At 70.6% G+C, this 96,317-nt stretch carries 101 protein-coding genes, 4 tRNA genes and 5 pseudogenes; 49 read left to right on the top strand and 61 right to left on the bottom strand.

What is annotated here, in order from left to right; all coding sequences use genetic code 11:
* Nucleotides 1–122: 122 nt before the first annotated feature.
* From ACLJOU_RS44000 to ACLJOU_RS43980, 5 genes are all read right to left on the bottom strand, one after another.
* Entirely contained in the window at nt 123–674 is a 552-nt protein-coding gene (locus ACLJOU_RS44000; RefSeq protein ID WP_410575230.1) for a DUF4262 domain-containing protein, read from the bottom strand.
* An 87-nt stretch (nt 675–761) separates the two neighbouring features.
* Nucleotides 762–1,517: a YebC/PmpR family DNA-binding transcriptional regulator gene (locus tag ACLJOU_RS43995; RefSeq protein WP_410575229.1), complete on the bottom strand. Its 756-nt coding sequence runs from the start codon at nt 1,515–1,517 to the stop codon at nt 762–764.
* Nucleotides 1,518–1,558: 41 nt separating this feature from the next.
* Nucleotides 1,559–2,176: a pyridoxal 5'-phosphate synthase glutaminase subunit PdxT gene (gene pdxT, locus ACLJOU_RS43990; protein ID WP_410575228.1), complete on the bottom strand. Its 618-nt coding sequence runs from the start codon at nt 2,174–2,176 to the stop codon at nt 1,559–1,561.
* A gap of 187 nt (nt 2,177–2,363) precedes the next feature.
* Nucleotides 2,364–2,684 carry an AzlD domain-containing protein gene (locus tag ACLJOU_RS43985; RefSeq protein ID WP_410575227.1) on the bottom strand — a complete coding sequence of 107 codons (321 nt, stop codon included), beginning with the start codon at nt 2,682–2,684 and terminating at the stop codon, nt 2,364–2,366.
* Entirely contained in the window at nt 2,684–3,376 is a 693-nt protein-coding gene (locus ACLJOU_RS43980; protein ID WP_410575226.1) for an AzlC family ABC transporter permease, read from the bottom strand. Before ACLJOU_RS43980 ends, ACLJOU_RS43985 begins: the two co-directional genes overlap by 1 nt.
* 69 nt (nt 3,377–3,445) lie before the next feature.
* On the opposite strand from ACLJOU_RS43980, the gene ACLJOU_RS43975 reads away from it, so the two are divergent.
* Nucleotides 3,446–4,009 carry a helix-turn-helix domain-containing protein gene (locus ACLJOU_RS43975; RefSeq protein ID WP_410575225.1) on the top strand — a complete coding sequence of 188 codons (564 nt, stop codon included), beginning with the start codon at nt 3,446–3,448 and terminating at the stop codon, nt 4,007–4,009.
* Here ACLJOU_RS43975 and ACLJOU_RS43970 read toward each other — a convergent pair.
* Nucleotides 4,006–4,923 (bottom strand): GlxA family transcriptional regulator, encoded by a 918-nt coding sequence (locus ACLJOU_RS43970; protein WP_410575224.1) that lies wholly within the window; start codon nt 4,921–4,923, stop codon nt 4,006–4,008. The genes ACLJOU_RS43975 and ACLJOU_RS43970 overlap by 4 nt on opposite strands.
* Before the next feature lie 71 nt (nt 4,924–4,994).
* Between ACLJOU_RS43970 and ACLJOU_RS43965 the strand changes: the two genes are divergently transcribed.
* Complete coding sequence (locus ACLJOU_RS43965) at nt 4,995–5,330, top strand: cupin domain-containing protein (RefSeq protein WP_410575223.1); 336 nt, start codon at nt 4,995–4,997, stop codon at nt 5,328–5,330.
* Between the two features lie 4 nt (nt 5,331–5,334).
* Here ACLJOU_RS43965 and pdxS read toward each other — a convergent pair whose 3' ends face one another.
* The 3 genes from pdxS to ACLJOU_RS43950 form a co-directional block, all read right to left on the bottom strand.
* On the bottom strand, nt 5,335–6,258 hold the full coding sequence (pdxS, locus tag ACLJOU_RS43960; protein WP_410575234.1) for a pyridoxal 5'-phosphate synthase lyase subunit PdxS: 924 nt from the start codon (nt 6,256–6,258) through the stop codon (nt 5,335–5,337).
* Between the two features lie 87 nt (nt 6,259–6,345).
* Nucleotides 6,346–7,329 carry a DUF5937 family protein gene (locus ACLJOU_RS43955; RefSeq protein ID WP_410575222.1) on the bottom strand — a complete coding sequence of 328 codons (984 nt, stop codon included), beginning with the start codon at nt 7,327–7,329 and terminating at the stop codon, nt 6,346–6,348.
* A gap of 29 nt (nt 7,330–7,358) precedes the next feature.
* The gene (locus tag ACLJOU_RS43950; protein WP_410575221.1) at nt 7,359–8,801 is read right to left on the bottom strand and encodes an FAD-binding oxidoreductase; all 1,443 of its coding nucleotides are present in this window, start codon (nt 8,799–8,801) and stop codon (nt 7,359–7,361) included.
* Between the two features lie 125 nt (nt 8,802–8,926).
* Here ACLJOU_RS43950 and ACLJOU_RS43945 point away from each other — a divergent pair, with 125 nt between their 5' ends.
* Nucleotides 8,927–11,035 carry an elongation factor G-like protein EF-G2 gene (locus ACLJOU_RS43945; protein WP_410575220.1) on the top strand — a complete coding sequence of 703 codons (2,109 nt, stop codon included), beginning with the start codon at nt 8,927–8,929 and terminating at the stop codon, nt 11,033–11,035.
* A 101-nt stretch (nt 11,036–11,136) separates the two neighbouring features.
* On the opposite strand, the gene ACLJOU_RS43940 is transcribed toward ACLJOU_RS43945, so the two are convergent.
* From ACLJOU_RS43940 to ACLJOU_RS43875, 14 genes are all read right to left on the bottom strand, one after another.
* On the bottom strand, nt 11,137–11,643 hold the full coding sequence (locus tag ACLJOU_RS43940; protein WP_410575219.1) for an XdhC family protein: 507 nt from the start codon (nt 11,641–11,643) through the stop codon (nt 11,137–11,139).
* A gap of 12 nt (nt 11,644–11,655) precedes the next feature.
* A complete protein-coding gene (locus ACLJOU_RS43935; RefSeq protein WP_410575218.1) occupies nt 11,656–11,925 on the bottom strand; it encodes a hypothetical protein in 270 nt (89 codons plus the stop codon).
* Nucleotides 11,926–11,957: 32 nt separating this feature from the next.
* Nucleotides 11,958–12,215 carry a hypothetical protein gene (locus ACLJOU_RS43930; RefSeq protein WP_410575217.1) on the bottom strand — a complete coding sequence of 86 codons (258 nt, stop codon included), beginning with the start codon at nt 12,213–12,215 and terminating at the stop codon, nt 11,958–11,960.
* Entirely contained in the window at nt 12,212–12,481 is a 270-nt protein-coding gene (locus ACLJOU_RS43925) for a hypothetical protein (RefSeq protein WP_410575216.1), read from the bottom strand. The genes ACLJOU_RS43930 and ACLJOU_RS43925 overlap by 4 nt, the downstream gene beginning before the upstream one ends.
* A gap of 1 nt (nt 12,482) precedes the next feature.
* Nucleotides 12,483–12,965, bottom strand: coding sequence for an NUDIX hydrolase (locus ACLJOU_RS43920; protein ID WP_410575215.1), 483 nt, complete (start codon nt 12,963–12,965; stop codon nt 12,483–12,485).
* Nucleotides 12,962–14,107, bottom strand: coding sequence for a glycosyltransferase family 4 protein (locus tag ACLJOU_RS43915; protein WP_410575233.1), 1,146 nt, complete (start codon nt 14,105–14,107; stop codon nt 12,962–12,964). The genes ACLJOU_RS43920 and ACLJOU_RS43915 overlap by 4 nt, the downstream gene beginning before the upstream one ends.
* A gap of 18 nt (nt 14,108–14,125) precedes the next feature.
* Nucleotides 14,126–15,043 carry a phosphatidylinositol mannoside acyltransferase gene (locus ACLJOU_RS43910; RefSeq protein ID WP_410575214.1) on the bottom strand — a complete coding sequence of 306 codons (918 nt, stop codon included), beginning with the start codon at nt 15,041–15,043 and terminating at the stop codon, nt 14,126–14,128.
* 73 nt (nt 15,044–15,116) lie between these two features.
* Nucleotides 15,117–15,740 (bottom strand): phosphatidylinositol phosphate synthase, encoded by a 624-nt coding sequence (pgsA, locus tag ACLJOU_RS43905; RefSeq protein WP_410575213.1) that lies wholly within the window; start codon nt 15,738–15,740, stop codon nt 15,117–15,119.
* Between the two features lie 89 nt (nt 15,741–15,829).
* A complete protein-coding gene (locus ACLJOU_RS43900) occupies nt 15,830–16,351 on the bottom strand; it encodes a MarR family winged helix-turn-helix transcriptional regulator (protein WP_410575212.1) in 522 nt (173 codons plus the stop codon).
* A 62-nt stretch (nt 16,352–16,413) separates the two neighbouring features.
* Complete coding sequence (locus ACLJOU_RS43895; RefSeq protein WP_410575211.1) at nt 16,414–16,956, bottom strand: HIT family protein; 543 nt, start codon at nt 16,954–16,956, stop codon at nt 16,414–16,416.
* Nucleotides 16,953–18,989, bottom strand: coding sequence for a threonine--tRNA ligase (thrS, locus tag ACLJOU_RS43890; protein WP_410575210.1), 2,037 nt, complete (start codon nt 18,987–18,989; stop codon nt 16,953–16,955). Before thrS ends, ACLJOU_RS43895 begins: the two co-directional genes overlap by 4 nt.
* A 134-nt stretch (nt 18,990–19,123) precedes the next feature.
* Nucleotides 19,124–19,738 carry a malonic semialdehyde reductase gene (locus ACLJOU_RS43885; protein ID WP_410575209.1) on the bottom strand — a complete coding sequence of 205 codons (615 nt, stop codon included), beginning with the start codon at nt 19,736–19,738 and terminating at the stop codon, nt 19,124–19,126.
* Nucleotides 19,739–20,114: 376 nt separating this feature from the next.
* Nucleotides 20,115–21,638 (bottom strand): sugar transferase, encoded by a 1,524-nt coding sequence (locus ACLJOU_RS43880; protein WP_410575208.1) that lies wholly within the window; start codon nt 21,636–21,638, stop codon nt 20,115–20,117.
* Nucleotides 21,639–22,388: 750 nt separating this feature from the next.
* Nucleotides 22,389–22,460: transfer RNA gene (locus ACLJOU_RS43875), tRNA-Val, on the bottom strand.
* A gap of 390 nt (nt 22,461–22,850) precedes the next feature.
* On the opposite strand from ACLJOU_RS43875, the gene ACLJOU_RS43870 reads away from it, so the two are divergent.
* The 4 genes from ACLJOU_RS43870 (at nt 22,851) to ACLJOU_RS43855 (ending at nt 23,624) form a co-directional block, all read left to right on the top strand.
* Complete coding sequence (locus tag ACLJOU_RS43870; protein WP_013227152.1) at nt 22,851–23,276, top strand: SsgA family sporulation/cell division regulator; 426 nt, start codon at nt 22,851–22,853, stop codon at nt 23,274–23,276.
* A 104-nt stretch (nt 23,277–23,380) separates the two neighbouring features.
* A tRNA-Gly gene (locus tag ACLJOU_RS43865) sits at nt 23,381–23,453 on the top strand.
* A gap of 24 nt (nt 23,454–23,477) precedes the next feature.
* Nucleotides 23,478–23,548, top strand: a tRNA-Cys gene (locus ACLJOU_RS43860).
* 1 nt (nt 23,549) lies between these two features.
* Nucleotides 23,550–23,624, top strand: a tRNA-Val gene (locus tag ACLJOU_RS43855).
* A gap of 49 nt (nt 23,625–23,673) precedes the next feature.
* Here the strand turns inward: ACLJOU_RS43855 and ACLJOU_RS43850 are convergent.
* A pseudogene (locus ACLJOU_RS43850) lies at nt 23,674–24,313 on the bottom strand (integrase); the annotation flags it as partial.
* 540 nt (nt 24,314–24,853) lie between these two features.
* Between ACLJOU_RS43850 and ACLJOU_RS43845 the strand changes: the two are divergent.
* From ACLJOU_RS43845 to ACLJOU_RS43825, 5 genes are all read left to right on the top strand, one after another.
* Nucleotides 24,854–25,825, top strand: coding sequence for a hypothetical protein (locus tag ACLJOU_RS43845; RefSeq protein WP_410575207.1), 972 nt, complete (start codon nt 24,854–24,856; stop codon nt 25,823–25,825).
* A 211-nt stretch (nt 25,826–26,036) separates the two neighbouring features.
* Nucleotides 26,037–26,273 carry a hypothetical protein gene (locus ACLJOU_RS43840; protein WP_410575206.1) on the top strand — a complete coding sequence of 79 codons (237 nt, stop codon included), beginning with the start codon at nt 26,037–26,039 and terminating at the stop codon, nt 26,271–26,273.
* Between the two features lie 149 nt (nt 26,274–26,422).
* On the top strand, nt 26,423–27,016 hold the full coding sequence (locus ACLJOU_RS43835; RefSeq protein WP_410575205.1) for an ATP-binding cassette domain-containing protein: 594 nt from the start codon (nt 26,423–26,425) through the stop codon (nt 27,014–27,016).
* Nucleotides 26,898–27,257: an ATP-binding cassette domain-containing protein gene (locus tag ACLJOU_RS43830; RefSeq protein ID WP_410575204.1), complete on the top strand. Its 360-nt coding sequence runs from the start codon at nt 26,898–26,900 to the stop codon at nt 27,255–27,257. Before ACLJOU_RS43835 ends, ACLJOU_RS43830 begins: the two co-directional genes overlap by 119 nt.
* A gap of 97 nt (nt 27,258–27,354) precedes the next feature.
* On the top strand, nt 27,355–29,646 hold the full coding sequence (locus ACLJOU_RS43825) for a hypothetical protein (RefSeq protein WP_410575203.1): 2,292 nt from the start codon (nt 27,355–27,357) through the stop codon (nt 29,644–29,646).
* A 345-nt stretch (nt 29,647–29,991) separates the two neighbouring features.
* Here the strand turns inward: ACLJOU_RS43825 and ACLJOU_RS43820 are convergent, their stop codons facing one another.
* The 3 genes from ACLJOU_RS43820 to ACLJOU_RS43810 form a co-directional block, all read right to left on the bottom strand.
* A complete protein-coding gene (locus ACLJOU_RS43820; RefSeq protein ID WP_410575202.1) occupies nt 29,992–31,635 on the bottom strand; it encodes a hypothetical protein in 1,644 nt (547 codons plus the stop codon).
* Nucleotides 31,632–33,587 (bottom strand): hypothetical protein, encoded by a 1,956-nt coding sequence (locus ACLJOU_RS43815; RefSeq protein ID WP_410575201.1) that lies wholly within the window; start codon nt 33,585–33,587, stop codon nt 31,632–31,634. The genes ACLJOU_RS43820 and ACLJOU_RS43815 overlap by 4 nt, the downstream gene beginning before the upstream one ends.
* A gap of 155 nt (nt 33,588–33,742) precedes the next feature.
* On the bottom strand, nt 33,743–34,216 hold the full coding sequence (locus ACLJOU_RS43810; protein WP_410575200.1) for a hypothetical protein: 474 nt from the start codon (nt 34,214–34,216) through the stop codon (nt 33,743–33,745).
* Nucleotides 34,217–34,386: 170 nt separating this feature from the next.
* Here ACLJOU_RS43810 and ACLJOU_RS43805 point away from each other — a divergent pair, with 170 nt between their 5' ends.
* The 5 genes from ACLJOU_RS43805 (at nt 34,387) to ACLJOU_RS43785 (ending at nt 40,250) form a co-directional block, all read left to right on the top strand.
* Nucleotides 34,387–36,168, top strand: a complete 1,782-nt coding sequence (locus ACLJOU_RS43805) for a serine/threonine-protein kinase (protein ID WP_410575199.1) — start codon at nt 34,387–34,389, stop codon at nt 36,166–36,168.
* An 83-nt stretch (nt 36,169–36,251) separates the two neighbouring features.
* Nucleotides 36,252–37,445, top strand: a complete 1,194-nt coding sequence (locus tag ACLJOU_RS43800) for a right-handed parallel beta-helix repeat-containing protein (protein WP_410575198.1) — start codon at nt 36,252–36,254, stop codon at nt 37,443–37,445.
* Entirely contained in the window at nt 37,442–38,233 is a 792-nt protein-coding gene (locus ACLJOU_RS43795; RefSeq protein ID WP_410575197.1) for an FHA domain-containing protein, read from the top strand. The genes ACLJOU_RS43800 and ACLJOU_RS43795 overlap by 4 nt, the downstream gene beginning before the upstream one ends.
* Nucleotides 38,230–39,054 (top strand): hypothetical protein, encoded by an 825-nt coding sequence (locus tag ACLJOU_RS43790; protein WP_410575196.1) that lies wholly within the window; start codon nt 38,230–38,232, stop codon nt 39,052–39,054. Before ACLJOU_RS43795 ends, ACLJOU_RS43790 begins: the two co-directional genes overlap by 4 nt.
* A gap of 392 nt (nt 39,055–39,446) precedes the next feature.
* Nucleotides 39,447–40,250 carry a response regulator transcription factor gene (locus ACLJOU_RS43785; protein WP_410575195.1) on the top strand — a complete coding sequence of 268 codons (804 nt, stop codon included), beginning with the start codon at nt 39,447–39,449 and terminating at the stop codon, nt 40,248–40,250.
* 96 nt (nt 40,251–40,346) lie between these two features.
* On the opposite strand, the gene ACLJOU_RS43780 is transcribed toward ACLJOU_RS43785, so the two are convergent.
* Nucleotides 40,347–41,006, bottom strand: coding sequence for a class F sortase (locus tag ACLJOU_RS43780; protein ID WP_410575232.1), 660 nt, complete (start codon nt 41,004–41,006; stop codon nt 40,347–40,349).
* 53 nt (nt 41,007–41,059) lie between these two features.
* On the bottom strand, nt 41,060–41,542 hold the full coding sequence (locus ACLJOU_RS43775; RefSeq protein WP_410575194.1) for a hypothetical protein: 483 nt from the start codon (nt 41,540–41,542) through the stop codon (nt 41,060–41,062).
* A 695-nt stretch (nt 41,543–42,237) separates the two neighbouring features.
* Here ACLJOU_RS43775 and ACLJOU_RS43770 point away from each other — a divergent pair.
* Both ACLJOU_RS43770 and ACLJOU_RS43765 read left to right on the top strand, forming a co-directional pair.
* A complete protein-coding gene (locus ACLJOU_RS43770) occupies nt 42,238–42,681 on the top strand; it encodes an MmpS family transport accessory protein (protein ID WP_410575193.1) in 444 nt (147 codons plus the stop codon).
* A 123-nt stretch (nt 42,682–42,804) separates the two neighbouring features.
* A complete protein-coding gene (locus ACLJOU_RS43765; protein ID WP_410575231.1) occupies nt 42,805–43,899 on the top strand; it encodes a VanZ family protein in 1,095 nt (364 codons plus the stop codon).
* A 48-nt stretch (nt 43,900–43,947) separates the two neighbouring features.
* Here the strand turns inward: ACLJOU_RS43765 and ACLJOU_RS43760 are convergent, their stop codons facing one another.
* Nucleotides 43,948–44,586 (bottom strand): NAD(P)-dependent oxidoreductase, encoded by a 639-nt coding sequence (locus ACLJOU_RS43760; protein WP_410575192.1) that lies wholly within the window; start codon nt 44,584–44,586, stop codon nt 43,948–43,950.
* 23 nt (nt 44,587–44,609) lie between these two features.
* A complete protein-coding gene (locus ACLJOU_RS43755; protein WP_410575191.1) occupies nt 44,610–45,974 on the bottom strand; it encodes an MFS transporter in 1,365 nt (454 codons plus the stop codon).
* 147 nt (nt 45,975–46,121) lie between these two features.
* Here ACLJOU_RS43755 and ACLJOU_RS43750 point away from each other — a divergent pair, with 147 nt between their 5' ends.
* Nucleotides 46,122–46,811: a TetR/AcrR family transcriptional regulator gene (locus ACLJOU_RS43750; protein ID WP_410575190.1), complete on the top strand. Its 690-nt coding sequence runs from the start codon at nt 46,122–46,124 to the stop codon at nt 46,809–46,811.
* A gap of 286 nt (nt 46,812–47,097) precedes the next feature.
* Here ACLJOU_RS43750 and ACLJOU_RS43745 read toward each other — a convergent pair whose 3' ends face one another.
* Complete coding sequence (locus ACLJOU_RS43745) at nt 47,098–48,144, bottom strand: ferritin-like domain-containing protein (protein WP_410575189.1); 1,047 nt, start codon at nt 48,142–48,144, stop codon at nt 47,098–47,100.
* A gap of 153 nt (nt 48,145–48,297) precedes the next feature.
* Between ACLJOU_RS43745 and ACLJOU_RS43740 the strand changes: the two genes are divergently transcribed.
* The 4 genes from ACLJOU_RS43740 (at nt 48,298) to ACLJOU_RS43725 (ending at nt 52,138) form a co-directional block, all read left to right on the top strand.
* Complete coding sequence (locus ACLJOU_RS43740; protein WP_410575188.1) at nt 48,298–49,056, top strand: SDR family oxidoreductase; 759 nt, start codon at nt 48,298–48,300, stop codon at nt 49,054–49,056.
* Nucleotides 49,053–50,783 carry an L-aspartate oxidase gene (locus ACLJOU_RS43735; RefSeq protein WP_410575187.1) on the top strand — a complete coding sequence of 577 codons (1,731 nt, stop codon included), beginning with the start codon at nt 49,053–49,055 and terminating at the stop codon, nt 50,781–50,783. Before ACLJOU_RS43740 ends, ACLJOU_RS43735 begins: the two co-directional genes overlap by 4 nt.
* A 75-nt stretch (nt 50,784–50,858) precedes the next feature.
* Nucleotides 50,859–51,752: an RNA polymerase sigma-70 factor gene (locus ACLJOU_RS43730; RefSeq protein ID WP_410575186.1), complete on the top strand. Its 894-nt coding sequence runs from the start codon at nt 50,859–50,861 to the stop codon at nt 51,750–51,752.
* 20 nt (nt 51,753–51,772) lie between these two features.
* Complete coding sequence (locus tag ACLJOU_RS43725) at nt 51,773–52,138, top strand: nuclear transport factor 2 family protein (protein ID WP_410575185.1); 366 nt, start codon at nt 51,773–51,775, stop codon at nt 52,136–52,138.
* 33 nt (nt 52,139–52,171) lie between these two features.
* Here ACLJOU_RS43725 and ACLJOU_RS43720 read toward each other — a convergent pair whose 3' ends face one another.
* The 3 genes from ACLJOU_RS43720 to ACLJOU_RS43710 all read right to left on the bottom strand — a co-directional run bounded on the left by ACLJOU_RS43720 (nt 52,172) and on the right by ACLJOU_RS43710 (nt 53,583).
* Nucleotides 52,172–52,906, bottom strand: a complete 735-nt coding sequence (locus ACLJOU_RS43720) for an SDR family oxidoreductase (RefSeq protein WP_410575184.1) — start codon at nt 52,904–52,906, stop codon at nt 52,172–52,174.
* On the bottom strand, nt 52,903–53,271 hold the full coding sequence (locus ACLJOU_RS43715; protein WP_410575183.1) for a cupin domain-containing protein: 369 nt from the start codon (nt 53,269–53,271) through the stop codon (nt 52,903–52,905). The genes ACLJOU_RS43720 and ACLJOU_RS43715 overlap by 4 nt, the downstream gene beginning before the upstream one ends.
* Before the next feature lie 99 nt (nt 53,272–53,370).
* Complete coding sequence (locus ACLJOU_RS43710) at nt 53,371–53,583, bottom strand: hypothetical protein (RefSeq protein ID WP_410575182.1); 213 nt, start codon at nt 53,581–53,583, stop codon at nt 53,371–53,373.
* Between the two features lie 233 nt (nt 53,584–53,816).
* Here ACLJOU_RS43710 and ACLJOU_RS43705 point away from each other — a divergent pair, with 233 nt between their 5' ends.
* The 6 genes from ACLJOU_RS43705 to ACLJOU_RS43680 all read left to right on the top strand — a co-directional run bounded on the left by ACLJOU_RS43705 (nt 53,817) and on the right by ACLJOU_RS43680 (nt 57,322).
* Nucleotides 53,817–54,026: a hypothetical protein gene (locus ACLJOU_RS43705; protein ID WP_410575181.1), complete on the top strand. Its 210-nt coding sequence runs from the start codon at nt 53,817–53,819 to the stop codon at nt 54,024–54,026.
* 158 nt (nt 54,027–54,184) lie between these two features.
* Nucleotides 54,185–54,559, top strand: a complete 375-nt coding sequence (locus tag ACLJOU_RS43700; RefSeq protein ID WP_410575180.1) for a YciI family protein — start codon at nt 54,185–54,187, stop codon at nt 54,557–54,559.
* Nucleotides 54,556–55,791, top strand: a complete 1,236-nt coding sequence (locus tag ACLJOU_RS43695) for an RNA polymerase sigma factor (protein WP_410575179.1) — start codon at nt 54,556–54,558, stop codon at nt 55,789–55,791. The genes ACLJOU_RS43700 and ACLJOU_RS43695 overlap by 4 nt, the downstream gene beginning before the upstream one ends.
* A gap of 78 nt (nt 55,792–55,869) precedes the next feature.
* Nucleotides 55,870–56,364, top strand: a complete 495-nt coding sequence (locus ACLJOU_RS43690; protein WP_410575178.1) for an SRPBCC family protein — start codon at nt 55,870–55,872, stop codon at nt 56,362–56,364.
* A gap of 51 nt (nt 56,365–56,415) precedes the next feature.
* Entirely contained in the window at nt 56,416–56,754 is a 339-nt protein-coding gene (locus tag ACLJOU_RS43685; RefSeq protein WP_410575177.1) for a hypothetical protein, read from the top strand.
* Nucleotides 56,741–57,322 (top strand): carboxymuconolactone decarboxylase family protein, encoded by a 582-nt coding sequence (locus tag ACLJOU_RS43680; protein WP_410575176.1) that lies wholly within the window; start codon nt 56,741–56,743, stop codon nt 57,320–57,322. The genes ACLJOU_RS43685 and ACLJOU_RS43680 overlap by 14 nt, the downstream gene beginning before the upstream one ends.
* 121 nt (nt 57,323–57,443) lie before the next feature.
* On the opposite strand, the gene ACLJOU_RS43675 is transcribed toward ACLJOU_RS43680, so the two are convergent.
* Nucleotides 57,444–57,992 carry a hypothetical protein gene (locus tag ACLJOU_RS43675; RefSeq protein WP_410575175.1) on the bottom strand — a complete coding sequence of 183 codons (549 nt, stop codon included), beginning with the start codon at nt 57,990–57,992 and terminating at the stop codon, nt 57,444–57,446.
* A gap of 396 nt (nt 57,993–58,388) precedes the next feature.
* Entirely contained in the window at nt 58,389–59,132 is a 744-nt protein-coding gene (locus ACLJOU_RS43670) for a DUF6597 domain-containing transcriptional factor (protein WP_410575174.1), read from the bottom strand.
* Nucleotides 59,133–59,195: 63 nt separating this feature from the next.
* Here ACLJOU_RS43670 and ACLJOU_RS43665 point away from each other — a divergent pair, with 63 nt between their 5' ends.
* Entirely contained in the window at nt 59,196–59,765 is a 570-nt protein-coding gene (locus ACLJOU_RS43665; protein WP_410575173.1) for a TIGR03086 family metal-binding protein, read from the top strand.
* A 360-nt stretch (nt 59,766–60,125) separates the two neighbouring features.
* Here ACLJOU_RS43665 and ACLJOU_RS43660 read toward each other — a convergent pair.
* From ACLJOU_RS43660 to ACLJOU_RS43645, 4 genes and pseudogenes are all read right to left on the bottom strand, one after another.
* Nucleotides 60,126–60,281: pseudogene (locus ACLJOU_RS43660) on the bottom strand (ATP-dependent DNA ligase); the annotation flags it as partial.
* A gap of 45 nt (nt 60,282–60,326) precedes the next feature.
* Nucleotides 60,327–60,683, bottom strand: a complete 357-nt coding sequence (locus ACLJOU_RS43655) for a hypothetical protein (protein ID WP_410575172.1) — start codon at nt 60,681–60,683, stop codon at nt 60,327–60,329.
* An 11-nt stretch (nt 60,684–60,694) separates the two neighbouring features.
* Complete coding sequence (locus tag ACLJOU_RS43650) at nt 60,695–62,191, bottom strand: hypothetical protein (protein WP_410575171.1); 1,497 nt, start codon at nt 62,189–62,191, stop codon at nt 60,695–60,697.
* Nucleotides 62,192–62,298: 107 nt separating this feature from the next.
* Nucleotides 62,299–63,054: a hypothetical protein gene (locus ACLJOU_RS43645; RefSeq protein ID WP_410575170.1), complete on the bottom strand. Its 756-nt coding sequence runs from the start codon at nt 63,052–63,054 to the stop codon at nt 62,299–62,301.
* A gap of 123 nt (nt 63,055–63,177) precedes the next feature.
* On the opposite strand from ACLJOU_RS43645, the gene ACLJOU_RS43640 reads away from it, so the two are divergent.
* Nucleotides 63,178–64,002: a response regulator transcription factor gene (locus ACLJOU_RS43640; RefSeq protein WP_410575169.1), complete on the top strand. Its 825-nt coding sequence runs from the start codon at nt 63,178–63,180 to the stop codon at nt 64,000–64,002.
* Nucleotides 64,003–64,365: 363 nt separating this feature from the next.
* On the opposite strand, the gene ACLJOU_RS43635 is transcribed toward ACLJOU_RS43640, so the two are convergent.
* The 4 genes from ACLJOU_RS43635 to ACLJOU_RS43620 form a co-directional block, all read right to left on the bottom strand.
* The gene (locus tag ACLJOU_RS43635; protein WP_410575168.1) at nt 64,366–65,520 is read right to left on the bottom strand and encodes a 4-hydroxybenzoate 3-monooxygenase; all 1,155 of its coding nucleotides are present in this window, start codon (nt 65,518–65,520) and stop codon (nt 64,366–64,368) included.
* 76 nt (nt 65,521–65,596) lie between these two features.
* Nucleotides 65,597–66,373, bottom strand: coding sequence for a helix-turn-helix domain-containing protein (locus ACLJOU_RS43630; RefSeq protein ID WP_410575167.1), 777 nt, complete (start codon nt 66,371–66,373; stop codon nt 65,597–65,599).
* Nucleotides 66,374–66,389: 16 nt separating this feature from the next.
* Nucleotides 66,390–66,974, bottom strand: coding sequence for a hypothetical protein (locus ACLJOU_RS43625; protein ID WP_410575166.1), 585 nt, complete (start codon nt 66,972–66,974; stop codon nt 66,390–66,392).
* Between the two features lie 173 nt (nt 66,975–67,147).
* Complete coding sequence (locus tag ACLJOU_RS43620) at nt 67,148–67,543, bottom strand: hypothetical protein (protein WP_410575165.1); 396 nt, start codon at nt 67,541–67,543, stop codon at nt 67,148–67,150.
* A gap of 351 nt (nt 67,544–67,894) precedes the next feature.
* Between ACLJOU_RS43620 and ACLJOU_RS43615 the strand changes: the two genes are divergently transcribed.
* The 5 genes from ACLJOU_RS43615 (at nt 67,895) to ACLJOU_RS43595 (ending at nt 73,189) form a co-directional block, all read left to right on the top strand.
* Nucleotides 67,895–68,401, top strand: coding sequence for a hypothetical protein (locus ACLJOU_RS43615; RefSeq protein ID WP_410575164.1), 507 nt, complete (start codon nt 67,895–67,897; stop codon nt 68,399–68,401).
* A complete protein-coding gene (locus tag ACLJOU_RS43610; protein ID WP_410575163.1) occupies nt 68,398–70,161 on the top strand; it encodes a hypothetical protein in 1,764 nt (587 codons plus the stop codon). Before ACLJOU_RS43615 ends, ACLJOU_RS43610 begins: the two co-directional genes overlap by 4 nt.
* Nucleotides 70,162–70,170: 9 nt before the next feature.
* Entirely contained in the window at nt 70,171–70,845 is a 675-nt protein-coding gene (locus tag ACLJOU_RS43605; RefSeq protein ID WP_410575162.1) for an SEFIR domain-containing protein, read from the top strand.
* 123 nt (nt 70,846–70,968) lie between these two features.
* The gene (locus tag ACLJOU_RS43600; RefSeq protein ID WP_410575161.1) at nt 70,969–72,354 is read left to right on the top strand and encodes an AlkA N-terminal domain-containing protein; all 1,386 of its coding nucleotides are present in this window, start codon (nt 70,969–70,971) and stop codon (nt 72,352–72,354) included.
* Between the two features lie 19 nt (nt 72,355–72,373).
* Nucleotides 72,374–73,189, top strand: a complete 816-nt coding sequence (locus ACLJOU_RS43595; RefSeq protein ID WP_410575160.1) for an isocitrate lyase/phosphoenolpyruvate mutase family protein — start codon at nt 72,374–72,376, stop codon at nt 73,187–73,189.
* 137 nt (nt 73,190–73,326) lie between these two features.
* Here the strand turns inward: ACLJOU_RS43595 and ACLJOU_RS43590 are convergent, their stop codons facing one another.
* Nucleotides 73,327–74,328: an amidohydrolase family protein gene (locus tag ACLJOU_RS43590; RefSeq protein ID WP_410575159.1), complete on the bottom strand. Its 1,002-nt coding sequence runs from the start codon at nt 74,326–74,328 to the stop codon at nt 73,327–73,329.
* 85 nt (nt 74,329–74,413) lie between these two features.
* On the opposite strand from ACLJOU_RS43590, the gene ACLJOU_RS43585 reads away from it, so the two are divergent.
* Nucleotides 74,414–74,953, top strand: a complete 540-nt coding sequence (locus ACLJOU_RS43585) for a TetR/AcrR family transcriptional regulator (protein ID WP_410575158.1) — start codon at nt 74,414–74,416, stop codon at nt 74,951–74,953.
* A gap of 72 nt (nt 74,954–75,025) precedes the next feature.
* Here the strand turns inward: ACLJOU_RS43585 and ACLJOU_RS43580 are convergent, their stop codons facing one another.
* Together ACLJOU_RS43580 and ACLJOU_RS43575 are read right to left on the bottom strand one after the other, a co-directional pair.
* Nucleotides 75,026–75,847 (bottom strand): helix-turn-helix transcriptional regulator, encoded by an 822-nt coding sequence (locus ACLJOU_RS43580; RefSeq protein WP_410575157.1) that lies wholly within the window; start codon nt 75,845–75,847, stop codon nt 75,026–75,028.
* The gene (locus ACLJOU_RS43575; protein ID WP_410575156.1) at nt 75,844–76,620 is read right to left on the bottom strand and encodes an SDR family oxidoreductase; all 777 of its coding nucleotides are present in this window, start codon (nt 76,618–76,620) and stop codon (nt 75,844–75,846) included. Before ACLJOU_RS43575 ends, ACLJOU_RS43580 begins: the two co-directional genes overlap by 4 nt.
* 215 nt (nt 76,621–76,835) lie before the next feature.
* Between ACLJOU_RS43575 and ACLJOU_RS43570 the strand changes: the two genes are divergently transcribed.
* Both ACLJOU_RS43570 and ACLJOU_RS43565 read left to right on the top strand, forming a co-directional pair.
* A complete protein-coding gene (locus ACLJOU_RS43570; protein WP_410575155.1) occupies nt 76,836–77,720 on the top strand; it encodes a formate/nitrite transporter family protein in 885 nt (294 codons plus the stop codon).
* A 112-nt stretch (nt 77,721–77,832) separates the two neighbouring features.
* Complete coding sequence (locus ACLJOU_RS43565; protein ID WP_410575154.1) at nt 77,833–78,537, top strand: GAF and ANTAR domain-containing protein; 705 nt, start codon at nt 77,833–77,835, stop codon at nt 78,535–78,537.
* A 76-nt stretch (nt 78,538–78,613) separates the two neighbouring features.
* On the opposite strand, the gene ACLJOU_RS43560 is transcribed toward ACLJOU_RS43565, so the two are convergent.
* Together ACLJOU_RS43560 and ACLJOU_RS43555 are read right to left on the bottom strand one after the other, a co-directional pair.
* On the bottom strand, nt 78,614–79,510 hold the full coding sequence (locus tag ACLJOU_RS43560) for an SDR family oxidoreductase (protein WP_410575153.1): 897 nt from the start codon (nt 79,508–79,510) through the stop codon (nt 78,614–78,616).
* Between the two features lie 120 nt (nt 79,511–79,630).
* Complete coding sequence (locus ACLJOU_RS43555) at nt 79,631–80,218, bottom strand: TetR family transcriptional regulator (RefSeq protein ID WP_410575152.1); 588 nt, start codon at nt 80,216–80,218, stop codon at nt 79,631–79,633.
* A gap of 103 nt (nt 80,219–80,321) precedes the next feature.
* On the opposite strand from ACLJOU_RS43555, the gene ACLJOU_RS43550 reads away from it, so the two are divergent.
* The gene (locus ACLJOU_RS43550; RefSeq protein WP_410575151.1) at nt 80,322–81,362 is read left to right on the top strand and encodes an NAD(P)-dependent alcohol dehydrogenase; all 1,041 of its coding nucleotides are present in this window, start codon (nt 80,322–80,324) and stop codon (nt 81,360–81,362) included.
* A gap of 12 nt (nt 81,363–81,374) precedes the next feature.
* Here ACLJOU_RS43550 and ACLJOU_RS43545 read toward each other — a convergent pair whose 3' ends face one another.
* Both ACLJOU_RS43545 and ACLJOU_RS43540 read right to left on the bottom strand, forming a co-directional pair.
* Nucleotides 81,375–82,361 (bottom strand): hypothetical protein, encoded by a 987-nt coding sequence (locus ACLJOU_RS43545; RefSeq protein WP_410575150.1) that lies wholly within the window; start codon nt 82,359–82,361, stop codon nt 81,375–81,377.
* Between the two features lie 184 nt (nt 82,362–82,545).
* Nucleotides 82,546–83,022 (bottom strand): annotated as a pseudogene (locus ACLJOU_RS43540) (SDR family NAD(P)-dependent oxidoreductase); the annotation flags it as partial.
* A 71-nt stretch (nt 83,023–83,093) separates the two neighbouring features.
* On the opposite strand from ACLJOU_RS43540, the gene ACLJOU_RS43535 reads away from it, so the two are divergent.
* Entirely contained in the window at nt 83,094–83,309 is a 216-nt protein-coding gene (locus ACLJOU_RS43535) for a hypothetical protein (RefSeq protein ID WP_410575149.1), read from the top strand.
* Between the two features lie 513 nt (nt 83,310–83,822).
* Here ACLJOU_RS43535 and ACLJOU_RS43530 read toward each other — a convergent pair.
* Nucleotides 83,823–84,314, bottom strand: a pseudogene (locus tag ACLJOU_RS43530) (helix-turn-helix domain-containing protein); the annotation flags it as partial.
* 99 nt (nt 84,315–84,413) lie between these two features.
* Here ACLJOU_RS43530 and ACLJOU_RS43525 point away from each other — a divergent pair.
* On the top strand, nt 84,414–84,908 hold the full coding sequence (locus ACLJOU_RS43525) for an SRPBCC family protein (protein WP_410575148.1): 495 nt from the start codon (nt 84,414–84,416) through the stop codon (nt 84,906–84,908).
* Nucleotides 84,909–85,021: 113 nt separating this feature from the next.
* Here ACLJOU_RS43525 and ACLJOU_RS43520 read toward each other — a convergent pair whose 3' ends face one another.
* The 4 genes from ACLJOU_RS43520 to ACLJOU_RS43505 form a co-directional block, all read right to left on the bottom strand.
* Entirely contained in the window at nt 85,022–85,747 is a 726-nt protein-coding gene (locus ACLJOU_RS43520; RefSeq protein WP_410575147.1) for a DJ-1/PfpI family protein, read from the bottom strand.
* A 5-nt stretch (nt 85,748–85,752) separates the two neighbouring features.
* Nucleotides 85,753–86,298 carry a carbonic anhydrase gene (locus ACLJOU_RS43515; protein WP_410575146.1) on the bottom strand — a complete coding sequence of 182 codons (546 nt, stop codon included), beginning with the start codon at nt 86,296–86,298 and terminating at the stop codon, nt 85,753–85,755.
* Nucleotides 86,299–86,369: 71 nt separating this feature from the next.
* Nucleotides 86,370–87,335: a GlxA family transcriptional regulator gene (locus ACLJOU_RS43510; RefSeq protein ID WP_410575145.1), complete on the bottom strand. Its 966-nt coding sequence runs from the start codon at nt 87,333–87,335 to the stop codon at nt 86,370–86,372.
* Between the two features lie 39 nt (nt 87,336–87,374).
* Nucleotides 87,375–88,091 (bottom strand): hypothetical protein, encoded by a 717-nt coding sequence (locus ACLJOU_RS43505; RefSeq protein WP_410575144.1) that lies wholly within the window; start codon nt 88,089–88,091, stop codon nt 87,375–87,377.
* Nucleotides 88,092–88,299: 208 nt separating this feature from the next.
* On the opposite strand from ACLJOU_RS43505, the gene ACLJOU_RS43500 reads away from it, so the two are divergent.
* The gene (locus ACLJOU_RS43500; protein WP_410575143.1) at nt 88,300–89,961 is read left to right on the top strand and encodes a DUF2079 domain-containing protein; all 1,662 of its coding nucleotides are present in this window, start codon (nt 88,300–88,302) and stop codon (nt 89,959–89,961) included.
* Between the two features lie 69 nt (nt 89,962–90,030).
* Here the strand turns inward: ACLJOU_RS43500 and ACLJOU_RS43495 are convergent, their stop codons facing one another.
* The gene (locus ACLJOU_RS43495) at nt 90,031–90,423 is read right to left on the bottom strand and encodes a hypothetical protein (RefSeq protein WP_410575142.1); all 393 of its coding nucleotides are present in this window, start codon (nt 90,421–90,423) and stop codon (nt 90,031–90,033) included.
* Nucleotides 90,424–90,672: 249 nt separating this feature from the next.
* Between ACLJOU_RS43495 and ACLJOU_RS43490 the strand changes: the two genes are divergently transcribed.
* Nucleotides 90,673–90,900: a hypothetical protein gene (locus tag ACLJOU_RS43490; RefSeq protein ID WP_410575141.1), complete on the top strand. Its 228-nt coding sequence runs from the start codon at nt 90,673–90,675 to the stop codon at nt 90,898–90,900.
* Between the two features lie 79 nt (nt 90,901–90,979).
* Nucleotides 90,980–91,603: pseudogene (locus ACLJOU_RS43485) on the top strand (helix-turn-helix domain-containing protein).
* A gap of 84 nt (nt 91,604–91,687) precedes the next feature.
* Here the strand turns inward: ACLJOU_RS43485 and ACLJOU_RS43480 are convergent.
* On the bottom strand, nt 91,688–92,119 hold the full coding sequence (locus ACLJOU_RS43480; protein WP_410575140.1) for a MarR family transcriptional regulator: 432 nt from the start codon (nt 92,117–92,119) through the stop codon (nt 91,688–91,690).
* 46 nt (nt 92,120–92,165) lie between these two features.
* Between ACLJOU_RS43480 and ACLJOU_RS43475 the strand changes: the two genes are divergently transcribed.
* Nucleotides 92,166–92,852 (top strand): class I SAM-dependent methyltransferase, encoded by a 687-nt coding sequence (locus tag ACLJOU_RS43475; RefSeq protein ID WP_410575139.1) that lies wholly within the window; start codon nt 92,166–92,168, stop codon nt 92,850–92,852.
* Nucleotides 92,853–92,908: 56 nt separating this feature from the next.
* On the opposite strand, the gene ACLJOU_RS43470 is transcribed toward ACLJOU_RS43475, so the two are convergent.
* Nucleotides 92,909–93,505, bottom strand: coding sequence for a TetR/AcrR family transcriptional regulator (locus tag ACLJOU_RS43470; RefSeq protein ID WP_410575138.1), 597 nt, complete (start codon nt 93,503–93,505; stop codon nt 92,909–92,911).
* A 97-nt stretch (nt 93,506–93,602) separates the two neighbouring features.
* Between ACLJOU_RS43470 and ACLJOU_RS43465 the strand changes: the two genes are divergently transcribed.
* On the top strand, nt 93,603–94,538 hold the full coding sequence (locus ACLJOU_RS43465) for an alcohol dehydrogenase catalytic domain-containing protein (RefSeq protein WP_410575137.1): 936 nt from the start codon (nt 93,603–93,605) through the stop codon (nt 94,536–94,538).
* Nucleotides 94,539–94,589: 51 nt separating this feature from the next.
* On the opposite strand, the gene ACLJOU_RS43460 is transcribed toward ACLJOU_RS43465, so the two are convergent.
* Nucleotides 94,590–95,315, bottom strand: coding sequence for a hypothetical protein (locus tag ACLJOU_RS43460; protein WP_410575136.1), 726 nt, complete (start codon nt 95,313–95,315; stop codon nt 94,590–94,592).
* Between the two features lie 444 nt (nt 95,316–95,759).
* Here ACLJOU_RS43460 and ACLJOU_RS43455 point away from each other — a divergent pair.
* Nucleotides 95,760–96,317: GAF domain-containing protein (locus tag ACLJOU_RS43455; RefSeq protein ID WP_410575135.1), on the top strand; the 558-nt coding region annotated here is incomplete at its 3' end.

Here is a 96,317-nt window from a genome sequence, read left to right as displayed (position 1 = left end):
CAACGACCGCGCGAACACCTCCGGCTGGCGCGCCATGGCTCACCTCCACCGGCCAGCCTCGCGATCACCAGCTCGGATGTCCACGCGACACGGTTACCACGTCAACGTTCCTTGCCGAGGCACTAGGGACCGTCGACGCCGGGGGTCCAGCTCTCGGGGTCGCCGCTCTCGGTCAGCACCGGCTGCCACCGCGCGAAGCCCTCGGGCGCGTCCGGGTGCCACGGGAACTTGCCCTCCGGCGTCGCGACGATCAGCTGCAGGGCCGGGAAGTCGCCGTCCGGGTAGATGAGGAACGCCGAGCCGAAGTACTCGGGGTAGTGCCCCTTGGCGACGCGCTCGAGGACGACCGGGACGCCGTCGAAGAAGTCGTCGTAGCGCCGGCCGACCTCGAAGATCTCGCCGTTGGCCGCGCGGTCGACGTAGGCGTCGAGCAGCACCTGGCCCATCTGGCCGGGCAGCCCGACCACGACCGCCTCCGGCACGTTGTGCAGGGCCCACGCGCAGGCGGTGAAGCAGTAGCCGGCGCCTTCGTCGTCGGGGGCGACGGTGATGACCGCGTTGCCGCGTTCCTTGGCCTGCCCCTCGATCCATTCGATGAGGCGCACTTCGTCCGCGGACAGTTCGGCGGTGATGTCGGCGGCTGCGGCGGGGGTCGTCGAGGTCACGGCGCACATTGTGCCTGACGGGGGTGCCCGAAGCCCAGTGCCCGGGCCGGAAAGTTTCCGGCCCGGGCACGAAAGCGCTGCGGTATAAGGGAAAACTCAGCCGACTTCGGCGAGCACCTCGTCCGATACATCGAAGTTGGCGTACACGTTCTGGACGTCATCGCAGTCTTCGAGGGCGTCGATCAGCTTGAAGACCTTCTTCGCGCCGTCCGCGTCGAGCGGGACGCTCACCGACGGCAGGAACGTCAGGTCGGCCGACTCGTATTCGAAGCCGGCGTCCTGCAGCGCCTTGCGGACCGGCACCAGATCGGTCGCCTCGGAGACGATTTCGAAGCTCTCGCCGAGGTCGTTGACCTCTTCGGCGCCCGCGTCGAGGACCGCCATGAGGACGTCGTCCTCCGCCGCGCCGCCCTTGGGCATCAGCACGACGCCCTTGCGGTTGAAGAGGTAGGCCACCGAACCGGGGTCGGCGAGCGAGCCGCCGTTGCGGGTCAAGGCGGTGCGGACCTCCGACGCGGCGCGGTTGCGGTTGTCGGTGAGGCACTCGATCAGGACGGCGACGCCGTTCGGGCCGTAGCCTTCGTAGGTGATGGTCTGCCAGTCGGCGCCACCGGCCTCTTCACCGGCGCCGCGCTTGCGGGCGCGCTCGATGTTGTCCTGCGGGACCGAGTTCTTCTTGGCCTTCTGGATGGCGTCGTAGAGCGTGGGGTTGCCGTCCGGGTCGCCACCACCGGTGCCCGTGCGGGCGGCCACCTCGATGTTCTTGATCAACCGCGCGAAGAGCTTGCCGCGCTTCGCGTCGAGGTTGGCCTTCTTGTGCTTCGTGGTGGCCCACTTGGAGTGGCCGCTCATCTCTCCTCCATCTGTTCCGTACCCCGGCCGGGCACCGCGTCTCAGGCAGCCTGTCGCACGAGGTCGACGAACAGCCGGTGCACCCGCACGTCGGGCGTGAGTTCCGGGTGGAACGCGGTCGCCAGCACCGCCCCTTGCCGGACCGCGACGATCCTAGCGGTGTCCGCTTCGACACCGGGCACGCCGCTGACCGTGGCCAGCACCTCGACGCCGTCACCGGCCTTCTCGACCCACGGGGCCCGGATGAACACGGCGCGGACGTCCCCTTCGACACCGGCGAAGTCCAGGTCCGCCTCGAAGGAGTCGACCTGCCTGCCGAAGGCGTTGCGCCGGACGACTACGTCGAGCCCGCCGAGCTGCTGCTGGTCGGACCGCCCGTCGAGGGTCTGCCGCGCGAGCAGGATCATCCCGGCGCACGAGCCGAACGCGGGCAGCCCCTCGGCGATCCGCGCCCGCAGCGGCTCCAGCAGCTCGAAGGTCTCCAGCAGCCGCGACATGGTGGTGGACTCCCCGCCGGGCAGCACCAGACCGTCTACTTCGGACAGCTCGGCGGCGCGGCGGACCGGCGTGGCCCGCGCACCCGCTTCGGCCAGCATCGCGACGTGCTCGCGCACGGCACCCTGCATGGCGAGCACACCGATGACCGGTTCCGACGACACCCGACCTCCCGAAAGACCTTCCCACCAGCCTAGACGCACCGGCCCGGCGCCTTCCCGGCAGGTCAGACCCGCCCCCACCCCCGGCCCGTCGCCCCGAGCGCCCCAATGTGGCCTTCGTTGCGTCTCACGCACCGAAGGCCGCCTTGGGGCGCTGACAATGGGCCAACAGCGGAGTGTGAGTGTCTGGTCAGGGGACGCCGGCGAGGCGCAGGAGGGCGGCCGTGGCCGCGGCGGCCACCACCACCAGGGCGAACGGGGCCTTCCGCCACGCCAGGACCCCCGCCACCAGCACACCGGCGGGGCGGGCGAAGCCCGCGAAGCCGTGGCCCTCCGTCAGTGCGCTGACCGCGACCAGGGCGGCCAGCAGGACCACCGCCGCCAGGGCCATCAGCCGTTCCGCCTTCGGGGTGAGTTTCACCCGGCTGCGCAGCAGCGGTCCCGCGAAGCGGAAGGCGAACGTGCCCGCCGCCAGCACCGCCGTGGCGATCAACAGTTCCGTTCCGTCCATCAGTGCGCCTCCTGCGGTTCGGGGTCCTTCGCGGCGACGCCCGCCACCACCCCGGCCAGCGCGAGCAGCACCGGCAGCCCGGCCGGCAGGAACGGCGTCGCGGCCAGCGCGACCAGCACCCCGATCAGCACCGGCAGCCGGGCCGCCTTGTCGCGCAGGGACGGCAGCACCAGCGCCAGCAGCACCGCCGGGAAGGCCGCGTCCAGGCCGAACGCGTCCGTGTCGCGGATCGCCGTCCCGGCGAACGCCCCCGCGACCACGCCGATGTTCCAGCAGGCGAACAGGCCGATCCCGCACGCCCAGTACGCCGCGCGGCGGCGGTGCGCCTCGCGCTGGGCCAGCGCGAACGCTACCGATTCGTCGATCATCAGGTGGCTGCCCGCCAGCCGGGCGGCCCACCGCTTGCCGAGCACGTCGCCGATCGCGAAGCCGAACGGCAGGTGCCGCGCGTTGGCCAGCAGCCCGGCGAGCACCGCGGCGAACGGGTTGCCGCCCGCGGCCACGATCCCGACGAACATGAACTGCGACGCCCCGGCGAAGACCAGCAGCGACATCAGCATCGGCAGCCACAGCGGGAAGCCGGAGCTCACCGCGATGGCACCGTAGGACACCCCCACGAGACAATCGGCGAGACAGACCAGGCCGATGTCGCGGGCCAGGCCCCGATCGAGTGTTCGCCATATCGAACGCATGTGTTCTATGGTGAACACAGGCCCCCGTGTTCGTCAAGGCGAACAGAACGACCGATGGAGCGAACAGCCATGTCGCAGGAAACGCCGGGCGCGCCGCTGGAGATCATCGCGGCCTCCCTGCGCCGCGAACGGACCCGCGCGGGACTGTCCCTGACCGAGGTCGCCCGCCGCGCCGGCCTCGCCAAGTCGACGCTGTCGCAGCTCGAGTCCGGCACCGGCAACCCGAGCGTCGAGACGCTCTGGGCCCTCGGCGTCGCTCTCGACGTGCCGTTCTCCCGGCTGGTCGAACCGGACCGCCCGAAGGTCCGGGTGGTCCGCGCGGGCAAGGGCCCGACGGTGTTCGCCGAACACGCCGACTACGCGTGCACCCTGCTGTCGGCCTGCCCCACCGGCGCCCGCCGCGACATCTACGTCGTCCGCGGCGAGCCCGGCACGCCCCGGCGTTCGGACCCGCACATGACCGGGGTGGTCGAGCACATCGTGCTGTGCGCGGGCCGGGCGCGCATCGGCGTCATGGACGACCCGCAGGAGCTCCTGCCCGGGGACTACATCTGCTACCCCGGCGACGTCCCGCACATCTTCGAAGCCCTCGAGCCGGGCACGTACGGCGTCGAAATCTCCGAATACGTCTAAGGGGCCCGGAACGCCCGCCGGTACGCCCCCGGCGTGGTGCCGACGCGCTCGCGGAAGCGACGGCGCAGGTTGACCGCCGAGACGAGGCCGACGCGGGCCGCGACGGCCTCCACCGGCAGGTCCGTCTCCGCCAGCAGCGTGCGCGCCGCCGCCACGCGGCGGGACAGCAGCCACGCGCCCGGGCTCGTCCCCAGCCGGTCGGCGAAGCGCCGGGCCAGCGTCCGCGGGGAGACGTTCAGCCGCGCGGCCAGCTCGGCCACCGACAACGGCGTCCCGAGCCGCTCCTCGGCCCACGCGAGGAGGGCGGCGAGTTCGTCGCCCGCCGGTTCGCGGCCGCCGTCGCGGTGCGGTGGCAGCACCATGTGCCGGGCGAGCCGGGCGGCGTACTCGGCACCGTGGTCGCGCCGGACGAGGTGCAGGCACAGATCGACCCCGGCACCCGCGCCGGCGCTCGTGGCGACGTCGCCGTGGTCGACGTACAGCGCGCCGGGTTCGACGCGCACCCGCGGGAACTCGCGCGCCAGCTGCTCGGTGCGCGACCGGTGCGCGGTCGCCGACCGGCCGTCCAGCAGGCCCGTGCGGGCCAGCGCGAAGACGCCGGAGCAGATCGAGACGAGCCGCGCGCCGCGGGCGTGGGCCTGCCGCAGCGCCCGCCGCACGCGGGCGGGCAGCGGCGCCTCCACCGGCGCCCAGCCCGGGATGAGCACGGTGTCGGCCGACTTCAGCGCCTCGAGGCCGTGCGCCACGGCCATCGCGTACCCGGCCGTCGTCGGCACCGCACCCGGCGTCTCCGCGCACACTTCGAACTCGTAGTGCCGCGGGAGCCCGGCCCGCGGGGTGCCGAACACCTCGGCGGCGACGCCGAGTTCGAACGTCGACTGCACCGGCCGCACGAGGGCCACCACGCGATGCATGGCAGGAAAGTACCCCACGGTGTCGCTCCGGACGCTGGTCCCGCACCGGCGGCGCCGGGCACGGTGAAGCCATGCACCCGGAAATCCTCGCCCAGGCGGGCTACGCATCCGCATCCGTCGCCGACGCCCCCGTCCGGAACCTGTTCCCGGGCGTCCGGCTGCGTCCACTGTGGACGGGCGCGAACGGCGCCCACGCCGGCGTCCTGGAGATGGACGCGGGCAGTTCGTGGCCGCGGCGGGACGTCCACGAGCCCGGGCCGGAAGAGGTCTACGTCGTCGCGGGCACCTTCGAGGACGGCGCCCGCAGCTATCCGGCCGGGACGTTCCTGCACGCCCCGGCCGGGAGCTGGCACGTGCCCGCCAGTGCCACCGGCTGCACGCTGTTCCTCTTCTACCCCGAGGGTTAGGGCCTCACCAGCCGCGCTCGGCGAGGCGGTGCGGCTCCGGCAGCTCCTCGACGTTGATGCCGACCATCGCCTCGCCCAGACCGCGCGAGACCTTGGCCAGCACGTCCGGGTCGTCGTAGAACGTCGTCGCCTTGACGATCGCCTCGGCGCGCTGGGCCGGGTTGCCGGACTTGAAGATGCCGGAGCCGACGAACACGCCCTCGGCGCCGAGCTGCATCATCATCGCCGCGTCGGCCGGGGTCGCGATGCCGCCCGCGGTGAACAGCACCACCGGCAGCTTCCCGGCCGCCGCCACCTCGCGGACGAGCTCGTAGGGCGCCTGCAGCTCCTTGGCCGCGACGAACAGCTCGTCCTCGGGCAGGTTCTGCAGCCGCCGGATCTCCTGGCGGATCTTGCGCATGTGCGTGGTCGCGTTGGAGACGTCGCCGGTGCCGGCCTCGCCCTTGGAGCGGATCATCGCCGCGCCCTCGGTGATCCGGCGCAGCGCCTCGCCGAGGTTGGTCGCGCCGCAGACGAAGGGCACGGTGAACGCCCACTTGTCGATGTGGTTGGCGTAGTCGGCCGGGGTGAGGACCTCGGACTCGTCGACGTAGTCCACGCCGAGGGACTGCAGGACCTGCGCCTCGACGAAGTGGCCGATGCGGGCCTTCGCCATCACGGGGATCGAGACGGCCTCGATGATGCCGTCGATGAGGTCGGGGTCGCTCATCCGGGCGACGCCGCCCTGCGCGCGGATGTCGGCGGGCACGCGCTCGAGGGCCATCACCGCGACCGCGCCGGCGTCTTCGGCGATCTTGGCCTGCTCGGCGGTGACCACGTCCATGATCACGCCGCCCTTGAGCATCTCGGCCATGCCGCGCTTCACCTTGGCGGTGCCGGTGACGGACTGGACGGTGCCACTGGAGGGGGTGGTCTGCTGCTCGGACACGACGAGGCCTTTCGACACGAAACCGGGGGTTACCCTCCGAGGGTAGGTCCGCGGTGGACCCTCCAGGCAGGCCAGTACGCGGGTATCTCAGGAGTCCACTTCCGGCGTGCCGGCGACCAGGACCTCTCCTGCCTTCGTCCGTGCGTACAGCACGTGACGTCCGGCACGGTGCCCGCTGACCAGGCCCGCGGCCTTCAGGACGCCGAGGTGCTGCGACACGGCCCCGGCGCTGAGCCCGGTCCGGCGGGCCAGCTCCGCGGTGGACGCCGGCGCGGCCAGTTCGGCCAGCAGCATCGCCCGGCCGCGGCCCACCACGGCGGCCAGCGCGCCGGGCGCGGTGGCGGTGCCGGTCTCCCAGAGCGTGGCGATCCCGCGTGGCGGGTAGCGCAGCACCGGCTGCCAGCGCGCGTCGGTCTTCGAGAACACCCGCGGCCAGACGAACGCCGAGGGCACGAGGACGAGGCCGCGCCCGTCGAGCGGGACGGCCGCGTGCAGGTGCCGGTGCGCAACCGTGAGCGTGCCGCCCTGCCAGCGGACCAGCGGGGTCAGGTCGTTGAACAGCTCGGCCGCCCCGCCGCGGGCCAGCAGCCGGGACCGGTGGAGCACGTCGGCCTCCAGCAGGGCCCGGATCCGCGGCCAGTCCGGGGCCAGCACGAGCTCCCAGTACCGCTCCATCAGCGTCGCGAGCCGCTCCAGCCCCGCTTCGGGCTCCCGGTGGAGGCGGTTCAGCGCGGGCGAGCGGGGCCCGCCCATCGCGTCCAGTTCGCGCCGGACCAGGCGGGCGGCCACGTCCCGCAGGTCGGCGAGCTCGTCGGCCAGTTCGGGCAGCGGCGTCGACGGCGTCCCGGCCAGGAACCCGGGCAGGTGCCGCCGCGGGACGAGGTCGCGCAGCAGGCCGATGTCCAGGCCGGCCTCGGCGAGCGCCGCGGTGGCGCGCTTGATCCACGGCAGGTGCAGCGCGTGCTCGCCCGGCGAGTTGAGGACGCGGACGCTCGCGACGATCTCCCACGCCGGGGAGAACGCGAACCGGGTGTGCGCCAGGTCCTCTGTGGAGAACGCCAGATCGAGCACGGCTGCCTCTCTGCGGAAGTCCGCGCAGTCTAGGTCGCTCCGATGTGGACAGTCGAGCGGGGGGCCGCGAGTCCCTGCGGGAACGCGAAAACGCCGTGCGGGTCGTACCGCCGGGCGACCCCGCGCAGCCGGGGCAGGTTCACCCCGTAGTACGCCCGCGCCCAGTCCGGCATGTCCGGGTCGAGGTAGTTGACGTACCCGGTCGTGCCGAACTCCGGCCCCAGCCCGTCGCGCACGTCGGCCAGCGCGCGCCGGGCCTCGGCTTCGCCGCCGTCCTCGGGTGCCGCGCCGTGCAGGAACTGGAAGCTGGCCAGAGCGGACCGGTGGGGGAAGGCCGTCTCGCGCGCACCGACGCGGGCGATGGCGCCGCCGGCGGAGTCGATGAGCGTGCCGACACCCGGCGCGCGGGTCAGGACCTCGACGACCGCGGCCGGGTCGCGGACGGGCCGCAGCAGCATCCGCGAGGTGCCGACGTACGCCGCCCGCGCCGCCACCGCGCCGGCCCGGGACTCGTGGTCGTCGAACGACCGCAGCGCGCTCAGGTGGTCCTGCAGCCGCGCCTCCCGCCCGGCGGGCGCGGTGCCGACGCGGCGGACGAGGTCGTCCAGCAGCGGCTTCAGCCGGGCTTCGGTGCCGAGGAACGTCCCGCTCGTCTCGGCGGTCGCCGCGCCGAGGTTCACCACCGACCACAGCTCGTCCGGCATCCCCGGCAGCCATTCCTGCCAGCCCGCCAGCAACGCCGCCTGCGTCCCGGCGGGGAAAGTGAGCTTGTAGGTGACGACGTCGGCGATCGGCACGGTCGAGAAGGTGAAGCCGGTGACGATCCCGAAGTTGCCGCCGCCCCCGCCGCGCAGGGCCCAGAACAGGTCGGGTTCCGCCGTGCGCGACACCGTGCGCACCCGGCCGTCGGCGGTGACGATCCGCGCCGCCTCCAGGTGGTCGCACGTCAGCCCGTACTTGCGGTCGAGGAGGCCGACGCCGCCGCCGAGGGCGAGCCCGGCGATGCCGACGGATTCGCACGAGCCGGCGGGCAGCACCCGGCCGTGCCCGGCCAGCGTGGCCGCGATCGGCCCCAGCCGGGCGCCGGCGCCGAGGTGCGCGCGGCCGTCCGGGCGCACCTCGATGCTCGAGAAGCGGCTCAGGTCCACCACGATCCCGCCGTCCACAGTGGAATAGCCGGGATAGCTGTGCCCGCCGCTGCGCGCCGCGACCGGCAACCGGTGCCGCGCGGCGAACTCGACCGCCGCCTGGACGTCCTCGACCCGCGCCGCGCCGACGACCGCGGCCGGCATCCGGTCGTCGTACATCGTGAAGAAACCCTGCTTGGCCGCCGGGTAACCCGGGTCGCCCGGCCGGAACAGCGGCCCCGCCAGCCGCCTCCGCAGCCGCGCCCAGTCGTCCGGCGGCGGCCACGCCCCCAGGCCCGCCACCGGTACCGCCCCGGATATCCGCAGGAAAGTCCGCCTGTCCATGCCGCTCCCCTCCCCGCCCCCGGGGCATTCGGCTGGTCCCGGGGGTCCTGCCTTGCCGTGACCAGGGTAGCGGGTGTGTGATCGAGGACACATCCCGTACACCAGCCGTTCGCCGAGGAGTCGTCATGGCAGACAAACAAGCCAAGAACGCCGACACCGGGGCCGCCGTCGCTGTGGACGACCCCGCCAAGGTCCGCAACGTCGTGCTCGTCGGCCCGGCCGGTTCGGGGAAGACCACCCTCGCCGAAGCCCTGCTCGCCGCCTCCGGCACGGTGCCGCGGGCCGGCTCGGTCGTCGACGGCACGACGGTGTGCGACCACGACCCGGCGGCGGTCCGCCAGCAGCGCTCGGTCGGCCTCTCGGTCGCGCCCGTGCTGCACCGGGGCCACAAGATCAACCTGATCGACACGCCCGGGTACGCGGACTTCGTCGGGGAGCTGCGGGCCGGGCTGCGGGCGGCCGACGCGGCCCTGTTCGTCGTCAGCGCGTCCGAAGGCGTCGACGCGGCGACGGTCGCGGTGTGGGACGAGTGCGCCGCGGTCGGGATGCCGCGGGCGGTCGTCGTCTCCCGGCTCGACCACCACCGGGCCGACGCGATGGCCGAGATCGCCGCCTGCCAGGCCGCGTTCGGCGCCGGCGTGCTGCCGCTCTACCTGCCCGCGGGCGACGGCCTGGTCGGGCTGATCACCCAGCGGTACTTCGACTACTCCGGCGGGCACCCGCCGAAGATCGGCGAGCCCGACCCGGCCGACCTCGAGCGGATGGCGCAGGCCCGCAACGAGCTGATCGAAGGCGTCATCGCCGAGAGCGAGGACGAGTCCCTGATGGACCGGTACCTCGCCGGCGAGGAAATCGCCGAGGAAACCCTCATCGCCGACCTGGAGACCGCGGTCGCGCGCGGGTCGTTCCACCCCGTCATCCCGGTGTGCTCGACCAGCGGGGTCGGCCTGGCCGAGGTGCTCGACGGCATCGTCCGCGCGTTCCCCTCCCCGCTGGAGCACCGGCCGCCCGACGTCACCACGCCCGAGGGCGGCGAGCACGCCGCGCTCACCGCCGACCCCGCGGGCCCCCTCGCCGCCGAGGTCGTCCGGACGGCGGTGGACTCCTACGTCGGCCGGGTGTCCCTCGTCCGGGTGTTCTCCGGGACGCTGCGCCCGGAACGGCCGGTGCACGTGTCCGGGCACGGCCTCGCCGAGCGCGGTCACGAGGACCACGACGCCGACGAGCGCGTCGCGCACCTCTACTCCCCGCTCGGCTCGGCCCTGCGGGAGGTGCCCTACTGCGTCGCGGGCGACCTCTGCGCGCTGACGAAGGTCGGCTCGGCCGAGACCGGCGACACCGTCTCCTCCCCCGACGACCCGCTGCTGATGGAGCCGTGGGCGATGCCGGAGCCGCTGCTGCCGGTGGCGGTGGTCGCGAAGACCCGCAGCGACGAGGACACGTTGGCGCGCAACCTTTCCCGCCTCGTCGCCGGCGACCCGACGCTGCGGCTGGACCGCAACGCCGAGACCGGCCAGCTCGTGCTCTGGTGCATGGGCGAGGCCCACGCCGACGTCGTGCTCTCGCGGCTGCGCGCGGGCGGCGCCGACGTCGACACCGAACCGGTGAAGATCAGCCTGCGCTCGACGTTCGCCAAACCGGCCAAGGGACACGGGCGGCACGTGAAGCAGTCCGGCGGGCACGGCCAGTTCGCCGTCTGCGACATCGAAGTCGAGCCGCTGCCGCGCGGCAGCGGGTTCGAGTTCGTGGACAAGGTCGTCGGCGGCGCGGTGCCGCACCAGTTCATCCCGAGCGTGGAGAAGGGCGTGCGAGCCCAGCTGCAGCGCGGGCTGGCCGACGGCCACCCCGTGGTCGACGTCAAGGTGACGCTGGTGGACGGCAAGGCGCACAGCGTGGATTCGTCGGACGCGGCGTTCCAGACGGCGGGCGCGCTGGCCCTGCGGGAGGCCGCGGCCAACGGGCACATCACGATGCTGGAGCCCCTGGAGGAGGTGGCGATCCGGCTGCCGGACGAGCACCTCGGCACGGTGCTGGGCGACCTGTCGTCCCGCCGCGGCCGGGTGCTGGGCACCGAAGCCGGCGACGGCGGCCGGACGGTGATCCGGGCGGAGGTCCCGGCGACGGAACTGGTCCGGTACCTGATCGACCTGCGCTCGATGACGTCCGGCACGGCGACGTTCACCCGCCGCCACGCCCGCTTCGAGCCGATGCCGGAAGGAATGGCGGTCCACTAGCCGGGACTCGCGTGACCGGGCTCGTGACTCGCGTGCTCAGAACCGGAACTCGCGTGATCCGAGGCGGTACGGCTTCGAATCACGCGAGTTGCGGGAACCGGCTAGGCGAAGTCGAAGCCGCCGGGGCGGTCGTTGCGGTCGGCCAGGAGGCCCGCCAGGGTGGCCAGGGCGATCTCCGGCGGGGTGCGGGAGCCGATGTTCAGCCCGACCGGGCGGTGCACGCGGGCGATGTCCGCCTCGGCCACGCCGAGGCCCCGCAGGGCCGCCACGTGCGGGCCGGGGTGACGCGGGTTGCCGAGCACGCCCACCCACCGCGGCTTCCCCTCGAGCGCCGCCTTGAGCACCGGCCCCAGCTCGGGCCGGTGGTGGTCGGTGACGACGACGTCGGCGGACGCGTCGAGCGGCGGCAGCGTCGTCTCCGCCCCGATGCCCTCCGGGACGTCGGTCGCGCGCGCGGCGTCGGGCTCGAAAAGGGCCACGTGGTAGCCGAGGTCCTTGGCGAACTTCAGCAGGTACCTCGACACCGGCGACGCGAACACCGCCACCAGGGTCCGCAGCCCCGGGTCGGCCGGGGCCGTGCCGTGGGCGACGTCGCAGGTCTCACTCATGCGCCCAGTGTGTCAGCCGCCGACCTGCTCGCCCACCGTCACGCGGAACTGCCACACGTCCGTCCTGCCCTTGACCAGCACCAGGTAGCCGTCGCCGACCCGCAGCACGACCCGCTTCTGCGGCGACGACGGCCGCGGCGGCCGGTGCTGCTTGGCCAGCAGGTACGCCTCGTCGAACGCGGTGTCGCGATCCGCGTACCCCGCCGCGTCGGCGACTCCCCAGCCCCGGCCGTCGCCCGCGCCGCCCTGCTCTTCGATGACCACCCACCACGTCGAACCCATGCCGGTCCGACGCGGCCGGGCCGCGGCCGGTTTCAGATTTCTTCGACGACGCTCAGCCGGAAGTGGAACGTCGACGTCCGGCCCTCGACGATGACCAGGTAGCCGCCCGGGCCGCGCAGCACCTTCCGCGCCTTCGGCGACCACGGGTAGGCCGGCTGGTACTCGCGGGCCAGGCGCAGGGCCTCGGCCTCGGCGGTCTCCCGATCGGGATGCGGAAACGTCTCCGACAGCGACCAGCTCCGGCTGTCGCCCATGCCGCGCTGCTCCTCGACGACCACCCACCAGCTCATTCCGGTTCCGCCACGGTCTCGCCGAGCGTCACGCGGAAGTGGAACGTCGCGGTCCGGCCGGTCGCGATGACGAGGTAGCCGTCGCCGACCCGCAGCACCTTCCGCTCCTTCACGGCCGACGGGTGCACCGGCTCGTGCGAGAACGCCAGCCGCCGCGCCACCTCGTCGGCGTGCTCGCGGTCGGGTCCCGCCGGTTTCGTCCTGGTGACGTTCCAGGCGCGCGCATCACCACCGCCGCGCTGCTCCTCGACGACCACCCACCACACGTCAGACCTCCGGCTCGGCGAATTCGAAGTACTCCGGCAACGGCGCGGTGCCCGCGAGGCGGAAGTACCGCACCTTCCGCCGCCGCCGCAGGCGCAGCGTGTCGCGGACGGCGTCGTTGTGGACGCGGCGGGCGATCACCACCCGGTGCTCGGCGTCGGTGAGCTCCTCGGCCAGCTCGGCGGGCAGGCACGTCCGGTCGACGCGGCTGAGCTGCAGCGTCAGGTCGCCCTCTTCGGCCTCGCGGTCCGCCCGCGGCGCCGCTTCGGCGCGTTCGGCCGAAGTGCGCAGCTCGGTGTCGCCCAGGACCACCGCGACCGCGCGGGCGACGACCGCCCGGCGCGCCAAGGCCGCCTCCAGCGCGGCCCAGCCGGCGTCGGTGCGGATGTGCAGCCGGTCGAGCCGGTTCGCCGTCGCCACCAGGAAGAGCCCGCCCAGCACGACGATCGCCGCCAGCACCGGGAGCAGCCAGCCGAGCACGCTCACCGGGCGAGCTCCCGCTCCGGCGCCGCCACCCGCCGCGGGTCGGCCGCGACGGCCGTCTCGTAGACGCGCAGCACCTGGGTGGCCACCACCGACCAGTCGTACATCGTGACGCGCTCCCCCGCCGCCGCGGCGAGTGACGCCCGGCGCGCCGGGTCGCCGAGCAGCTCGCGCAGCCCGTTCGCGAGCGCGGCCGGGTCGCCGGTCTCGACGAGCAGCCCGGCGCGGCCGTCGTCGAGCACCCGCCGGAACGAGTCGAGCCCGCTGGCCAGCACCGGCGTCCCGGCCGCCATCGCCTCGGTGAGGATCATCCCGAAGCTCTCGCCGCCGGTGTTGGGCGCGCAGTAGACGTCGACGCTGCGCAGCGCCTGGGCCTTCACGTGGTCGTCGACCTGGCCCAGCAGCTCCAGGTGCGGGGCCAGCTCCGGCCCGGCGTCGCGCCGCAGCTGCTCTTCGTCGCCGCGGCCGACCACGACCAGCCGCAGGTCCTCGAAGTCCGGCAGGATCCGCCGCAGCGCCTCCAGCAGCACGCCCATCCCCTTGCGCGGCTCGCCGAACCGGCCGACGAACCCGACCGTGCCACCGGCCCGCGGGTAGCCCGGCAGCGGCACCGCCGAGGAGAAGAACCCGACGTCGACGCCGTTGGGGATCTCCACGGCGTCACCGCCGGCGTGCTCGACCTGCACCCGGCGGGCCAGCGCGGACACCGCGATCCGCGCGGTGATCTTCTCCAGCAACGGCCGCAGCACCGGCTGGAACGCCGAGAGCGTGCGCGAACGCGTGGTCGCGGTGTGGAACGTCGCCACGATCGGGCCGTCCGCGATCAGCAGCGCCAGCAGCGACAGGCTGGGCGCGGCGGGCTCGTGCAGGTGCAGGACGTCGAAGTCGCCGTCGCGGATCCAGCGCCGCACCCGCGCGTAGGAAACCGGGCCGAACTGCAGCCGCGCGACCGAGCCGTTGTACGGGATGCCGAGCGCCTTGCCCGCCGGGTGCACGAACTCCGGCAGCTCGGCGTCCTCGTCCGCGGGCGCCAGCACGGACACCTGGTGGCCGCGCGCGAGCAGCGCCTTCGTCAGGTCGATGACGTGCCCCTGCACCCCGCCGGGCACGTCGAAGGAGTAGGGGCAGACGATCCCGACCCGCATCGGCCGCGTGGCCACCGCTCAGCTCGCTTCTTCGAGGCTGACCCGCTCGCCGGCCTCGAGGTCGGCGGGCCAGAACTTCTGCACCATGTGCCAGTCGGCCGGGTGCGCGGCGATGTCGCCGGCGAAGATGTCGGCCAGTGCCTGGGTCGCGGCCGGGACCTCGGCCCGCGCGGTGACCCGGATGCGCGGGTGCAGCCGGATCTGCCAGCCGTCCTCGGTGAACCAGCAGCCCGCCGGGATCAGGGCCGCGCCGGTCGTCGCGGCCAGCCGCGCCGGGCCGCCGGGCAGCCGGGCCGGTTCGCCGAAGAACTTCACCGGGATGCCGCTTGTGGTCAGGTCGCGGTCGCCGACCAGGCAGACCGCCTTGTTCTCCCGCAGGCGCTTGAGCAGCACGCGCATCGCGGAGCTGTCGCCGGTGAGCGGCACGATCTCGAAGCCGAGGGACTCCCGGTACTCGACGAACCGGCGGTAGAGCGACTCGGGCTTGAGCCGTTCGGCCACGGTCGTGAAGCCGCCGAGGTAGTCGGCCAGCCACACGCCGGCGACGTCCCAGTTGCCGCTGTGCGGCAGCGCCATCACCGCGCCGTTGCCCTCGGCCAGCGCCGCGTCGAGGTTCTCCACGCCGGTGATCGACGCCGCGACCTTGGCGCTGACCTCCTTGTGGTCCATCGACGGGAGCCGGAACGTCTCGTGCCAGTACCGGGCGTACGAGCGCATCGCACGCCGCGTCAGTTCGTCGAGCTCGACCGGGTCGGCCTGCGGCACCACGCGGGCGAGGTTCGCGCGCAGCTGCCGCACGCCCCCGCCGTCGTGGCGGACGGCGAGGTCCGCGCCGAGCGAGAAGACCGCGCCGCCGAACCCGGCGGGCAGCCAGCCGGCGAGCTTCCACCCGGCCGCGTAGCCGAAGGCGCTCAGCCGCTCGCCCAGCTTGCTCATGCGCCCGCCTCGCTGACGCTCGGCCCGCCCGGAGCCGAAGGCGCAGTGTCGAACGATTCGTTCGCAGGCTCACTCATGCCGGCTGCTCCCCGGCGGCTTCCCGGGCCGCCTTGGCGACGGCGGCGAAGCGCTGCAGCAGCGTGATCACGGACCCGGCGGCGAGCAGCCAGAGCGTCACGTCCACGGTGTACGGGATGCCGAAGCCGTGCAGCCCGGTGCCGACGAGGGCGATGATCAGCCGCTCGGCGCGTTCGACGAGGCCGCCGTCGACCGGCAGGCCGGAGGCGTCGGCGCGGGCCTTGACGTAGGAGATGACCTGGGCGAGGACCAGGCAGAGCAGGGCCGCGGCGGCGGCCGGGTGGTTGTCGTCGACGACGAAGCACCACCAGGCGATGGCCGCGAACAGGGCGCCGTCCACCAGCCGGTCGCAGGTCGCGTCGAGCACCGCGCCGAACGGGGTGCCGTAGCCGCGGGCGCGGGCCATCGCCCCGTCGAGCAGGTCGAGCATGGCGAAGCCCCACACCGTGAAGGTGCCCCAGAGGAGGTAGCCGTTCGGGAAGAAGGCCAGGGCGCAGACGACCGCGCCGGCGGTGCCGAGCACGGTCATCACGTTCGGGGTCAGCCCGGCGCGGACCAGCGCCTGGCCGATCGGGTCGGTGACGCGGGAAACGGAGGCACGCGCGAAGATATTGAGCATCGGTTCGTCTGAGGCACCTGGCTACGAGGGTCGGGTGGGCGAATGCAGCCTATCCACCCGCCTCGGCGAACCCGACGCGCCGCCCCCGGTCAGCGCGATTTCGTGAGTTCGCCCTCGTGCTCGCGCGCCTCTTCGGCGGCCGCGGCGGCGGCGCACTTCGGCGAGAGCTGACGGCGGATCGCCGCGCTGATCTCGCCGAGCGCCGTCACCTGCTCCGGCGTCAGCGGGTCGAACAGGCTTTCGCGGACGGCCTCGACGTGCCCCGGCGCGGCCGCTTCGAGCGCGGCGAAGCCGTCGTCGGTCAGCACCGCCCAAGCTCCGCGCTTGTCGGTGGGGCACGCCTCGCGCCGCACCCACCCGTTCGCCTCCAGCCGCGCGACGGCGTGCGAAAGGCGGCTCCGGGACGCTTGGCGCGCGTCGGCGAGCTCGCTCATCCGCAGCCGGCGGCCGGGCGCCTCGGAGAGGGCGACGAGGACTTCGTAGTAGGTGTGCGGCATGCCCGAGTCGTGCTGCAGCTGCCCCTCGAGGTGCGCGCTGAGCATGCGGGTGGCCGCGTTGAACTCGCGCCAGACGCGCTGTTCGTGGTCGCTGAGCCAGCGGGTTCCGGACATGACCCCATCATACTCTCGGTTGAACACTCAATCAGGAGTTCTTGCCGGTCAGCGCTCCGGGGTCACCAGGCGTCGGCCAGCATGTCCCGCGTTTCGCCCAGCAGCTGCGGCAGCACCTTCGTCCGGCCGATCACCGGCATGAAGTTGGCGTCCCCGCCCCACCGCGGCACCAGGTGCTGGTGCAGGTGCGCGGCGATCCCCGCGCCCGCGATGTGCCCCTGGTTCAGGCCGATGTTGAACCCGTGGGCGCCGGACACCGCCCGGATCACCGTCATCGCGTGCTGCGTGAACTCGGCGACCTCGCGCGTCTCCTCGACCGTCAGCTCGGTGTAGTCCGCGACGTGCCGGTACGGCACCACCATCAGGTGCCCCGGGTTGTAGGGGTACAGGTTGAGCACCGCGAAGACGACCTCGCCGCGGGCGACGATCAGGCCGGTCTTGTCGTCCAGCGAGGGGATCCGGCAGAACGGGCAGCCGGGTTCGTCGTCGCCGTCCGGCTTGTCCTGGCCCTTGATGTAGGCCATCCGGTGCGGGGTCCAGAGCCGCTGGAAGGCGTCCTGGACCCCGATGCCCTGCTGCTCGACGAACTCGGGACCGTCGCTCACCGAACGACCGTCTCCAGCGCCTCGGCCGACGGCGACGCGTTCTCGCGGCGCGCGGCCCACTCGGCGATCGCCTCGACCGCCTTTTCCACCGGCACGCCGTTGATCTGACCGCCGTCGCGGAAGCGGAACGACACCGCGCCCGCCTCTACGTCCTTCGCTCCGGCCAGCAGCATGAACGGCACCTTCTGCGTGGTGTGCGTCCGGATCTTCTTCTGCATCCGGTCGTCGCTCGCGTCGACCTCGGCGCGGATTCCCTTGGCGCGCAACGCCTTCTCGACGTCCTGCAGGTACTCGACCTGGTCGGCGGTGATCGGGATGCCGACCACCTGCACCGGGGAGAGCCACGCCGGGAACGCGCCCGCGTAGTGCTCGGTCAGCACGCCGAAGAAGCGCTCGATCGAGCCGAAGAGCGCGCGGTGGATCATGATCGGCCGCTGGCGCGAGCCGTCCGGCGCGGTGTACTCGAGCTCGAACCGCTTGTTCTGGTTGAAGTCCAGCTGGATGGTCGACATCTGCCAGGTGCGGCCGATGGCGTCCTTCGCCTGCACGGAGATCTTCGGGCCGTAGAAGGCCGCGCCGCCCGGGTCCGGGACCAGCTCGAGGCCGGAGTCGATCGCGGCCTGCCGCAGCGTCTCGGTGGCCTCCTCCCACTCCCAGTCCTCGCCGATGAACTTGTCGGAGTCACCGCGGGTGGACAGCTCGAGGTAGAAGTCGGAAAGGCCGTAGTCGGCGAGCAGGTCGAGGACGAACTTCAGCAGGGACTTGAGCTCGCCCGGCATCTGCTCCTTGGTGCAGTAGATGTGCGAGTCGTCCATCGTCAGCCCGCGCACGCGGGTGAGGCCGTGCACGACGCCCGACTTCTCGTAGCGGTAGACGGTGCCGAACTCGAACAGCCGCAGCGGCAGCTCGCGGTAGGACCGTCCGCGCGAGCGGAAGATCAGGTTGTGCATCGGGCAGTTCATCGCCTTGAGGTAGTAGTTCTCCTCGTCGAACTGCACCGGCGGGAACATCGTGTCCGCGTAGTACGGCAGGTGGCCGGAGGTGTGGAACAGCTCGCCCTTGCTGATGTGCGGGGTGTTCACGAACTCGTAGCCGGCCTCCTCGTGGCGGCGGCGCGAGTAGTTCTCCAGCTCACGGCGGATGATGCCGCCCTTGGGGTGGAACACCGGCAGGCCGGAACCGATCTCCTCGGGGAAGGAGAACAGGTCCAGCTCGGCACCGAGCTTGCGGTGGTCGCGGCGCTCGGCCTCGGCGATGCGCTCCAGGTACGCGTCCTGGGCCTCGGCCGACTCCCACGCCGTGCCGTAGATCCGCTGCAGCTGCGGGTTCTTCTCGCTCCCCCGCCAGTACGCGGCGGCGACGCGGGTCAGCTTGAACGCCGGGATGAACTTCGTCGTCGGCACGTGCGGGCCGCGGCAGAGGTCACTCCAGACCCGTTCCTTGGTGCGCGGGTCGAGGTTGTCGTAGATGGTGAGTTCGCCCTCGCCGACCTCCATCACCTCGGAGGTGTCCACGGTGTCCTTTTCGGACTTCAGATCGACCAGCTCGAGCTTGAACGGCTCGTCCGCCAGTTCCTTCTTGGCTTCGTCGACGGAGTCGAAAACGCGCCGCGAGAACTGCTGCGCGCCCTTCACGATCTGCTTCATGCGCTTTTCGAGCGCCTGCAGGTCCTCCGGGGTGAACGGCTTGTCGACGGCGAAGTCGTAGTAGAAACCGTCCTTCACCGGCGGGCCGATGCCCAGCTTGGCGTCCGGGAACTGCTGCTGCACGGCCTGGGCGAGCACGTGCGCCGCCGAGTGGCGGATCACGCTGCGCCCGTCTTCGGTGTTCGCGGCGACCGGCTCGACCTCGGCGTCGGCTTCGGGAGCCCAGGCGAGGTCGCGCAGTTTCCCGTCGGCGTCGCGCACGACGACGATCGTGTCCTCGCCCTTGGTCGGCAGGCCGGCCTCGCGGACCGCCGCGCCCGCCGTAGTGCCCGCCGGTACCACCACGCGGGAGGCGGCCACGGGGGAAACGGGGGGCGACTGGGACACGATCGGCTCCTCAAGCTGGAGTGACAGAGATGACGTCGTCGATGCTAGTCGTCGGCCCCCGCGCGCCTCACGCGCGTCGCGCGAACGCCGGGCAGGCCGCTCCCGGAATCCGGGAGCGGCCTGCCCGGCCGTGCTCAGAGGGTTTCGACGACCTGCTCGAAGTCAAGCCGCGGCAGGCGGTCGAACCACGGGTTCTCGCCGGGCTTGCCGACGTTGACGACGACAAGCGAGCGCCACTTCTTGTCCGCGAAGAACTCGTCGTCGACGCCCTGGGCGTCGAAGCCGGTCATCGGGCCGGCGGCCAGGCCGGCGGCGCGGACGCCGATGATGAAGTAGCCGACCTGCAGCAGCGAGTTCAGCTTCGAGAACTCGACGCGGCCCTGTTCGTCGGCGAAGTTGTCCTTGACCCCGGGGTTGTGCGGGAACACCTGGGGGATGTTTTCGTGGAAGTCGACGTCCGCGGCGAGCACGACGGTCAGCGGAGCGGCTTCGGTCTTGCCGCGGTTGCCCGGCGACATGTGCGGCAGCAGGCGGGCCTTCGCCTCGGCGGTCCGGAGCACCAGCGCGCGCAGCGGCTGGGTGTTCATCGACGTCGGGGCCCACTTGACGAGGTCGTAGATCGCGCGGACCTGCTCCTCGGTCACCGGCTCGGAGCTGAAACTGTTGGCCGTGCGGGCCTCGCGGAACAGCAGGTTCTGGACGTCCGCGGGGAGTGCGAGGGCTTCGGTCTGCTCGGCAAAGGTGGTCATGGGGCTGGGCTTCCTTCCGTTGGGTCGGTAGCCGGTCCAACCAAGTTGAGCGTTGAACTATTTCCCGGTCGCCACCGCCCGTGTGGTGACGTGGACCACAGGCGGGCTCACCGGCTGTCGGAGGCCGTCACCCGAGCGGGTGACCGACGGCCGGGCGCCGGTAACCCGCGCGAACGGGCCATTCCGCGGTGCCCCGTGGGCCAGGGCGCCGGGGGCGAACAGGCGCACCGGGGCGGCTCGGTGGTCCAGGAGCACGGCGAGGCCGCCGAGCGCGGTTGCGCGGCGCAGTCGGGCCCGGGAGGCCGGGAACGGGCACGGCCGCCGGCTCCCCGCGTCGGGAGTCGGCGGCCGTGGTGCGCGGCGCGGCGGAAGCGGGTCAGTAGGCGCCGTGCCCGCCCATCACCGCGCGGAACGTCTTCCAGAGGATCACCAGGTCCAGGGCGAGCGACCAGTCCTCGACGTACCGCAGGTCGAGCCGGATGCTCTCCGCCCACGTCAGGTCGCTGCGCCCGCTGACCTGCCAGAGGCCGGTGAGGCCCGGCTTGACGAGCAGCCGGCGGCGGGCGTCGGGCGCGTACTGCTCGGTCTCCTCCGGCAGCGGCGGCCGCGGGCCCACGAGCGACATCTTCCCGGACACGACGTTGAACAGCTGCGGCACTTCGTCGAGCGAATACCGGCGCAGGAAACCACCCACGCGGGTGATACGCGGGTCGCGCTTCATCTTGAAGAGCGGGCCCGCGCCTTCGTTGTCCGCGGCGAGGGCCTGCTTGATTTCGTCGGCGTTGGTGACCATCGTCCGGAACTTCAGCATGGTGAACGTCGCGCCGTCGCGGCCGACGCGGCGCTGCCGGTAGATCACCGGGCCGCCGTCGCTCAGCTTGATGGCGACGGCGATCGCCAGCAGCAGCGGGGACAGCAGGGTCAGCAGCAGGGCCGAGCCGCAGCGGTCGACGATCTCCTTCACCACGCGGCGGCCGCCGGTGAACATCGGCGCGGTGACCCGCAGCAGGGGCATGCCGAGCACGCCGGTGACGTTGAGCCGGGGCCCGGCGACCTCCATCAGGACGGGCGCGACGACCATCTCCGCGCCGGTGCCTTCCATGTCCCAGGCCAGCCGCTGCAGCCGCTTCGGCGTCCAGTACTGGTCGGCGGTGATGGCCACGACCCGGTAGCCGCCGCGGCGGACGTGCCGGGACAGCTCCTCCAGCCGGCCGACGACCGGGACGCCGTCGATCTCGCCGCTGTCGCGGTCTTCGCCGTGGCCGCTGAACGTGCAAGCGGCCTCGACGCGCCAGCCGACGTGCACCTCGGAGCGGGTGCGGGCGATCAGGTCGGCGACGGTTTCCGGGCTGCCCGCGGCCATCACCGGCAGCAGGCAGAGTCCCTTGGCGCGCTTGCGGTGCAGCACCTGGCGCAGCAGGTAGCGCTGCGGGAAGGCCACCAGCGCGATGGCCGGGACGACGACGAACACCCAGACCTGGACCTCGAGCGCGCCGAACAGCAGGCCGCCCAGCGCAACCAGGACGGCGGCGGTGATGAAGCCGCGGCCGAGGGTGCGGTACTCCTCCGCGCCTTCGCCGAGCACGCGCGGGCTCCAGGCCCGGCTGGCGGGCAGCGAGACGAACACCGCGAGCATCGTGCCGAAGGCGTGCATGTCGTGCGGGGCAACGCGATCGATGACGAACGCGCTGATCGCGATCACCAGCAGCGTGATGAAGACGTCGCTGCCGATGACCCAGGCTCTGTACCGCGCTTCCCAGGCCGCGGGCCACGCCTTGGCCGACGGACCGCCGGCTTCGCCGGGGTGGTCGTCCCGCTTGGCGGGACGCGGGATGGCCTGGAGGTCGATGTGCGGCGGTGGCTGGCTCACCGTGTACGAAGGCCGCACCGACTCTTCCATCTGACCTCCCGGGAACTGGATCGAGTTGAGCCGCAGGCACGCAGCGTCACCGGAGATGATTTCGGAGAGTCAACTGCATCTCAGTGGTCGCGCAGAGCCCGCGGAGGCTTCACACGGCAAGTTATCGGCGACTCTCTCAGCAGTGTTACAAGGGATTTCCAGCCACATGCTGCGTGCCATCCCCGCCAGAAAATGGCCGGAAGATAACAAGATGACGACGATGGGCGCGTCGCTGTATCCCCACGAAAACTACGTTGAGTAACGAATATGACGATGCCCGCACCCGGGTGGACCAAGCTCGGCCGAACGGCCCAGCGACGGGTTCGGGAATCTACTGTGGACACTGTGGGGCCCGGGTGGTCCACAGTGGACCACGTGGGCCGGCGAGCGGCGGGCGGCGGACACCGACAGTGACATTCGCCGCTGCGGCGTCACGCATGCCGGTTCCGGCCATGTCGCCGCACCGCGTCAGAACAACGCGACGTGCCGAGGATCACATCGGACCTCCCGCGGGGCGACGTTCGACAGAAAACCGCCGTGGCGGCAGGGTTCGAAGGCACGTTCGGCGGGCCCCGGCGGCGGGGGCGCGAACCGCTCTCGTGAGCTCATACGCACGATTCGAACGGACCGTTCACTCCGGTTCGGGTGCGCGCCCGGTCTCGGTGCGGAAATGCGGTCCGTCCAGGGAACGCGGCGACGGCGGCAACGAAAAAAGCCCCGTCCGCGGTTCGGCGAACAGGGGCTCTCGGGTGGGCGATACTGGGATCGAACCAGTGACCTCTTCGGTGTGAACGAAGCGCTCTCCCGCTGAGCTAATCGCCCGCTCGCGGTGTTGCCGGCAACTCTAGCGTACGACTTTCAGGCGCCTGCAAACGGGTGGTCCTGTCCGACCACACTCCGCTTACCGGCGAGTACGGAACGCACAACCCCGAGCTAGCCGGGGTTGCGCGTGCCGGGGGCCGCCTGACGCCACGTTCGACATCCGTGCGACGGTGCTATCGCCCGGCGACTAAACCGCGCAGTATGGAGGCGTGGGCCCCGCGGGGCGCGCCGGTCAGTTGCGCGCCGTGGGTGGTCACGGGTGGAGAAGGGGGCCGAAGAGCCCGGACGGGTGATCTGCGGCGCACCCGCGACGGAATCGGCCTCCTGATGCGTCCAAGCAGTGACGCCCTCGGCCGGGCCGGGCCGGGAAGGGAGACGAAGGGTAGGACGATGCGCAACGATCACGTGACGCTCCGCTCGACGGCGGTCTTCGACCTGCTGGCGCCGCGGACTCCCGCGGTTCCGGTCAAGGTGGAGCTGCGCTACGACACACGCGACCCGTACGCGGTCGTCGCCGCCTTCCGCACCGGCCGCGCCGGCTGGGTCGAGTGGGTGTACGCCCGCGACCTCCTCGCGGACGGCCTCCTGGCCGACGCGGGTGACGGGGACGTCCGCATCCGCCCGTCGGTCGAGGACCCCGAAGCGGTCCTGATCGAGCTGAACTCGCCCTCCGGGCACGCCATGTTCGAGGCGTCCGCCCAGGAGCTGGCCGACTTCCTCGACCGGACGTACGACGTGGTGCTCCCGGGCAACGAGCACCTGTGGGTCGACGTCGACGACGCCCTGACCCACCTCATCCCGCACGATCTGGCCTGATGACGGGCCCGCAACGGCGGAGTGACACCCCGGTGTCGGACGGGTTTTCGGGGTCCGATATGGTTTTCCCACACCACGGCGACGGGTTCCCGGAGCTGCGGAGTGCGGATGTAGCGCAGCTGGTAGCGCATCACCTTGCCAAGGTGAGGGTCGCGGGTTCGAATCCCGTCATCCGCTCGGTAGGCTCTCGGGCCTAGTCACGGTGGAGTGGCCGAGAGGCGAGGCAACGGCCTGCAAAGCCGTGTACACGGGTTCGAATCCCGTCTCCACCTCGCGCGATTAGCTCAGCGGGAGAGCGCTTCCCTGACACGGAAGAGGTCACTGGTTCAATCCCAGTATCGCGCACCACATGTTTTCGCAGGTCAGAAGCCCTGTCCCTCCCCGGAGGGGCGGGGCTTCAGTCGTCAGATGGCGACGATCCGGCGACGGCCTGCGGACCTGGCCCGATCGCCCGCTGGGATCGCAGGTGCGGGAACCAGGACACCAGTTTCGCCGCTCACCCGGATACAGCGACGCCTGGGACCGCAGCCAGCGTTCCTCCAGGGCATCCAGGATCTGGTTCACCATCGCCGGGGTCACGTGGTCGTAGACGCGGGCGATCCCCTTCATCTTCTGGCCCAGCCGTGCCCGGCGGGCGACCTCCGGGATCCCGTCTTCGGTCAGCCAGGTGCTGTGGGTGTGACGGCCTTCGTGGAACGTAAAGGTTGGAAGGATCGGCGGACGCCGCTCCCCCGCCCCAGCGTCGTCGAGTTCGACCCCAGCCCATGTCGGCCGCCAGAAGCGGATCCGGAAGTTGGACCGCCGCCAGGGGTGTCCTTCCGGCGTGCACAGCACGAAGGCTCGCGGTGGCTGTCCATCAGCTCCTCGTAGAGCACCGCGATGCCGGACGGCAACGCCACGAACCTTGTACCCGCGGGCGTTTTGGTCCGCCCCTTCTTGGGCCGGGAGTTCCCGCGCCGTGTCGGCGGGCGCTGGCGGCCGTCCGAGTGGTGATGATCATCATTCCTTCGGCCTCCTTTGTAGACGTCCGAGGTGACAGCTGCAGCAACTCCCCCACCTTCTCCGCCGTCAGCAATGCATCCGGATCAGCCGACGCCTCCGGCACAGTCACGCGGACGCCTCCGCGAGCTCGCGGAGAGCGGCAGCAACAGCGTCGATCTGCCGCTGGTCATGTTCTATTTCCATCACAACCTCCAACGTTCACCATTTGAAACTCGACTCGAATCAGGAAAGTGTTCGCCGCAGCACATGTCTATCCATGCCGACAAGTGCGCCGACGGTCAATAGTTTCTCGCGGCCCAGGCAATGCGAGTCGTTCACAAGGGCCCGTGCCGAGCGGACCGTCCAACTCATGCTTGTAGGATCACATCCATGCTCCCAAATACTCGACCGGGTTGCTCGAAGGATGGGGTCGGTCGCCGTTGACCAGGCGCAACAACAAGTTCTGGCGGGTATTACCCTCGCTGCTAGTCCTCGCACTCGTCGGCGCATCGGCGATCTCCGCCTACGTTCTGTACCGCGGGGGCGTTCCGGGCTCACCCGTCGGTCCGCCAAGCCTCGCCCAAGTTCCTTCCGAAGTGAAGGTCTTCCTGCCCGCTGGAATGCACTCCCGGGTAACAACCCACGCCACGCCCTTCGTCGGGACGAGTAGCGCCGAAATCGACCTCCTCCTGGAGGTGTGGGGAGCCGATCAATCGGAAGAAGCACTGGTTGTGGTCGAAGCGTCCGGAAGTGCTAGGACCTCGCATCTGGTCCCGCGACAGTTTCGGAGTTTCCAGTACGGCTTGCAGGAAGCTCCTGTCGTGCACGGCTCCGCGACCAACGACGAAGCCACTGTCTCGGTGGTTCAACTGCCGTCCATCGACGCCTCGAAGAAGTACTTTCGAGGCGAGATCGCGCTGGAGCGGCTGGAATATCCGCTCTGGGTTCGAGATAATGCCCGTATCATCGTGCAAACCCCTTTGCTCAGTCCGATGAGGCCGTGCCCATTCCTGAAAGGAGCTGCTGCCGCAGAGGTGGCCGCCAACGATCTGACTGGGTGGGAGGCACGGAAGACCGAGTGTTCCGAGGTCCCCGACAAGCAGGTCATCCGGTTCCAACTGCTTCACAACGATGCGGCGGATCTGAAGCTCGACTTCGTCAGCTCTCCGCCGGCGACAGCCAATCCGGTGTCCTGGAGCGCCGACAAAGCACTGAACGTGCGGGCGAACCTCACGTCCATCACGGGAGAAGCCAACGCCCAACGGGCACTCTTCCTGGCCGGCGCGCTGGCCGGTCTCTCCGGCGGCTTGGTCCCGTTCCTGTTCGAGATGCTGTCTCGGGCGTTTGTCAGGAGCCGGGAGCCGGAAAGCTCGCCCGGCGACCATCGCAGGCCGCAAGAACGACTAGTTCGCGCCGCTCCTGGCGAGCCGGAATCCGTCAGTGCGCCCGGACGTTCGATCGAGCGGGATGCTCGCTCAGCTGGCGTCGTGCTCCTGCTGGTCATGCTTTCCATGGCAATAGCCTTCGTTCGCAGAAGACGTTCATCAGGGCGCAACGGCCCGACGTAGATCGAGGCGGGGGGGTGATAGTGAGGCAACTTGACAGCCAGGCGTATGGCGTTCGAACGTTCGGCGTGCGCCGAAGTGTGTCACGTTGAGGTCCAGCGCTAGGTCAAGATCATGGCGGTCAACGTCAGGTCGCGCACATCCGCTTCGAGAAGCCGCAGGGTCCTCGGCACGTCCCGGCTGCGACACGGTCCATGAGTTCGAGGACCTGCTGTTGCTGCGCCCCCAGCACCACAAGGTGGTCGACGACAACCCCGCGGCCTTTCCAATCGAGCTGCTGGAATGGTGGAAATGGGTCCAGATCGGGCAGGCCGATGACCTCGTGGCCGTCCTGCGCCAGCAGGTATCAGCCCTGACCGAGCCAGTGGCTGCGCTGAGCCACCCGGGCCAACGCTGGTCGCTACGGTCCAGCTGCTCGTCTGGCGTGGGAGCCTACGCGCGGCGGCGATGATGCCGCTGGGGCGTACCCTCGGGTCACCTTCGAGGACGTCCCTCGATCGTTTACGTTCGCCACCGAACAGATCAACCCGAACCTGCGGAGGCACCACAAACACCTCGATCGGCGTCGTCTCGGCGGCGGTTCCCGGCCCGGCGCTGGCGGTGCTGGCGCTGACGCCACTGGCGACGGCTGAGCTGGTGGCCGGCCTGCCGGAGGCGGCCCAGCGGCTGCTCGGCGCGTCGGGTTCCGCCCGCCGGCTCGCCGAGCTGGACGTCCTTCCCGCGCCTTCCGCTCCGGCCACCGCCCTCGCCCCAGCGGCCACGCAACTGGCGGCCGAGCGACTGGCGGTCCGCTGGCCGGGCGCGCCGGCCGACGCGGTCCAGGACATCGATCTGCGCCTCGGCCACGGCCGCCGACTGGCGCTGACCGGCCGTTCGGGCGCGGGCAAGAGCACGGTCATCGCGGCGTTGATGCGCTACCTCGACCCCTCGGCGGGCCGCATCTTGCTGAACGGGACGAACACCCTCACTTGCGACGGCGACTCGGTGCGGTCGCAGATCGCTTGGTGCGAGCCCGAGACGCACTTGTTCGACAGCACGCTGCGGGAGAACCTCCGCCTGGCCCGGCCGTCGGCCAGTGACGCCGAGCTGTGGACGGCGCTCGGGCGGGCTCAGCTTTCGGGGTGGCTCTCGCACCTGCCGGACGGTCTCGGACACGGCGTTGGGCACACACGGAGCGCCGGTGTCCGGAGGTGAGCGTCAGCGTCTGGGCGTGGCTCGCGCGTTGTTGTCGGACCGCCCGATCATGCTGCTGGACGAACCGACGGCCCACTTGGACGCCGCGACGGCATCGGCGTTGGCGGCCGACGTCCTGAAGTCGACGGAGGGACGCACGGCGCTGATGGTCACGCACCGGCCGCGGGAGTTCGCCGCCCTGGCCGCGATGGACCTCACAGGCTTGCCAGCGCCGGAGTCGTGCTCACCAGCGATATCGTAATAACGACGTACCCGGAGTGGTCGCACCCGCTGTCCACCAGGCAAGTCCGGCTTCCCCGAGCGCACAGCCCGGACACGGCAACGTATATCCTTGATTCATGAGCGACGAAGCAAACCGGAGGAATTTGGCCGCGTTGGTCGTCGAAGCCCTGGAAGTGGGGACCGGAAAGAACGAGCGGGACGTCATCGACGACCTGTTCGCGGCATTCGGCTTGAACTTCGCCGCTTTGGACCGCAGCATAAGCCGCCAAACTCGCGACCGCACCGAGGCTGTCCGGGAAGCTGCCGCGCGGCAGCTCGCAGGCGCCGCGCCGACAGCGGGCGCGCTACTCAACGAGGTCGTGCGATGCGGCGGCCGATTCGTGGCCATGATCGACGATGTCTACCGTCACCTGGCTCGGCACGCCACGACGACCACCGGAACCAATGACACCTTCCGCTTTCAGCGGGCGGACGTGGACGAAGACCAGCTGGTCATCAGTCCGGAATTCATCGAACGGATACGAAAACTCGAACGACAGCTCACAGCCGTCGAGTTCGGCCGGATCGACCACGCCGCACTCCAGTCGTTCGTCGGCAACGACAACGGCGAATTTTACGGAACGTGGCCGTTGCGCCCGGAAGGCGGGATACGTCTCCTGGACGGCTTGCTGGCTCTCGCCTGGGTTGGTCCCGAGATCTCGGCCCGCGCGGCCGGTTCGGCTGCTTGGGAAGCGGCTGCTGGTGCTTCAGCAGCCGCGGCGGCGGCCGGCGAACGACTGGTCACGGTTGCCCAGTGGCTGGTAAGAGCCCATATGACTCACCTCGATGTGCTGCCGAGCGACACCCTAGACGTCATTCACGAGCTGTTCGCAGGCGATGTCCCCGGCTGGGTCGCGGACGAGGCCATCCGCGAGGTCCGGCGATTTCGCACCTCGCGGATCCTCATCACCGAAATCGAGGATCACTCCGGACTCGGACTCGACGATGGGCTCCAGCCGGTCTTCGTGCCGCAATCGGACAGCTATGGGACGACAGTCGGCGCCCTGGCGGGATTCGTCGCAGGGTGGCGTCTGGGCCGCTGGAGTTCTCGATCTCGCCGTCAGCTCGAGCGCGAACTCCTTTCCGAGCCTGCCGCACTCACGCGATGGTTGACCACCTTGACCGAAGCGAGCCAGGAGGCAGCGGACTGGCTCGCCTCTGGGGTCTTCCAGCCCATCGGAAGCGTCGAGCTCACCGAGCTACTCGAATCGGTCCAAGAGTTCCTGAACCTTCCGCTTTGGCGGCGTAGACAACTGCTCTACGAAGTGTGGGTGCTCTTCGCCACGATCGACGCCTGTGAACAAAATGGCTGGGTACCGCATCTGATCGGCGCGCCCGGCGCCGACGGGATATGGACGCTGTCCAAGGGGTCCACTAACGAGCCGGCCTGCCACTTGGTGCACGGCAAGATACCGGCCCTCAAGTTGGATGTGTGGCGTGAACCCAGGCGAGAGACTGTCAATGGCGTGCTGACACCGGATGTAACAGTGTCCACTCCACCCCCGCACAGCCGGGACTTGGTCGTCGTCGAGGCCAAGGATCGCGTCAAGATGGTGCGCGGACGCCGCGACGGGAAAGTGCAGTCGCAGGCAGCTTTGTCAGTGGCTGATCGCTACGCGGTCGGCCTCCGAGCGGACGTGACTTGGGTGGTCAACCACTGCGACTACCGCCAACGCAGTAATCCCGAAGACGAGTACGGCACCGTCTGGGCGAAGATCCGACTTGCCGATCAATTTCGACCGGGCAATATCCCGTCCGCCTTCACTGAAAGCCTTCGCGTGGCGACCACCCCGCCGGGCGCAACGGCGCGAGGTCCGGTGAACGGGCTGGTACTGGTCGTGGACCGAACTAAGAGCATGACCGGCCGGCTGGCGGGGGCACGCGAGTTGCTGCTCAACGGCGTTCTCGACGCTGCATACGATGAGTTCCGCGTCATCGCCTACACCGACCATAACCGTAATGAGCCCTTCCTCGTCCGTTCCCTCGGGCCATTCCCGCACCTCGCGGATGCCCTCGTCGCTGCGGAGGAGCTTCCGGAGGCAAACGGTGGAGACGTCGAAGAGGCTCTTGAGGACGCGATGCAGCGCTGCCGAGAGCTGGTAATCGATGTCGGCCCCAGAACGGTGCTGGTCATGACCGACGCACCCGCACACGCGACCAATCAATGCCCCTATGGCATCGACATAGGGCGGGAGACGCAACACCTGCTCGATCAAGGTTGCCGCCTCTTCGTAGCAGATGACTGGAGAGACGTAGCGGATCCGTCCTGGTCCGCGGTTGCTGCCGAACCAGGCTTCGCGTCTCTGCCGCTCGCCGCGATAGTGACCCCTCATCACCACCCGACTGGCGCAGACGGGCATCACCTGTGAAGTTGCCTCAGCCCTCCCAGGTCCAGTGCCGGATCTTGTCGGCGGCCGCTTCTCGCCTTCCGCGTGCTGATCAGCACTCTTCCGGCCTCCTTTGTAGACCTTCCCGGCCATCTCCTTCAGTGGGGTCCCATGCCCCGCTTCTCCGACCGGCCGCTTCTGGCCCTCCGAGTGCTGATCATCATTCTTCCGGCCTCCTTTGTAGACCCCCGCAGCTCGGATCGACGAGGCACTCGAGCACGTCCGCAAGGGCAGTGCTCGCTACCGCGCCGTACTCGACTTCCCAGAACGGGGAATAGCTGCCCGGCCCGGTGGACGGGCCTTCTTCGCCTCCCCCGGTCGGGCGAGTCAGCCGGCGCAGTGGTCGAGACGGTAGTGATCGAGCTGTTGCGGATCGCCGAGTGTCTGGCACTGCGTCCTGTAGGGAGCGCTTTGGTGTGTCGCTGTGGGGAAGGTGAGGACGGGAACGGGCCTTCCGACGGGCCAAAGGTCGTTGGCTGGTTGCTGTTCCGTCCAGTAGAAGTCGCCGGCGGCTCCTCGGATGGGTGTGTCGCGGTAGGCGGTGAGCTGGTCGCGGATGTCCGCCGGCCCGGGGAGAGCCTGTTTCTGGCTGTACACCGAGTGGATCGCGGTGACGGCGGCGGCGACCGCGTCGTGGTGCATGATCGCGTAACCGTCGGCCAGGTCCGCTTTCGGAAAACCGGCTGAGCCGGTGGTGAAGGCGGACACGAAGGCGTTGTACTGCGCCGGAGCGGCGATGCCCTCGGCCCAGCCCTCGGGATCGGTCGACGATGCCGCGACGATGGTCACCTTGGCGTCGAGGAGATCCTGGGTGTTCAGGGGTTCCGCGTCGGCCCCCGGCTGGTCTCCCGGCGTGATGACCAGGCCGGTGATCCCGGTGGCGAGCACGAGCTGCCGGCCGGCGGAAGGACCGCGGCGGAACTTGAGGCTGCGGACCAGGCGCGGGAGGTCGGCGTCGCGGCCGGCGTAGAAGACGACCGACGGGTCCTCGATGCTGATCGAGTTCACCGCGTCCTGGAACAGCCCGGTCGAGCCCGTGCTGGGTGGAGTACTGCCGTTGAACCAGGCTTGGTGGTTGTTGAGCGAAAGGCTGCTGAAGACGTCGACGAACGCCGCGCCGAGGGTCTGCACGTAGTTGTCGTGGTTGCGGTCCCGGACGAGGAATCCCGTCGTCACCGTGCCGAGGCTGCCGGCCAGCGCTTCGACGTAGGCGTGGTTGGAGGGTGAGACCTTGAACAGCCCCGGCTTGTCGTTCGCGATGCCGGTTTCGCGAGTGGTCATGTCGTCCGAGGTGAGGACGCTGCCGATGCTGGGCAGGTGCCAGCGGGCGTTGAGCTGCTTCGCGGCGTCGCGGGTCTGCGGCACGCTGACACCCATGCCGGTGACCGCGACCAGCGGGTGATCACCGGTCGTGAGGTCACCCAGCTCGGTGACCACGTCCGGCCAGGATGCCTGGTCGGCGCCGACGTTGGCCAGAACCAGCTGAACCAGCGGCTTGGGGTCACCGTAGGCGGTGATGCCGCCGTTGGTGCGGGCTTGGGCGGTGTAGGCGCCTTCGAGGGCATGCACGATCGGGCCGGCGGCGAGCTTGCTGTCCGGCTTCGCGGTCATCGGCATCATCACGGCCACCCGCACGTAGGGCTCGCCGGAGCGGGCCACCCGCTGGTTCTCTTCGACGATCTTTTTCACCACGGCCGACATGGCGGTGTCGTCGGAACCGAACGCGTAGGGCAGGTCGACGAGCCAGCCGATGCATTGGCCGTCGCCGGCCCGCCGGGACAAGGTGTGCCCGTCGCCGGCCTGTCCGGGGGTGCCGGGACATTCCGCGGCCTCGTCGGCCAGGTGATCGACGAGCCACCAGGTGCCGCCACCCAGCAGCAGGACGACGATTGCGGCCAGGACCAGCAGGCGGCGTCGGCCTCGCGTACGGGTCTCCGGGCGCTGCGGGTAGCTGTAATCGGTCTCGGTCACGAAGCTCCTTCGCCGGTGGCGGCCCGCAGGCCCGGGTTCGCGGCGGGCCGTGTGCGGGCGGGGCGCCAGCGGCGCGCGGTCGTCTGGTGGAAGTCGATCAGATCGGTCAGCTCGTCACAGGTGTCGTCGAGATGCTTCGCCACCTCCTCGAGGCCACCGGCGATGCGCAGGTGCAGAGCACGGCGGTTCGCGCAGGACAGCGGATCGGCCGCCGTCCACAGCCGGTGCAGCAGCGGCGGCAGGAACGCCGGCCAGCTGCCGGTGGGTGCCGCGCCGCGGACGCCGCACGACGGGGCGGCGGCCACGTTCACCAGCAGGGCCAGCCATTCCGGCAACGGCAGGGCGGCAAGGCGCTGAGCGAGCTCGTCCAGCACCGGCCGCACCTTTCCCAGAGCCAGGGTGTGGTGCAACCTCCGCGCCGACCCGGCGTCGTCGCCGGGCCAGGGCACGTTCGCGAGCAGTTCGTGGGTGCGGCGCCAGTTCCACGGGTGATCGTCGTCGCGGGCCGCCAACCTGCGCAGCAGCACGGCACGCAACACGGTGGTCGTCGTGGTGGCGGCGGTGCGATCCCACATGTCCAGCGGCAGGACGACGTCACCGGCGCGGTCGGTGACGCGGGTGAGCAGCCGCCGTCCGTCCTGGAGGTCCCGTGCCGCCGAGCAGGTGATGAGGGTGTCGATCTCCTCCTCGCCGAGTCCGGCGAACAGGTACTCGGCCAGCGCCTGCTGGACCGTCGCCCGCGAGTGGGGCAGATCCAGCAGGTCTTCGGGATCGACATCGCGGCCCGCGGGTGAGGCGACGACGTCGATGAGGAACGTCGCAGCACCCGGGTGCCCGCCCGTGATGAGGTGGACGGTGCTGGCGAGGCGAGGATGCCGGCGGGGTTCCGGCAGGGTGGCGACCAGTTTCCGGGTCTCGTCCACCGACAAGGGCGGCAGCGTGCGCCGGGCCCAGAGCCGGTGGTCGCCGTCCGCGTGCGGCACGTCCCTCAGGCCGGTCAGTTCGAGGATCGTGGCGCGCTCCGCGGGTGGCAGCGCGGCCAGCAGAGTTCCGCGGCTGGTCCCGGCGATCACCAGCGGAGCGGGCAGATCGACCCCGGCGTCGGCGTCCAGCGTGCGCACGGACGCCATGGCGCGCAGGAACGCCGTTCCGAGCGCGCAATCGAGATTGTCCAGCAGCACCAGGCAGTTGACCGCCCACTCGCCCGCGCGCCGGGCCGTGCGGAAGTTGTCGCGCAAGTCGGCGAGCAAGGCATCGCACAGCAGCTCGTCGGACTGGCCCCCGGCATCGGCCAGCGCCGGGTGCCTCAGCGCGGTGTTGAGGTCGATCAGCTGGCCGACCGGATCGAGCGGTTCGTGCCGATCGCGGTGGCCGTACCAGCTGCGTGCCCGGCCGAGCGCATTCCGCGTCAGCAGCCGTTCGGCGATCCCGTCGACGGCGGCGTCCACCGCCAGTTCCACCAGGTTGCCCGGCGCCTCGACCGGTGTGGGCACCTGCTTCAAGGCCTGCTGGGCCACCCCGCTGAGCACTCGCTTGAGGGTGGCGAGCCCGAGCCGTTGATTCAGCATGCCTTCGACCTGCCGGCGCGCACCGCCGGGATCATCACCGTCCAGGTTCAGCGCAGCGGCCTGCAAGCCGATGACCAGCCGGTCGAACCGCAGCGACCCGTAAATCGGGCAGCGCCGGGAAAGCTGTACGGCGATCGCGGCGAGCAACTCGGGAATGGCCTCGTCGCCGAGGTGGTCTTCGACCGCCGCGACGTCGAGGTAGGAATAGGGGATTTTTCCCGCCCATCCGCGTGCCAGCTCATTCAGCAGGGCGGTCTTGCCCATTCTCGCGCCGCCCTCGAACACCACCGCCGGCAGATACCCGGCAGGGCCGTTCTCCGGCCGGAGCAGCAGCTGCCGCACCAGTTTCGGCTCCATCGTCCGGCCGTAGAGCTGGGCTGCCACAACACCTCCCCCGTCGCGCCGTACGTCAGCGCCACTGCACCAGTCGCGGAAACCCGCCAAGCGTTACACGAAGCACCCGAAGTGAAGTCCGTTCAATTGACCTAACGCGCCCGCCGGCCAAGCGGGACGCGGGGATGCCGATTCCACCGTCTCCGTCACCACCGCCGGAGACGGTGGCCGGCGTCCCCCCAAAGCGAAGCGAGCCGGACTCCGTCTTCGGTGAAGAAGAACATGGCTCCTGCGACCGCCGCGCCGAGACCGGATACGGTGGCCAGCAGCGGCAGCACGTAGCGGAGCGGGGGTGCTCCGCCGAGCGCGTCCAGGGCCATCAGGCGGATGGCCGACGGCGTGGCGATCACCGCCCCCAGCAGGAACAACCCGAACCAAGCCAGCTTCCGCCGCCGGCGCCTGGCGGGGCTGAACACCCGCACCGGCAGTCGGCTCTCGCACCAGCCGCAGCTCACCGTGGCTTCGAGGAAGCCGGTGGCGGGCCGCGGAACCGGGATGTCGCTCAGCGAGTACCGGACGATGGTCGTGTACCTGACGAGGTACTCACGGCGCTGTTCGCCGCGGATGCAGGCCAGACGCACCTGCGGATACTCGCCTGGCTTGGCCACGGTTCCCCTCACGACTCCCCTGTGCTGCGTGACGCGTCCGCAGTATCGGGCGGGATCCTCGGGACCGGTCCCGAGGACGGGCCTCGCGGCCGTTGCTCTCGAGTCCGGGACTGGTCCCCGGCCACACGCCCCCAGGTGACGCGCCGTTAGCGGTCCGACACGCGATTTCGTACACTCCCGGGGTGGCTAAGGGGAGGGTCGTGGCCAACCGTTACCGGTTGGAGGAGGAGCTCGGCCGGGGTGGCATGGGCGTTGTCTGGCGGGCGGTCGATCTCGAGCTCGGCCGTCAGGTGACGCTCAAGCGGGCCCTGGGCGAGGACGCCGGGCAGATTCGCCGTGAGGCGCGGATCGGCGCCGGGCTGCTGCACTCGAACGTCGTCACCGTGTTCGACACCGTCGTCGACGGGGACGCGCAGTGGCTGGTCACGGAGTACTTGGCCGCCCGGAGCCTCGAAGACCTCGTGGACGACGGGGGCCCGCTGCCCGAGGACCGGGTCCGGCGGATCGGCGCGCAGCTCGCCGCGGCGCTCGCGGACATGCACGCCCGCGGCATCGTCCACCGCGACGTCAAGCCGGGCAACGTCCTGGTGACCGCGGACGACGTCGCCAAACTGACCGACCTGGGCATCGCCCGCTGGACCGAGGTCACCCGCACCGGCGGCGCCCAGCTCACCGGCACGCTCGGGTACGTCGCGCCGGAGGTGGCCGACGGCGCCGAAGCCGGGCCCGCCTCGGACGTTTTCTCCCTGGGGGCCACCCTCTACGCCGCGATCGAAGGCCGGTCGCCGTGGGGCTCGGGCGAGGACGGCCCGTTCGCGCAGATGCGCCGCGCCGCCGCCGGGCGGTTCGCCCCCGCCGAGCGCGCCGGGCGGCTGGCGCCGGTGCTCACCGCGCTCATGGCCCGGCACCCGGCCGATCGGCCCGCCGCCGCCGAAGCGGTCACGCTGCTCACGGCGGACGCGCCCGCGCCCCGGCGGTCGCGACGCCGGCTCCGCCGGCAGCTGCTCGCCGGCGCCGCGGTGGCGGCGGTGGCCGCGCTGGTGGCCGGGTTCGTCCTCGCCCGGCCGCTGTGGACCACCACCGGCAGCGCCCCGGCCGGGGCGAACACCCTCGGCGCCGACCCGGCCGCGACGGACCCGTGCGCGGCGATCGCGCTCAACTCGCTCACCGGGTTCGGGGAGCCGTTCGTGGACCCGGAGGTGCTGAACTTCGGCACCTGCGTCGTCACGACCACGCTGCGCGCGAAGGCCGGGCAGGTGCAGACCCGGCTCGATCTGACCGGCCCGCTGCGGTACCCGCCCCGGCCGCCGGTCCCCGGCAAGATGGGCGAAATCGAGTACCCCGAGGCCCACGACGGCTCCTGTGAACGCGCCATCTCGCTGGCCGACGCCAACCGGATCGTCGTCACCTCGCGTGCGGTAACGGACGCGAAGGACGCGCCGGTGTGCTCCTACTCGGAGTCGGTGCTGTCCGGCGTGCTGGCCACGCTCGCGAACGGTCCCCTGCCGCGGCGCACTCAGCCGTTCCCGGACCGGTCACTGGCGCGCGTCGACGCCTGCGGACTGCTCGACGACGCCACGACGTCGGGCGTGCTGGGCCAGGTCAAGAAACCGGACCGCGGGTTCGGTGGCTGGGACTGCACCTGGGAGCACGATCCACGCACGATCACCGTCGAGTACAGCCGGGAATGGCCGATCGAGGCGGACGAGGACGTGCCGGGCGACCGGATCCGCATCGGGAACCGCAGTGCCGTCGTGGCGCCGGTGCCCGGTGGGCACCCGGAGTGCGCCGTCAAGGTCGTGCACCGCACCTACACCCCGGACCTGCCGGTGCTGAAGGGCACTCCGCAGACCCGGGAGGAAGTCGTCGTGGTCACCGTCGAGGACACCTCGGCCGCCGGCGGGGACGCGCTGTGCGCGACCGCGCGATCGCTGGCGGACGTCCTCGTCCGCCGGCTGCCGTGAACCGGGGACCGGTCCCCGGCGGTCCCGGCTAGAAAGGGAGGGCCGAGGCCGGGTTCGCGGGCCGGAGGAGACGGGACGGGAAAGTGGCGATACGGGTGCTGGCCGGTGTGGCCGTCCTGGCGGTGGCCGTGGCCGGTCCGGCAGTCGAGGGGGCTGCCGGAACGGTGCCGCGGACCTGGCGGGTCGGCCCGCACGGGAAGTACGCCACGGTGCAGGCCGCGGCCGACCTCGCCCGGCCGGGGGACACGGTCGCGATCGAGGCCGGCACGTACCCGGGCGGGCTGACCATCCGCCGTGACGGCGCCCCCGGCCGCCCGATCCGGTTCGCCGCCATCGGCGGCTCCGCCGTGCTGGCGGGCGCCGGCGGCCTGGCCGTCGGCAGTCACGGCTGGCTGGAGTTCACCGACGTGACCGTGTCCGGCTCGACCCGCTTCGGCGTGTACGCCGACGGCGCGCACGACCTCGTGTTCGACCGGTTCGGCGTCGACGGCTCCCGCGACGGCGGCCTCGTGCTGGTCGGCACCCGGCGGGTCCGGATCACCGGCTGCGACATCCGCGGCACCAACGCGCGCGGCACCGCGGCCGACCACGAAGCGCTCAGCATCGCCTCCGGCTCGTCGGACGTCGAGGTGTCCGGCTGCCGCGTGCACGACAACGGCGAGGAAGGCATCGATGTCAAGTACGACGACGAGGCCCGGGTGAAGGTCCACCACAACATCGTCACCGGCAACCGCGGGCCGGACATCTACGTCGACTCCTCGTCCACTGTGGACGTCTACGCCAACGTCGTCGGCGCCACCCGCGAGGCGACCAAGGCCGGGATCGGGCTCGCCGTCGAGGACTACTCGGAAAGCCGGCTGCTGTCGAAGGTCCGGGTCTTCGACAACCTGTCCACCGGTAACGCGCAGGCCGGGCTGAGCCTCTGGGCCGAGTCGAGCGGAACCATGCGGGACCTGACGATCGTCAACAACACCTTCGCCGGCAATGCCCGCGGCTCGCTGCTCATCGACGCCGACCGGTTCACCGGGACGAACATCCTGCGGAACAACGTGTTCGGGGACGGACCCGTCGCCCCCGGCCCGTTCGCCGCCGACCACAACTTCGCCGGAAACCCGGAATTCGCCGATTCCGCCCGCGGTGACTACCACCTCGCCAAAGGTTCGGCCGCGATCGACGCCGGCAGCCCCGAATGCGCCCCGCCCTTCGATCTCGACGGCGTCGCCCGGCCCGCCGGCGCGGGCTTCGACATCGGCGCCTACGAACGGAGGTGGCCGTGACCACCGAACGCCTCGACCCGCACCGGCGGCGCAGCCTGCGTCACGGCGTCGACGGAAGCGTGCCGGGTACGTTGAGCGCCCTCGCCGTCACCGGCGGCGTCGCGGTGCCGCCGTCGCCCGGCAACCGGCTGACCTTCGGGCGCAACCGGCTGGAGGTCGACGTCTGCGTCGGCGAGGAAGACGTGCGGATCAGCCGGGTCCACGGGCTGCTCGTGCGCGAGGGGGACCGCTGGTGGCTCAGCAACACCGGCCGCTCACCGATCCGGCTGTCCGACAACGTCCTGCTGCACCGCGACAGCGAACCGCTGCCACTGGCCGACGGCTACACCGCGCTGTTCCTGCGCGGCGCTCGCGAGCACGTGCTGGAGCTGCTCGTCTCCGACGGCGAGCCCGATGGCGCCACGCGTCGCCCCACGCACCCGACGGCACCGCCGAAACGCTGGCGGCTGTCCCCGGAGGAGCACCTCGTGCTGGCGGTGCTCGGGCAGCGTTACCTCGGCTACGACCCCCACCCGCTGCCGCTGTCCCGGCAGCAGGCGGCCGCCGAGCTCGCCGAACGACGGCCTCGCGAGAACTGGACGGTCAAACGCGTCGAGCACCTCGTCTCCCGGGTCCGGCAACGGCTTTCCGACGCCGGGGTGCACGGGCTGCGACGGGAGGAGGTGGGCGAACCGGTGGGACTGACCTTGACCGTGAACCTGCTGCGGGAGCTGGTGCTTTCGACGACGCTGGTGCCGATGGACCTCGAATGGCTCGAGCTCCCCGACACCCCCCTGCTGCCCGGATGAGGGACATCGACGTGACGTGGCTGAATCGGCTCACCGAAGCGCTGTCAGAAGATTCGTATATCCAAGCTTCGCAGCAATCCCATTACCGGATGCTGGCCGAAGCGATTCTCGACAACCAGCCTGAGTGGGTGGAAGCCCAGCGTCTGGTCGCCGTGTACGAGCAAGCGCTGTCGGTGGCTGATCAGCTTCGGAGGTTCACCGGCCAGGTCGCCCTGCATTCCGTCGACGTGCAGATCATGAACCTGCCCCGGCTGGGCAGTAGCGAATTCGGCCAAGGGTACGCCGCGGGACTGCTTGCGGGACGTCGGCATCACCTGTCCGAGCGACTCGGATCTTCTCCGCTACCCCCCGCGCGCGTCCCGGACTATCTGCTGCAGCCCTACGACCACGATATCGAACTGCCCGATCCCGAAACAGCCGCAGCAGGCGTCACCGAATTGCTGTCAAGCTGGCTGCGCGGTGGTCGGCCGACGGAAAGCGCCGAAGCGGCCGTACGATTGGCATCGGTGACCACCTCGGTGGCCCAGAAGTCCCTCGGCGTCGCCCAAGCGCACATCGGCGAGGTCCAGACCGAGATCGCGGACTTGACCGGCGCACTCCGGGCGCCCGGTGATCTTGTGGTGACGAACCGGTCGGTCCGGTCGGTCCTCCGGAGCGAACTGACGACCTTGAGCGCGGCCGTGCGTCGGTCGGCGAGTCCCGGCAGCGGATTCGGCGGAGGCTTCTACACCGCCTGTGAGCACGTGAGCCGGCTGCTTGACTCCCGTGCGATCAGCCTGCGCTTTCCCCGCGCCGGGAACCGAGCGAGCATCGAGTGGTGAGCGCAGGGCCGCGCACACAGTCGGACTAGCTGATCAGATAGGCGTCGGCATGTGCACACCTTTGTGCGGTGCAACAACGCAGAGTCATCACGGCGTACTCCCCTATCCACGGCCCGGTCATTGAAGCTTGCGCATAAGTGGTCACTCTTTTTACAGAACGTGACAACCGGCGGTGAGCCTCCCCGAAAGATACCGACCGGCCCCATGCCCTGCAGTGGCAGCCTTGCCAGCGGTCAAATACGGTGGCCACAAGCCTGGAGCTTACCGTCGAACGGATGTCCACGAATGACCAAAGGTGTCACCGGTGAGAACTCAGGGTGGCCTTCGCCCCCAGCGCACTTCCCCTTGTTGCCAAGTGATCGCCGAGAGTCGTTGTGAGTGAATCTGTAGTCGTGGTGGAGCCGAACCCGGTCGTGCGCTTCGGCCTTTGCGGCATGCTGAAAACCTGTATCGGAAGTGAAGTCAGCGCGCACGTCCCGGCAGTGGACGAACTTACCGAGGGAGAAAAGGCGTCCTGCACGATCGCTGTTTTGGGTCCGGGAGTACAGCTTGCTGAAGTTCAGCAGTTTGCAGAAACGTGCCTTGTCTCACATTTGCGCTTGATAGTCCTGATCAATGCTCCGCAGCCGGAAGCCGTCCTTCGAGCAACAAGTATCGGCGTTGCTGCCGTGCTGAGTCACAACTCCGGGGTCGTCGACATGCAGGCAGCGGTAGAGGCGGCGCGCGGCTCGGGGTTCTATGCCAACTCCGACTGTTCGGCTGCTATATCTTCGATGGCCTCCAGAATAACGACCGCAATAGACTGTTACGATCAGGGCGTACTGCGCAACCTCCCGGCTCAGGAGGTTGCCGTACTCTCTTTGCTGGGTCGCGGTCGCAGCAATGCACAGATCGCCAAGGAGATGCATATATCAGAATCGAGCGCAAAAGCGCATGTTTCGCACCTGCTGAGCAAATTGGGTGCCGCGAATCGCGCGGAGGCGGCCGTACTCGCCAGCATCTGCGCCGTAGCCGAAGTCGATATGGGCGAAGGGTCCGGCGTTCCCGAGCCAGCTCTCTCGGGGATCGTGCCCGCGCGCAATCTCGCCCAAGATGACGGCTCGCGCAGGACGGCTCAACATTCCCGATCAGCCGCGCTTCCGCCTGAAAATTCAGCCAGGCGAGATGTTCCGCGATCGCGAGTTTCCACGGAGTGAATAGTGCGCCACTTCTCGGGCCGGCGCAGGGCACGGACGTCACGGATGCGTCACTCACAGCCCCGGCCGGGGCCCGACGTCTCGCCATCGCCGGGGTCAATGATCCAGCGCAGCATAGACGACAATGTTGTCGACGTAACTATGCGCTTTCCGGTCGAACTTGCCGCCGCACGTGATGACCCGCAACTCCGGACCAGCAGTATCCCCATACACTTCATCGGTGGGGAAATGATTCTTGGCCACCGCGGTCGTGCGGGTCACCCGGAAGTGCAATTCGCGTCCATCACGCCGTGCGACAACGACGTCGTCACCAGGACGAAGTTCCTTCAACCGGAAGAAAACCCCCGGCTTCCGCATGCCGTCCACATGGCCCAAGATCACCGCCGGCCCTACCTCCCCCGGGGTGGGCCCGCCACTCCACCACGCCGCCTGACCCGGATTCTCGACCGGCGGCACCTCCAGCGACCCATCGGCCTGCAGCCCCACTGCCACTAGCGACGACTGAGCGCCGATCTTGGGAATCTGCACCCGCGTCGGCTCCGAACGCGCCAGACCCGATGGCGAGGCCGGCGCGGAACCGGCATTCGACGGTGACACCGGCAGAGAGCCGGGGCCCGATGGCGAGACCAGCGAGGTGCCGGAAACCGACGCCGGGGGCCGGCCCCCCACCGGACCACCGCAAGCGGCGAGCGCGCCGACGACGACGATCGCCGCAAGCCGTGTCCACCAGCCGGTCCGCCGCGTACGTGCGAACAAGAGTGTCCGACGCGACGCACAGACCGTCGCGTCGGACACCCCGATTCGTGCACTCACCGCACCGCTGCCTCGACGGCCGTACCGCCGCCGCCCGTTTCGACGCCACCCTGCGGCTTCTTCGCGACCTCCGGCTTCGTCGACGGGTGGCTGGGCTTCGCGGAGGTGCCGCGGTTCACCGTGAAGACAGCGTTCACCCGACGGGACTCATTGCCGCTGGAGTTGTCACCCTCGCAGGTCGCGTAGTACGTGTACTTGCCGTCGGCGGCATTCGATTGGACTTTCCCGGAGAACTCGCTCTTCGCCAAGCCGGAAATGCCGAGTGGGTCTTGGCCGGTCGCACCGATCGCACGAGCCGTCCAGCCGTCGGCACAGGAAACTTTCACAGTCACCTTGTCGCCCGGCTTGCCCGCTGCCGGGGAAAAGGTCAGGGAGTCGCCGCCGGCTGCCGTCGCTGCACCGTTCAGCGTAGTCAGGCCGACGACTCCGACGGCCACGAATGCCAGAACTCGTGCACCCGTCTTCCGGAAACTGGTCATGCTGCGCACCTTTCCTGTCGATCAATGAGCTATCCTCGCGAGCGCTTCTTGCGTACTCACGGGATTACGGGAATCGAATCCGTTCGGCAAGTTCAACCGTTCGCGCTCGACCGTAGCATGGAGTTTTTGTCCAACGCGTGGACGCGTAAGGAGTTCGCACCAAAGAGTGGCGCGAAAATACTTTATGACATTTTAGAATATCGATCGTCGCCGAATCGCTGGCAGAACGGTCACCGAGCGATGGCGATCCGGCCGGGAGCCGGTCGCCCCGGAGCTGCCACAAGCAGGTGCGGCCGTCGATCGAACGGCTTCGATGCGCCGTCAGGGACACCTGTCCCACGGTGCGCGACCAGCGCTCGATCGGGTGAACTCACCCGCTGCGACGCATCAGCGGGCCGCCGCAGGGAACCTGGTGCGAGCCAGTTCGGTACCGGGCTCGGGAGCGTCCTCCGCGGAGGGCGGCGCGAGCCGATCGCGTGAACCGCAACAGCACCGCTCGTCAGAGCTCGCGGTGCGGCTGCGGGCACTCGCCCTCCGCCGGTTCGCAGACAAGGAGGTGCTGCCTTCGATTCGTTCGGAGCCAGCTATTCACCTACATGAGTGCCCATTGACGTGGTCGACTCGCGATGCAATGTCGTCGTGCCTACCGTGGCAACGAAGAATCTTGCCGACGCGAGAGAGAGGAGGATGTTCCGATGTCCGCCGGAAAAGTCATCTTGGCAATAGCCGTTGTCGCGGCACTGTTCTTCGCGGGAGCGGTCGGCTGCCGCGCTTTTCGGACTCGCCTGATCGACTCCTACGCCATCACCTACCAGGTGACCGCCAATTCCGGCAGCGTGCAGAAAATCGACTACGCACACTCGCCGGACGGCGATCGAGATGCCGAACCGGTGACCGAGACGGTCGACAAAGTCAGCACGCCGTGGAGCCAGACGACGATCGTCGGAGCGGGCCGCTCAGCTCGAGTGGTCGTGACCCCGGCTGTGGACGCGGTGGCCGGTTGCCGGATCGTGCTGGACCAAGAGCTGGGCCCGGCGAAAGAAAAAGTACTCAGTCACCAACTGGCGTCCACGGCCGGCCATCCGGTCACGTGTCAAGTGACGTTGCCGGCGGACGAGCGTTTCGGAGACGGGCGATGAGGTTGCGGCGCGTCGCCGACGAGGACCGGACTCAACTGTCCCCCACCCCTGACCGAAGCGGCCGCGGTGCCTGACCGATTGACACCGGCAGCCGCCGCAGTCGTCGCGGCATGTGCGTTGAGCGTGCTTCTGTTCCTTCCCTACATCGCGCGACAGTACCGACGACGGGGTCAGCTCGGCCTCGGCCACACTGCTCTGTCCTTCGCGGCGCTCGTCTCCGCCGTGGCGGTCATCACGTACACGTTGCTGCCCCTGCCTGAGCTGACTCCCGACTTTTGCAGCAGATACGGTTACGGGGCACAATGGCGGCCGTTCCAGTTCGTCGCCGACATGGTGCGGGAGCAGCGTCGCCTTGATCTGCACGGTGCCACGGGAGTGTTTCGGAATCCCGCCCTGCAGGTGCGGATGTTCAACGTCGCGCTGTTCGTCCCGCTGGGGATGTTCTTCCGACACCTGTTCCACCTGAGCATCCGGAACTGCGTCGCTGCCGGGTTCCTCGTGTCCGCGTTCGTGGAGCTGACCCAGCTGACCGGCGTGTGGTTTCTCTACCCGTGCGCTTACCGGCACTTCGATGTGGACGATTTGATCGCGAACAGCGCCGGCGCCGCCCTCGGAGCCATGCTTGCGCCGGTGCTCAGGCTGGTGCCGGGCCAGTACAGTCAACAGCCACCGGACCAACCGCGAGAGGTCACCACGTCTCGTCGATGGCTGGGCATGCTGTGCGACGTTTGGTCTTTCTGGTTGCTGGGCACCGTCTTCGCCGTCCTGTCGGCCACGTCGCTTTCTGCATCGCCGACGCAGCGGGTGACCACTTGGGACAACGTCGTGAACGCAACCGTGTCGAGTTGGCTGCCCGGCTTGCTGCTGTTCGTGCTCGTTCCGGTGACCTGTCGGGGGGCGACTCTCGGGCAACAGGCCGTGATGCTTCGGCCGTCCACAGTGGAGGGTGGTACGCCGTCGACATTCCGCACCGTTCTCCGGACCGGCTGTGGCTTGACCCTGTACGCCACGCTGACCGGCCTGAGCGCGCTGGGGCTCCCCACCGCGGGCCTCGCGAACTTCGTCCTGCTGATCCACGGTGTCGCCGTCCTGTTCACGCGCAACCATCGTGGCCTGTCCTGCGCCTTGGCCGGACTGCAGATGAACGACGCTCGGACAAGCCTGCGAGCGCTTCGGTCGCCACCCGCCGAGGGCGTCTTAGGGGTCAGTTCAGAATGAGTCGGCGTGCCGCCTCGCTGAGAGTGACGCCCGTGCCCGCTTTCGCCGTCAGTGCGCGAGGGTGGGACGTCGTCGTGACCACGTGTCCTCGGTGGCGGCCTGCAGGACGAACCGGGCGAGGTCGCTACGGTTGATCGTGGTGCCGCCCTCGGGGTTCTCGTTGTCGCCGATCCGGTAACCGCCGCTCACCGGTTCGTCGATGATCCGAGAGGGGCGGACGGCCGTCCAGCTCAGCTCGCTGCGTTCGAGGATGTTTTCCATGGTTTCCATGTCGCCGTAGAGCTCGCGCATGACGGTGCGCGCTAGGGCGCGGTACCACAGGGGGTGGTGCGGGTCGCCGCGTCGCACGCCGCTGGAGGAGAGCACGACGATCCGGGCGACGTTTTCCGCGGCCATGGCGGTGACGAAGTGGCGGGCGCTGCGGGAGTACAGACCGCCCGAGTGGGTGCCGGACGGTCCGATCGCGGAGATGACGGCGTCTTGACCGCGTATCGCGGCGTGTACGTCATCGTGATCGAGGACATCGCCCTTGACGATCTCCAGTGCAGGCTGCAGTTCTTCCGGTACCCGGCGGAACGTGTCCGGGTTGCGGACGACGGCGCGGACGTGGTGGCCGGCGTGGAGGGCCTGCTCGACGATGGCGTGGCCGGTGGCGCCGTTGGCGCCGAAGATGACGAGCTTGCTCATGACTTTCTCCTTTTGCGGGTGGGTTAGTGCTCGACGTCGGCGGCGACGCGAGGCAGGAGCGGCACGGCCGCCAGGCACGCGGCGATGACACCGGCGACAACCAGGAGCGTCGTCGTCATGGCGGGGATGCTGCCGCCGCTGGTGATCGCCGCGAGGAAGACGCTGGTGACGGTGGCGGAGCCGACGCCGTTGGCGACCTGCTGGACGGCGCTGAGCGAGCCGCTGGCGGCCCCGGCCTCGTGTGGTTCCACGTCTCCGAGCGCGAAGGTGAAGATGGTGCTGAAGCAGATGCCGGCGCCCAGCCCGATGACGAACGTCGCGATGGCGTTGTGCCACCATGTCGCGTCCACGCCGATCACGTTCACCACGAACAGCAGGAGTCCGGCGCCGGTCAGGGTGGTGAGCAGTCCGCCGAGGACGAGGTTGCGGCCGAGCTTGGGCGCGAGTGCGGTGCTGATCCCGGAGCCGCCCATGATGCCTGCCGTGAGGGGGATCAGGTTGAGCGACGTCCCGGTCGGTGAGTAGCCGAGGCCCAGCTGGAAGAACAACGAGATCACGTACATCAGGCCGCTGAAGGCGGCGAACACGAGCAACCCCATCACCAGCCCTGAGGTGAACCCGCGGTTGCGCAGCAGTGAGCGGGCCAGCAGCGGCTGATCGCTGCGGGCTTGACGGCGGCAGAAGACGGCGAAGAGAACCACCCCCGCCACCGCGGCGCCGATCGCGGGTGCTCCCCAACCGTGATCGGAGCCGGTGATCAGTCCGAAGAGGAAGCTGAAGAGCGAGACGGCGAGCAGGCCGCTCGCGACCAGGTCGATGCGAACGGTTCGGTCGGCTTCGACTGCGGGCAGGAAGCGGAGAGCCAGCACCAGTGCCATACCGCCGAGGACGACGTTGATCAGGAAGACGGGCCGCCACTGCAGGCCGAAGAGGTCGATGTCGATGAGGATGCCGCCGAGAAGGGGGCCGGCGACCGCGAAGATGCCCAGCATCGGGGCGAAGAGCCCGAACGCCTTGCGGACCGCGTCCTTGGGGAACGTCGCGGTGATGATCGCCATGCCCTGCGGGATGAGCAGCGCCCCGAAGGCTCCCTGGGCGACTCGCGCGCCGATGAGCATGCCCGGGCCGACGGCGAGGCCTGCCACGGCCGAGGCGAGGACGAACCCGGTGAGGCCGACCAGGAAGGTCCGGCGTTGCCCGAAGCGGTCGCCGATGCGGCCGCCGAGCACCAGCAGCGAGCCCAGGGCGAGGGCGTAAGACGCGCCCAGCCACTTGATCAGGCTCGGCCCGGCGCCGAGGTCCGCGACCAGGGAGGGCGCCGCGACGTTGGCGATGGTCGCGTCGATCAGGTCCATGGCGTCCGCGAGCAGGACGACGACGAGCGTCATCGCCATGGCTCGTCTGGATGCCAGCGGCCGGAACGGATCAGTTGAAGTAGTCATTGAGGGCGTCCTCGGTAGGGGGCGACTTGAACAAACGCGATCGTAACGAACACGTTCGTCACGGTCCAGTTCGTCGGCTGCTACGCTGATCACATGCCTCGACGGATGCCGGTCAGTCGCCGTGAGCGACCCGCGAAGCCGGCGTTGACCCGTGACCGAATCGTGGACGCCGCAATGGCGATCCTCGCGTCCGACGGCGCCCACGGGGTGACGATGCGGAAGGTCGCTGCGGCGCTGGACACAGGTCCGGCGTCGCTCTACGTGTATGTGCAGAACGCCACTGAGCTGAACTCCTTGCTGATCGATCGGCTGATCGCGTCGCTGGACCTGTCCTGGGACGGTGTCGAGCCGTGGCGCGGACGTCTGCACCGGGTGCTCGCGGACTATTCGACGATGTTGGCGAGCCATTCGGGCATCGCGCGGTCCGCCTTGTTCGTGTGGCCGGACGGACCGCACTACCTCGACCTGATCGAGCTGCTGATGCGCCTGTTGATGTCGGCCGGAGCCGAGCCCGAGACGGCGGCTCGAGCGACCGATCTGCTGCTCCAGCACTCCACTGCAGCGGCCGCGGAGTGGGATGGCCGCAGAGAAAGCGGCGAGCAGGAACTCAGCGACCTCGTCGGCACACTCGAATCAGCCGACCCCCAGCGGCACCCGACGCTGAAAGCCCTCGGGTCGGCGATCTTCGTCCGCGGCAGCCACGAAGAGCGCAGTGCATGGATCATCGACGTGATGCTGGACGGGATCCTGACACCGCGAACCGCCGGCCAGCTCGACGGATGAGCACCAGCGGCGGATTGTTGGTGCTCAGGCCGCCGCGGGAGCGCCCGAGGTATGTCGCTGGGCGCCCTCGCCTCTTCGGGCGAGGCGACATCTCGCCGCAGCCCGCGCAGACCGGTTCCTCCATGCTGCTCCCCCGCAGAGCGCCTACTAACGCTGCTCGCGGCCCATTGCGCCTGGGACTACTCCGCCCGGAGGGGAACCAGAGCCGGCCGACGGGACGGGGCTGGTACGGAACAGCCGACCCGGCCCTCGGAGCGGCCCCGCGCCACGGTCGACGGCCCGCGCTTCAGTTCCGCCGCTCGGGTGGCACGTACTCGAACGTCGGGCCCGCGGTCGTCTTCCCGTCGCCGGTGGGCATCTTCATCAGCGCCAGCCCCTGCTTGCGCAGCCCGAACATCGTGCCGACGGCATCCGCCATCCCGCCCGGGTTGCCGTTGAAGGCCTCCTCCAGCTGGTAGAGCAGCAGGCTGTAGGTCTGGTTGAACTCTTCCTGGGCGACGCGGACCGGGTTGCCTTCCGGGTAGTCGGCGGTCCGTGGGTTGTGCCGCATCGGCAGCACGCCGTCGAGGTCGACCGCGATCTCCTCGCCGGTCGGGCCGGACTGTGGGGTGTCGCCCGTGCGGTAGCGGCGGCCCAGTTTCAGCTCCTGGAACCGGAAGTAGTGCGCGACCTCTTCGCGGTCGGGGTGGAAGACGTCGCGGTCGCCGTCCCACACGTCCGTACGCGCGGCTCCTTCACCCTGCTCGACGATTTCCGCCAGGGCGGCCGACGCGGACTTCAGGTCGTGGACCGGCAGCACCTCGCCACCTCCGCCGCGGAGGTGGAACTCGCCGATCTGCCGAGCCGGGTCGCCGGTGAACACCTGCTCTTCGCCCAGCTCGTCGCACAGCGTGCGCAACCCCTGCTCGATCGCGGCGTAGAACTGGCCGATCGTCCGGTACTCGTCGCTCTGCGGCGGCGCGTCCGCCGACGCGGGCTGCTCGATGCGCAGGAACAGCTCCAGGGCCTCGGGGCCGAACGGGGCCAGGTCGACGTGCACGGACCGGTCGCCGTGGGGCAGGGGATGCGGGTACGGCGGCAACAGGTCCGGCGTGTCGAGCTCGGGCGAGCCACCGACGGCGTTGAGCAGGTTCGCGGCCAGGGCCAGGTGGATCATCTCCTCGGCGAGGACCGTGCCCACCACCTGGGTGGCTTCGGGGTTGCGCGCCGGGTCCAGCGAGTACAGCGCGCACAGGTAAGGCGGAATCGTCGCGTGCTCGAGTTCGATCGCCCACTGCAGGTGGCGGCGGAGATCGTCGATCGTGTCGATGGCGTGGGCGCCACGGGTGTCCATGCGGTACTCCGGTTCGTCGGGTCGGTGTCGGCAGCCAAGACAGGACGCCGTCGCGGTTTGTGACAACCGGGCTGTCACAAACCGGGAGCCTGTCCGGTCCTTGCTGCCGAACGACGTCCCGGAGCGGCCGGGACGCGGGAGGAAAGGCACACCATGAAGATCGTCGTGATCGGCGGCAGCGGGCTGATCGGCTCGAAGCTCGTCCGGAAGCTGGCCGCGCACGGCCACGAAGCGGTCCCCGCGTCACCCGATTCGGGCGTGAACACGCTGACCGGCGAAGGGCTGGCCGAAGTGCTGGAGGGCGCCCAGGTCCTGGTCGACGTCTCGAACTCACCGTCGTTCGCCGACGACGCCGTGCTGGACTTCTTCCGCACCTCGACCGGGAACCTCCTCGCCGCCGAGGAGAAGGCCGGGGTGGGGCACCACGTGGCGTTGTCGGTCGTCGGCACCGAGCGGCTCGCCGAAAGCGGTTACTTCCGCGCGAAGATCGCGCAGGAGAAGCTCATCAAGGAGTCCGGGCGGCCGTACTCGATCGTGCACGCCACGCAGTTCTTCGAGTTCGTGGGGAGCATCGCCCAGGCGGCGACCGAAGGGAACACCGTGCGCCTGTCGGACGCGCGCATCCAGCCCATGGCCGCCGAAGACGTGGCCACCGCGGTCGGCCGGGTCGCCGCCGGCGCGCCGCTGAACGGCACCGTCGAGGTCGCCGGTCCGGAGCGGTTCGGGCTCGACGAGCTGATCCGCACCGGGCTGGCCTTCCGCGGTGACCCCCGCGAGGTCGTCACCGACCCGGACGCGCGCTACTTCGGTGCCCTGCTGGACAAGGACATGCTCCTGCCCGGCCCCGGCGCGCAGCTGTCCGCGACCCGGTTCGCCGACTGGCTCCCGCTCAACCCGCCGCCGGCGAAGTGACCATCACCGAGCAGCAGATCGCCACGTCGGTCCTCGTCATCGGGACCGGCGGAGGCGGCCTGCGCGCCGCGATCGAGCTGGCCGAGCGCGGCGTCGACGTCCTGGCGGCCGGCAAGCGGGCGAAGTCGGACGCGCACACCACCCTCGCCGCGGGCGGCATCAACGCGGCGCTGGCGACGATGGACCCGGAAGACTCGTGGCAGCAGCACGCGGCGGACACGCTGAAGGAGAGCTACCTGCTGGCCGATCCCGAGACCGTGCGGATCGTCACCGAGAACGCCGCCCGGGGCATCGAGGACCTCGAACGCTACGGAATGCCCTTCGCGCGGGAGGCCGACGGGAAGATCTCCCAGCGCTTCTTCGGCGCGCACACCTACCGCCGGACCGCGTTCGCCGGTGACTACACCGGACTGGAGATCCAGCGGACCCTGGTCAACCGGGCGGCGCAGCTCGGTATCCCGGTCCTGGACACCGTCTACATCACGCGGATCCTGGTGCGGGACAACGTCGTCTTCGGCGCCTACGGATTCGACGTCGCGGACGGGACGAGGTACGTGATCCACGCCGACGCGGTGATCCTCGCCGCGGGCGGGCACACGCGCATCTGGCGCCGCACGTCGTCCCGCCGGGACGAGAACACCGGCGACTCCTTCCGGCTCGCCCTGCTCGCCGGCGGCCGGATCCGGGATGCCGAGCTGGTGCAGTTCCATCCCTCTGGGCTCATCGCGCCGGAGAACGCGGCGGGCACGCTCGTCTCGGAGGCAGCCCGCGGCGAAGGCGGGGTGCTGCGCAACGCGCTCGGCGAGCGGTTCATGGCCGGCTACGACCCGGACCGCATGGAACTGTCCACTCGCGACAGAGTGGCGCTGGCGGCCTACACCGAGATCAAGGAGGGACGCGGGACACCGGGTGGCGGGGTGTGGCTCGACGTCTCGCACCTGCCGAGGGAGACGATCATGCGCCGGCTCCCCCGCGTCTACCAGACCCTGCTCGAACTGCAGATGCTCGACATCACCCGGGAACCGATCGAGATCGCGCCCACCGCGCACTACTCGATGGGCGGGGTCTGGGTCCGGCCGGAGGACCACGGCACCGGCGTCGAGGGCCTGTACGCCCTCGGCGAGGCGGCGAGCGGCCTGCACGGCGCGAACCGGCTCGGCGGCAACTCCCTGATCGAGCTGTTGGTCTACGGCCGCATCGTCGGTGAAGCCGCCGCGCGCTACTCACGCGACCTGGGAGCGCAGCAGCGGTCGCCGGCGGCGACGGAGGAAGCCCGGGGCGAGGTCGACGAGCTGCTGGCCGCCGACGGCCCGGAGAACGTGCGCGCCCTGCAGCGCACGGTGCGCAACACCATGACCGAACACGCCGGAGTGGTCCGCGACGAGACCGGCCTGCGCACCGGCCTGGCCGAGCTGCACGAACTGGAAAGCCGGATGCGGGACGTCGGCGTCCACCCCGACATCGCAGGGTTCCAGGACCTGGCGCACGCGTTCGACCTCAAGGCGGCGGTGCTCGCCGCGCGGGCCACGCTCGAATCGGCGCTCGAACGCCGCGAGACGCGTGGCTGCCACAACCGCGCGGACCACCCGGACCTCGACGAGTCGCTGCGGGTGAACCTCGTCTGGTCCGGACGCGGGCGGGTCGCGCGCGAAGAGCTTCCCCCGATTCCCGGGGGCATCGCTTCGCTCATGCGCGAGGTCTCCACCGCGGGCAAGCTCGTCGAATGAGCTGCCGGGGCCTCGGCCGCGCGGCCGGGGCCCCGGGAGCCGACGTCGTAGAGTCGGGGGGTGACGGATTCCGGGATGAGTGCCGAACTCGGCGACCTGGCCGATCTCGAGGCGGCCACGGCCGCCTTCACGAGCGCGCGGCCGCGCCTGTTCGGGATCGCCTACCGCATGCTCAGCAGCGTCACCGAGGCGGAGGACCTGGTGCAGGAGGTCTGGCTGCGCTGGCAGACCTACGACCGGTCCACGGTGGCCAACCCGGAAGCGTTCTTGGCGACGATCACCACCCGGCTGGCCATCAACGTCCTCCAGTCGGCCCGGAAACGCCGGGAGACCTACATCGGGCCGTGGCTGCCCGAACCGGTCGACACCGCCGCCGACCCGTACCTGGGCGCCGAACGCGGGGAAGCGCTGGAGTTCGCGACCCTGCTGCTGCTGGAGAAGCTCACCCCCGGCGAACGCGCGGCCTACGTGCTGCGGGAAGCCTTCGACTACTCCTACGCCCAGATCGCCGACATCCTGTCGTCGACCGAAGCCGCCGTGCGCCAGCTGGTCAGCCGGGCCCGCAAGCACCTCACGAGCGAGCGGCACGCGTCGGTGCCCGCGGCCGAGCAGCGGGAACTGCTCACCACGTTCCTCGCCGCCGCCCGGTCGGGCGACCTGGCCGAACTGGAGCGGCTCTTCACCCCGGACGTGACCAGCCTGTCCGACGGCAACGGCCGCAAGGGCGTCGCCCGCCGTCCGCTCGTGGGCCGCGTCCGGGTGGCGAAGTTCCTGCAGGCGATCTCCAGCTGGTTCTGGGACGACATCGACATCGAGTGGACCCAGGCCAACGGGCAGACCGCCGCCGTGCTCCGCCAGGGCGGCACCGTGTACGGCCTGCTCACGGTCAGCGCCACCGCCGAGGGCATCGATCAGCTGCTGTGGCTGGTCAACCCCGAGAAGAACAAGGCGGTGCCGGTCCCGGCCTGACCCGCCGGCGGGAGGGATCCGTGTTCGACCCGCACGACGAGACCGTGCGCCGGTTCGCCGCGGCTTGGCGCCGGCGGGACAGCGCCGCGCTCCAAGCCGTCCTCGGCGACGACGCGGTCGCGACGTGCGACGGCGGCGGCCTGGTGCCCGCGCCGGCCGGGACCGTGCGCGGCGCGGCGGAGGTCGCCCGGCTGGTCATCGAGGTCATGGGCGGGCGCGCGGACACCGAGCTGACCGTCGAGTCCGTCAACGGCCGCGCCGGGCTCGCCCTGCGCCACGCCTCGCGCGCCGTCGCGGTCGTCGGCGCCGAAACCGCCGGGTCGCGGATCACCACGCTCTGGATCGTGCTCAACCCGGCCAAGCTGACCGCCTGGCACCGCGGTTGACCGGGCCCGCACGCCGGCGGGCCCGGTCTCCCCTCACCGTGCCAGCCACTCCCGGTAGGTGGTCTTCGCGATGACGGCGCCGTCCTTGGCGATGAGGGCGTCGCCGGACGCGGCCGCGAACAGGCCGGCCTGGTCGTCGGTCACGACGGGACGCCGGTCACCTTGGGCGGCGAGGGTGATCCGGCCCAGCTCGTCGAGGGCGAACACCTCCGGCCCGGCGACGTTCCGGGTCCCCCGCAGCGGCGCACCCGTGCTGACGTCGGCGACCGCCTGGGCGACGTCGTCCGCGGCGATGGGCTGGATCCGCGTCGCGGGCAGGCGGACGGTGTGCTCGTCGGAGGTCCAGGACATCGTCGCGCCCATGAACTCGAAGAACTGCGTGGCCCGCACGATCGAGTACGGCACCGGCCCGGCCTTGAGGATGTCCTCCTGCAGCACCTTGGCGCGGTAGTAGACCAGGTCCGGCACCAGCTCGGCGCCCACGATCGAGAGGATGACCGCGTGCCCGACGCCGGCCGCGGCCGCCGCCTCCAGCAGGTTGTCCATGGTCGTCCGGAAGAACGCGGGCGAGGCGTCGTCGAACGTCGGCGAGTTCGTCAGGTTGACGACGACGTCGGCGCCGGCCAGCGCTTCGGCCAGGCCCTTCCCGCTGAGCAGGTCCAGCCCGGTGGACGGCGAGTGCGGGACGGCTTCGTGCCCGTTCGCGGTCAGGATCTTGACGACGCGGGAGCCGATGAGCCCGGTCCCGCCGATGACGGCGATCTTCATTTCCGCGACCATCCCTTCGCGCTGAGTTCGTCCTCGGTCACGAGGTCGACCATCGGTTTGCCCGGTTCGCACAGCATGGTGACGGTGAACCGCACCGGGACGTCGTCGCGGTTGTTGCCGTCCTGGTAGTGGATGACGTCGCCGCCCGGTTCCCAGAACGCCTCGCCGGCACGGACGACCCGCGGCGGCTCGCCTTCGAGCTCGAAGACCATTTCGCCCTCCAGCACGTAGCCGAAGGCCGGTCCGGGGTGGCGGTGCGGCGGGGTGCCGGGATCGCCCGGCGGGTACTCGATGACGATGGTCATCGCATGCGCCCCCTCCGGCACGAACGGCGGTTTCGCCTCCTGTAGCACGGTCAATGACATCGCAAGGCCTCCTCTGCGAACGGGTACACCCGCAAGGACCGGACAGCCCCGCGATTTGTGACCGGTTCGTCGACACCGCTCTTCGATGCCAGGGATCTGCTACCCGGTTTCCCCTTCCTCGACCGCTTCGACAGCGCCGAGAAGACCGCGGAGACTCACCTCGTAGCGCTCGGCGTCGGTGGGGTCGAACAGCCATTCGGTGACCGGTGTGCGGGCGGCGTCTTCGGGGTGGCTCGCTTCGGCGATGACCAGCTCTGCCTCCACCTCGATTTCGAGCCCGTGCAGGAACTGTCCGTGGTCCGGCGTGCTCATGTCTCCTCCAGAGAACTGCGGTGTCGCCCGGTCACCGGCTGAGACAGGGCAACCCGCCGTGGTGTGACAGGCGCGACCGAAGTTCCGTTCCGGTCAGGAACGCCGGCGCTCCGGATCCGGATCCTGGTCCTCATCGGCGGCAAGGGCTCGCTCCATCCACTCGGTCGGTCGCGAGCCAGGACAGCGCAGCCTCACCGCTTCTGATCAGCTACGCCGTCGCGGCCTCCGTGGGCGTGTTTCTCGTGCTCCTGTGGCTGGTCCACGTGCCGATCGTGGCGCGGACCGTCCTGCGTCCCGGCGCGGTGCTGGCCTGCGCCACCGTGGTGTTCCTGCTCCCGCTCGCCGCGCCGTGGACCGGCGTGGCCGTCGTGGTCGCGGGCATCGCGGCGGCATGCGCCCTGCTGGTCGCTTTCACCATCACCTTGGAGAGAAATCCCTCCTGACCGCGTACATCCTCGAACCGGCCGCGCAGGACTTCGCGGACGCGACCTGCTCGCCACGAGTACCGAGGCGGCCGAGAATCTTCCAAAGTGGTGTCGAGTTCCGGGCGATCCGTTCGTCATCCTCTTCACCGCACCCGGTTCACTGACCTGGAGGACACGTGCAGTACATGCTGCTGATCTACAACTGCGACCGTCCCGAACCCGGCGACCCGGCCTTCCCCGATGCGCTGGCCAGGGTCAACGCCTTCGCCGAGGAATGCCGCCGCCGCGGCGCGTTCGTTTCCGGCCACCCGCTCCAGGGCGAGCACACCGCCACCACCGTCAGTGTCCGCGACGGCAGGACGCTGATCACCGACGGCCCGTTCCCCGAGACCCACGAGCACCTCGGCGGCACCTACGTCCTGGACTGCCGCGACCTCGACGAAGCCCTCGAGCTGGCCGCGCTTTGCCCGATGGCCGCCGACGGCACGATCGAGGTCCGGCCGATCGCCGGGGTCCCGGACCTGGACCACCGCCCGTCGACGGGCGCATGACGGCCGCGCCCCTCTTGTCGGCGGCCTACCGCGAGCACCGCACGAAGATGCTCGCCGCACTGGTCCGCGTGCTGGGCGACTTCGAACTCGCCGAAGACGCGCTGCAGGACGCGTGCGCGCTCGCCCTGCGCAGCTGGGACGACCGGCCACCTGACGACCCGGTGGCCTGGCTGCTGACCGCGGCCCGCAACAGCGCCATCGACCGGCTCCGGCGCGCCCGCACCGGCCGGGACAAGCTCGCCCGGCTCGGACCACAGCCGGAGGCGGCGACCATGAACTTCGACGAAGAGCGCCTGCTCAGCGTCGGCGACGAGCGGCTCAGCCTCATCTTCACCTGCTGCCATCCGGCCTTGGCCGAGCAAGCGCGGATCGCCCTCACCTTGCAGGCCGTGGCCGGCCTGACCGCCGGGCAGATCGCCCGGATCTTCCTGATCGCCGAGCCGGCCCTGGCTCAGCGGCTCGTGCGCGCCAAGCGCAAGATCCGCGACGCCGGGATCAGTCTGGACGTCCCCGCCGACCACCTGCTGCCCGAGCGGCTCTCCGGCGTCCTCGCGGTGATCTACCTGATCTTCACCCGCGGCTACACCGCCGGCGGCGACCAGCCGGAGTACCGCGAGCTGCAGTTGGAGGCGATCCGCCTCGCCAAGCTCGTGGCCACCCTGATGCCGGACGAACCGGAAGCCCTCGCCCTGGTCGCGCTGCTGCTGGTCCACCACGCGCGCTCGGCCGCCCGCTACACCCCGGCCGGGGCCGTGGTCCTGCTCGAAGACCAGGACCGGTCCCGCTGGGACCGCGCCGAGATCGCCGAAGCCGTCCGGCTGCTGGACCGGGCCCTGCGGTTCGAGACGCCCGGGCCGTATCAACTCCAGGCGACCATCGCGGTCCTGCACGCCCAGGCACCGACGGCCGAGGAAACGAACTGGTCCGGGATCGCCGCAGTGTACGAGCAGCTGCTCGCTCTGACGCCGTCGCCGGTGGTCGCGCTCAACCACGCCGTGGCGGTCGCCATGGCCACCACCCCTGAGGAGGGGCTGGCCTTGATCGACCGGATCGAGGGGCCCGAGGGCTATCACCTGCCGCACGCCGCCCGCGCCGACCTCCTGCGCCGCCTCGGCCGTACCGACGAGGCGATCGCGGCGTACCGGCGCGCTCACGAGCTCGCCACCAACCCCGCCGACCGGCGCTACCTCGCCGGCCGCATCCACGAACTGGAAACACCGGAAACTCGATGAGATGAGCTGTCGAGAAGCCGGGCGGCCGCTCGTCCTCGGGTGCGTCGACCGACGGCTCACCCGAAAGGACCCACCCCCATGAGCAGCAGTTCACACGCCGCGACCTCGGTTCAGGCCGATGTCGTCGTCGATGTCCCCCGGGAGAACGCCTTCCGCGTGTTCACCGAGCGGTTCGACGAGATCAAGCCGCGCGAGCACAACCTGCTCGCGGTGCCGATCGAGCGGACCGTGCTGGAGCCCCGGGCCGGCGGCACCGTGTACGACGTCGGCTCCGACGGCAGCCGGTGCACCTGGGCGCGGGTCCTCGGCTACGAGCCGTCGGAGCGGCTGGTCCTCAGCTGGGACATCAGCCCGCGCTGGCAACCGGAGCCCGACCCCGGCCACACCAGCGAGGTGGAAATCCGGTTCATCCCCGAAGGGACCGAGCGCACCCGCGTCGCGCTCGAACACCGGCACCTCGACCGCCACGGCGAAGGCTGGGAGAGCTTCACGAGCCTCGGCGCCGGCTCGGGCTGGCCGCGCTACCTCGACCGGTTCCGCGCCGCGACACAACGGGAGGCCACCGGGGCCTGAAGCGGATACCGTCCACACCGGACCCGATCCCGACCGCAGCGGAGAGGCCACATGAGCACGAGCATCGACGACTCGCACCGCCATCGCGCAGACACGTTGCGCACGGCGATGGCCGGCAACACCGGAATCACCGAGCCGGCGCTACGGACCGCGGTCGCGGCCCGCGCGGCGGGCGGACCGCCCATCGCCGAACCGTACGACGACCTGGCCGGGCAGATCGGTGACGCCTCCTACCGGGTCACCGACGCCGAGGTCGACGCCGTCCGGCAGGCGACCGGCAGCGACAAGGCCGCATTCGAGATCGTCATGTCCGCCTGCGTCGGCGCGGGCCTGGCCCGGTGGGACGCCGCCGACCAAGTGATCGCGGACACGACCGATGCGCCTGCCTGAAGTCGAACGCGGCGACGGTCTCCGCACCAGGATCCTGATCCGGGTCATCTCCCTCGCGCTGGGGGCGCGTCTCCCGGACGCGGCCCGGGTTGCCTTCTACCACAAGGGCTTCGTCGGCACAGCGCTCGGCGCGTGGACGCAGGCTGCGATGCGCGGACCGAGCGAATGGTCCGTCGCGGAGCGGGAACTGATGGCCGCGGCGGTCGCCAAGTGGAACTCGTGCCCCTTCTGCGTCGGAGCTCACCGCGCCATCGCCATACGAGGGATGGACAAGGCGATCGCCGACGCGGCTCTCACCGATTACCGCGCCGCGCCGATCTCGGAGCCTCTGCGCGCAACACTCGCCGTTCTGGAGACCATGACGCTGCGCCCCGACGAACTGGAAAGCGCGCAAGTCCGAGCGGCGTTGGCTGCGGGAGTGACGCGGCGGCAGCTCGACGACGCGGCCGCGGTCGCAGCCGTGTTCAACATCGTCACCCGCTACGCCAACGCGCTGGGCTTCGCCATCCCGACCGACGCCGAGTTCGACAAGGCCGCGGGCATGATGCTCAAGCGCGGGTACGCCTGACCTCCGTTCATTTTGCGTCGGGACATTCCGTCCGTGCCGTCAAGGCGCGGCTGGGTTGCGGATCGGTCGGCATCTTGATGCGGCCCCACGGGGGTCGAGCCTGCCGTGGGTGCCTCGACGGCTACGACGCGGAGGTGATGGCGAGGGTGACGACCGCGTAGATGCTGGGCACCGTCCCCAGACCCAGCGTGCACAGCGTGACGTCGGTGGACGGTCCGGTGACGGTCTGGACGACCGAGTCGCCGGCGAACAGTCCGGCGGTGACGTTGCCGGTGATGGTGACGACCAGTGCGGCGCCGGCGGTGGTGACGGCGGTGCTGCCGGAGATGGTGGAGGTCTGACCGGTGTTCCACGTGATGGTGAAGGTCAGCGGGGCCGACTTGAGCAGGTCCAGGCACGACAAGGCGGGGTAGGGGATGGTGGCGCTGCGGGAGCCGGAGGTCAGTCCCGGCACGCTGGTGGAGGTGCACGGTCCGTACTGGGTGGACGCGGTCACCGTCGTCGGCCCGGGGGTGAGGGTCAGCGGCGGGCTGAAGGACGCGGTCTGACTGCTGGTCGGCAGGCAGGTCACGTCCAGCGCGCCCGCCGTGGCCGGGGTGGTGGAGGCCATCAAGCCCAGGACGGTGGCCGCGGTGGTGAGGAGACCGGTCAGGGCCGTGCGTGAACGCATTTGTCGCTCCGAGGGTGAGGTGAGCGGAAATCCGAAGGCGACATGGGGTCACCCTCCTGTGAATCGGCCACCTCGATCGGTCCGTTACTTGTTCATGGCTTTTCGATGCACATCGGCCAGGATGGCGCAATCGACGTGGCGCCTACCCGTCGGATGATACTTTGCGTGCCACCGGAATGCATCAAGAGGTCAACCGTATGGAGCCTTGACTGTGCACAAGCGGCTCAAGGACGCACATTTCGGCAATGGCCGAGCGCCGACGATTTCCGATTTTCCTGCAACTGGGAGAACTGCAGCCAACCGCTGTCCTGCCCATTTTTCGGCTATGGGCCGGAAGAAGACCACCGCGCGGTGCGCTCGCAGAACGGCGATCGGGTAAGCATCCGGGGAGGCGGCCTAATACCGCCGCGCGTACCAGGTCGGTGGCTCGCCGAACATGGTCTTGAAGTCGCGGATGAAGTGGCCCTGGTCGACGTAGCCGAGGTCCGCCGCCAGCGCGGCCCAGTCGATCGTCCCGCCGGCGGCCATGCGTGCGGTCACCTCGTGCAAGCGGTAGCGGCGGATCACCCACTTGGGTCCGATGCCGACGTACTCCGCGAACAGCCGTTGCAGCCCGCGCACGCTCAGCCCCAGCTCGCCGGCGAGACGTTCGACCCTGGTCACGGCCTTGTCCCCGGCGATCAGCTCGACCGCGGCCACCGCCTGCCGCACCCGGGGGTCGTCGTCCGGCAGGTGTTCCAGCAGGAACGCCTCCACGGTCGGCACGTCGAGCGTCGTGGGCAGGTCCGGGCCGAACACCTCGGCCGCCGGGACGACGCGGTCGGTGATCGTCGAGACGGAGGCACCGAGGAACGGGCGGAAGCAGCCCGGCCGGAACGCGACGCCGAACACGCGATCGCGTCCTTCGAGAACTCTGAGCTGGTAGCCGCCGCGGACGCCGTTGACGTCCGCGCGGCCGCCGCCGAACACCAGGTGCACGTTCGGGTACGGCACGATCTTCTGCCGGTAGGGCTCGGCGTAGTCCCAGCGAGCCTCCCAATACCGCGCCACCCACGGCGCGAGCGCCGGCGACGGCTCGTGGAACGCGTGGCGCTGGTACTTGGTCCACGCACTCCGCAGCTCACGAACGTCCCGCCCCACAGCGCAGAGTGTACGTCGTCTTTGTCCAATACCCGCCGGCCCGCACCACCTAGCGTTGCCGTCATGTCACACCTTTCCACCACGGCCGAGGCCGTGGCCGCAGTCGCCCGCACCATCACCGACGACCAGCTCGCCAACAAGACTCCCTGCACGGAGTACGACGTGCGCGCACTGGTCAACCACCTCCTGTTCTGGGGACCGTCGCTCGCCGGCGCCGGCCGCAAGGAGCCCGTCCCCCAGCCGGCGGCCACCGAGTCCGATGTGGACCTGACGGCCGGCGACTGGCGCGGCCGCCTGCTCGCCCTGCTCGAGGACATCACGTCGTCCTGGGCACCGCCGAGCGCCTGGGAGGGCGAGACGAGCATGGGCACGCCCCACCTGCTGCCCGCGCCGGTCATGGGCGACATGATCATCGGCGAGCTGGCCGTGCACGGCTGGGACCTGGCGGTCGCCACCGGCCAGCGGCTGGACCTGCCCGCCGACCTGCTGGCGCACCTGCACGACACGGTGTTCGCCGGCGTCGAGCAGGGTCGGGCGATGGGCATGTACGGACCGGAGGTCACGGTGCCGTCCGACGCACCCACCTTGGACCGCGTCATCGGGCTGACCGGCCGCGATCCCGCCTGGTCGTAGTCTCCGACCGGTGCTTGCCGGCCATCTCCCCCGCGATGGCCGGCAAGACCCCCGGACGGTTGGCTGCGCCGCTCGGCAGATTCGGGGCCACGCCCTGCCGGGATCCCAGCACCCCGCGCTTCACCCGTCTCGGTGATCTCATGTCTGGAGCGTCATTTCGGCCTGGACCGGCCCTCTTCTCCGACGCCGTGGTGATCGGTCCGGCACGCCCCCCGACCGTCCCGATCACGGGCAGTTCGGCTCGGCGGTAGAACGCCCCCCCGTCTGCCGCCGAGCCCTCCCTTCGCCGCAGATCCGCCGTGCGGACCGAACCAGGGAGCAGGGGGCGATGGTGGTCTTGGCCGGGTTGTTCCGGGATCAGTCGATGAACACCCGGCCGGTGCGCTGGTTCTTCGCCATGACCGCGGTGACCGACTCGGGGGTCTCGCGGGCCAGCTGCTGTGCCAGCCTCTTGGCGTAGGCCGACGGCGCCGGGTCGTCGGTGTCGATACCGCAGTACAGCTGCATTTCCTTGGCATCCGACGGAGCACCGGCTGGGAAGCAACAGAAGGGCGCTGCGGATCAAAAGATGTGGCTGACGGAGTCGTGAAGATGTTGCAAATTCGTCGTGAATCCCGAGAACGCGGCCAAGATTTCGGTGAGGCGTTTGACTCCGCCGACGATACGTGCGGGCTGCGGTTGCCGGCCGGCCAGCTCGTCATCGAGGGCTTCGAGTTCCCGGCCGGCCTCGCTTCGTATGCTCATCGGCAGACTGTCCGCAGTGTCGACTTGGTGGCGCAACTGACTGAGCGCCTCACTCAACGACGCCTGACGTGCTGCACTGATGGCGATGCTTCCAGTACCGGCCGCGACCGTTCCGCTGATGTTCATTTGACCGTTTCCACTCTGCGAAATCGCCGCCTGGTGTTCGTTCGCCATGATTTCCTCTCTCAAGTAGTTGGCTTTTCCGATGTGGTACTCGCAGCATTGGCCACGCCGGCTGCAAGGGTCCCGGTGTTGTGGATCTGACCGGAGCCGGTCTGCATGATGCCGAAGTTCAGAATGGTGGCCTGGCGGGCCCGGTACTCGCTCACGTCGACGTGATACTCGTCATCCAACAGCGAGATGATCGTGTCCATCACCCGCCGCTCGATCAGCTTGGTGTATTTGTCCTGATCAGCGTCCTGGAAGAAGTGATGAGTCCGTTCGCTCGCGGCGAAATCCCGGATACTGGCCCGCGCTCCCCAGTCGGTGATCTTACCGTTTTCACCGCCGATGGTGGTTGCCTGGTGGGGCGGGTCCAGTTGTTCCCTTTCCCGCGCCGCCTTCGCCCATTTGGCCGCGATCCCGGCGAGCCCCACGGTGACGACGGACAGCGCAGCGGATGCAGGAAGCGAAAGCGGTACGTTCGCCAGCTGCAGTACCGCGGCCAGCAGACCGGTGAGTCCGCCGCCCGCCGCCAGATTGGTTCGCGCGGAGGAGTCGTCACGGTGCAAGAGCGGCTTCAGCGCCGCGGTGCCCCTGCGGCCGAGAGCGAGCACTGCGTCGAACGGGCTGCGCAGGGCGATGTCCAGGAGGTGGCTGGCGCTGAACTCGACCGGAAGCCGGTCCACCTCGTGAAACGACCCCTTGATCGGCAGTAGCTGGTAGCTGTGCAACTCCGTGTGCAGCGTGAAGCCCTTGACGTCGAAGCCGACGAAGATCGACGTGACCAGCTCGTAGTCCCACGAACCGATGGTGAGGAACAGGTACTTGCGCGGTGCGTCGTACTCACTGTTCGGGCCAGGAGCCGGACCACCGGACGCGGCGGCGGGCCTGCTGGCGCGTAACGCCGTGCTGTACCACTGCTCGGAGATCTCCAGGGTGCGGATTCGCTCTGCCAGTGGCGCCTGATCGCGTAGCGTGTTCTGCAGCCGGGTCGCTATTGCGGCAATCAGATCGTCGGCCTTGATCCGAGGAGTCGGGCCGCCATCAGTGGATCGAAGGATCGTGGAAAACGACCAGTTGCGCATCAGCGTCCCCGCTCCGACGAACGGGACGAACCCACTGTAGTAGCGCACCGGCTCGGCCTGGTCCTGGGCGATGCGCTGCGCCCGGCGCAGCACCAGCGGGTGCTCCGGGACCTGGCCGGTGAAGGGGTCTCGCTTGAGCCGGGAGATCAAGGTGTGTCGACGTACGAGTTCGTCGACGAACACGACTACCCACGCCCACCAGAGCGACAGCAGCAGCAATGCTCCCGCCAGCAGCCCGCTGGTGATCGCGGCACAGGCGAGCGGGATGACACCGGCCGACAGCGCCAGCGAGCGCAGGCGGTGTCTTCGCCTGGCAAGCACAGCGTGCCCCAGTACGGGCACTACGTCATAGCCGTAGCTGGGAGCGACGAACCGACGGGCCTCATCGACGAGTTCGGCGATGACTGCACGGCGGAAACCGGGATCGAGGTGCACACCGGCACACAGCAACCGGGTGACGTTCGACCGCCGATATCGCGCCGAGTCGAGCCGAGGCGACGAGTTCGGCGATGGTCCGACGGTGGGCGTGGATGATACAGGATTCACAGGTCGGCGGGTTTCCATGTCGGCAGGCCTTCTCGGGTGGCCAGCGGGTTCCATTCCACAAGGAGCGACTGTTTGTCTTCCTCGGCTTTTCTGCTGAGTGACGCGCTGGTGCGGTAGTGCTTGTTGTTGACGGCCTGGTTGGGACGGCACGCACCGTCGCGCAGATCCTGTGCCCAACCGGCCAGTTCGCGGTCGGCCTGCGCCGAATCGCGCAGTGCGGAGGCAAGCAGGTCGAGCAAGCGCGAGCCTGCGGGCAGCGCATCGACCGGTAGTGCGCTCGCGGTGTTGGCCAGCTGCTCGCGGTTGTCGGCCGCGTCGGCGAGAGTTCGCGCGTCGGCGTCCAGTCCACGGTTGGCGCCGCAGGTGAGTACATCGGCCACAGCGTCCTGGACCTGCTGCCGGCTGGTGTGCGTGCGCTGGAGCATGTCGCTGATCGCGGACGCTTGTTCTGTACGGTTCCGCGCACCGCCGGCGGCCGGTCCGGACGACGCGGATTCGGGCTTGCTCCCGACCACCGGCGACTCGTCGGCCGTGGTAGCCGAGGTTCCCGGTGCCAGCACGCCGGAGGTTTCTCCGGCCGAAGGCCGACTGGCCACCGGAAAACCTGACACGATGCCGACCGCGGCGAGCACGAGCACGGCCGACAGCGGAATGCCGATGATCAGAAACAACCTTCCCCGTCCTGCACTGTCGAGCACATCGGCAACCTTCGGCCGATAGGTCTCGACGTGGCCCGGACCGGACGATCCCATCCAACCCCCTTGGTTACTTGGTCGTGGCCACTGAGCCTTCCAGGGGACAGCTGTTGCCTGCCATACGGCTTTTGGCCACCCTTGGCGGCGTAACAAATCTCGGCCCAACTTCGACAGTGGAGCATGGCTTTGTCCTCCGACAGGCTGGTGAGGTGTCTCGACGTCCTCACGGAAGCGGCAACCGCGCACGAGATCGCGGACTTCGCCCAGCAGGTCGTCCCGAACCTGTTGACCGTGGTACCCGGCGACAGCGCAGCGTATTGCGAATTCCTGCCCGCCGACGGGCGTCCCGGACATGTACTGGTATCAGTTGGTGAATCAGTCACCGACGGCATGTACGAGTGCCTGATCACACACCAAGGGGACGACCCTTGGATGCGCCACGCCCGCCACACCGGGGACCTGACCGTACGCAGGTGGTCAGACCACACCACTCGACGCGCCTTGGACGACAATCCCCTCTACCACGGCCTGTATCGACCGGTACACACCCGGTACGGACTCGCCATTCCTTTGGAATGGACGACGACACACGTGCGGGCGCTGTTCATCGGCCGCACGACCAGTGACTTTTCCGACGACGACCGCGGCGCTGCGGAACTCCTCCGACCCCGGCTCGCAAAGCTCGCCGCCCGGCTTATCCACAGTCAAAGAGAGAAAACATCCGGGACAACGCCGTCGGAAGCCACTTTGACCGCACTGTGCCGCCCAAACTCGAACATCCGAGGAGAAATTCCCGAGAATGCCGACGACCAGAAACTTCTCACATCCCGGCAACACGAAGTAGCCGAATTGCTCAGCCGGGGCCTCGCCAACAAACAAATCGCCACCGAACTACGGATCAGCCCGCGGACAGTCAAAAAACACGTCGAGGCGATCTTCCGCTCTCTTGATGTATACAACCGGGTCACCGCCGCTCAGCGCTACCGGCAACTCCGATCAGATTGACTCCACCACTCCGTACGCGACCAGACGGCGCGGACGCCAGCGACTTGGGCGCTGCTACCCGGTAGGTCCCGCCTTCGCGTAGCGAGCTCGGCCACTTTTACCTCCTCCCTAAGTACGCGGCAGAGGCCGAGCTGGAGGAGCAACTCGCCGCAGTTTCCAACTGCGTTAGGTTGACACCCTCGCCGCCGACCCACCGGTTCTTCGCCAACGACCTGTAGTCTTTCCGACGGTAGTACTACGCGATGAACGCGGTCCTCGTCCTGGTTCTTCACGACGGATTCGACCCGGACGGGAAGCATCCGAATAAGCGACGCAGCAGCTGTGGGTCCTGGTCGACGGCCCCGATCTTGACCATGCGAGTGGTCAGTTTTCCGCCATGCGTGGCGCGAGGAGGTTTTCCAGGTTCGCTCGCGCGACGTGCTTGAGGAACTCCCCGCGGTGGGTTGCGTCACCGGAGTCGTGCATCGTGTCGGTCATCGAGACCGCCGCTGCCTGTCGTTCCCAGGTGTGGGTCAGGCAGGTGTCCGAGTAGCTCTGCAGCAGGTTGCCATCGTCCTTCTCGACCTGCCGGATGATCGCTTGGGCGAGTTTCTCGGCGTCGTGCAGTGCGAGGCTCATTCCCTCCGCGCTCATCGGGGAAATCAAGTGCGCTGCGTCCCCGAGGAGGTGGAGCCGGCCGTAGCTCATCGGGCTGAACACCACACCGCGCAGCGGCACGACCTGCTTGCTCACGATCGGCCCCCTCGGCACAGGTCCGCCGAACCGCGTTCCGAGCTCGCTCCAGACGCGTTCGTCCGGCCAGTCCTCGACCGCGTCGGTGAGCGGGCACTGCAGGTAGACACGGCTCGCGCTCGGGCCGCGGGTGATCTGTGCGGCGAAGCCGCGGGAATGCACCGCCATCACGGCCAGTGGATCGGCGGGCACCTCCGTCATGACGGTCAGCCAGGCGTAGCCGAACTCGTGGGTGTGGCAGGTGAGGAAGCCGTCGGGGATGGCTGTCCTGCTGACGCCCTGGTGGCCGTCGCCACCGGCGACGAAGTCGCAGCCGATCACCGTGGTCGAGCCGGCGGCGTTCCGGTAACGCACCCGGGGACGCTCGGTGTCGAGACCGTCCAGGGAGATGTCCTCGGCCTCGAAACGCAGGTCGCCACCGTCCCGCAGGAAGATCCTGATCAGGTTCCGGACAAGGATCTGCTGGGGGACGAAGGCACCCTCGGCGTCCTCGTAGCCGTCCATCTTCCATTCGCGCTCTTCGCCGTCGATGATCAGCGGCATCCGCTCGCCGGAGGAATCGTGACCGGGTCCTTCGACGGCCTCTCCCACTCCCCATTCGTGCAGCATGCGCACCCCGTGGGCGTCAAGCGCGCCGGCCCGCTGCCGGTTCTCGACGTACTCGCGGCTGTGCTTTTCCAGGACGACGCTCCGGATTCCGCCACGCAGCAGGAACGTGCCGAGCGCGAGCCCGGCGACCCCGCCGCCCACGATGACCGCGGTGGTGTTCTCTTCTGTTCGAGTCATGATCACCACTGTGGCCGGGCCGGGGATTGCCGCCCACCGATAACCCGACGTCGGATAACGGAAACCCGCCAACAACCTATGCGTCGCTATTGTGCAGGCCGGCCTGGTAGCGCCCGGGGGTTTGCCCGACGACGGCGGTGAACGCTTCGATGAAGGTCGATGGGTTCGACCACCCACAGGTGATCGCGGTGTCGGTGACGGAGTCGCCCTCGGTGAGCCGGACGAGGGCGTGGTGGATGCGCAGGATGGTGCGCCAGCGGTGGAAGCTCATGCCGAGGTCGGTGTGGAACAGGCGGCTGAGGGTGCGTTCGCTCGCCCCCGCAGCCATTCCCAGTTCGGCCAGGGTCGCGTTCCGGCCGGGATCGGCGTGCAGGAGATCGGTCACGGCACGCAGCCGATCGTCGCGCGGCTCGGGCAGGTGGAAGGACTGCTCGGCAATCTCGCCGAGTTCGTCGAGCACCACCGCGCGCAGCCGCCGGTCGGCGTCGGCGGATTTCCTCCGGTCGCCGGTCAGCGCCAGAACGCCCTCGCGCAGCAAGGCCGACACCGCGAACACGCAGGGGTGCCCGGCCAGGTCGCCGCACTCGTCGGCGGGGACGGCAAGGACGCGGGCGTCGGTCCGGCCGTAGAAGCGGTGCGAGTGCTCGAAACCCGGCGGCGTCCAGGTGATCCGGTCGGCGGGCGCGATCCAGGTCCCGTACTCGGTCGTGGTGGCGAAGGCCCCGGCTGCCGCATACACCAGCTGCCCGTCGCGGTGGGAGTGACTTCCGAGGTGGTAACCGTGCGGGAGCCAGCCTGCGCCGTGCGGCGTCCGCTCGTCCGGCGGCGCGGCTGGTCGGCGGGTTTTCTGCATCAGACGCCACCTTAAGTCAGGAGCGGCGGGCGGGGGCAGCCGAACCGGCGTGATGCAGCAGCGACATCCCGACAGCCACGCCGACCATGGTCAACACCCCACGAGGCCAGAAGATATGGCTGTCGAGAAACGACACACTCGCGACCAGGAGGAACACCGCACCGGGCCACGCTCGCCGGCCCGCTCGCGCGATCGCCGCGAGGACGATCAGCACGGACGCGGCGAGGAAGCACCCGGCGCCGAGGTGGCCGAGCAGGTCGCCGACCTCGAACAGGGAGCCGACCACCGGCGTCACGCCGTGCTGGACGTCCGTCACGGTGCCCGCGGCGATCCCGGCGACCGCGTCGAGCCCGCCGTAGAAGGCCGCGAAGCCGAACGCCGCCACCCGCCCCGGCCAGCGCAGCCACGGCGGCGACGACGCCAGCAGGAGCCACTGCGCGGCGGCCGGCAACGGAAACACCGGCAGCAGAACGACGTGCAGCACGGTCCACCACCGCGCCGTTGCCGCGTCCAGCACGCCCGGATGAGCCGCACCGGCCGCGGCCAGCAGCAGGCCGGGCATCGCGAACAGCGCGGCGTGGAACCATCGTGAACCCGGCACGCGCCGAGCGTAATGAGGCGTGGCCGGTTCCCCGCCGGATCGGGGATTAGGAATCCCTTACGTCAGTGTGGTCCAGCCAAACCCGGTCGCGCGGCTCGATGCCGCCGGCGGCACCAGTGCGACCTGGGGAGGTGCCCCGGTGTGCCCGGGCGTTCCGGATCACCGGCGGATCACTACAAGCCGTTGCGGCAGACGAGCGCCGCGACCCGGTCGGCTTCGAGCTGCCAGCGCCGCGTCCGGTGTCGCAGCGTCACGACGACGAGCGCGACGCTGCTGAGGACGCTGGCCGCCGCCACGGCGCCGATGTCGCCGTCGAGGCCGCCGTTGACCGCCCAGGCGATGCCGAGTGCCATGGCCGCGATGGTGAGCGCGAGTGCGGTCACCGGCGTGCGCCACGTCCACGCCTCGCCCGCTTCGATCTCCTCCTTGAGCGATCGGGCCGTCGCCTGGACGGCGTCGCCGCCCGCGCCGAGTTCGAGGATCCGGTCGGCCGCGGCCGCGCAGAACGCGCGCTGTCCCGGGGTGGCCATGACCGGGCGGCGATCGCGCGTCAGGCTGCGCACCCGCACCGTCGATTCCGCGAGCGCGCACGCGAGCCGATCGCGGATTCGCGCATCTCCGGGGGCTGCGGCAAGTGCGTCTTCCAGACGTTTCAAGTCAGCGAAAAGATCTTTCAAAGAACCGTTCACGGGTGGATTCTCCAATGCGGGCACCTCGGGCCGGGGGCACCATGCTACGGTCTCCGCTCTCGGCGACGCGGCCAGATCACGGTTTTGGGGAGGATCTCGGGAATGTCCGCGAGCAACACCCGGTTCGCAGCGGTTGCCGGTGCGGCCAACTTCCTTCTTTGCGCGGCGGTCGGAACGGCACTGCTGATGGTGAACGGAAGCAAAGCACAAACCGTCCAGTCGGTTTCGGCAATGGATCCGGCTCCGCCCGATTACCGATCTTCGGCTCCGGCGACCGGGATTCCCCCGAGCACGCCGGCGCCGGTCGACCAGGACTACGAAACCGTCACCGCGCCGGACGGGTTCAGCACCGTCGTCCCGCGGGGCTGGCCGAGCGAACCGAAGAACACCGGTTCCTTCCAAGCGACCGATCCGCGCGACCACTCGAACTACGTCCGCTACGGCGCGACCGAACCCCACGGTGACCTCATCGGCACGCACGCCGCCGCCGAGAAGGACACGGCCACCCGGCTCACCGGCCTGCGCCGCGTCCGGATGGACCCGGTCGACGTGCGCGGCAGCGAAGCCGTCGACTGGGAGTTCACCTGGGAGTCGTCGACGCAGGGGACGCGGCACGTGCGCGCGGTCTACTGGCGCACCGGAGGAGTGGAGTACTTCGTGTACGTTTCCGCCCTGGATTCGGACTGGCAGCCGATGTCGGAGCTGCTGAACACGATGGTCGAGCGGAGCCGCCCGTGACCGTCCACGAGCCGACGACCGACTGGACGCGCTTCGCGGCCGAGCACACCGAAGCCGAGCTGCCGCCGCTGGACGACAACACCCGCTACCTCGCGGCGGCCGCCCACCTGGACCGCCGCTACTGCGACGAAGCCGTTCGCGAGCTGCTGGTCGAAGACACCCGTCAGGTGCCGTTGACGCCCGGCCTGGACACCGCCACGGTGCTCACCGAAGTCGTCGCGGCGCGGACCCGGCGCAAGTTCCGGGACGGCGCCCTGGCCCTGCTGACCGTCGTGTTCGTGACGACCGGCCTGGGCGGTGCGGTCCTCGGCTGGTGGTCGGCCTGGGCCGCGCTGCTCTCGGTCAAACCGATCTGGAGATCGGTCCGGTGGGGCCGGCCCGGCTCCGGGTTGTTCGTCGTCGGCAAGCTGGTGGCCGTCTTCTCGCTGTTCACCGGGGCCATCCTGCTCCCGTGGATCGGGGAGGTGATCTCCTCGCTGCAGAGCAGCTCGAGCCGGTCCTCCCGCGCCAGTTCGGGGAGCAACCCGTTCGACACCTCCGATCTGCTGCCCGGCTGGCTCGGGCTGGACGCGGACGTGGTTTCCGGGGCTTCGGCCCTGCTGATGCTGATCATCCTGATCGCGGACCGCGTCGTGGTCTGGCAGACGGTCAGGCGGTACTTCGGCCGCCGTGCCCGCGTGCCGGGCGCGGTGCGACGCCCCTCCCCCGGTCGCCTCTCGCTCCTCTTCAGTCCGCCCCGGCTGCGCCGGGTCCTCGACCGCCAGGGCGCCGGCCGCGTCGCCGACTCGCCCGACGCCCGGGTCCCTCTGGTCGTCTACCGGGGGCGCAACCCGTTCGTCGGCGCCGGGACCAGCGTCACGCCGTGGTCGCTGGCGTTGCCGTTGGAGCGGGTCGACGACGCCGGATCGCCGGCCGAGCCGCTCACCACCGCGCGGTTCTACGAGGAAGTCGGGAACGCGGTCGAGGAGCTGCAGCGGCACGCCGCGCTGTCGCCGGACGAACGCCTCCGGGACCTGCACGTCGAAGGCATGGTGTTCAGCCCGGCCGAGGGCCTGGTCGACCGCGTGCACGAACCGGTCACGACGCCCTACCTGGCCGGCGTTTCCCAGCCGCCCGCGTACTACCTGCCGACGGAGGAGGCGGGGCGGATCTACCACCGCCCGCGCGAGTGGGCGCGGTACTACCTCTGCTTCCGGGTCGAGACGTGGAACCGGGAACTCGTCCTCTCGGCATTCCTGCACGCGGCCGTCGAGGAGAGCACGCTGTACATCGAGTGGACGCCGTGCGTGCTCCTGCCGATCCGGCAGGAGCTCCGCGCCGGGGACACGATGACCGCGGACTGGTGGCGGCCGGTGTGGCAAGGCTTCCTCCGGTGGCTGAAGCTCCCGGTGACCGGCCCGGGCCGGTTCTGGGCCGCGCTCACGGTGATCCGGCCGTTGCCGCACGACGGGCACACGCTCAACGCCAATCGCTACGGCTCCGCGCGCACGTTGCGGGAACTCGGCGCGGCCGAGGCCGCCCGCGACTACTTCCAGGTCGTCGACGCCGAGCGGTACACGAAGCTGCTGGAAAGCCGGCTGGTGCCGGCGATCAGCAAGGTGCTCAGCGATTCCGGGTATTCGCCGGCGTCGTTCGAGCGCCGGGTCGCCGCCGTCACGACGAACAACGTCACCATCCACGGCGGCAACACCGGTCCGATGGTCTTCGGCGGGGTGGTCGAAGGCGACGTCTCCGGCGGAACCCTCGCGCCCCGGATCTGAGGAACGCCCATGTCCCAGCACAACTCCTTCAGCAACACCGGGACGAACACCGGGCCGGTGATCTTCGGCGGCACCGTCAAGGGTTCCGTGCGCGGCGGTGACGTCCGCCGAGACACCGAAGTGGCCGCCCCGCGCATCGCGTCGCGGGCCGAGCCGGCGGCAAGGGAACAACGCGGCACGCCGGGCACGGGAAAGCCGCCGAGGGTGTTCGTCACCTATTCCCACGACGACGAACAGCACCGCACGCTCGTCCGCGACTTCGCGACGTTCCTGCGCACCCGGGCGGGACTCGACGTCCGGCTCGACCAGTGGGCCGACGACGGCCGCCGGGACTGGTCGCTGTGGGCGATCGAGCAGCTCGCCGAAGCGGATTTCGTGCTCGTGATCGCTTCGCCCGACTACAAACGGCGGGCGGAGGGGACCGAGGAGCCGCACCTGGGCCGTGGGGCGCAGTTCGAGGCCGCGATGATCCGCGACAACCTCACCCGGGACCTGCCCCGGGCCACCCGGCGGATCCTGCCCGTCGTGCTGCCGGGGCGGCGGGTGGAGGAGATCCCGTCGTTCCTCAACGCGTATTCCACCACGCATTACGAAATCAAGGAGCTCACGCTGGCCGGCGTCGAGGAACTGCTCGCCGCGATCACCGGCGTCGCACGCTTTTCGCTGCCCGAAATCGGCACCTGACCCGTCAACAGCGGAAAGTCGTTCGCCACGACAACAGTGACCAGCAGCTGGTCGTCCTTCCTCCTCGTGGTCGTGTCCGGATCTGGCTAGCGTCCGCCGGCCGGATCGCCTACACCTGAGGGCATGACGACTTTCTCCGCCGTGGTCACGACGGGCATCTACTGCCGTCCCGGGTGCGGGGCGAAGCCGCTCGCGGAGAACGTCAGGACGTTCGAGCTGGCCGCCGGGGCCGAGGCTGCGGGGTTCCGGGCCTGCCTGCGCTGCCGCCCGTACCGCGTCGCCGGCCCGGCCCGCGCCGACGCGCCGGAGCTGGTCTGCCGCGCGGTGCAGCTGATCATCGCCGGGGTGCTGGACACCGGGACCGAGGCGGCCCTCGGCGCGCGGTTGGCGGTGTCGCCCCGGCACCTGCGCCGGCTCTTCCGGGACCACCTCGGCGTGACGCCGGACGGGCTGGCTCGCTCGCGGCGGGCGCACTTCGCGCGCCGCCTGCTCGACGACTCCGACCTGACCGTCGCCGACGTCGCGTTCGCGTCCGGGTTCGGCAGCCTCCGCCAGTTCAACCGGGACATGAAGCTGGTCTTCCGCGCGTCCCCGGTCGAGCTGCGCAACCGGCGCCGCAAGGCCGACCGGCTCGCCGCGGACGGCGGGCTGATGATGCGGCTGCCGTTCCCACCGCCCCTGCACTGGGAGGCGCTGAGCGCATTCCTGGCCGAGCGCGCGGTCCCCGGTGTGGAGTCGGTGCGAGACGGCGTCTACCGCCGCACGATCAGCCTCGACGGCGAGGCGGGCGTCATCGAAGTGACGCGCGGGGACGACGACCACCTGCTGCTCACCGCGCACATGCCGTTCTGGGAAGGCCTCATCCACGTCGTCGACCGCGTCGGGCGGATGTTCGGCGTCGACGCCGACACGGCACCGGCCGAAGCCGGGCTCGCCGCCGACCCGGTGATCGGTCCCCTGCTGCGCGCGCGGCCCGGCCTGCGCGTGCCCGGCGCCTGGGGGCCCTTCGAGATCGCCGTGGCGGCCGTGCTCGGCCAGGACAGCGGCCGCACGGACGTGCGGACGCAGCTGGCCGGGCTGGTCGAGGCGGCGGGCCGGCCGGTGCCGGGCCTCGAACACGGTCTCACCCACCTGTTCCCGTCGGCCGGGACCCTGGCCCGGGGGGACCTGACCGGGGCCCGGCTCTCCGCGGCGACCGAGCGGACGCTGCGCACGTTCGCCTCTGCGGTGGCAGCCGACGAGAACCTGCTCGACCCCGGCGCGAGCCTGGCCCGCTGCACCGCGGCGCTGACGGCGTTGCCCGGCATCGAGGAGAGCACCGCCCAGGAGATCGCGCTGCGGCTGGGCCACGCCGACGCCTTCCCGGCCACCGAGCGCACCCTTGACGCGACGTTGCGAGCACACGACCCCTCCGCCGACGCCGGCCGCCTGGCCGCCGCCTGGCACCCGTGGCGCGCCTTCGCCGCCACCCACCTGATCGCCGCCGGTGTGTCCACATCGGCCGGTTGAACACCGAAAAGGAGAACGGATGTCCACGAACCGGCGGGAGCTCGCCGAGAAACTGCGTGCCCTGCACGAGGGCACGCTGGTGCTGCCGAACGCCTGGGACGCCGCCAGCGCGGCCCTCATCGCGCGGGCCGGCGCCCCGGCGATCGCCACCACCAGCGGCGGCGTCGCCTGGTCCGCGGGACGCCCCGACGGGCACGGGCTGACGCGCGCGGAGATGGCCGCACTGGTCGCGCGGATCGTGCGCGTCGTCGACGTCCCGGTGACCGCCGACATCGAGGGCGGCTACGACGACGTCGCGGCCACCGTGCGCGCGGTCGTCGAGGCCGGCGCGGTCGGGATCAACCTGGAGGACTCGACCGCCCCCGGCGGTCCGCTTTTCGACGTACCGGCGCAGGCCGGGCGGGTCCGCGCGGCCCGGGAAGCGGCGACGGCGGCCGGCCTGCCCGAGCTGTGGATCAACACCCGCACCGACGTCCACCTGTTCGGCATCGGCGCACCCGAGGGCCGTCTGGACGACGTCCTGACCCGCGCGGGCGCCTACGCCGCCGCGGGCGCGGACAGCCTCTTCGTGCCCGGCCTGGTCGACCTGGAGACGCTCGAGGTACTCGTGCAGGAAAGCCCGCTGCCGGTCAACGTCATGGTGTGGCCGGGCGCGCCGACCGTCGCGGAGCTGGCAGCGGTCGGCGTCCGCCGGATCAGCGTCGGCACGGCGATCGCCCAGGCGGCCTACGCCGTCGCCCAGCGCGCCGCGGCCGAACTGCTCGAACACGGCACCTACACCGCGTTGACGAGCGGTCTCGACTTCGGCACGGTCAACAGCGCCGTGACCGGCTGATTCCGAGCGCGGGAAGCACCCACGCCGGGGAAGTGCGCATCGCCGGCGCGGAAGTCAGTCCCGCTCGCGGGTGCCGTCGAGGAAGAAGGCGGCGTTGGCTTCTTCCGGCCCAGACCGTGCCTTGATCTCCTGAGATGTCATTCCTGTTCCTTCAAGGAAGCGATGTCGATACCGAAGAGGGCGCCGGCGTTGCCCGCGGTGAACTTGTCGCGGGCCTCGCCGGCGGGGAACTCGGTGAGGAACTTCTCGATGTCCGCTTTGACCGGCTTCTGGAAGGGGTAGTCGGTCGAGAACAACAGCCGGTCGGGCGTCGTCACCTCCAGGACATGGCGGAGCAGGACGGGGTTGAACATCCCGGAACTGGTGATGTGGATGTGGGAGCGGACGTAGTCCGACACCTTCCGGTCCAGGCCCGCGAGGCCCGAGAGGCTGTCGGTGCGGTCGGTCCAGAACAACAACAGCTCGCCCCAGTGGCCGAGCACGAGCTGCAGGCCGGGGTGGCGGTCGAAGGTGCCGCGGACGATCAGGCGCAGGGCGGCGAGCGCTGCCTCCAGGTGCCAGCCCCAGCCGAACGTCGCCAAGGCCAGGTCGGTCATCGGGTCGAAGCCGCTGTACACGGCTTCGCGGACCGTGTGGGAAGGGATCTGCGGGTGGATGAAGATCGGCTGCCGCAGCGCCGCGGCCGTGGCGAACAGCTCGTCGTAGCGCGGGTCGTCCAGCGGCGTCCCGGCCGTCCGCCCGTAGACCATCGCTCCGACGAACCCGAGCCCGGCCGCGCGTTCCAGCTCCGCGGCGGCGGCCTCCGGGTCCGCCATCGGCAGGGTGGCGAAGGCCCGCAACCGCGTGGGGTGCCTGCGGACCGCCTCGGCGGCGACGTCGTTGGCCCGCCTGCTCAGCGCCCGCGCGTCCGCCGGCTCCAGCGGGTGCGTGCCGGGGGGCGCCAGCGAGAGGATCTGCAGGTCGACGCCCTGGGTGTCCATCGCCGCGATGCGGGCGTCGCCAATGTCGTCGAGGCGCTCGAGGTTGTCGCCCAGCTCGTCGAGCACGACGCTCGCGTCACCCCGGTCGTCCGGGAGTGCCTTCACCGCCGAGGTGAGCTCGGGCAGGTTCCAGTGTTCTTCGATCGCGATCAGGGTCACGTCAGGTCTCCCGGTCCGGGCGGTCCGCTCAACCGCCGTTGAGTGAGATGCTACCCAAATCGCTCAACGTGCGTAGAGTGAAGCCATGACCGAGACGTCTCGCGACGCCAAACGCGCCCGCACCGCACAGCGGATCCTCGAGGCCGCGAGGCAGGAGTTCGCGACCCGGGGCTTCGAGGGCGCGACGATCCGGGGCATCGCCGCCGTGGCGGGCGTGGACGCCTCGCTGGTGATGCAGCACTACGGCTCGAAGGCGGCCCTGTTCACCGCCGCGGTCCAGCTGCCCGACGATGACGCCGAGAGCGCCGCCGAGCACCTGCTGGAGGTGCTCGCCAACCGGCTGCGCGAACTGCCCCCGGAGACGAGCGCCCTCGTCCGGTCCATGCTCACGGTGCCGGAAGCCGCCGACTCGATGCGGTCCTACCTCGACGAACGCGTCGACAACCTCGCCAGGTCGCTGGAGGGCGAGGACGCACACCTGCGCGCCCTGATCACCGTGAGCGGCATCCTCGGCCTGACGATCACGCAGCACTTCCTGAAGTTGCGCGCCTTCGACGATGCTTCCCACGAAGGGTTGCTGCGGGCCGCGCGCGGCTGGACCGAATACTTGTCGCGCGACTCGTAGGACCGGCCGGCAGCAGGCGATCATCGCCTGAGCCCGGTTGCCGCCGTCGCGGGTGGCCGGACCGACGGACGATCAGCTCTTCGGTTCCACCAGAGAAGCCAGAAGCGCGAGCTTCTCGGCGCTCTCACTGCCCGCGTCGGCGTAGTAGAGCACGAGCAGAACCCCGTCCACGGGCAGCTTGTCGCGGTGCAGCTGCAACCGGCCGAGGACCGGGTGGTGCACGGTCGTGGTGCCGCCGTCGAGCGCGCGGACGTCGTGTCGCGCCCACAGCTCGCGGAACCGCCCGCTGCTCAGGGACAGCTCGCCGACGAGCTCCACGAACCTCGGGTCGTCGACGTCGACGCCGATCGACTCCCGCAGCGCGGCGACGAACCCCGCCGCCGCCGCGGCCCAGTTTTCGTGGAACGCCTGCTCTTCCGGGTCCAGCAGGAGCGAGCGCAGGCGGTTCTCGCCGGGGCGCAGGCGGGGCGAGAACGCGGTCGCCAGCTCGTTGGCCGCGAGGACGTCGAAGGCCCGGCCCTCCACGAACGCCGGCACCCCCACGGCCGCGAGCAGGTGGTGCAGCCGGGCCGGCACGCGCTCGGGCGTCCGGCGGCGCCGGCTGCGCGGTGGCGGCGTGGCCAGGCTGTGCAGGTAGTCGCGCTCGGCCTCGTCGAGGCGCAGCACGCGGGCGAGCGCGTCGAGCACCTGGGGCGAGGGGTGGGTGTCGCGGCCGCGCTCGAGACGCAGGTAGTAGTCGGCGCTGATGCCGGCCAGCATCGCGAGCTCTTCGCGACGCAGGCCCGGCACCCGGCGGGTGCCGCCCGCCGCGATGCCGGCCTGCTCGGGCGTGACGAGGCCCCGACGGGCCCGCAGGTAGGCGCCGAGCCGGTTCCCTTCAGAGGTGTCGCTCATGTGAGCGCATCGGCCCGGGCGGCGCGGCCGGGCAGCGTCGAAAGTGCCTGTGAGCGCTGGGCCACGAGCTCGTCGTAGGTGCCGTCGCGTTCGGCCCACCGGTGCATGAGGACCCGCTGCACGAGCAGCTCGCGCGGCGTCGGGTTCTGCGCCAGCAGGTCCATGACTTCGGCGCCGTAGGCGTCGAGGGCGAGAGCGTGCGGGTTGCTGCCCCCGATCGTGGTCGCGACGGCCGGCGGCACGAGCTCGGCGACCTCCACCCCGGTGCCGGCCAGCTGCGCGCGCAGGGCCTCGGTGTAGGCGTGGACGGCGGCCTTGGAGGCGCCGTAGGTGGGCATGAGCGGGAAGGGCAGGAAGCCGATCCCGGAGCTGACCGTGACGACGGTGCCGCGGCCGAGCGAGAGCAGGTGCGGCGTGAACGCGTCGATGACCCGGATGGTGCCCAGGACGTTGACCTCGATGGTCGTCCGGGCCGTGTCGAAGTGGGCCGGGTCGTGGAGGTCCTCGGGGGCCCCGGTGCCTGCCATGGTGATCACGGTATCGACGCTCGGGTGGGCCCGCAGCACCTCGTCACGCGCCCGGGTCACGGACCCGGCGTCGGCCACGTCGATCTCGACGGTGGTGAACCCTTCGCCGGCGAGCCGGGCGAGGAGGTCGGTGCGCCGGCCGCCGACGATCACGGTGCTGCCGGCGGCGCGGAACCGGCGGGCCAGCTCGAGGCCGATGCCCGAGGTCGCGCCGGCGACGAAAACGGTGCGGGAAGTGATGTCCATGCCTCGACGGTAGGCCGGACGCCGGTGGCCTGGGCAGGCCCTGCGAGGACCCCGGAAGCGCAGACCCACGAAGAGCCGGCCCCGACGCCGTACGGGACGCGGACACGGCCGGCACGCTGCGGCACGGCGGCGAGTAGTTCCCGTCCCTCCGGGTAAGCGCGCAGTCGGCGATACCCGATCCGGGTCCGCGCGGATCGCAACAGGCGGGAGACGCGATGCCAGGTGACGACGGGAGCCTTCCCCTGCGGTCCGCGGCCGGGAGCCGGACCGAACCGGAGGTGGAAGAGGCGTTCGACCGGATCGTCGCCGAAGGCCGCGACCGGCTCGGGCGCCCGTTGCTGCCGCTGGTGGCCACGGGCCTGCTCGGCGGTGTGGACGTCGCCGTGGGAGTGCTGGCCTACCTGGTGGTCGAGCACCAGACCGGCCGGCCGCTGCTGGGCGCCGCGGCGTTCACCATCGGCTTCGTCGCGCTGCTGCTCGCGCGCAGCGAGCTGTTCACCGAGAACTTCCTCGTCCCCGTCACCGCGCTGGCCTCCGGCATGGGCACATGGCCGCGGCTGCTCCGGCTGTGGCTGGTCACCCTGGTCGCGAACCTGGCCGGCGGCTTCGTGATGGCCGGCATGATCGTCGTCGCGCTGCCCGATCTCCGGGACACCGCGGCCGAGAACGGCCTCCACTACGCCGAACTCGGCGTCTCCTGGCGCTCGCTGCTGCTGGCCGTGCTGGCCGGCGCGGTGATCACGCTGATGACCCGGATGCAGCACGCGACCAATGCGGTGGGCGTCAAGCTCGTCGCCGCGGTGGCCATGTCGTTCCTCCTCGTCGGGGCCCAGCTGTTCCACTCGATCCTCGACTCGATCGTCATGTTCGCCGGCCTGCTGGGCGGCGCGGCGCACTATTCGTGGGGCGATTGGGCCGTCGCGCTGGCCTGGTCTTCGCTCGGCAACATCGTCGGCGGCGTCGGCCTGGTCACCTCGATCCGGCTGCTGCGGGTGACCCACCGGGTCGAAGAGGCCAAAGACGAAAAGATCAAAGACGAACAGGCCAAGGATGAACAGGCCAAAGACGAAAAGATCAAGGACGACGCCCGCGCGGACTGACCGGTCGCCACGCGAGCGGCCTGCCGGGAGGCCGCCGGTTCCCGAAAACCTCAGTGTGATGATCGAGCCCGACCTGGGTATCCCGCCGTGTCGAACCGGGCGGGAGGCGGGGATGAACCACAGCGAACACGGGAACGAGTCCGACACCGGACTCGCCGAGGTCCTCGGCCGGATCGCCCGCTCACTACAGGCCGAGCCCGACGTCGACGCCACGCTCAGTGCGATCGTCAAGGCCGCCGTCGACCACATCGACGGTGCCGAACAGGCCGGGATCTCCCTCGCCGAGCGCGGAGGCCGCATCCGCACCGTCGCGCCCACCACGGACCAGGTCACCGAAATCGACCGGATCCAGTACCGCACCCGCGAAGGACCGTGCGTCGACGCCATCGCCGAACACGAGATCTTCCTCGTCGACGACCTCACCGCCGAACCCCGCTGGCCGCAGTTCGCGCCGGCCGCCGCGGATACCGGGGTGCGGTCGATGCTGTCCTACCGGCTCTTCCTCACCGACAGCACCCTCGGCGCCCTCAACCTCTACTCCGGCCACTCCGACGCCTTCAGCGACCGGACCGCCGAGGACGGCCGCATGTTCGCCACCCACGCCGCCATCGCCCTCTCCGCCGCCCAGCAGGAAGCCCACCTGCGCGCCGCGGTCGAGCACCGCGACACCATCGGCATGGCCAAAGGCATCCTCATGCAGCACCACGACGTCGACCCGGTCCGGGCGTTCCGGATCCTCGTCGAGGCCTCCCAGCAGAACAACATGAAGCTGCACCAGGTCGCCGCCTGGCTCGTCGAGCACCGCCAGGACCTGTGAGCGACGAACGCTTCCGCTCGCAGGGTTTCCCCCGGCTTCGCCGAGCGGAAGCGGTCCGCCTTCCTCGGAAACCCGGTCAGGTCAACGGCTGTCCACCTGTGACACCCAGGACTTCGCCGGTGACGTAACTGGACTCCTGCGAAGCGAAGAACACGAACGCCGGAGCCAGTTCGGCCGGCTGCCCGGCGCGGCCCATCGGGGTCTGCTCGCCGAAGGAGTCCACCTTCTCCGCCGGCATCGTGGCCGGGATCAGCGGTGTCCACACCGGACCGGGCGCCACCGAGTTCACCCGGATCCCCTTGTCCGCCAGGTCCTGCGCCAGCCCCTTGGTGAAGTTCGCGATCCCGGCCTTCGTCGTCGCGTAGTCCAGCAGCTCCGGCGACGGCTGGAACGCCTGGATCGACGAGGTGTTGATGATCGCCGACCCCCGCGGCATGTGCGGGACAGCCGCCTTGCACAGCCAGAACATCGCGTACAGGTTGGTCTTCAGCACCCGGTCGAACTGTTCGGTGGAGATCGCGAGCAGGCCTTCTTCCTGTGCCATCTGGTAAGCGGCGTTGTTCACCAGCACGTCGATGCCGCCGAGCTCGGACACCGCCGTGTCGATGATCTTCGTGCAGTGCTGCTCGTCGCGGATGTCCCCGGGCACCAGCACGACCCGCCGCCCCCCCGCCCGCACCAGCTCCGCCGTGCGCTCGGCGTCGTCCTGCTCCTCCTTCAGGTACGACAACACCAGGTCCGCGCCCTCCCGGGCGAACGCGATCGCCACCGCCCGGCCGATCCCGGAGTCGCCGCCGGTGATCACCGCCCGGCGGCCCTCGAGCCGTCCGCTGCCGCGGTAGGAGTCCTCACCGTGATCCGGTGCCGGGTCCATCGCCTCACCGGAACCCGGCTGCGGCTGCTCCTGCCCCTCCTGCTCGTCGGGGCCCGGATGCCGCTCCGCGGTCTCCTGGCTGTGCTGGTCCTCGGCCATACCCGCCTCCTCAAGGTCGTTTTGCTGACCTGTACCCCGTCCGGCGGCGTCCATGCGGCGGCGACCGGTCGAGCAGGGCGGGCGGGTTCTTAAGCCCTCGGTGATCACCCGCGGCCGGACTCACCCGGTCATCACCGCCCGCCGGACGGTGTCCCGCAGCAGGGCGCGGCGTTCGTCGTGCCGCTGCCGGGGCTCGTCCGCGGTCGCCGCGTAGACGTTGCTGACCGGTGACCACGCCATCGACATCGCGATGACCACGGCCATCACGTCGAACGGGTCACCGGGCCGCACGAGCCCGTCGGCCTGCGCCGCGGCGATCGCGCGCAGCTTTTCGTCGTCGAGCCGGTCGGCTTCGGCGACCAAATAGCCGGCCGGGCGCCGCTCGAGGCGCGCCCACGTGGCCAAGCGGATGAGGTCGGGGCGGCGCAGGTACTCGTCGTAGAGGCGCACGGCCCAGTCCGCGAGGTCCGTGGCGTCGATCGGGACGACGTTCACGATCCGTTCCAGCGAAGCGAAGAAGATCGCGTCGAACAGCCCGTCCTTGCTGCCGAAGTACGCGTAGAGCTGCGCCTTGTTGGTCCGGGCCGTGCTCACGATGCGGTCGATGCGGGCGCCCGCGATCCCGTACTCGGCGAACTCCCGGGTCGCCGCCTCGAGGATGCGGTCGCGAGTGGCGGTGCCGCGGGCGGTCGTGGGGTGGTCGGCCATCGGGCGAGCTTACCAAACAGACCAGTTGGTTTGCTTCGGTCTGATCCCGCGGCTACAGTGAAATAGACCGAACAGTCTGTTTGCCAGAGGAGAAGACATGCGGATGACCACGGGATGGGGAGTGGACGGCGACGCCGGCGCGCTGCGGCGGGTGCCGGTCCCCCGGCGGGATCTCCGCCCGGACGACATCGCCGTCCGGGTCGACTACTGCGGGGTCTGCCACACCGACGTCCATTCCCTCGAGGCGCATTCCGAGGGCCTGCTCGTGCCGGGGCACGAGTTCACGGGAGTGGTGACCGAGGTGGGCTCCGCGGTCACGGCGTTCGCCGTCGGCGACCCGGTCGCCGTCGGCAACATCGTCGACTCGTGCGGTGCCTGCGTCATGTGCGAAGCGGGTCAGGAGAACTTCTGCCGCGAGTTCCCCACCCTGACCTACGGCGGTACCGACCGCCGTGACGGCTCGACGACCTCAGGCGGGTACGCCCGCGAGTACGTCGTCCGCGACCGGTTCGCCTACCCCCTGTTCGCCGGGCTCGATCCGGCGGCCGCGGCGCCGCTCCTGTGCGCCGGGATCACGGTGTGGGAACCGTTGCGCAGTCTCGGAGCCGGGAAGGGCACGCGAGTCGCGGTGGCCGGGCTCGGCGGCCTCGGGCACCTCGCGGTCAAGTTCGCCGTCGCGCTCGGTGCGGAGACGACCGTCATCAGCCGGACGGCGGGCAAAGCCGCCGACGCCCGCCGGTTGGGTGCCGAGGACGTCGTCGTGTCCACGGACGCGGAGCAGCTGGCCGCCGCCCGCGACCGGTTCGACGTGGTGATCGACACCATCTCCGCACCGCACGACCTCGGTCCCTACCTCGGGCTGGTCGCCGTCGACGGGACCCTCAGCCAATTGGGTCACCTCGGCCCCGTCACCGTCCGCACGATGGACCTGCTCGTGGGCCGCAAGAAGCTGAGCTCGGCCGGCAGCGGCGGCCGTCCCGCGACCGCCGCCATGCTGGACTTCTGCGCCGAGCACGGTGTCACGGCCGACGTCGAGGTGCTCCCTTCGGCCCGGGTGAACGAAGCCCTCGACCGGTTGCGCCGCAACGATGTCCGCTACCGCTTCGTGCTGGACCTGTCCGATCTGCCGACGTCGGCACCCTGACGGCGGCAGCGGTCAGCGCCGCAGCCGCGCGAGCAGGAGGTCCGGGTTGTTCCCGGCCAGGTTGGCGCCGTTGGTGACGTACACCCGGTTCCCCCGGACGACGACGGCGGTGGTCCCCTGCATGCCGTCCTCGGCGTCGAGCAGGGTTTCCCGGGTGCCGTCCGAGCCGATTCGCACGAGCTTGCCGGTCTGGTTGATCGCGGCGAAGATTTCGGTGCCCCGGCCGGTGAAGTCGAAGTCGTCGATGCCGGCCAGTCCCCCGGCCCGGACCTGGGCACGGCCGGCGCCGCCGCCCGCGGCCACCGGGATGCGGACGATGGTGCCGTGGTCGGAATTGCTCGCCCACACGGCGCCGTCGTGGACTTTCAGGCCGTTGGCGCCGAAGAAGCCGGCGGGGGCCAGGGCCGGATCCGCCGACCACACGGAGGCCGCGCCGCCGCGCAGCGGGGCCTGCCAGATGCGCCCGCCGGTGGAGTCGGTGACCAGGAAGCGGTCGCCGTCGACGACCAAGGCGTTCGGCATCGTGTCGGCGGGCAGCGGCACGACGAGCCGGGGCGCCCCGGACGGGCGGACCTGCCAGATCCCGGTCAGGCCACCCTGTCCCGCCGAATAGAGGAAGTACACGTCGCCGCGGCCCGAGCGGGCGACCCCGGTGACCACGGGTGTCCCGATGACCGGCGTGGTACCGCCACCGCCCGGGGGCAGCGGCATGGTGACGAGCACCCGGACGGCCCCGTCCGGCGCGACCCGCACCACCTGGCGGGCCGGGATCATGCCGATGACCACGCTGCCGCCGGGCTCCGGGGCGATGCTCTCGGCGGCCTGGCCCGCGGACCGGTCGAAGCGGGCGACGACCCGCACGTCAACCAGGTGGGTACCGGCGGCCCGGTGTGCCGGGGCCGCGAGGGCGTCCGGAGCGGTGGCGCCCGCAGCGAGGAGAACGGCGAGGCCGAGCGTGGCGGTGCGCCGCCGCAGGCCGGTGGACCGGAGGAGGGACATGGCTTCCTTTCGGACGGGGAGGGACAGCGGGCCGACGTGGTCCCGCTGTCCCGCGAGTTCCGTTCGCTCCACGGTTCCAGCGTGATCTTCGATCGCTGCGACAGCCAGGAGCCCGTCGGTACCACCTTGCCCGGGTGCCCCGTCCCGGCCGGCCGGAGGAGGTCGCGCCGACGTCACGGCTCGGTCAGCCCGGCTTGGCCATCATCCGCCGCGCGACGATGAGGGCAAGGCGCGTCGGCAGCAGCCTGCCGAACAGCAGAACGATCAGCGCATTGGTTCTGCCGTCGATGACCGCCGGTCCCCGGCCCGCCAGGGCACGCACCACAGTGGCGGCGACCGCCTCGGCGCTGCGCGTGCCGCGGCTGTTCATCGGCGTCTTCGTCGGTCCGGGGCTGACCGCCACCACCCGGACCCCGGTGCCGCGGGTTTCGGCCCACAGCGCCTGGGTGAACGAGACGACGTACGCCTTCGTCGCCGCGTACACCGCCAGGTAAGGGGCGGGTAGGTATCCCCCGGTGCTGGCGATGTTGACCACGGCTCCGTGGCCACGCGCGGCCATCGCGGGCACCAGGAGCGTCGTGAGCTCGGTCAACGCGGCGACGTTGACGTCGATCAGCGAACGGAACCGGGCCGGATCGCCGTCGAGCACCGGGCCTCGCGCGCTGACACCGGCCCAACGGCTACCGTGAGTACGCCCCCGAGTCGATCGAGGTCGTCGCGTTCGTCCAGGACATGTTCCACGCCGGTCTGTCGTCCGACGTGGTCCGGGACGTCCTGCCCTGCGCCCGGGACGGGCACCCGCGTGGCGACTGCGCCGAACTCCTGACGCGCGTCCGGCAGGTTCGTGACGAACTCAAGCGGCAGGAGGAAAACCTCGCCGAGCGTCGCCGCCGGCTGGACGCCTATCTCGCCGACGGTTATGAAGGTGCTCCACAGAGGACGGTGTAGCCGCGGGCCGGTCCGGCTCATGGAGCCGGCCGGAGGTCGGGGGATTTCCGCGAGGGCGAGAGTCATCGGGGATTGCCGGGGGAAGGCCTGCCGCTAGTCGCCGGGGGCGCCGACGACGAGGAGTACTCGATCGAGGAGTCCAGCCTGGCCATGAACCAGTCCGGACCGGCCACGATCATCCGGGCCAGCGTGCCGCTGGGCGTCCCCCGCCACCCCGCTTGTCCTGCCCAAGGGACTCATCGACCACCAGGTCGCCGCCGATCACGGCGCGGCCGGCTCGCGCGTGCGGTCGAATCCTTCAGGACCGGCGAACGACCACGGCAGTCGACGACTTCGGCGGCTCCGGAGCCGGGTTCACCGCACAGCCGGGCCGCCGAGGCGAATGCGGGAGTCCACAGCAGACCCGAGTCATGCGATCCGGACGTTCGTTCATGCGAGGACGGACCGGCCCAGCCCGGCCAGCACGGCGTCGTCCTGCGGGGTGTGCACCCGGCTGCACAGCACGTCGCGGTAGAGCCGGGCCATGTTCGGGCGTTCGGCAGTCCTCGCCGGAGCGGCGAAGTCCAGGTGGCCGGCGAACAGCGCGTGTCCCAGCCGGTTCCAGGCCAGGACGTCACTGCGCCGGCCGAGCACGATCGCGGGAACACCCGCCAAGGCGTCCAGCAGCTGAGCGCCCGCTTCGGTCACCCGCTCCGGGGCGGGACGCCGGTTCCGGGGACGGCGCCGGTCGGCGCGGGCCAGGTCGTGCAGGTGCCGCCGTTCCGAGTCGTCCAGCCGCAGTGCCCCGGCGATCGCGTCGAGGACCTCGATTGAAGCGCTCTGCGACTGTCCCTGCTCCAGCCGGGTGTAGTACGAAGCACTGACCCCGGCGAGCAGGGCCAGCTCTTCCCGGCGCAGCCCCGGTACGCGCCGGCGCTCGCCGTAGGCGGGCATCCCGACGTCTCCGGGACGCAGCTGGGCGCGCCGCGTCTGGAGGAAGGCGCCGAGCTGCGTCTTTCCGGTCATGGCTCCAGTATCGATCGCACCGCCGCCGTCAGCCTGCCCCAGCTGGGGTAGGCAACGGCGGGGCTGGCCACCGGGCGCCCGCGCGGGTGGGCTTGACCCGTGAACATCACCAGTGACCTCGACGTGACCGGCATCGCCTTCACCAGGAACGCGTGGGTCGACACCGCCCCCGCCCGCGTCTACGAGCTGATCAGCGACGTCTCCGCGATCGGCCGGTGGAGCCCCACGGCGAGCGGCGTCGCCTACGACGACGGCGAGGGCCCGTGGCCGGGCGCGTGGTTCAGCGGCACCAACCGCAGGGAAGGCCGGGAATGGACCACGCGGTCCCAAGTGGAGCGGGCCGATCCCGGAACCGCGTTCAGCTTCGTCGTCGGCGGCACCGACGAGGGCATCGTCCGCTGGTGCTGGGACCTTCGTCCCCGGGGACGAGGCAGCCTCGTCCAGCAGTCTTGGCGGCTGCTGCGCTTCGACCCGGTGCTCGGAAGGAACCGGGCCGAGCTGGAGGCCTTGCGTGACTTCATGGCCGGCAGCGCCGAAACCACCCTGGCCGCCCTCGCGCAGTGGATCGCCGAGCACGGCGGATCCGCGCGGTAGCGCGAGCGGTCAGCGCGGTCCGGTGCCGCCGCCGGAACTGCACGCCGGCGACCGTGCACTGGCAGCTGGCCGGGCACCGCCCCTTCGCCGCTTGAGCCGATGCCGCACCGGACTCACGCCGAGCCGGTATCGGTCCGCCTGCTTCCGGCCGCCCGCTCCCGGTCGGCGAACCGCCGTGTGGTGACCAGCCGCGCCGCGGTGAGGTCGCCGATGGGCCGCAGGGCCGCGTCGACGATGTGCTGCGGCGCGGTCGCGGGCGTACCGCAGTCGAACGGCGGCTCGGGCGCGTACTGCAGCAGGAGCTGGATGGTCTGCGCCTCTTCGGTGCCGCGGAGCAGTTCCGCGACGCGGAGCGCGCCGTCGATCCCCGCGGTGACACCGCCGGCACTCACCAGGCGTCCGTCGAAGACGACCCGCTCGTCCGTAGCGTCCGCGCCGAAGTACGGCAGCAGGTGCAGGGCCGCCCAATGGGTGGTGGCCCGGACCCCGCGCAGCAGACCGGCCGCGCCGAGCAGCAGGGCACCGGTGCAGACGGAGAACACGCAGCCGGCGCCCGCGGCCTGGCTCCGGAGCCAGGCCAGTACCCGGTCGTCGTCCATGAGCTTCTGCTGCCCCGGGCCGCCGGGTACGAGCAGCACGTCGAGCTGCGGCGCTTCTTCGAGCACCGCGTCGGCCCGCAGGACCAGGCCGGTCGTGTCGGCGACGGGGCCGGCGACCGGGCCGTAGGTGGTGAACGTCGAATCCGACAGCTTGGCCAGGACCTCGTACGGACCGGTGAAGTCGATCTGGTCCAGTCCCTCGAACAGGAGCGCGCCGATCCTCAGTGGACGGTGGTCCATCGGGCCTACCGGCCGTCCCGGGACCGCGGCGCGACGACCTGCTCGAGGCGGCCGGTCTGCACGTCGTAGCGGTAGCCGGAGACCTCGATGCGTCCCGACACCGCCGGCGCGTCGAGGATCGCCTGCACGTCGACCGGGACCGTGTCGGCCGGGTCGACGACCGCGGTCCGCCGGATTTCCCCGTCGTCGAAACCGAGTTCGGCGAACCCCCGGCGCAGCCGCGGGTCCGCCATCAACGCCGAACCGCAGTCCGTGTGGTGGACGACCGCGAGCTCGAACCACTCCGCGTCCGGGGTCTTGGTTTCGTGCAGGTAGCTGATCCACGCCAGGTCGTCGAGGAAGGACCGGTTCGCCCGGCCGCCGACCGTGCGGGCGACGATGGCGTCCCCGAGTTCGAGGCCCATGGTGGCCGCCGGGTCCACCCGGGGGTCGATGCAGGTGAGGACGTAGACCTGCTTGTTCGGGACGAACGGGATGGCCGGCACCTTCTCCTTGGCGTCGGTTTCGGCGAAGCGCGCGTTGTTGTCCAGCAGTTCCTTGAAGTTGTTCATGCCTCAAGCCTGCTGGCCGGGCGCGGGTCCGACCAGGGGCAGGACAGCCAGCCGGCGAAAGACTCCGGCCACTACGACGCGCTGAGCGGCTCCCCCGCCGCGCGCAGCTTCCGGTAGGCGGTCGGCGTCGTTCCGAGCTGCCGCGCCATGTGCAGGCGCAGGTTGGCCGCGGTGCCCAGCCCGGTGCGCTCCGCGATGTCCTCGACCGGCAGTGGTGTCGACTCGAGCAGCCGCTGCGCTTCCAGCAGCCGCTGGGTGGCCAGCCAGCGCATCGGGGTCATGTCCGTCCGGGCGCGGAACTTGCGCGCGAAGCTGCGTTCCGGCATCCCCGCGTGCCGGGCCATCTGGGCGACGGTCAGCGGCCGGTGCATCTCGCCGACCATCCACCCGAACGTCGCCGACAGGCCGTCGTCTTCGCTGACCTGGCTCGCGAACTGCGCTTGCCCACCGGGCCGGTGCGCCGCGACGACCATGTGGCGGGCGACCCGGGACGCGGCCGCCGCACCGTGGTCCTGCCGGATCATGTGCAGGCACAGGTCGATTCCGGCGGACAGGCCGGCGCTGGTCAGCAGCTGGCCGTTGTCGACGTAGAGAACGCCCGGGTTGAGGCGGACCGCGGGGAACCGGCGGCGGAACTCGGCCGCCTCCCGCCAGTGGGTGGTCGCGACGTGGCCGTCGAGCAGGCCCGTGGCGGCCAGCGCGAAAGCGCCGACGCACACCGACGCGATCCGCGCGCCCCGAGCGTGCGCCGACCGCAGCGCGTCCAGCACGGGCTGCGGCGGGGCCACGAGCGGCCGGTATCCCGGCACGATGATCGTGTCGGCCTGCTCGAGCTCCGCCAGTCCACACTCGACGTCGATCGCGAACGGCGACTGGGTCGCCACCCGTCCGGGGCGCGGTGTGCAGACGGCGAACCGGTAGAGGTGCGCCTGCTCCTGGTGCCCGAAGGCCTGCGCGGCGATGGCGAGGTCGAAGGTGATCACCCCGGGAAGCACCAGCGCGACGACGCGGTGCGGGTCGGGTTGTGGCGATCGCATGGGTCCGAGTATCCACCTCCCGGACCGGCACCGGCCGCGTTACTTCAGCACGCTGACCGCGCGGGCGATGACCAGCAACGACGTCAGCAGCGCCGCGACGCTCTGCACCGCCATCAGCACCTTCGCCCGCGACGACAGCGGCATGGTGTCGGTGGGGCTGAACGCCGTCGAGTTGGTGACCGAAACGTACAGGTAGTCCAGCAGGGTCGGCACCCAGTCGGACTTGATGCTCGAACCTTCGGCCACTTCCACGACGTTGTCGGCGGTTTCGTCCTGGGAGAACCGGAAGTCGGCCGGCGGCAGGTCGGCGCGGCCGGCTTGGGTGCGTTTGACCGGGCCGCCGCGGTCGAGCTCCCAGTAGGCCAGCCCGAACGCGATCACGTTGGTCAGCCACACCTGCAGCGCACCCAGCAGCAGGGCCCGGCCGCTGTCGGCCGCGCCGCCGACGAGGTCGTGGATGAGCAGCACCAGGGCGCCCAGGTTGGTGACGCCGATGACCGCGACCAGCGACAGCGACAGGACGCGGGAGAGCCGGGTCTGCCGGGTGACGCGCCGCGGGTTGATCGCGACGAGCGGCACCAGCAGCAGGACCTCCAGCGCGGGCACCACGAACCGGGGAGCGAGCAGCAGCTGTTCCGGCAGGGCCAGGTAGAGCGCAATGGCCACGAGCGTCGCGACGACGGCCGGCAGCCGGGCCTCACCGCGGCGCTGGTGGCGGGGATGGCGGGTCCGTGCCCCGGCCCGATCGGCTGACATGGTGGTGCTCCTCGCGGACGGCCGTTGACCGGCCTCTGTTCGTCGGGGCGACAGCCTACCGTCCGGTACGGCCGTCAGCTGGGCGAACACCATTGATCGCCGATCGGGACGAGAGCCGGCTGCTGCCGCGAGTGGTGGGAAGCTCACCGGATACCATGCTGCCGGCCCGCTGTCGGCGGGCCTCATGTCGCCCCTGGCCAGGAGACTCATGCCGCCGTCCGCACTCGACGCCCCGGACGTCACCGCACCCATCCCGCGCACGACCGCGAAGGTCCGCCGCACCGCCGCGCCTCGGCTCGGCGTCGTGGCGCTGTGGATTTTCGCCGCCGTCCCGGTCGCGCTGGCGCTCCTGGCCGCGGTGCGGGCGCCCAGGATGCACGTGCTGCTCGACTACTGGCACGTCTTCGCGAAGATCACCGACGACAACGGCAACCTCCTGCTCGGCCAGGTCTTCACCTACCACCTCGACCAGCCGTTCGTCGTGCCCTCGCTGCTGTTCTACGCCGACGCCGCGTGGTTCGGCGGGGACAACCGCGTCCTGACCGTCCTGACGGTCGCCCTGCTCGCCGTCGCGGTGTTCGCGCTGCGCACGATGCTGCCGCGAACCCTCAACCCGGTCACGCGCGTGACCTTGACCGCGGCGGTGTCCTGGCTGCTGTTCAGCTCCCACGCCACCGAACTGTGGCTGCAGGGCACGAACGGCGTCAGCTGGGTTCCCGCGGTCACGTTCTGCACGATCGCGATCGCCTGCGCCCACCGCGGCCGCCCGGCCGGCGCGTACGTGGCCGCCGTGCTGGGCTGCCTGAGCTTCGGGGCGGCACTGCCGATCTGGTTCGTCCTGGCCTTCATCGCTTGGCTGCGCAGGGATTCCCGGGTTCGCGTCGTGCTCCCCGCCGCGGCGGGGCTGGTCGTCCTCGCCGCCTGGTGGCTCACCAAACCCGCCGGAACGCAGTCCGGGGCGACGGACGCCTTCGACCCGGACGGACGGCTCTCCGTCGCCGCCGCCGCGATCGGCGGGCTGTGGTCGGTCGACATCGCCGTCCTCGCGGTGATCGCCGGCGGCCTCACGATTGCCCTGCTCGCCCTCCTGCTGCGCCACGCCGTCAGCCACCGGCCGGCGGCGACCGACGCCGGATGGGCCGGGCTGGCCTGCTACGCGTTCGCGTTGGCGGCGATGCTCGCCCTCGGCCGGACGACGACGAACGTTCCCGGCGGCAACGTCGGGCTGATCAGCCGGTACGTCCTGGTCGCCGCGCTGGCCACCACTTCCCTGCTCGTGCTGACCACTTTGCACCGTCCACAGTGGCCGACGAGGTACCTCGTCGTCGCGATCGCCGCACTCTCCCTGGTCACCCACGCCGTCGGCGGCGGGAAAGCCGACGAAGTCCGCCGCAGTTACGCACCGCTCGAGCTGGCCGCGATCGCGCTGCGGGTCGACGCCCCCGCCGCCCTCGATGCCCTGCACATCCAGCGGGCCGCCGGCCCGGCGGCGCGGGCGCTGGGAGCGTACCCGTTCGACGACAGCTTCACGCTCGGTTGCCACGGCCCCGAACTCGGCAGCCACCTCGACCTGACCACCGCCCGACCGGCATCGGCCGACGCCACCGGAGCACTCGACGCCCCGGCCCCCGCCGCCGGCGGCATCATCACCGGCTGGGCCGTGGTGAACGGCGCCCGGCCCGACTGCATCCTGATCACCGACCAGACCGGCACGGTCACCGGCGGCGGCATCACGGGCCTGCCCCTCACGACGGGACAGGCCCCGAAAGCCCCACCCGGCGCGACAGCCTGGGCGGCCACAGCCGGCCCGACCAGCGGACCGCTCACCGTGCTCGCCTTCCAGGCCGGGCACCTCCATCGGCTCAGCTGAATCGCCGACGGCGACTTGCTCGCGCTGGCGGTCGACGAGCCTCCGGCCCGACCGCTCGCGCGTCACGTCTCAGGCAGAGCCGGCCAGCCGGCCGGTGAGCACCACCGCGACGATGAGCAGCGCGCAAAGCAGCGCGACCCGGAAATCGCCGTGGCGCGGTACGGACCGCACTCGGCTCCAGGCGAGCCGTGCCCCGTAGACCGACGCCAGCGTTCCGGCGAAGCCCAGCGCGCCCGCGGCCAGCGCGGCGAGCACCGACAGCGGGACGTGGGCGAGCCGCCGCGAGGCCCAGATCGCGATCGCGCACACCAGCCCGGCCACGAGGGTCAGACCGGTGAGGCCCTGCGTGCCCTCGACCAGCGAGTCGTGCAGGTCCTCAGCCGGTTCCTCGTCACCACGCGCCGCCCGGGTGAGCACGGTGCGGTGCCGGGCGAGCTCCTTGGCCGTGTAGGGGGAAAACACCGCTACGGCGCAGGGAAGAACTCGGGCCGTCACCAGAAGGCCGAGATCCGCTCGACGCCCCATGCCCTCCCCCGCTCGACTGCCACTCAGCGGCAACCCCAATTGTTGCCGCGGCACATGCCATAACCGTAGGTGGCGATGCCGATCTTGGTCAGCCTGCGGTCCCGCCGGTCCCACTTGTGGTAGGTCCGGGTGGCCCGGGTGATCGCCCTGCCGAGGCGGTGGACCACCCGTTTCGAGACCGCCCGGGTGGGACGGCATCCTGCCCGGCGGCACGAACATCGCCCTCGGGGAGCCCTGCTGTCCAACTCCTACCTCGACCAAGACGGCTTCGCGCCCTACAAGGTGTACCTCGTCGGCCGCAGCAGGCGCTGGATCCCGACCCCGGAGATCTTCAACCAGTACGCCTTCGACGCGAGCAAGATCCAGCACCCCGCGAACATGCCGGGGCCGGGTCCGGACATCCCGGGACGGTGAACCACCCCCTCCGCACCGCGTAGTCCGGTTGCGCGGCAGCGGCGGTGAGGGGGTCTCCGACGTGATCGAGGCACGGCGAGTGCTGGTGGTCGCCTACGACAACGCACAGATACTGGACGTCGCCAATCCGTGCGCGGTTTCGAGACCGCGAACCGGCACGGCGCGGGCCCGCCGTACCGGCTCGAACTCGCCACCCCGGCGGGCGACCAGGTGCGCAGCTCGGCCGGGATCGCGCTGCCGGGCGCCCGCCGGCTCGCCTCGCTCACCGGCCGCATCGACACCATGGTGGTCGTGGGCGGCTACGGGACCCGCGCCGCCATGGCCGACGAGGGACTGCTGACGCAGCTGCAGCGGCTGGCTCCGCGCAGCAGGCGGATCGCCTCGGTGTGCACGGGCGCGTTCGTGCTCGCCGCGGCGGGGCTGCTCGATGGCGCTGGCCGCCCGCGCCGGGATCACCACCCGGCACCTCACCCGGCTGTTCACCGGCCAGCTGGGCGTCACCCCGGCTCGCGCCGTGCGGGCGGCGCGAGCGGAGGCCGCCGCCCACCTGGTGCGCGGGAGCGAGCTGTCGCTCGCGGCGGTGGCGCGGCGCTGCGGATTCCGGTCGGCCGAAACACTGCGCCAGGCGTTCCTCGGCCACTACGGCATGACCGGCGACCGGATTCGCCGGAGCACGGAGCTGCCCCGGCCGCTGGACCGGTGACGACCGTCCACACGCGCCGGCTCGAACGTCCTCTTGCCGACGATGGGCGGACGCCGCCGGAGTCGGTGCCAGGCAGGAAACTGATCACCGCCGGGACACGACCGGGCCGACCGCGACGAGGAGCCTCCGGAGTTCGCGGCGATCCCGTTCCGTGAGCTTGGCCAGGACCCGATTCTCCGCCTCGGCCACCTCGGGGTCGAGGCGCGCGAGCAAGGTCTTGCCTTCCCGCGTCAACGTGGCGGGCAACGACCTCCCGGACGGCACCGTGGCCGGTCGCGTCACCAGGCCGCGGTCCTGCAGCTCCCGAACCACCTTGTTCATCGCCTGCGGCGACACCTGGGCCTCGCGGGCCAGCTGGGCGTTGGACTTCGGCGACTGGGACAGCATCCGCAGGCAGAGGTACTCGGGCGCCGCCAGCTCCGACGGCTCGAGCACGGTGGCGGCCACCTCGGCCCGCAAGGCCGCGGTGACCCGGTGCAGCAGGTAGCCGAGCGGCTCGTCCCGAAGACCTTCCATGTCAACCATGTTGACATATATCAATCTGGTTGACATTCTCGGGGGCATGACGAGCTCATCCGGCGACGCGTTGTACGAATCCGCTTATCGTGGTCAGGCTCCCGAGCTGGGGCAGGGCTCCCGGCCGCCGTGGAGCATCGGCGAACCGCAACCCGAGATCGCCGCGCTCATCGACGCGGGCGCATTCCACGGTGAAGTCCTCGACGCCGGCTGCGGTGAGGGCGCGACGTCGCTCTACCTCGCCGAGCGGGGTTTCACGACCGTCGGCCTGGACCTGTCGCCGACCGCGATCACGCTGGCCCGCGCGGAAGCCGCCCAGCGCGGCTTGACCAACGCCGCCTTCGCGGTCGCCGACATCAGCACGTTCACCGGCTACGACGGGCGTTTCGGCACCATCGTCGACAGCACCCTGTTCCACTCGATGCCGGTCGAACTGCGCCGGGCCTACCAGGAGTCGATCGTGCGCGCCGCGGCGCCCGGCGCGTCCTACTTCGTGCTGGTGTTCGACAACGCGACCGTGCCCCCGGGCCGGGTCAATTCGGTTTCCGCCGAGGAATTGCGCGAAGTCGTGGGCGCGTACTGGACGATCGACGAGATCCGGCCGGCCCGCATCCACGCCAACGTCCCCGAGAACTTCCCGGACTTCGCGGACTTCGCCGGCAGCGACGTCCGAAACGAGGGCAACGGCCGCAAGTCGACACCCGCCTGGCTCCTGTCGGCGCACTTGTCCTGATCGGACGGCGGAAGGTTCCGGCGTTCACCAGTGTCCGCACCGGAAACGGTCTCCCGCTAGCTTCCCTTGCCTGACGCGCCGCCGGGTGAGGCGACCGGCAGCTCCGCAGCGACGGCAAGGAGGTCCGTGGCGCTGCCGGCCAGCAGGGTGGCGAAGTCGGCCTCTTCGCCGAGCACCCATCGCCTGGTGGCCGACGCCAGGATCGCCATGCCGAGTGCGGTGGCCAGCCGCGCGGTCTGCTCGTCGTGGCCGCGGCCGCGCAGAGCCGCGGCGGTCACCTCGGACAGCATCGCTTCCTTGATCAGGCTGCGTTCCCGCAGCGGCGGGTTGGCCGCGATGACGGCACGCAGCTCGATCAGCAGCTCGCGCGGCCGCAGCACCTCGGGCACGGCGGTGAACGCGCTCATCAGCGTCGCGAGCGCGCCGGTTCCGGCGGGCACCTCGGCGATGCCCGCTTCCAGGCACGCCTGCAGCTCGTCCCCGGCGAACAGCACCTCCCGCTTGTCGGTGAACCAGCGGTAGAACGATCGCTCGGTCAAGCCGGCGTGCTTGGCGATCTGCGCCACCGTCGTGCCGTCGTAGCCCTGAGCACGGAACAGCTCCAACGCAGCGCGCTCGAGCCGCTCACGGGTGTTGCCCTCCCAACGAGCCATGCGCCCAGCATAGCGACAGCAGATGCTGTCATCACCGTGCTACGGTCGAGTGATGACAGCATCTGCTGTCACTACGGGAACACACCAGGAGACAGCCATGCGCACCCTGCGTTTTCACCGGACCGGGGAACCCCTCGACGTCCTGCGGCTCGAGGACGCCGAGCCGCCCCGACCGGCCCCGGGGCAGATCCGGGTCGCCGTGGAGGTCTGCACGGTCAACCCCGCGGATCTGGCTCTGTGCCGGGGCCTCTACCCCGGCGACCTGCCCCGCGGGATCGGGCTCGAGGTGGCCGGCGCAGTCGACGCCATCGGCGACGGCGTGCCCGGTGTCCGGCTCGGGGACGCCGTCTTCGGCCCCGCTCCGTTCACCGGACCGACCGCGGGCGCCTCCGGTCACGCACTGCTCGACAGCTGGTTCCCGCGGCCACCCGCCCTCGAACCGGCGGCCGCCGCCGCACTGCCCATGGCCGTGGACACCGCCCAGCTCGGCCTGGACCTGCTCGAGGTCACCGCCGCCACGACCCTGCTCGTCAGCGGAGGCGGCACCACCACCGGCTTCGCCGCCGTACAACTCGCCCGCCGGACCGGCGCGCGCGTGCTCACCACCGCGGGCCCCACCCACACCGGGGCCCTCCGGGCCACCGGAGCCGAGGTCACCCCCTATGGCGAGGGCATGGCCGGACGGATCCGCGAGCTGGCGGGCGGGCCCGTCGACGTCGTCCTCGACGTCTCACCGCCCGACGACGCCACCATCCCGGAACTCCTGCGCACGGTCACCGACCCCCGGCACGTCCTGACCATCAGCAACCTCGCCGCCGCCCGCGAGCTCGGCGCCCGCGACGCGTTCACCGAAGGACCGCTCGGGCACCGCTACGACGTCGTCGGGGAATGCGCCCGGCTCGCCGCCGAGGGCCGGTTCGGCATCCCCCTGGCCCGCGTCATCCCGCTCGCCGACTGGCGCGAAGCCATCGAACTGAGCCAGTCACCACACCCCGGCGGCAAGATCGTCCTCCGGATCGCCGACCCGCGGTGAAACGACCGGCTTGACGCCGCACGCTTCGTCCGGCTGGACATCGCGACCGAATCACCCGGAGCCGGGCAGGGCGGGGGCCGGGCCGGTTCCGGGCCAGGTCCGCGGGGCGGGGCCGAACGCGCGTCGGGCGGCTCGGACGGCCAGGGCGGCGACGGCCGCGTTGGCGCCGCCGCCGATCACCGCGCCGATGCCGAACGGGGCCACCCGGCCGAGCACGATGATGCCCTGCTTCGTGCCGTACTTGGTGACGAAGTCCTTGCCCAGGACGCTGTTGATCTGGTTCAACGTCGTCATGGGCACCTTGCTCACGAGCTGGCGGGCCCAGTGCTGACCGGTCCGTTCGGCGGCCTTGCCCACGATGGTCGAGGAACCCGACTGACCGAGCAGGATTCCCATGACCAGCGTCCGCCGGCGCTCGATCTCGTCCAGCCGGACCCCGTGGACCTCGGCGACCGAGAGCACGAACAGGACGCTCAGTTCGAGGGAGGAGAAAGCCTCGCCCGCCGACAGCGCCAGTGCGACCCCGGTGCCGACGGCGGGCGCGGCCGCGGTGGCCCCGACCGCGGCACCGGTGCCGGCCAGTGCGCTGACGAACATCCGCTCCAGGGTGCGCACGACCTCCGCCGGTGTCGCCTCCGGGTTGCGCTGACGGGCGCGAGCGATGTTCTTGCGCACCAGCGGCGCCTGGAGGCCGATCGCCTTGTCCAGCAGCGTGAGGACCGGCCGCGCGGGCCCGCTCGACCCCGGCAGCGGTCCTTCGAGGGCGGCAGAGGCCACAGCGAGCTCCTTCACGTCGAGTCGCCGCCCAGTCTCGCAGCCACACAACGCCACGCGCGTAGCACTCCCGGCGCCGGCGTGGCCCGGGGAGGAAGCAGATGACCCGTGACCCGGGTGAACCGCGCCGGGGCCGCCCGGAAGTCCTGCCGACCGCTGGAGCCGGGTGAGTGGAGCACCCCGGTCGGCCGAGGAGAGGCGACCCTGCCGGCCCCTCGGTTTGGACCGGCAGGGTCTGGACCCGAAGGAACCCGTACGGGAGATCCGGATCTGCGATCCCGTTACCCCGTCGACGCGGGCCGAAACACGAATCGTTCTCGCCCGCTTCGTCACCCGCCGGGTGTGGGGTGACGGGGCTCGTAGCGGCCGGGTGGTCCGGCGGGCTACGTTGGTCGACGCGATGGTTGAGAACGCAGCCGTCTTCCACAGCAACTCAGGGAGACCGGCATGGGCAATGATCAGGACTGGCAGCGCGACAAGGAAACCTTCGTCGCCGACGGCGAGCTCGCTCCCGGGCCGCTGGCCGAACAGTTCGCCCGGCTGACGCGCACCCTGGTCACCGCCCCGACCGTCGAAGACGTCCTCCAACGCGTCCTCGAAGCCACGACCGCAATGGTCCCCGCCGCCGACCTCGCCAGCTTCACCCTGCTCGACGCCGACGGCCACTTCCACACCCCCGCCGAAACCGACGAGGTCGCCACCGAGCTCGACCGGCTCCAATACCGCTTCCGGGAAGGCCCCTGCGTCGAAGCCGCCGACCCCGGCGGCCCGGCGGTGGCGATCGCCCCGGACCTCGCGGCCGAGCCACGCTGGCCCCGCTGGGCCCCGGCCGCCACCCAACTCGGAATGGGATCCGTCCTGTCCACCGCACTCATCAGCGGACCCCCCACCGGCGAATCCAGCGGCGCCCTCAACGTCTACTCACGATCCCGGCACGGACTGGACACCGCCGACCGCGACGTCCTGCTGCTCCTGGCCACCCACGCCTCCCTCGCCCTGGCCACC

Source organism: Amycolatopsis sp. cmx-4-61, from assembly GCF_046548775.1.
Classification (GTDB): domain Bacteria; phylum Actinomycetota; class Actinomycetes; order Mycobacteriales; family Pseudonocardiaceae; genus Amycolatopsis.
Note: the sequence above shows the minus strand (reverse complement) of the source record. Positions and strands in the feature narration are given on the sequence as shown.

Excerpts from the sequence above, each read along its gene's own strand:
- ACLJOU_RS44000 (WP_410575230.1), bottom strand. The coding sequence starts at position 674 with ATGTGCGCCGTGACCTCGACGACCCCCGCCGCAGCCGCCGACATCACC.
- ACLJOU_RS43995 (WP_410575229.1), bottom strand. The coding sequence starts at position 1,517 with ATGAGCGGCCACTCCAAGTGGGCCACCACGAAGCACAAGAAGGCCAAC.
- ACLJOU_RS43985 (WP_410575227.1), bottom strand. The coding sequence starts at position 2,684 with ATGGACGGAACGGAACTGTTGATCGCCACGGCGGTGCTGGCGGCGGGC.
- ACLJOU_RS43980 (WP_410575226.1), bottom strand. The coding sequence starts at position 3,376 with ATGCGTTCGATATGGCGAACACTCGATCGGGGCCTGGCCCGCGACATC.
- ACLJOU_RS43975 (WP_410575225.1), top strand. The coding sequence starts at position 3,446 with ATGTCGCAGGAAACGCCGGGCGCGCCGCTGGAGATCATCGCGGCCTCC.
- ACLJOU_RS43970 (WP_410575224.1), bottom strand. The coding sequence starts at position 4,923 with ATGCATCGCGTGGTGGCCCTCGTGCGGCCGGTGCAGTCGACGTTCGAA.
- ACLJOU_RS43965 (WP_410575223.1), top strand. The coding sequence starts at position 4,995 with ATGCACCCGGAAATCCTCGCCCAGGCGGGCTACGCATCCGCATCCGTC.
- ACLJOU_RS43950 (WP_410575221.1), bottom strand. The coding sequence starts at position 8,801 with ATGGACAGGCGGACTTTCCTGCGGATATCCGGGGCGGTACCGGTGGCG.
- ACLJOU_RS43945 (WP_410575220.1), top strand. The coding sequence starts at position 8,927 with ATGGCAGACAAACAAGCCAAGAACGCCGACACCGGGGCCGCCGTCGCT.
- ACLJOU_RS43940 (WP_410575219.1), bottom strand. The coding sequence starts at position 11,643 with ATGAGTGAGACCTGCGACGTCGCCCACGGCACGGCCCCGGCCGACCCG.
- ACLJOU_RS43935 (WP_410575218.1), bottom strand. The coding sequence starts at position 11,925 with ATGGGTTCGACGTGGTGGGTGGTCATCGAAGAGCAGGGCGGCGCGGGC.
- ACLJOU_RS43930 (WP_410575217.1), bottom strand. The coding sequence starts at position 12,215 with ATGAGCTGGTGGGTGGTCGTCGAGGAGCAGCGCGGCATGGGCGACAGC.
- ACLJOU_RS43915 (WP_410575233.1), bottom strand. The coding sequence starts at position 14,107 with ATGCGGGTCGGGATCGTCTGCCCCTACTCCTTCGACGTGCCCGGCGGG.
- ACLJOU_RS43910 (WP_410575214.1), bottom strand. The coding sequence starts at position 15,043 with ATGAGCAAGCTGGGCGAGCGGCTGAGCGCCTTCGGCTACGCGGCCGGG.
- pgsA (WP_410575213.1), bottom strand. The coding sequence starts at position 15,740 with ATGCTCAATATCTTCGCGCGTGCCTCCGTTTCCCGCGTCACCGACCCG.
- ACLJOU_RS43900 (WP_410575212.1), bottom strand. The coding sequence starts at position 16,351 with ATGTCCGGAACCCGCTGGCTCAGCGACCACGAACAGCGCGTCTGGCGC.
- ACLJOU_RS43885 (WP_410575209.1), bottom strand. The coding sequence starts at position 19,738 with ATGACCACCTTTGCCGAGCAGACCGAAGCCCTCGCACTCCCCGCGGAC.
- ACLJOU_RS43880 (WP_410575208.1), bottom strand. The coding sequence starts at position 21,638 with ATGGAAGAGTCGGTGCGGCCTTCGTACACGGTGAGCCAGCCACCGCCG.
- ACLJOU_RS43870 (WP_013227152.1), top strand. The coding sequence starts at position 22,851 with ATGCGCAACGATCACGTGACGCTCCGCTCGACGGCGGTCTTCGACCTG.
- ACLJOU_RS43825 (WP_410575203.1), top strand. The coding sequence starts at position 27,355 with ATGAGCGACGAAGCAAACCGGAGGAATTTGGCCGCGTTGGTCGTCGAA.
- ACLJOU_RS43790 (WP_410575196.1), top strand. The coding sequence starts at position 38,230 with ATGAGGGACATCGACGTGACGTGGCTGAATCGGCTCACCGAAGCGCTG.
- ACLJOU_RS43775 (WP_410575194.1), bottom strand. The coding sequence starts at position 41,542 with ATGACCAGTTTCCGGAAGACGGGTGCACGAGTTCTGGCATTCGTGGCC.
- ACLJOU_RS43770 (WP_410575193.1), top strand. The coding sequence starts at position 42,238 with ATGTCCGCCGGAAAAGTCATCTTGGCAATAGCCGTTGTCGCGGCACTG.
- ACLJOU_RS43760 (WP_410575192.1), bottom strand. The coding sequence starts at position 44,586 with ATGAGCAAGCTCGTCATCTTCGGCGCCAACGGCGCCACCGGCCACGCC.
- ACLJOU_RS43755 (WP_410575191.1), bottom strand. The coding sequence starts at position 45,974 with ATGACGCTCGTCGTCGTCCTGCTCGCGGACGCCATGGACCTGATCGAC.
- ACLJOU_RS43750 (WP_410575190.1), top strand. The coding sequence starts at position 46,122 with ATGCCTCGACGGATGCCGGTCAGTCGCCGTGAGCGACCCGCGAAGCCG.
- ACLJOU_RS43745 (WP_410575189.1), bottom strand. The coding sequence starts at position 48,144 with ATGGACACCCGTGGCGCCCACGCCATCGACACGATCGACGATCTCCGC.
- ACLJOU_RS43740 (WP_410575188.1), top strand. The coding sequence starts at position 48,298 with ATGAAGATCGTCGTGATCGGCGGCAGCGGGCTGATCGGCTCGAAGCTC.
- ACLJOU_RS43730 (WP_410575186.1), top strand. The coding sequence starts at position 50,859 with ATGAGTGCCGAACTCGGCGACCTGGCCGATCTCGAGGCGGCCACGGCC.
- ACLJOU_RS43720 (WP_410575184.1), bottom strand. The coding sequence starts at position 52,906 with ATGAAGATCGCCGTCATCGGCGGGACCGGGCTCATCGGCTCCCGCGTC.
- ACLJOU_RS43715 (WP_410575183.1), bottom strand. The coding sequence starts at position 53,271 with ATGTCATTGACCGTGCTACAGGAGGCGAAACCGCCGTTCGTGCCGGAG.
- ACLJOU_RS43710 (WP_410575182.1), bottom strand. The coding sequence starts at position 53,583 with ATGAGCACGCCGGACCACGGACAGTTCCTGCACGGGCTCGAAATCGAG.
- ACLJOU_RS43695 (WP_410575179.1), top strand. The coding sequence starts at position 54,556 with ATGACGGCCGCGCCCCTCTTGTCGGCGGCCTACCGCGAGCACCGCACG.
- ACLJOU_RS43690 (WP_410575178.1), top strand. The coding sequence starts at position 55,870 with ATGAGCAGCAGTTCACACGCCGCGACCTCGGTTCAGGCCGATGTCGTC.
- ACLJOU_RS43685 (WP_410575177.1), top strand. The coding sequence starts at position 56,416 with ATGAGCACGAGCATCGACGACTCGCACCGCCATCGCGCAGACACGTTG.
- ACLJOU_RS43680 (WP_410575176.1), top strand. The coding sequence starts at position 56,741 with ATGCGCCTGCCTGAAGTCGAACGCGGCGACGGTCTCCGCACCAGGATC.
- ACLJOU_RS43675 (WP_410575175.1), bottom strand. The coding sequence starts at position 57,992 with ATGCGTTCACGCACGGCCCTGACCGGTCTCCTCACCACCGCGGCCACC.
- ACLJOU_RS43665 (WP_410575173.1), top strand. The coding sequence starts at position 59,196 with ATGTCACACCTTTCCACCACGGCCGAGGCCGTGGCCGCAGTCGCCCGC.
- ACLJOU_RS43655 (WP_410575172.1), bottom strand. The coding sequence starts at position 60,683 with ATGGCGAACGAACACCAGGCGGCGATTTCGCAGAGTGGAAACGGTCAA.
- ACLJOU_RS43645 (WP_410575170.1), bottom strand. The coding sequence starts at position 63,054 with ATGGGATCGTCCGGTCCGGGCCACGTCGAGACCTATCGGCCGAAGGTT.
- ACLJOU_RS43640 (WP_410575169.1), top strand. The coding sequence starts at position 63,178 with ATGGCTTTGTCCTCCGACAGGCTGGTGAGGTGTCTCGACGTCCTCACG.
- ACLJOU_RS43635 (WP_410575168.1), bottom strand. The coding sequence starts at position 65,520 with ATGACTCGAACAGAAGAGAACACCACCGCGGTCATCGTGGGCGGCGGG.
- ACLJOU_RS43630 (WP_410575167.1), bottom strand. The coding sequence starts at position 66,373 with ATGCAGAAAACCCGCCGACCAGCCGCGCCGCCGGACGAGCGGACGCCG.
- ACLJOU_RS43615 (WP_410575164.1), top strand. The coding sequence starts at position 67,895 with ATGGATCCGGCTCCGCCCGATTACCGATCTTCGGCTCCGGCGACCGGG.
- ACLJOU_RS43605 (WP_410575162.1), top strand. The coding sequence starts at position 70,171 with ATGTCCCAGCACAACTCCTTCAGCAACACCGGGACGAACACCGGGCCG.
- ACLJOU_RS43600 (WP_410575161.1), top strand. The coding sequence starts at position 70,969 with ATGACGACTTTCTCCGCCGTGGTCACGACGGGCATCTACTGCCGTCCC.
- ACLJOU_RS43595 (WP_410575160.1), top strand. The coding sequence starts at position 72,374 with ATGTCCACGAACCGGCGGGAGCTCGCCGAGAAACTGCGTGCCCTGCAC.
- ACLJOU_RS43585 (WP_410575158.1), top strand. The coding sequence starts at position 74,414 with ATGACCGAGACGTCTCGCGACGCCAAACGCGCCCGCACCGCACAGCGG.
- ACLJOU_RS43580 (WP_410575157.1), bottom strand. The coding sequence starts at position 75,847 with ATGAGCGACACCTCTGAAGGGAACCGGCTCGGCGCCTACCTGCGGGCC.
- ACLJOU_RS43575 (WP_410575156.1), bottom strand. The coding sequence starts at position 76,620 with ATGGACATCACTTCCCGCACCGTTTTCGTCGCCGGCGCGACCTCGGGC.
- ACLJOU_RS43570 (WP_410575155.1), top strand. The coding sequence starts at position 76,836 with ATGCCAGGTGACGACGGGAGCCTTCCCCTGCGGTCCGCGGCCGGGAGC.
- ACLJOU_RS43565 (WP_410575154.1), top strand. The coding sequence starts at position 77,833 with ATGAACCACAGCGAACACGGGAACGAGTCCGACACCGGACTCGCCGAG.
- ACLJOU_RS43560 (WP_410575153.1), bottom strand. The coding sequence starts at position 79,510 with ATGGCCGAGGACCAGCACAGCCAGGAGACCGCGGAGCGGCATCCGGGC.
- ACLJOU_RS43555 (WP_410575152.1), bottom strand. The coding sequence starts at position 80,218 with ATGGCCGACCACCCCACGACCGCCCGCGGCACCGCCACTCGCGACCGC.
- ACLJOU_RS43550 (WP_410575151.1), top strand. The coding sequence starts at position 80,322 with ATGACCACGGGATGGGGAGTGGACGGCGACGCCGGCGCGCTGCGGCGG.
- ACLJOU_RS43545 (WP_410575150.1), bottom strand. The coding sequence starts at position 82,361 with ATGTCCCTCCTCCGGTCCACCGGCCTGCGGCGGCGCACCGCCACGCTC.
- ACLJOU_RS43535 (WP_410575149.1), top strand. The coding sequence starts at position 83,094 with ATGTTCCACGCCGGTCTGTCGTCCGACGTGGTCCGGGACGTCCTGCCC.
- ACLJOU_RS43520 (WP_410575147.1), bottom strand. The coding sequence starts at position 85,747 with ATGGACCACCGTCCACTGAGGATCGGCGCGCTCCTGTTCGAGGGACTG.
- ACLJOU_RS43515 (WP_410575146.1), bottom strand. The coding sequence starts at position 86,298 with ATGAACAACTTCAAGGAACTGCTGGACAACAACGCGCGCTTCGCCGAA.
- ACLJOU_RS43510 (WP_410575145.1), bottom strand. The coding sequence starts at position 87,335 with ATGCGATCGCCACAACCCGACCCGCACCGCGTCGTCGCGCTGGTGCTT.
- ACLJOU_RS43505 (WP_410575144.1), bottom strand. The coding sequence starts at position 88,091 with ATGTCAGCCGATCGGGCCGGGGCACGGACCCGCCATCCCCGCCACCAG.
- ACLJOU_RS43500 (WP_410575143.1), top strand. The coding sequence starts at position 88,300 with ATGCCGCCGTCCGCACTCGACGCCCCGGACGTCACCGCACCCATCCCG.
- ACLJOU_RS43480 (WP_410575140.1), bottom strand. The coding sequence starts at position 92,119 with ATGGAAGGTCTTCGGGACGAGCCGCTCGGCTACCTGCTGCACCGGGTC.
- ACLJOU_RS43475 (WP_410575139.1), top strand. The coding sequence starts at position 92,166 with ATGACGAGCTCATCCGGCGACGCGTTGTACGAATCCGCTTATCGTGGT.
- ACLJOU_RS43470 (WP_410575138.1), bottom strand. The coding sequence starts at position 93,505 with ATGGCTCGTTGGGAGGGCAACACCCGTGAGCGGCTCGAGCGCGCTGCG.
- ACLJOU_RS43465 (WP_410575137.1), top strand. The coding sequence starts at position 93,603 with ATGCGCACCCTGCGTTTTCACCGGACCGGGGAACCCCTCGACGTCCTG.